The 115,343-nt window shown below is 40.7% G+C and carries 96 protein-coding genes and 2 riboswitches (2 of these 98 only partly in view); of the genes, 54 read left to right on the forward strand and 42 right to left on the reverse strand.

Annotated elements, in window-relative coordinates; all coding sequences use genetic code 11:
• On the reverse strand, positions 1-932 hold the 5' portion of the coding sequence (locus NLF99_RS13805) for a PglZ domain-containing protein (protein ID WP_185213895.1). Its footprint begins 622 nt before the window's first position; only the first 932 of its 1,554 coding nucleotides appear in the window; the start codon lies at positions 930-932; its stop codon lies off the left edge, out of view.
• A gap of 653 nt (positions 933-1,585) precedes the next feature.
• Here NLF99_RS13805 and NLF99_RS13810 point away from each other — a divergent pair.
• From NLF99_RS13810 to NLF99_RS13840, 7 genes are all read left to right on the forward strand, one after another.
• Entirely contained in the window at positions 1,586-2,848 is a 1,263-nt protein-coding gene (locus NLF99_RS13810; RefSeq protein WP_185217363.1) for an HD domain-containing protein, read from the forward strand.
• 21 nt (positions 2,849-2,869) lie between these two features.
• The gene (gene lpxD / locus NLF99_RS13815) at positions 2,870-3,907 is read left to right on the forward strand and encodes a UDP-3-O-(3-hydroxymyristoyl)glucosamine N-acyltransferase (protein WP_185213897.1); all 1,038 of its coding nucleotides are present in this window, start codon (positions 2,870-2,872) and stop codon (positions 3,905-3,907) included.
• Positions 3,908-3,947: 40 nt separating this feature from the next.
• Positions 3,948-5,342, forward strand: coding sequence for a bifunctional UDP-3-O-[3-hydroxymyristoyl] N-acetylglucosamine deacetylase/3-hydroxyacyl-ACP dehydratase (locus tag NLF99_RS13820; RefSeq protein ID WP_185213898.1), 1,395 nt, complete (start codon positions 3,948-3,950; stop codon positions 5,340-5,342).
• A gap of 10 nt (positions 5,343-5,352) precedes the next feature.
• Positions 5,353-6,147, forward strand: a complete 795-nt coding sequence (gene lpxA, locus NLF99_RS13825) for an acyl-ACP--UDP-N-acetylglucosamine O-acyltransferase (protein ID WP_185213899.1) — start codon at positions 5,353-5,355, stop codon at positions 6,145-6,147.
• A gap of 19 nt (positions 6,148-6,166) precedes the next feature.
• Entirely contained in the window at positions 6,167-6,787 is a 621-nt protein-coding gene (locus NLF99_RS13830) for an ATP-binding cassette domain-containing protein (RefSeq protein WP_254529002.1), read from the forward strand.
• 69 nt (positions 6,788-6,856) lie between these two features.
• Positions 6,857-7,417 (forward strand): elongation factor P, encoded by a 561-nt coding sequence (gene efp / locus NLF99_RS13835; RefSeq protein ID WP_185213901.1) that lies wholly within the window; start codon positions 6,857-6,859, stop codon positions 7,415-7,417.
• Positions 7,418-7,488: 71 nt separating this feature from the next.
• Positions 7,489-8,058: a 5-formyltetrahydrofolate cyclo-ligase gene (locus tag NLF99_RS13840; RefSeq protein WP_254529003.1), complete on the forward strand. Its 570-nt coding sequence runs from the start codon at positions 7,489-7,491 to the stop codon at positions 8,056-8,058.
• A gap of 300 nt (positions 8,059-8,358) precedes the next feature.
• Here the strand turns inward: NLF99_RS13840 and NLF99_RS13845 are convergent, their stop codons facing one another.
• Together NLF99_RS13845 and NLF99_RS13850 are read right to left on the reverse strand one after the other, a co-directional pair.
• Positions 8,359-9,654 carry an HAD-IB family phosphatase gene (locus tag NLF99_RS13845; RefSeq protein ID WP_185213903.1) on the reverse strand — a complete coding sequence of 432 codons (1,296 nt, stop codon included), beginning with the start codon at positions 9,652-9,654 and terminating at the stop codon, positions 8,359-8,361.
• A gap of 23 nt (positions 9,655-9,677) precedes the next feature.
• A complete protein-coding gene (locus NLF99_RS13850; RefSeq protein WP_185217361.1) occupies positions 9,678-10,643 on the reverse strand; it encodes an NAD-dependent epimerase/dehydratase family protein in 966 nt (321 codons plus the stop codon).
• Between the two features lie 111 nt (positions 10,644-10,754).
• Here NLF99_RS13850 and NLF99_RS13855 point away from each other — a divergent pair, with 111 nt between their 5' ends.
• From NLF99_RS13855 to cydB, 4 genes are all read left to right on the forward strand, one after another.
• Positions 10,755-11,942 carry a formimidoylglutamase gene (locus tag NLF99_RS13855; protein WP_254529004.1) on the forward strand — a complete coding sequence of 396 codons (1,188 nt, stop codon included), beginning with the start codon at positions 10,755-10,757 and terminating at the stop codon, positions 11,940-11,942.
• A 26-nt stretch (positions 11,943-11,968) separates the two neighbouring features.
• Positions 11,969-13,291: a DNA recombination protein RmuC gene (gene rmuC, locus NLF99_RS13860; protein WP_254529005.1), complete on the forward strand. Its 1,323-nt coding sequence runs from the start codon at positions 11,969-11,971 to the stop codon at positions 13,289-13,291.
• 151 nt (positions 13,292-13,442) lie between these two features.
• Entirely contained in the window at positions 13,443-14,783 is a 1,341-nt protein-coding gene (locus NLF99_RS13865) for a cytochrome ubiquinol oxidase subunit I (protein ID WP_254529007.1), read from the forward strand.
• A gap of 3 nt (positions 14,784-14,786) precedes the next feature.
• Entirely contained in the window at positions 14,787-15,857 is a 1,071-nt protein-coding gene (gene cydB / locus NLF99_RS13870) for a cytochrome d ubiquinol oxidase subunit II (RefSeq protein WP_185213908.1), read from the forward strand.
• A gap of 151 nt (positions 15,858-16,008) precedes the next feature.
• Here the strand turns inward: cydB and ggt are convergent, their stop codons facing one another.
• Positions 16,009-17,703 (reverse strand): gamma-glutamyltransferase, encoded by a 1,695-nt coding sequence (ggt, locus tag NLF99_RS13875; RefSeq protein ID WP_185213909.1) that lies wholly within the window; start codon positions 17,701-17,703, stop codon positions 16,009-16,011.
• A gap of 64 nt (positions 17,704-17,767) precedes the next feature.
• Here ggt and NLF99_RS13880 point away from each other — a divergent pair, with 64 nt between their 5' ends.
• Positions 17,768-18,526 (forward strand): endonuclease/exonuclease/phosphatase family protein, encoded by a 759-nt coding sequence (locus NLF99_RS13880; protein WP_254529009.1) that lies wholly within the window; start codon positions 17,768-17,770, stop codon positions 18,524-18,526.
• A gap of 135 nt (positions 18,527-18,661) precedes the next feature.
• Here NLF99_RS13880 and NLF99_RS13885 read toward each other — a convergent pair whose 3' ends face one another.
• From NLF99_RS13885 to NLF99_RS13895, 3 genes are all read right to left on the reverse strand, one after another.
• Positions 18,662-18,991, reverse strand: coding sequence for a nucleotide pyrophosphohydrolase (locus tag NLF99_RS13885; RefSeq protein WP_254529011.1), 330 nt, complete (start codon positions 18,989-18,991; stop codon positions 18,662-18,664).
• Positions 18,992-19,003: 12 nt separating this feature from the next.
• On the reverse strand, positions 19,004-19,462 hold the full coding sequence (gene dtd / locus NLF99_RS13890; protein ID WP_254529013.1) for a D-aminoacyl-tRNA deacylase: 459 nt from the start codon (positions 19,460-19,462) through the stop codon (positions 19,004-19,006).
• 125 nt (positions 19,463-19,587) lie between these two features.
• Positions 19,588-22,041, reverse strand: coding sequence for a TonB-dependent receptor (locus tag NLF99_RS13895; RefSeq protein ID WP_254529015.1), 2,454 nt, complete (start codon positions 22,039-22,041; stop codon positions 19,588-19,590).
• Positions 22,042-22,098: 57 nt separating this feature from the next.
• Positions 22,099-22,229: riboswitch (TPP riboswitch) on the reverse strand.
• A 167-nt stretch (positions 22,230-22,396) separates the two neighbouring features.
• Between NLF99_RS13895 and NLF99_RS13900 the strand changes: the two genes are divergently transcribed.
• The 3 genes from NLF99_RS13900 to NLF99_RS13910 are packed head-to-tail and all read left to right on the forward strand — an operon-like array spanning position 22,397 to position 25,367.
• Positions 22,397-23,560: an amidohydrolase family protein gene (locus NLF99_RS13900; RefSeq protein WP_185213914.1), complete on the forward strand. Its 1,164-nt coding sequence runs from the start codon at positions 22,397-22,399 to the stop codon at positions 23,558-23,560.
• 35 nt (positions 23,561-23,595) lie between these two features.
• A complete protein-coding gene (locus NLF99_RS13905; RefSeq protein ID WP_254529017.1) occupies positions 23,596-23,877 on the forward strand; it encodes an acylphosphatase in 282 nt (93 codons plus the stop codon).
• Between the two features lie 2 nt (positions 23,878-23,879).
• Positions 23,880-25,367, forward strand: a complete 1,488-nt coding sequence (locus tag NLF99_RS13910; protein ID WP_254529019.1) for a lipopolysaccharide biosynthesis protein — start codon at positions 23,880-23,882, stop codon at positions 25,365-25,367.
• 33 nt (positions 25,368-25,400) lie between these two features.
• On the opposite strand, the gene dusB is transcribed toward NLF99_RS13910, so the two are convergent.
• The 5 genes from dusB to trmD all read right to left on the reverse strand — a co-directional run bounded on the left by dusB (position 25,401) and on the right by trmD (position 30,216).
• Complete coding sequence (dusB, locus tag NLF99_RS13915; RefSeq protein WP_185213916.1) at positions 25,401-26,396, reverse strand: tRNA dihydrouridine synthase DusB; 996 nt, start codon at positions 26,394-26,396, stop codon at positions 25,401-25,403.
• Between the two features lie 113 nt (positions 26,397-26,509).
• On the reverse strand, positions 26,510-27,292 hold the full coding sequence (gene trpC / locus NLF99_RS13920) for an indole-3-glycerol phosphate synthase TrpC (RefSeq protein WP_254529021.1): 783 nt from the start codon (positions 27,290-27,292) through the stop codon (positions 26,510-26,512).
• A gap of 21 nt (positions 27,293-27,313) precedes the next feature.
• Positions 27,314-27,892 carry an aminodeoxychorismate/anthranilate synthase component II gene (locus NLF99_RS13925; protein WP_185213918.1) on the reverse strand — a complete coding sequence of 193 codons (579 nt, stop codon included), beginning with the start codon at positions 27,890-27,892 and terminating at the stop codon, positions 27,314-27,316.
• A gap of 1 nt (position 27,893) precedes the next feature.
• On the reverse strand, positions 27,894-29,297 hold the full coding sequence (locus NLF99_RS13930) for an anthranilate synthase component I family protein (protein WP_254529023.1): 1,404 nt from the start codon (positions 29,295-29,297) through the stop codon (positions 27,894-27,896).
• A gap of 241 nt (positions 29,298-29,538) precedes the next feature.
• Positions 29,539-30,216, reverse strand: a complete 678-nt coding sequence (trmD, locus tag NLF99_RS13935) for a tRNA (guanosine(37)-N1)-methyltransferase TrmD (protein WP_185213920.1) — start codon at positions 30,214-30,216, stop codon at positions 29,539-29,541.
• A 401-nt stretch (positions 30,217-30,617) separates the two neighbouring features.
• Between trmD and NLF99_RS13940 the strand changes: the two genes are divergently transcribed.
• The 8 genes from NLF99_RS13940 (at position 30,618) to NLF99_RS13975 (ending at position 46,729) form a co-directional block, all read left to right on the forward strand.
• A complete protein-coding gene (locus tag NLF99_RS13940) occupies positions 30,618-31,580 on the forward strand; it encodes a carboxypeptidase-like regulatory domain-containing protein (protein ID WP_254529024.1) in 963 nt (320 codons plus the stop codon).
• Positions 31,538-33,787: an outer membrane beta-barrel protein gene (locus NLF99_RS13945; RefSeq protein WP_254529025.1), complete on the forward strand. Its 2,250-nt coding sequence runs from the start codon at positions 31,538-31,540 to the stop codon at positions 33,785-33,787. Before NLF99_RS13940 ends, NLF99_RS13945 begins: the two co-directional genes overlap by 43 nt.
• 13 nt (positions 33,788-33,800) lie before the next feature.
• Positions 33,801-35,249, forward strand: a complete 1,449-nt coding sequence (locus NLF99_RS13950; RefSeq protein WP_185217346.1) for a SusD/RagB family nutrient-binding outer membrane lipoprotein — start codon at positions 33,801-33,803, stop codon at positions 35,247-35,249.
• Positions 35,250-36,210: 961 nt separating this feature from the next.
• A complete protein-coding gene (locus tag NLF99_RS13955; RefSeq protein WP_185213923.1) occupies positions 36,211-39,414 on the forward strand; it encodes a SusC/RagA family TonB-linked outer membrane protein in 3,204 nt (1,067 codons plus the stop codon).
• A gap of 14 nt (positions 39,415-39,428) precedes the next feature.
• On the forward strand, positions 39,429-40,940 hold the full coding sequence (locus tag NLF99_RS13960) for a RagB/SusD family nutrient uptake outer membrane protein (protein ID WP_185213924.1): 1,512 nt from the start codon (positions 39,429-39,431) through the stop codon (positions 40,938-40,940).
• A 639-nt stretch (positions 40,941-41,579) separates the two neighbouring features.
• Positions 41,580-44,726, forward strand: a complete 3,147-nt coding sequence (locus NLF99_RS13965) for a SusC/RagA family TonB-linked outer membrane protein (RefSeq protein ID WP_254529026.1) — start codon at positions 41,580-41,582, stop codon at positions 44,724-44,726.
• 10 nt (positions 44,727-44,736) lie between these two features.
• Positions 44,737-46,212 (forward strand): SusD/RagB family nutrient-binding outer membrane lipoprotein, encoded by a 1,476-nt coding sequence (locus NLF99_RS13970; RefSeq protein WP_254529027.1) that lies wholly within the window; start codon positions 44,737-44,739, stop codon positions 46,210-46,212.
• A 10-nt stretch (positions 46,213-46,222) separates the two neighbouring features.
• Complete coding sequence (locus NLF99_RS13975; protein ID WP_254529028.1) at positions 46,223-46,729, forward strand: hypothetical protein; 507 nt, start codon at positions 46,223-46,225, stop codon at positions 46,727-46,729.
• Positions 46,730-46,807: 78 nt separating this feature from the next.
• On the opposite strand, the gene NLF99_RS13980 is transcribed toward NLF99_RS13975, so the two are convergent.
• On the reverse strand, positions 46,808-47,869 hold the full coding sequence (locus NLF99_RS13980) for an Mrp/NBP35 family ATP-binding protein (protein WP_254529029.1): 1,062 nt from the start codon (positions 47,867-47,869) through the stop codon (positions 46,808-46,810).
• Between the two features lie 113 nt (positions 47,870-47,982).
• On the opposite strand from NLF99_RS13980, the gene NLF99_RS13985 reads away from it, so the two are divergent.
• Together NLF99_RS13985 and NLF99_RS13990 are read left to right on the forward strand one after the other, a co-directional pair.
• Positions 47,983-50,061, forward strand: coding sequence for a transglycosylase domain-containing protein (locus tag NLF99_RS13985; protein ID WP_254529031.1), 2,079 nt, complete (start codon positions 47,983-47,985; stop codon positions 50,059-50,061).
• A 2-nt stretch (positions 50,062-50,063) separates the two neighbouring features.
• A complete protein-coding gene (locus NLF99_RS13990) occupies positions 50,064-50,615 on the forward strand; it encodes a phosphoribosyltransferase (RefSeq protein WP_185213930.1) in 552 nt (183 codons plus the stop codon).
• On the opposite strand, the gene NLF99_RS13995 is transcribed toward NLF99_RS13990, so the two are convergent.
• Positions 50,608-51,174 (reverse strand): DNA-3-methyladenine glycosylase I, encoded by a 567-nt coding sequence (locus NLF99_RS13995; protein WP_254529033.1) that lies wholly within the window; start codon positions 51,172-51,174, stop codon positions 50,608-50,610. The genes NLF99_RS13990 and NLF99_RS13995 overlap by 8 nt on opposite strands.
• A 71-nt stretch (positions 51,175-51,245) precedes the next feature.
• Between NLF99_RS13995 and NLF99_RS14000 the strand changes: the two genes are divergently transcribed.
• The 3 genes from NLF99_RS14000 (at position 51,246) to NLF99_RS14010 (ending at position 54,121) form a co-directional block, all read left to right on the forward strand.
• The gene (locus tag NLF99_RS14000; protein ID WP_185213932.1) at positions 51,246-52,196 is read left to right on the forward strand and encodes a DUF4271 domain-containing protein; all 951 of its coding nucleotides are present in this window, start codon (positions 51,246-51,248) and stop codon (positions 52,194-52,196) included.
• Positions 52,197-52,206: 10 nt separating this feature from the next.
• Positions 52,207-52,974, forward strand: coding sequence for a uroporphyrinogen-III synthase (locus tag NLF99_RS14005; protein ID WP_254529035.1), 768 nt, complete (start codon positions 52,207-52,209; stop codon positions 52,972-52,974).
• Between the two features lie 277 nt (positions 52,975-53,251).
• The gene (locus tag NLF99_RS14010) at positions 53,252-54,121 is read left to right on the forward strand and encodes a cupin-like domain-containing protein (protein ID WP_093101040.1); all 870 of its coding nucleotides are present in this window, start codon (positions 53,252-53,254) and stop codon (positions 54,119-54,121) included.
• Positions 54,122-54,189: 68 nt separating this feature from the next.
• Here NLF99_RS14010 and NLF99_RS14015 read toward each other — a convergent pair whose 3' ends face one another.
• The 6 genes from NLF99_RS14015 to NLF99_RS14040 all read right to left on the reverse strand — a co-directional run bounded on the left by NLF99_RS14015 (position 54,190) and on the right by NLF99_RS14040 (position 63,946).
• Positions 54,190-55,107, reverse strand: coding sequence for a substrate-binding domain-containing protein (locus NLF99_RS14015; protein ID WP_254529037.1), 918 nt, complete (start codon positions 55,105-55,107; stop codon positions 54,190-54,192).
• 33 nt (positions 55,108-55,140) lie between these two features.
• The gene (locus NLF99_RS14020) at positions 55,141-55,614 is read right to left on the reverse strand and encodes a DsrE family protein (protein WP_185213935.1); all 474 of its coding nucleotides are present in this window, start codon (positions 55,612-55,614) and stop codon (positions 55,141-55,143) included.
• Between the two features lie 5 nt (positions 55,615-55,619).
• Positions 55,620-56,663, reverse strand: a complete 1,044-nt coding sequence (locus tag NLF99_RS14025) for a c-type cytochrome (RefSeq protein WP_254529039.1) — start codon at positions 56,661-56,663, stop codon at positions 55,620-55,622.
• 72 nt (positions 56,664-56,735) lie between these two features.
• Positions 56,736-57,635, reverse strand: a complete 900-nt coding sequence (locus NLF99_RS14030) for a LysR substrate-binding domain-containing protein (protein WP_185213937.1) — start codon at positions 57,633-57,635, stop codon at positions 56,736-56,738.
• A 32-nt stretch (positions 57,636-57,667) separates the two neighbouring features.
• Entirely contained in the window at positions 57,668-60,565 is a 2,898-nt protein-coding gene (locus NLF99_RS14035) for a PD-(D/E)XK nuclease family protein (protein WP_254529041.1), read from the reverse strand.
• A gap of 9 nt (positions 60,566-60,574) precedes the next feature.
• On the reverse strand, positions 60,575-63,946 hold the full coding sequence (locus tag NLF99_RS14040) for an exodeoxyribonuclease V subunit beta (protein WP_254529043.1): 3,372 nt from the start codon (positions 63,944-63,946) through the stop codon (positions 60,575-60,577).
• Positions 63,947-64,157: 211 nt separating this feature from the next.
• On the opposite strand from NLF99_RS14040, the gene NLF99_RS14045 reads away from it, so the two are divergent.
• The 4 genes from NLF99_RS14045 to NLF99_RS14060 all read left to right on the forward strand — a co-directional run bounded on the left by NLF99_RS14045 (position 64,158) and on the right by NLF99_RS14060 (position 69,981).
• Positions 64,158-64,694 carry a 30S ribosomal protein S16 gene (locus tag NLF99_RS14045; protein ID WP_185213940.1) on the forward strand — a complete coding sequence of 179 codons (537 nt, stop codon included), beginning with the start codon at positions 64,158-64,160 and terminating at the stop codon, positions 64,692-64,694.
• Between the two features lie 134 nt (positions 64,695-64,828).
• Complete coding sequence (gene rimM, locus NLF99_RS14050) at positions 64,829-65,356, forward strand: ribosome maturation factor RimM (protein ID WP_185213941.1); 528 nt, start codon at positions 64,829-64,831, stop codon at positions 65,354-65,356.
• Positions 65,357-65,536: 180 nt separating this feature from the next.
• Positions 65,537-65,637, forward strand: a riboswitch (SAM riboswitch).
• Between the two features lie 47 nt (positions 65,638-65,684).
• Positions 65,685-66,641: a methylenetetrahydrofolate reductase gene (locus NLF99_RS14055; protein ID WP_254529045.1), complete on the forward strand. Its 957-nt coding sequence runs from the start codon at positions 65,685-65,687 to the stop codon at positions 66,639-66,641.
• Positions 66,642-66,972: 331 nt separating this feature from the next.
• Positions 66,973-69,981, forward strand: coding sequence for a DUF2723 domain-containing protein (locus NLF99_RS14060; RefSeq protein WP_254529047.1), 3,009 nt, complete (start codon positions 66,973-66,975; stop codon positions 69,979-69,981).
• Positions 69,982-70,046: 65 nt separating this feature from the next.
• Here the strand turns inward: NLF99_RS14060 and NLF99_RS14065 are convergent, their stop codons facing one another.
• Positions 70,047-71,717, reverse strand: coding sequence for a glutamine--tRNA ligase/YqeY domain fusion protein (locus NLF99_RS14065; RefSeq protein ID WP_185217333.1), 1,671 nt, complete (start codon positions 71,715-71,717; stop codon positions 70,047-70,049).
• A 93-nt stretch (positions 71,718-71,810) separates the two neighbouring features.
• Between NLF99_RS14065 and NLF99_RS14070 the strand changes: the two genes are divergently transcribed.
• On the forward strand, positions 71,811-73,085 hold the full coding sequence (locus tag NLF99_RS14070) for an FAD-dependent oxidoreductase (protein ID WP_254529049.1): 1,275 nt from the start codon (positions 71,811-71,813) through the stop codon (positions 73,083-73,085).
• A gap of 84 nt (positions 73,086-73,169) precedes the next feature.
• Here the strand turns inward: NLF99_RS14070 and NLF99_RS14075 are convergent, their stop codons facing one another.
• From NLF99_RS14075 to NLF99_RS14085, 3 genes are all read right to left on the reverse strand, one after another.
• Complete coding sequence (locus tag NLF99_RS14075) at positions 73,170-73,817, reverse strand: carbonic anhydrase (protein WP_185213946.1); 648 nt, start codon at positions 73,815-73,817, stop codon at positions 73,170-73,172.
• 72 nt (positions 73,818-73,889) lie between these two features.
• On the reverse strand, positions 73,890-75,470 hold the full coding sequence (locus NLF99_RS14080) for a SulP family inorganic anion transporter (protein ID WP_185213947.1): 1,581 nt from the start codon (positions 75,468-75,470) through the stop codon (positions 73,890-73,892).
• 109 nt (positions 75,471-75,579) lie between these two features.
• On the reverse strand, positions 75,580-75,924 hold the full coding sequence (locus NLF99_RS14085) for a hypothetical protein (RefSeq protein WP_237219504.1): 345 nt from the start codon (positions 75,922-75,924) through the stop codon (positions 75,580-75,582).
• A gap of 207 nt (positions 75,925-76,131) precedes the next feature.
• On the opposite strand from NLF99_RS14085, the gene NLF99_RS14090 reads away from it, so the two are divergent.
• The 3 genes from NLF99_RS14090 to NLF99_RS14100 all read left to right on the forward strand — a co-directional run bounded on the left by NLF99_RS14090 (position 76,132) and on the right by NLF99_RS14100 (position 79,424).
• Positions 76,132-77,679, forward strand: a complete 1,548-nt coding sequence (locus NLF99_RS14090; protein ID WP_254529051.1) for a helicase HerA-like domain-containing protein — start codon at positions 76,132-76,134, stop codon at positions 77,677-77,679.
• Positions 77,680-77,735: 56 nt separating this feature from the next.
• Positions 77,736-78,647 carry a sugar phosphate nucleotidyltransferase gene (locus NLF99_RS14095; RefSeq protein WP_185213949.1) on the forward strand — a complete coding sequence of 304 codons (912 nt, stop codon included), beginning with the start codon at positions 77,736-77,738 and terminating at the stop codon, positions 78,645-78,647.
• Between the two features lie 90 nt (positions 78,648-78,737).
• Complete coding sequence (locus NLF99_RS14100) at positions 78,738-79,424, forward strand: TIGR02117 family protein (RefSeq protein WP_254529053.1); 687 nt, start codon at positions 78,738-78,740, stop codon at positions 79,422-79,424.
• Positions 79,425-79,476: 52 nt separating this feature from the next.
• On the opposite strand, the gene NLF99_RS14105 is transcribed toward NLF99_RS14100, so the two are convergent.
• The gene (locus NLF99_RS14105; RefSeq protein WP_254529055.1) at positions 79,477-80,034 is read right to left on the reverse strand and encodes a thioredoxin family protein; all 558 of its coding nucleotides are present in this window, start codon (positions 80,032-80,034) and stop codon (positions 79,477-79,479) included.
• A 192-nt stretch (positions 80,035-80,226) separates the two neighbouring features.
• Between NLF99_RS14105 and dnaK the strand changes: the two genes are divergently transcribed.
• The gene (dnaK, locus tag NLF99_RS14110) at positions 80,227-82,146 is read left to right on the forward strand and encodes a molecular chaperone DnaK (RefSeq protein WP_254529057.1); all 1,920 of its coding nucleotides are present in this window, start codon (positions 80,227-80,229) and stop codon (positions 82,144-82,146) included.
• A 168-nt stretch (positions 82,147-82,314) separates the two neighbouring features.
• Entirely contained in the window at positions 82,315-82,671 is a 357-nt protein-coding gene (locus tag NLF99_RS14115; protein ID WP_254529058.1) for an MmcQ/YjbR family DNA-binding protein, read from the forward strand.
• Here NLF99_RS14115 and NLF99_RS14120 read toward each other — a convergent pair.
• The 3 genes from NLF99_RS14120 to NLF99_RS14130 are packed head-to-tail and all read right to left on the reverse strand — an operon-like array spanning position 82,668 to position 84,692.
• The gene (locus NLF99_RS14120) at positions 82,668-83,351 is read right to left on the reverse strand and encodes a LytTR family DNA-binding domain-containing protein (RefSeq protein WP_254529059.1); all 684 of its coding nucleotides are present in this window, start codon (positions 83,349-83,351) and stop codon (positions 82,668-82,670) included. The genes NLF99_RS14115 and NLF99_RS14120 overlap by 4 nt on opposite strands.
• Complete coding sequence (locus tag NLF99_RS14125) at positions 83,344-84,414, reverse strand: sensor histidine kinase (RefSeq protein WP_185213954.1); 1,071 nt, start codon at positions 84,412-84,414, stop codon at positions 83,344-83,346. Before NLF99_RS14125 ends, NLF99_RS14120 begins: the two co-directional genes overlap by 8 nt.
• A gap of 35 nt (positions 84,415-84,449) precedes the next feature.
• Positions 84,450-84,692: a hypothetical protein gene (locus NLF99_RS14130; protein ID WP_254529060.1), complete on the reverse strand. Its 243-nt coding sequence runs from the start codon at positions 84,690-84,692 to the stop codon at positions 84,450-84,452.
• Between the two features lie 240 nt (positions 84,693-84,932).
• On the opposite strand from NLF99_RS14130, the gene NLF99_RS14135 reads away from it, so the two are divergent.
• Together NLF99_RS14135 and NLF99_RS14140 are read left to right on the forward strand one after the other, a co-directional pair.
• The gene (locus tag NLF99_RS14135; protein WP_254529061.1) at positions 84,933-86,063 is read left to right on the forward strand and encodes a PCMD domain-containing protein; all 1,131 of its coding nucleotides are present in this window, start codon (positions 84,933-84,935) and stop codon (positions 86,061-86,063) included.
• Positions 86,063-86,830, forward strand: a complete 768-nt coding sequence (locus NLF99_RS14140; protein WP_254529062.1) for a porin family protein — start codon at positions 86,063-86,065, stop codon at positions 86,828-86,830. The genes NLF99_RS14135 and NLF99_RS14140 overlap by 1 nt, the downstream gene beginning before the upstream one ends.
• Before the next feature lie 112 nt (positions 86,831-86,942).
• Here the strand turns inward: NLF99_RS14140 and NLF99_RS14145 are convergent, their stop codons facing one another.
• Entirely contained in the window at positions 86,943-87,905 is a 963-nt protein-coding gene (locus NLF99_RS14145; RefSeq protein ID WP_185213958.1) for an isopenicillin N synthase family oxygenase, read from the reverse strand.
• A 268-nt stretch (positions 87,906-88,173) separates the two neighbouring features.
• Between NLF99_RS14145 and NLF99_RS14150 the strand changes: the two genes are divergently transcribed.
• From NLF99_RS14150 to NLF99_RS14195, 10 genes are all read left to right on the forward strand, one after another.
• Positions 88,174-88,620, forward strand: a complete 447-nt coding sequence (locus tag NLF99_RS14150; RefSeq protein WP_185213959.1) for a MarR family winged helix-turn-helix transcriptional regulator — start codon at positions 88,174-88,176, stop codon at positions 88,618-88,620.
• A 22-nt stretch (positions 88,621-88,642) separates the two neighbouring features.
• Positions 88,643-91,069 carry a 3-hydroxyacyl-CoA dehydrogenase/enoyl-CoA hydratase family protein gene (locus NLF99_RS14155; RefSeq protein WP_185213960.1) on the forward strand — a complete coding sequence of 809 codons (2,427 nt, stop codon included), beginning with the start codon at positions 88,643-88,645 and terminating at the stop codon, positions 91,067-91,069.
• 138 nt (positions 91,070-91,207) lie between these two features.
• A complete protein-coding gene (locus NLF99_RS14160; protein WP_254529064.1) occupies positions 91,208-91,564 on the forward strand; it encodes a four helix bundle protein in 357 nt (118 codons plus the stop codon).
• 37 nt (positions 91,565-91,601) lie between these two features.
• Positions 91,602-92,774 (forward strand): acetyl-CoA C-acyltransferase, encoded by a 1,173-nt coding sequence (locus NLF99_RS14165; RefSeq protein ID WP_185213962.1) that lies wholly within the window; start codon positions 91,602-91,604, stop codon positions 92,772-92,774.
• 71 nt (positions 92,775-92,845) lie between these two features.
• Positions 92,846-94,639, forward strand: coding sequence for an acyl-CoA dehydrogenase family protein (locus NLF99_RS14170; RefSeq protein ID WP_254529066.1), 1,794 nt, complete (start codon positions 92,846-92,848; stop codon positions 94,637-94,639).
• Between the two features lie 115 nt (positions 94,640-94,754).
• On the forward strand, positions 94,755-96,188 hold the full coding sequence (locus NLF99_RS14175) for an NAD(P)/FAD-dependent oxidoreductase (protein WP_254529068.1): 1,434 nt from the start codon (positions 94,755-94,757) through the stop codon (positions 96,186-96,188).
• A gap of 2 nt (positions 96,189-96,190) precedes the next feature.
• A complete protein-coding gene (locus tag NLF99_RS14180; RefSeq protein ID WP_254529070.1) occupies positions 96,191-97,111 on the forward strand; it encodes a TIGR01777 family oxidoreductase in 921 nt (306 codons plus the stop codon).
• Positions 97,112-97,118: 7 nt separating this feature from the next.
• Positions 97,119-98,372 carry a YeiH family protein gene (locus NLF99_RS14185; protein ID WP_185213966.1) on the forward strand — a complete coding sequence of 418 codons (1,254 nt, stop codon included), beginning with the start codon at positions 97,119-97,121 and terminating at the stop codon, positions 98,370-98,372.
• 136 nt (positions 98,373-98,508) lie between these two features.
• Positions 98,509-99,045 carry an RNA polymerase sigma factor gene (locus tag NLF99_RS14190; RefSeq protein ID WP_254529072.1) on the forward strand — a complete coding sequence of 179 codons (537 nt, stop codon included), beginning with the start codon at positions 98,509-98,511 and terminating at the stop codon, positions 99,043-99,045.
• A 50-nt stretch (positions 99,046-99,095) separates the two neighbouring features.
• Positions 99,096-99,677 carry an energy transducer TonB gene (locus NLF99_RS14195; RefSeq protein WP_254529074.1) on the forward strand — a complete coding sequence of 194 codons (582 nt, stop codon included), beginning with the start codon at positions 99,096-99,098 and terminating at the stop codon, positions 99,675-99,677.
• Positions 99,678-99,734: 57 nt separating this feature from the next.
• On the opposite strand, the gene NLF99_RS14200 is transcribed toward NLF99_RS14195, so the two are convergent.
• The 8 genes from NLF99_RS14200 to NLF99_RS14235 all read right to left on the reverse strand — a co-directional run bounded on the left by NLF99_RS14200 (position 99,735) and on the right by NLF99_RS14235 (position 107,913).
• Positions 99,735-100,301, reverse strand: a complete 567-nt coding sequence (locus NLF99_RS14200; RefSeq protein WP_185213969.1) for a nitroreductase — start codon at positions 100,299-100,301, stop codon at positions 99,735-99,737.
• 31 nt (positions 100,302-100,332) lie between these two features.
• Positions 100,333-101,586 (reverse strand): peptidase T, encoded by a 1,254-nt coding sequence (gene pepT / locus NLF99_RS14205; protein WP_254529076.1) that lies wholly within the window; start codon positions 101,584-101,586, stop codon positions 100,333-100,335.
• A 1,010-nt stretch (positions 101,587-102,596) separates the two neighbouring features.
• Positions 102,597-103,382 carry a DUF4197 domain-containing protein gene (locus NLF99_RS14210; RefSeq protein WP_254529077.1) on the reverse strand — a complete coding sequence of 262 codons (786 nt, stop codon included), beginning with the start codon at positions 103,380-103,382 and terminating at the stop codon, positions 102,597-102,599.
• A gap of 194 nt (positions 103,383-103,576) precedes the next feature.
• Complete coding sequence (locus NLF99_RS14215) at positions 103,577-104,413, reverse strand: endonuclease/exonuclease/phosphatase family protein (protein ID WP_185217317.1); 837 nt, start codon at positions 104,411-104,413, stop codon at positions 103,577-103,579.
• Position 104,414: 1 nt separating this feature from the next.
• Positions 104,415-105,176, reverse strand: coding sequence for a glycerophosphodiester phosphodiesterase family protein (locus NLF99_RS14220; protein WP_093101494.1), 762 nt, complete (start codon positions 105,174-105,176; stop codon positions 104,415-104,417).
• A 15-nt stretch (positions 105,177-105,191) separates the two neighbouring features.
• Complete coding sequence (locus NLF99_RS14225; RefSeq protein ID WP_254529078.1) at positions 105,192-106,037, reverse strand: phosphodiester glycosidase family protein; 846 nt, start codon at positions 106,035-106,037, stop codon at positions 105,192-105,194.
• A gap of 63 nt (positions 106,038-106,100) precedes the next feature.
• Positions 106,101-106,769 (reverse strand): HD domain-containing protein, encoded by a 669-nt coding sequence (locus NLF99_RS14230; protein WP_254529079.1) that lies wholly within the window; start codon positions 106,767-106,769, stop codon positions 106,101-106,103.
• Positions 106,750-107,913: a class I SAM-dependent RNA methyltransferase gene (locus NLF99_RS14235; protein WP_093101489.1), complete on the reverse strand. Its 1,164-nt coding sequence runs from the start codon at positions 107,911-107,913 to the stop codon at positions 106,750-106,752. Before NLF99_RS14235 ends, NLF99_RS14230 begins: the two co-directional genes overlap by 20 nt.
• A gap of 65 nt (positions 107,914-107,978) precedes the next feature.
• Between NLF99_RS14235 and NLF99_RS14240 the strand changes: the two genes are divergently transcribed.
• Positions 107,979-108,353 carry a DUF3127 domain-containing protein gene (locus tag NLF99_RS14240; RefSeq protein ID WP_093101488.1) on the forward strand — a complete coding sequence of 125 codons (375 nt, stop codon included), beginning with the start codon at positions 107,979-107,981 and terminating at the stop codon, positions 108,351-108,353.
• 186 nt (positions 108,354-108,539) lie between these two features.
• Here the strand turns inward: NLF99_RS14240 and NLF99_RS14245 are convergent, their stop codons facing one another.
• The 4 genes from NLF99_RS14245 to yiaA form a co-directional block, all read right to left on the reverse strand.
• A complete protein-coding gene (locus NLF99_RS14245; RefSeq protein WP_254529080.1) occupies positions 108,540-109,025 on the reverse strand; it encodes a GDYXXLXY domain-containing protein in 486 nt (161 codons plus the stop codon).
• Positions 109,012-110,082: a DUF4401 domain-containing protein gene (locus NLF99_RS14250; RefSeq protein ID WP_254529081.1), complete on the reverse strand. Its 1,071-nt coding sequence runs from the start codon at positions 110,080-110,082 to the stop codon at positions 109,012-109,014. Before NLF99_RS14250 ends, NLF99_RS14245 begins: the two co-directional genes overlap by 14 nt.
• A complete protein-coding gene (locus NLF99_RS14255; protein WP_254529083.1) occupies positions 110,072-111,022 on the reverse strand; it encodes a DUF2157 domain-containing protein in 951 nt (316 codons plus the stop codon). The genes NLF99_RS14250 and NLF99_RS14255 overlap by 11 nt, the downstream gene beginning before the upstream one ends.
• 91 nt (positions 111,023-111,113) lie before the next feature.
• The gene (yiaA, locus tag NLF99_RS14260; protein ID WP_254529085.1) at positions 111,114-111,581 is read right to left on the reverse strand and encodes an inner membrane protein YiaA; all 468 of its coding nucleotides are present in this window, start codon (positions 111,579-111,581) and stop codon (positions 111,114-111,116) included.
• Positions 111,582-111,712: 131 nt separating this feature from the next.
• Here yiaA and NLF99_RS14265 point away from each other — a divergent pair, with 131 nt between their 5' ends.
• The 3 genes from NLF99_RS14265 (at position 111,713) to NLF99_RS14275 (ending at position 115,223) form a co-directional block, all read left to right on the forward strand.
• The gene (locus NLF99_RS14265) at positions 111,713-113,230 is read left to right on the forward strand and encodes a hypothetical protein (protein ID WP_254529087.1); all 1,518 of its coding nucleotides are present in this window, start codon (positions 111,713-111,715) and stop codon (positions 113,228-113,230) included.
• A gap of 99 nt (positions 113,231-113,329) precedes the next feature.
• On the forward strand, positions 113,330-114,115 hold the full coding sequence (locus tag NLF99_RS14270) for a hypothetical protein (RefSeq protein WP_185217309.1): 786 nt from the start codon (positions 113,330-113,332) through the stop codon (positions 114,113-114,115).
• A gap of 1 nt (position 114,116) precedes the next feature.
• Complete coding sequence (locus NLF99_RS14275) at positions 114,117-115,223, forward strand: toxic anion resistance protein (RefSeq protein ID WP_185213983.1); 1,107 nt, start codon at positions 114,117-114,119, stop codon at positions 115,221-115,223.
• 52 nt (positions 115,224-115,275) lie between these two features.
• Here the strand turns inward: NLF99_RS14275 and NLF99_RS14280 are convergent, their stop codons facing one another.
• Positions 115,276-115,343, reverse strand: partial view of a fumarate hydratase gene (locus NLF99_RS14280; RefSeq protein ID WP_254529089.1) — the end only. Its footprint extends 466 nt past the window's final position; the window shows 68 of its 534 coding nt (coding positions 467-534); its start codon lies beyond the right edge, outside the window; its stop codon occupies positions 115,276-115,278.

Here is a 115,343-nt window from a genome sequence, read left to right on the forward strand (position 1 = left end):
AAAAACACATCTTCATAAAGGTTTTTACCGCCTTCATCATCATCGTTCTGCCATTCTTTCGGAAAACGTTTTTCCATTTCCAATGGGGTCAATCCACTAAAGATGGCATTTCTGGCATATTGTGTTGCGGTAGGAAGGATGCTATAATAGCTATCTTCTTCTTCCACCCGATAATAATCGGTCATCACCTCATTGATTACCTTCCATTGATCGTACCTTAAGTTATCGATCAGGAAGAAAAATGTTGGCTTTTCAGCTTCCATTTTAGGGAATACCTTTTTCTTGAAGAGTTGATGGGATAAGATCGGTCCGTTTTCCGGATTTTTTATCCAACTGAGGTATTCTTTTTCAATGAATTTCGAGAAGAGCAGATTTGCCTCCGATTTTTGCATGGTCAAGATTTCATGCATGCCTGCATCTTCCAGTTTTTCTAAGGAGAGTTCCCAATAGAGTAGTTTTTTATAGGCATCTACCCACTGTTGGAAGTTGAGGTTGTCGTTCATGCGCATGCCCAACTCACGGAAATCCTGTTGATAGGCCATGGAAGTGCGTTCAGAAACCAAGCGTTTGTTTTCTGTGAACTTCTTAATGGTCAATAGGATCTGTTTTGGGTTAACGGGTTTGATCAGGTAGTCGTCGATTTTGGCACCTATGGCATCTTCCATCAAGTGTTCTTCTTCGTTTTTGGTGACCAAAACCGTCGGTATGGAGGGATTGATGGCCTTAAGCTTGTCCAACGTTTCAAGACCTGTTAAACCCGGCATGTTTTCATCGAGGAAAACTAAGTCAAACGGTTCGTTTTGAAAAGCCTCAACAGCATCAGAACCATTATTAACGGTCTTTACCTTATAATCTTTCTGTTCTAACAACAAGATGTGCGGTTTCAAGAACTCAATCTCGTCATCAGCCCAAAGTATATGTATTTTCTGCATGTATCAATCCTTAGAAAAGCTAATTTACAGCTTTTAAAGGGATTTGCCGTTGTCTTTTCGTTATTAATCTTAGCGAATCGATCTATCGAGAAGAATTAATGCCAGGTTTTATCCGCAGATGGGTGGCTGTCCAAAAGGCTTTCAATTTTGGATTATATTTTGACCTCATTCGAGACACATTCCGAATTTTCCGAATGTGTCTCGAACGAGGTCAAAGCCAGGTCCGAAGACCATGGTCAGAAATATCTCTGAATCCAATTGGATTTTGGGCCGATCAAGAGGAAAAAGCCTCTGATTAAGGAAAAAAAATTAGGTCTTGTGACAAAGCGATCATTTGGATTCATAGTAAAGAAGGAAAGGTGATAATTTCCAGTATTTAGGCTACTGTATCGATTGTTTTGCCTTGATAATCTTTTGATTGGGTAAGGAAAGAGCAGGATGTTGAGGGATTATTTTTTGAAATTTTTACAGGAATGTACTTGAAATATTAGGATCGTTGTAATGGATTCTAGGTATTTACTGACAAATTGCCTCTTTTTGGATTTTTTTTAACATTTATTAAGTACCATGTATGTATCTTTGCCCGTATCTTAGCCATAATATACAGTATAGTACATGTGGGTGAGACTAGATTTTAATCACTATTTAGGCATTTGAACAAGAAGAAAATAATAAATGATCCTGTTTACGGTTTTGTTACGATCCCGTCAGGGTTTATTTATGACCTGATTCAACATCCATACTTACAAAGACTGCGTTATATCAAGCAGGTGAGCATGACCCATCTGGTTTATCCAGGAGCATTGCACACTCGTTTTCAACATGTTGTCGGTGCCATGCACTTGATGAGCTTGGCCATTGAAACCTTGCGAGGGAAGGATGTGATGATTTCGGAAGAGGAAGAAGAAGCTGCACTTGCCGCCATCCTTCTTCACGATGTAGGGCATGGCCCTTTTTCACATTCGCTAGAACATACCTTGGTTGAAGGCGTGTCGCATGAATTGATTTCAGCGTTGCTGATGGACAAGTTGAATGAAGAATTTTCGGGCCGACTAGATTTAGCCATTACCATTTTCAACGATCAATACCACCGTAAATTCTTGCACCAGTTAGTATCAAGCCAACTTGATACCGATAGAATGGACTACTTAAACAGAGATAGTTTCTTTACAGGTGTTTCTGAAGGGGTGATTTCTTTTGATAGGATCATCAAAATGCTGAACGTAAAAGATGATGAGCTGGTGGTAGAGGCAAAAGGGATCTATTCGGTAGAAAAGTTCCTGATTGCTAGGAGATTGATGTACTGGCAGGTTTATCTGCACAAAACAGTGATCACGGCCGAGCAGATGCTGATCAAGGCGCTTGCAAGGGCAAAGGAATTGAGCAACAAAGGGGTGAAATTGTTTGCAACACCGGCATTGGACCATTTCCTGAACAACAAAATCGATAGGGAAACATTTCTGGCGAATGAGTCGCATTTAGAATGGTTTACTCGTTTAGATGACACGGATATTTTATCAGCGATCAAGATTTGGGCTGATCATGACGACCAGATACTGAGTATGTTGTGTTCAAAGCTTGTTCGACGAGAACTGTTCCGCACGGAATTAAGCAATACGCCATTTTCTGAAGAATATGTTTCGGAATTGAAGGGAAGACTGAAAGAGCGGTTTGACGTGAATGAAGGCGATCTCGATTATTTGTTGTATCAACAGGTTATTGGAAATAATGCTTACGATTCATCGGAGAGCAAAATATGTGTGATGATGAAAGATGGGCAATTATTGGATATAGCTGAAGCTTCAGATCTATCAAATATTGAATCATTATCTAGAAGAGTGGAGAAATATGCCATTACCTACCCTAAGGAGGTAGGACAGGTTTCTTCTGATCAACAAATGATAGTTAACATATAATTAAAATACAAGTATTACTTAATGCAATTTACCGCGGAACAAATAGCGACCTTATTAAAAGGACAGGTAGAGGGGAATCCTGAAACCTTAGTCGATCAGTTATCCAAAATTGAGGAGGCTGGTCCTAAGAGCTTGACTTTTTTGGCGAATCCGAAGTACGAACACTTTATATACGATACAGATGCAGGGATCATCGTGATCAATGAGGATCTAGCCTTGCAGAAAACAGTGAAGGCCACTCTTATCCGAGTTAAGAATGCATATACTGCTTTTACGGAATTGTTGAAGCTGTACGATGAGATGAGGAATGAAAGAAGTGGAATCGATGAGCAGGTTTTTATCCATGAAAGTTCAAGCATAGGTCAAAATCCATATATAGGAGCTTTCAGCTATATCGGAAAGAATGTAGTGATTGGTAACCAAGTGAAGATCTATCCTCAAGTGTATATTGCTGATGATGTAAAGATTGGAGATCATAGTGTTTTACTGCCGGGGGTAAAGGTTTATAAAGATTGCATCATTGGAAACCGGGTCATCATCCATGCTGGATCAGTCATAGGGAGTGATGGTTTTGGATTTGCACCCAAAGAAGATGGGTCTTATGAGAAGATCCCACAGATTGGGAATGTCATTATAGAAGATGATGTAGAGATTGGTGCGAATACGGTTATCGATAGAGCAACCTTAGGTTCTACCCGCATATTGAAAGGTGTGAAATTGGACAACTTGATTCAGATTGCCCATAATGTGGAGGTAGGGTCTAATACGGTTATCGCTGCGCAGACAGGGATTTCAGGAAGCACAAAGATTGGCGAGAATGTGGTATTAGGGGGTCAGGTAGGTGTGGTTGGTCATATCAGCATTGCCAAGGGCAGTCAGGTTCAGGCCCAATCTGGAATTAACCGATCGATATTGGAAGAGAATAAGAAATGGGGTGGGAGCCCAGCATTTCCATACAGCAATGAGCTGCGTTCGCAGGTGCTTTATTCCAAGCTTCCAGAGCTTGAAAAACGCATTGCGGAGTTAGAAAAGCAATTAAATGAAAAAAATAATAGCTAACTTTACAAGATAATTTTTTTGCAAAATACTAATGTTAGATATGAATGTAAAACAGAGAACCATTAAATCTGACGTCCATTTTTCGGGCGTGGGTCTTCATACTGGTAAACAAGTGAATGTGACTTTGAAACCAGCTGCAGAAAACCACTGGTACAAATTCAAACGAGTAGATTTAGAGGGTCAACCAATTGTAAGTGTAGATGTTGATAATGTGAGCAACACTGCGCGGGGAACTACAATTTCTCAAAACGGCGCTTCTGTAAGTACCATCGAACATTTGATGGCAGCATTGGTAGGCTTGCAATTAGATAACATATTGATTGAGATCGACGCTCCTGAGGTGCCGATCTTGGACGGAAGTTCGGCTATCTTTATCGAGAAGATCCAAGAGGTTGGATTTCAAGATCAGGATGCAGACCGTGATTTCTTTGAAGTAACTGATAATATTCACTATACCGATCCAGAGAACAAGGTAGAGATTGTTGCGATGCCAGTTGATGGCTACCGCATCACCTGTATGATTGACTTTAATTCCCCAGTATTGGGCAGTCAACATGCTTCTATCAGTGATTTGGATGAATTCAGCAAGGAGATTGCTGGATCCCGTACATTTTGTTTCTTACATGAATTAGAGGCATTGGTAAGCCAAAACTTGATCAAAGGTGGCGATTTGTCCAATGCGATCGTTATAGTAGATAAGGAAGTATCGGAAGGTGAATTGGACAAATTGCAGGATCTTTTCCATAAACGTGTTGAGGTGGCACAAGAGGGTATCTTGAACAATATATCCTTGCGATACCAAAATGAGCCAGCTAGACATAAGCTGTTGGACATGATCGGTGATTTGGCTTTAGTAGGGAAACCTATAAAAGGACATATTATGGCAGCGCGTCCTGGACATGCGGCCAACGTAGCATTTGCCAAACGTATAAAAGGGCAGATCAAGCGTGAAAAGAACAAAAAGAATGTAAAAGTTTATGACCCGAATACGCCTCCGGTTTACGATACGGTTCAAATCATGAATATTTTACCACATCGTCAGCCATTCTTGATGATCGACAAGATCCTGGAACTGTCGCAGACCCACGTGGTAGGATTGAAGAACGTAACGATGAACGAGGATCTTTTCATGGGTCATTTTCCAGGCGCACCATTATTTCCAGGGGTATTGCAAATTGAAGCAATGGCCCAAACAGGGGGGATCTTGGTGTTGAATACTGTCCCAGACCCAGAAAACTGGTTGACCTTGTTCCTGAAGATCGAGAATGCGAGATTCAAGAACCAAGTAGTGCCAGGGGATACCGTAATTTTCACTTGTGAGTTATTGGAGCCAATCCGAAGAGGAATTGCGAGGATGAAAGGAGTTGGTATGGTAGGTGACAAGGTGGTAAGTGAAGCAGAATTAATGGCCCAGATAGTAAAGGTCAAAGGATAATTAAATAAGAATGATTCAACCATTATCATATATACATCCTGAGGCAAAGATTGCACAGAATGTGGTTATTGAGCCGTTCTCTACCATCCATAAGGATGTGGAGATAGGCGAGGGAACTTGGATAGGCTCGAATGTAACCATTATGAATGGTGCACGAATTGGGAAAAATTGCAGGATTTTTCCTGGAGCTGTTATCTCTGGGGAACCTCAGGATTTAAAGTTTGAAGGTGAGATCACGACGGCTGAGATTGGCGACAATACGACCATCCGTGAGTGTGTGACCATCAATAGAGGAACAAAGGACAGATACCGTACCGTAATCGGAAAGAACTGTTTGATTCAAGCATACAGCCATATCGCCCATGATTGTTTTGTAGGAGATAACTGTATCTTTTCAAATTCAAGTACCTTGGCTGGACACATTACCGTAGGTGATTATGTCGTTTTGGCGGGTATGGTTGCCGTACATCAGTTCTGTAAGATCGGGTCGCATGCCTTTGTTACAGGTGGTACCTTGGTCAGAAAGGATGTCCCACCTTATATAAAAGCTGCAAGGGAGCCTATTTCCTATGCTGGTATCAATTCTGTGGGATTGAGAAGAAGAGGCTATACCAACGAACAGATCAATGAGATCCAAGGGATCTATAGGGTACTTTTTGTACAGCACAGTAATTTAGGTAAGGCATTGGATATTGTCGAGGCAGAATTTAAGGCTACTGAAATACGGGATGAGATACTTGGCTTTGTAAGAGCATCTAACCGAGGAGTTGTCAAAGGATTTGGTCAAGGCCGATCTGGAATATAAATTTAAACAATACGACTATTTGAATATAATTTTACAAGATATTGGTAGGAGGTATAATAGGGAATGGATTTTCAGACATCTCGATTATACCTTTTCTTTTGGAAAGAGCTATGCTATCCTAGGTCCGAATGGATCGGGGAAATCTACCCTCATCAAAGTGATCACCGGCGCGCTAACGGCAAGCGAAGGAACACTAAAGTTTGAAGAAGGAGGTCAGGAACAGCAAATAGAGCAGATTTTTCAAAAGATAAGCCTTGCTGCGCCCTATGTTGAGTTGATCGAGGAATTTTCGTTGAATGAGATGTTGGAATTTCATTTCAAGTTCAAGGATTACCTTCCGGGTTATGATATGGCTCGTATCAAAGATACCTTAGGCTTTGCGAAAAATACCTTTGAAAAAGACATCCGACATTTTTCATCGGGAATGAAACAGAGGGTTAAATTGATTTTGGCTTGTTGTTCTCAAAGTAAATTGCTATTCTTGGATGAACCTACAAGCAATCTAGATAAAGAGGGAGAACAATGGTACCTGAACTTGATCGAAAAGACCAAGTCCGATCGTATCCTTGTAATCGGATCCAATCAAGAGCATGAATATAACTTCTGTGATGAGCAATTGCAGATCATGAGCTATAAGTAAGGAAGGACTGGTCTTTCATTGGAAACATGGAAGAGATTTTATATTTTTGCGAAAGAAATTATTAAAAATATGGCAAAAGCTTCAGACGTTAAGAGTGGAAATATACTTCGTTTCAATGGGGAATTAGTATCGGTAGAGGAATACATTCACCGTACCCCAGGAAACTTGCGTGCATTCTATCAAGCAAGAATGCGTAATGTTAAGACTGGAAAATTAGTAGAATACAGATTTAGAACAGATGAAGAGGTGGAAATTGCTCGAGTAGAGACCAATGACTACCAATATTTATATGAGGACGGGGAATTTTTCGTGGTGATGGATAACGAGACCTACGAGCAATTCAATATTCCAAAAGTTCTTTTTGGTGATTCAGCCCGTTTCTTAAAAGAAGGAATGAACGTTATCGTGGCATTTGAGAGTGAAGAAGCTATTATGGCCCAAACTCCTGCAAGTGTGGAATTGGAAATTACGTATACAGAGCCTGCAGTGAAAGGTGATACCTCGACGAACGCATTGAAAAATGCTACTGTAGAGACTGGCGTAGAGATCCGTGTTCCTCTGTTCATTAATCAAGGAGATAGAGTAAAAGTGGATACACGTACCGGTGATTACATGGAACGTGTAAAATAAGATCTTAGGTTTAGGTTGATTATTCGGTCTTGTTAGCTCCCATGCTTCAAGGCCGTTTTTTTTATCCAAGCATGAAAAAAGCAGATTTAAGGGCAACATATAAACAAAAGCGGAATGAACTGACCACGGCCGAAGTGGCTGAGCTGGATCAGTTGATTTTCCAGGAATTGACCTCTTACGATTGGTCCAAGATAACCTACTTGCATTGTTACCTGGCCATCGCTAAATTCAAGGAATATGATACGATCAAGTTTATCCATTGGATTTGGGAGCATTATCCCCATACCCAAATCGTAATTTCAAAATCTGATTTTGAAACCCATCAATTAAAACATTTCATCTTTAATTCGGACACCCAGCTCATCCATAATGCTTGGGGGATTCCAGAGCCAGAAGGGGCAATAGAAATTGAAACCGGAAAAATTGAAGCTGTTTTGGCCCCCCTGTTGGTCGTGGATCATTTTGGGAATCGGATAGGCTATGGTAAAGGCTTTTATGACCGTTTTTTTGCCAGCTGTAATGCTTCGGTCCTAAGGACAGGGATTTCCTACTTTTCTCCAGTGGATTTAATCGAAGATATTGGGGAATGGGATGTTCCTATAGAGTTGGTTTTTACTCCCGGAAAAACTTATTGTTTTTAAGAAGCTTTAATTTTCTCTAATAGAAAAAATAGCAACATAAATACAATTTTATAATACGCAACAGCGTTAAAAATAATAATAGATAGCAAAAATTAATTTGAGCCTAGGCTTGAATGGAAAATATGGAGATGGAACTCCTAGGCATTTTCAGTCTGTTGTTTCCTGAAAATAAAAGAAAGTTTGTCTAAAAAGCTAAATAAACAATTTTCGTTATTTACTCCCTGTAATGCTATTGTCGGCATTCGGTTTTGGCAAACCCAAAACATTAGTTTATCCATGCTTTTTAGACAAAAACTTTCTTTACTTGTATAAAATCCTAAATTTTATGGTGTTATCGACCTGCTTCAATTGCCTAAGCATTTGTTTATCGTAAGCAGCATCGATATCTGTAACCGCATAACCTATTTCACCTCTAGTCATCAAGAATTGAGAAAAGATGTTGATATTATTTTCCGCGTAGATCTTGTTGATCTGCGCCATGATACCAGGGACGTTCTTATGGATGTGCAGTAGACGGTGCGCCCTTGTTAAGCCCGGTAGGGTTAGGTTAGGGAAATTCCTGCTTTGATCTGTATCACCATTGTTGATGAAGTCAGCCATACGGCGAGGGATAAATTCCGCATTTCGTTTTTTGTTCTTTTTGTCGTCAAAAACCACAATTCCTTTTTCCGTACAGATAGCTTTTGAGATATGTCCCTTCACATCGCCTAGATAGCCGATGGTCTTTAATTTATCTGCTCTTGATAGTACATCATCTGCTATGGTTTCTCCGTTACCCAACAATAACATGCCAACGTCCTTCACATATTTCTCTTCCAATGTCTCCTTGACACGGATGGAGAATCCATCTCTTTTCAAGATATGCGCAGCAATTTCAGGGACATCACCTACAATAAGACATAAGATTCTGTTCTTTGGGTAGGAGATAGCTCTAGGGAGGTCATTCACATATAGGAATTCGTCAAAACTTGGTGCGATATGATCCGCTTTATCAGTTACCGATTGCCTGGAAATGTTCTCGGTAAAGGCATAGAACTTTTCGATCAAGCCTGATTCTTTTAATTGGAAGTCTGAATATCCATCACCGATTCCAAAGATCCGACCTTCGATATTGAGCTGTTTTAAGAGCTTTACCTTTCCTCCTTCATCCGATAGGGGGTTGGCTTCGTCATAACCGATGATATTCCCATCAGCGTCAAATTTGAAGGTATTGGCGTAGATGTTTTCTTTTTTGATATGGTACGGACTGACTACAGGGGTAATAAATTCCTTGAACCCACCGGAAACGATCCAAGCGGTGTCTGAATTCTCCCTAAAGAAGTCTTTGTTTCTACTGAAAGATTTGGAAACTTTCTTTTTTAGATGAGCGATCAGTTTGTCCAAATGTTGGCGATTAGCCTGCAATAAACTTACACGTCCAGCCAAGCTTTCACGGAAAGAAATCTTGCCTTCCATAGCCAAATTGGTGAAGCGCTCGATTTCGTTGTAAATTTTCTCTTGGTCAGGATGGTTTTCTAAGGATATCCTTGCTAATTCGTCTAGGGCTTCGACTTGGGTGAAAGTGCTATCGAAGTCTATGATGTAATAGTTTTTCACTGTATGTTTTGTTTAGATTGTTGCTATAAATAATAGGCTTCACATACTTCTCTTAGGGTTTGATCCAGAGGTTTAAATGTATAGCCCAACGTTTCCTTTATTTTGGAATTGTCGTATTGTAATTTACTGTTTGCTGCGCGAGCAGACTCTTTGGTCAGGGCAGGTTTCTTCCCACTGATCGCAGCACCTAATTTTGCTAAACGCCATGCTACGGAAAGCATCAGCGAGGTTGCCTTGATGTGTGGTGCGGGCTTGTTCATCAATTCACTGATCTTGGTCAGCAAGTCTTGGTTACTGATATTCTCAGCATTGAGGATAAACCTTTGGCCGGAAATATCAGAATTCATCAGTAGGATCATGATCTTTGCCACATCGGAAACATCGACGATTCCGACAGAACCCAAAGGATAGATCTTGTTACCTTTATTTACCATGTTGAAAATGGCACGGGAGCCTTTTTCGCCCCATCCAATACCCATGATAACGGAAGGATTGACAATTACGGCGTCCAGACCTTCGGCGACCCCTCTCCAGACTTCCATTTCGCTTTCGTACTTCGCCAAAGAATATTTGGAGATCTTAGGGTTAAATTCCCATTTGTCATTTTCGGTTACCGGAAGTCCTTTTTTGCTGAATCCCAAAGCGGCAATCGAACTGACGTGGAGCAATCTTTTTTGGTGTTCCAGGCAGAGATTGACAATGTGTTTGGTACCCTCAACGTTTGTGTCAATGATCTCAGCGGCATCTTCCTTTTGGTAAGAAACCTTGGCTGCACAGTGGTAAACTTGATCGACTTTAGGGATAATGTCTTCGAGGGCGAAATAATCTGTTATTTCAGCATCCACCCATTGGATGAGTGATGAGGACTTTAAGGGGTCAGGAATAATGGAGGTCGATCTTTTCAAAGCAATCACACTATGCCCCTCATCAATGAGGTACTGCAATAACGTAGACCCTAAAAAACCTGTTCCGCCTGTTACTAATATCACTTCCTAACTTATTGTTGAAAAATTATGTAGTTCAAAAGTAAGTTAATAAATGCATATTTGCTAAATACAATAGGATAAACTCAATAAAATTTGAGGAATTAGACAATCAATATGACTTTAGCTGATTTTTTATCACCCATCTCCCTAAAAGAATTAGGTCTTCCAACAGAATATTACAACTCACAATTCGGTCATTCCATCGAAAAATATACGGATGTATTTCCGCAATGGGATGAGGAAACAGGCTATCCGCAGATTGCTATTTTTGGTGTAGAAGAGGGACGGTCAGCAGTCAACAACAACGGTACGCAAAAAGCACCGGACATGGTCCGCAAGCATCTTTACGATCTCTATCAAGGGGATTACACCGTGAAGATCGCCGACCTGGGGAATATTAGAGCAGGAGCAACGGTAAAGGACACCTACGTGGCCGTAAAATTGGTAATGGAAGAATTGATGAAAAAAGATATCCTTCCTATACTGATTGGCGGCGGACAGGATCTGACCTATGCGCAGTATACATCGTATGAGAATCTGGAGCAACGTGTAGATGTTGCGGTCATCGATTCTAGGTTTGATCTGGATCAGGAGAATGCCGAGGATATGCCTTTGAATTCACAGACCTATCTTAACCATTTGATCTTACATCAGCCAGATTATTTGTTCAATCTTAGCAATATTGGATTTCAGACCTATCTAGTGAGCAAAGAGTCGATCAATATGTATGATAAATTGTTTTTCAATGCGATGCGATTGGGAAGCTTTTCGGGCAAGCTGGACCAAGCAGAGCCTATTATCCGTTCGGCGGATATGGTCAGTTTTGACATTGGTGCCATTCGTGCTTCAGAAGCTTGCGGAAATGCAAATGCAGGGCCTAATGGATTATATGGTGATGAGGCCTGTCAATTGTCAAGATATGCTGGCATGTCCGATAAATGCAGTTCTTTTGGAATCTATGAATACAACCCGACCTTTGATCCCATGGGCCAGACCGGCATGCTGATCGCCCAGATGATCTGGTGTTTCATCGATGGGTTCTATAGCCGTAAAAAGGATGCTCCGATGTATCCTAAATCTAATTATATCATCTACAGAACCACTTTGGAAGCAGAGGATTATGAGTTGGTTTTTGTGAAGAGCAAAAAGTCTGACCGTTGGTGGATGCAAGTTCCATACTTTGGCTCCAAATCTGTCAATGAACGTTTTTACCTAGTGCCATGCCGTTATGAGGATTATCAAATGGCAGTTGCTGGTGAAATGCCGGATCTATGGTGGAAAACCCATCAGAAACTACAGTAATCATATAGTTTATCAATCTGAATAGCGTGGAAGTCGTCTATCTTGTTTCCCTTATCGTCCTTGTTGCTATCTGTGCCTTTCTTATTTGGCGCAACGCAAGGGCTGTGTCTAGGGAAGAGCATAATAGGCTGCAGGATGCTACCAAAGACCTCCAATTGGAATTTGCCAAAATTCAGGAGCGTGAAAAGATCTTGATTGCCGATCGAGACCGCCTGTACAGTGAACTGCGGGAAGAAAGCTTGGCGAGACAAACTGTAGAGCGGAGTTTGGAAGGGACGAATGCTTACCTACAGGCCCAACAGGAGAAATTTGCTGAGCAAAGGCAGGAAATGGAAAACATGAAAGCCCAGTTCAACAATGAGTTTCAGGTCATGGCCAATAAGATTTTGGAAGAAAAATCTTTCAAGTTTACGCAGTTGAACCAGCAGAATATTTCGCAGGTATTGGATCCCTTAAAAGAGAAGATCAAAACCTTTGAGGAGAAGGTGGAGAAGTCCTATCAGCAGGAATCGGCTGAGCGCAATGTTCTGAAGGGCGTAGTGGAACAATTGATGCAACAGAGCGTACAGATCAAGGATGAGGCAAATAACTTGGCCAGGGCGCTGAAAGGGGACAATAAGAAGCAAGGGAATTGGGGCGAGGTTATTTTAGAGCGAGTATTGGAACGTTCGGGTCTGATCAAGGACCAAGAATATAAGCTTCAGGCTTCTGTTCAGGAGGCGGATGGCAGAAGGTTTCAACCTGATGCCGTGATCTATTTACCCGATGAGAAGCATTTGATTGTCGATGCCAAATTATCATTGGTAGCCTATGAACGAGCTGTAAATGCAGATACCGAGGAGGATCGGTTAATATTTGTTAAACAGCATGTACAATCCATCGAGAACCATGTTAGGGAACTATCGGCCAAGGATTACCATTCGCTATATGGCATACAATCGCCAGATTTTGTTTTGCTGTTCATCCCAATTGAGTCTTCCTTAAGCCTAGCGGTAAACTTTAAACCAGAACTCTTCAGTGAGGCATGGGATAGACGCGTGGTGATCGTGAGCCCTTCGACTCTATTGGCCACTTTGAGGACAATCGCCAGTGTTTGGAAACAGGAAAGGCAGAACAGGAATGTCCTGGAGATCGCTAAGGAAGCAGGTTTGTTGTATGATAAGTTTGTTGGTTTCCTGAATGATATGGATCAGCTTCAGGGGATGATCCAAAAAGCCGCAGACAAGCATGATGAGGCCATGAAGAAGCTCAGTTCAGGCTCTGGAAATGTGATTCGGAAAATAGAACAGTTAAAGACACTTGGCGCTAAGGCCAATAAACAGATAGGGGATAAATACCTCGAAGATTAACTTCAATGGAATCCTGTTGACGTATTCAGCTAAGAAACTTTCATCAAAAAGACTTAATTCAGGCAAATATGGTATTTTATTAATATTTGTTTGATTTGCAGTTGTAATGCCTTAATTTTAAGGAAAGTTCGACCACAAAACAGATTGTCTAATGGAAGATATGATCCTCTACAACCGCCTGCAATTCGCATTTACCATTACCTTTCACTACCTCTTTCCGCAATTGACCATGGGTCTTTCACTCATGATCGTTTATTTCAAATGGAGATTTTTGAGGACCAATAACATCATCTATAATGATGCTTCCAAGTTTTGGATGAAGATCTTTGCACTGAATTTTGCGATGGGGGTGGTTACTGGGATTCCGATGGAGTTTCAGTTCGGGACAAATTGGGCGAAGTTTTCGGAATTGACTGGTGGGATAATTGGCCAGACCTTGGCAATGGAAGGGATGTTCTCCTTTTTCTTGGAGTCCTCCTTTCTAGGGATGTTTATTTTTGGGGAGAAGCTCTTGGGGCATAAGCTCCATTTTGTGGCGGGATTGATGGTCTTTATAGGCTCTTGGGCCTCGGGATACTTGATTCTGGCGACCCATTCCTGGATGCAGCATCCAGTAGGCTATGAGATCCTGGAAAACGGAAAATTTGTGCTCAATAATTTTTCTGCTCTATTTACTAATCCTTGGTTACTTCCTTCTTATTTGCATAATCAGGCCGGTTCATTAGTCACTTCAGCATTCTTTGTATCGGCTGTTGGGGCGTTCTATCTGTTGAGCAACCTGCATGCGGAATATGGAAAGATCTTCTTAAAGACGGGCGTTGTTTTTGGTTTGATTGCCTCGATTGCTGTAGCCTTTCCAACTGGGGATATGTTAGCAAAGAATGTGGTGAAGCACCAGCCCGCTACTTTCGCCGCGATGGAAGGGATCTTTGAAACTGAAACCGGTGGTTCAGAGATAATTTTGATTGGACAACCCGATATGGAGAACAAAAAGCTGGACAATAAGATTGCTGTCCCTAAGGTTTTGAGTTTCTTGACCTATCAACGTTGGGATGCCACCATTCAAGGGCTCAATGAATTTGATGAAGATATCCATCCGACAAACGTTCCTGGACTATATTACAGTTATCATATCATGGCTGGTTTAGGGACCATCTTTATTGGAATCATGATGATTGCTGCATTCCTGCTGTGGCGGAAAAAGCTATTTCAAACGAAATGGGTATTATGGATATTGATGTTCATGATTCCATTTCCTTATATCGCCAATACGGCAGGGTGGTACACTGCAGAATTGGGCAGACAGCCTTGGTTGGTCTTCAACCTGATGCGGATGGTCGATGGAGTTTCTCCTACGGTTTCTTCAGGAAACACCCTGTTTACCTTATTGGGGTTTGTAGGGCTGTATATTTTATTGGGTCTGTTGTTCTTGATGTTGGTATTGAAGATCATCAGAAAAGGTCCTGAAACTAATTTAGCACTAAAATCATAGCTTATGGAAATGTTTTGGTTTATCATTTTGGTCTTTATGTTGGGCATGTACGTGGTGCTGGATGGATATGATTTTGGAGCTGGTATTGTTCATTTATTATTTGCAAAAACCGATGAGGAGCGGGCAGCCATCCGCAATGCAATCGGTCCTTTTTGGGATGCCAATGAGGTTTGGTTGATTGCATCGGGAGGTGTTCTGTTTTTCGCATTTCCTACTTTATATGCTTCGGCATTCAGTGGGTTCTATTTGCCACTGATGCTGGTATTATGGTTTTTGATCTTTAGGGCCGTTGGTTTGGAGCTTCGTGGGCAGATCCACAATAAATTGTGGGAAAGGTTTTGGGAGAAGGCATTTGGCATGGCGAGTCTGTTTCTGGCCCTGTTCTTTGGGGCTGCATTGGGAAACGTGGTGCGTGGAGTGAACCTAGGCATGGTGGAGAATGGCGTGTCCACACAAGAACCCCATTATTTCTTCCTGCAATTATGGAATCCAACATTAGACCCTATGTCTGATGTTCACGGAATCATTGACTGGTTTACGATTTTATTGGGTATTGTTTCTGTATTTACGCTTACCATTCATGGCGCCAACTGGATTATTCTCAAAACCTCTACTGGCTTGAACCAAAGGTTGAAAGGCATCATTTTCAAATTGAATATTGCCCTTGCTTTTTTAGTGGTCCTAACAGCAGGGTTATGGCAATATGTAAAACCATTTCCACTCAATAACCTAATCGGACATGCCTGGTTATGGATTTTTCCTGTAATCGCTGGAGTAGGTTTGATTGGTCAGTTCTGGATCAAGAAATTTAAGAAAGATGGTATGGGATTTCTTTTCTCTACCTTATTTATCCTAGGGAGCTTTGCAACGACCGTTGCTTCACTCTTCCCAAATGTACTGCCATCAACCAATTCTGTCAATCCGTCCCTAACGGTCTACAATGTCGCCGGCCATGAATATGGCCTATCCGTGGGTCTATATTGGTTCGTGATAGCCTTCCTGCTGGTAGTTATTTACTTTATCATCCAATTTAGGGTATTTAAAGGTAAGCTGGATGATGTGGGGTATCATTAGGGCTAGATGTGAGATGGGAGATATGAGATTTGAGAACCTTCAAACGAGTAGTTTTTGAAGATTTAAAGGAGGATGTAAATTTAAATGAGATATGAAATTTTTGATAGTTATTCTATCTCAAATCTCACATCTCAATTCTAATATCTACGATTTAGTATCCCCTCGCTTGGTCATCGCCTCTATGGTCGGCTCCGGTTTGGAGTTTTCCGTTTTTGAGGATAACGATGTTTTCTACGCGGCCGATAGCACCTCTTTTATTGATTTTGTAACCGTCCTCTTCAAGGCTTTGACGAGTTTTGTCGTTGATTGCTTTTTCTTCAACGTCGATTACGTCGGGTTGCCATTGGTGGTGGAAACGGGCTGCTGACACGGATTCTTGTGCAGTCATGTCGAATTCCAATACGTTTAAGATGGTTTGGAATACCGAAGTGATGATCGTGGATCCACCTGGCGTACCAACAACCATTTTCAGTTTTCCATCTTCTTCGATGATGGTTGGTGTCATGGCGCTAAGCATTCTTTTTCCGGGTTCGATGGAATTTGCTTTACCACCTAGAAGGCCGTACATGTTTGGTGAACCTGGCTTTACGGAGAAGTCATCCATTTCGTTGTTCAATAGGAATCCTGCACCATCTACCCAAACACATGATCCGTAAGAACCGTTGATGGTTGTGGTCAAGGAAACGGCATTGCCATTCTTGTCAACGATGCTGTAGTGGGTAGTCTCTTCAGATTCGTAACCTGGGAACTTGGCAGCTTTTACCTGATCGCTAGGGGTAGCTTTATCCAAGTTTACCTTAGCCATACGGTCCTGGTTGAACTTGGCGTCGGTCAGGTTTGCGATCGGTACGCGGTAAAAGTCAGGATCACCTAAGTGGGTAGCTCTGTCTGCATACACACGGCGTTCAGCCTCGACCATTGCACGTACGGTACTGTCATGCTGGAATCCCCATTTTGCAAGCGGGTATTTCTCAACGGACTGCAATAGTGCCATTAATGCCACACCACCGCTAGAAGGAGGAGGCATAGAAATCACTTTATAGTTTTTGTACTTACCTACAATAGGGTCTCTCCAGCTTGCCTGATAATCTTCAAGGTCCTTTAAGCTGATGATACCATTGCCACGTTTCATTTCTGCAACGATGTATTCGGCAGTTTGTCCCTTATAGAAGCCATCACGTCCTTGTTCTGCAATTCGCTTCAAGGTTTCAGCCAATTCAGTTTGTACGAATAGGTCGCCTTCTTTCCATTCCGTGTCGCGGATGATTGCAGCACCATCAGGATTGAATTTTTGGAAGCGGGCTTTGTAGCGGTTGAATTCGCCAGCCTGTTGTTTGGTGATCGGGAAGCCTTTTGTTGCTAGGTCGATGGCCGGTTGAACTAAGTCTTTCCAAGCGATAGTGCCATATTTTTTGTAGGCAGCATCCATCCCGGCAACAGATCCCGGTACACCAGAGGCCAATTGTCCGTAAAGACTTAGGTCGGTAATAGGGTTTCCATCTTTGTCCAAGTACATGTCTCTGGAAGCTTTCTGAGGTGCTTTTTCGCGGAAGTCAAGGGATGATACCGAACCATCTCTTCCACGAAATACCATAAATCCACCTCCCCCAAGGTTTCCAGCGTTAGGGTAGACTACTGCTAGAGCAAATTTTACAGCAATTGCTGCATCAACAGCATTTCCGCCCTTTTTTAAGATCTCTACTCCCACCTCTGAAGCAATCGGGTGAGCCGTCACAACTGCTCCATTTTCATACTCGGTTTGGTTGGAAGCAGTCTGTTGATTAACTGAGCAAGAGCCCAGAAAAAAGACGATTAAGAATAAATAAATCAAATTAGGTTTTTTCATGTCGCTAAGATAATAAATTGGTATTATTAGATGAATTATATTAACTTCAATCAAATTTTTAATTATGCGAATACTGAGCCTGATCCTATTGCTTTTTGTGTCCATGCAACTGAAAGCGCAAACCGTAAAAATCCTGACCTACAATATTCACCATGCCAATCCACCTTCCACTCCTGGGAAAATTGATATTGAAGCTATCGCAAAGGTTATCAATGATGCGAATGCAGATATTATCGGTATCCAGGAAGTTGATATCAACGTCTCACGTTCGGAAATGGTAAACCAGGCAGAGAAACTGGCAGAACTTACTGGAACTGAATATTTCTTCTCTAAAGGAATCGACCTGGAGAAAGGCTATTATGGCATTTTGATCTTGAGTAAACATAAGATCGTAGGTAAAAGGAGGTATGATCTTCCTATGCCGGTGAAAAGTGAAAATCGTTCTTTGGCGATTGTAGATGTAGAGTTGCCTGGAGGAAAGGTCGTTTCATTGGCAAATACGCATCTGGACCTGAAGGAAGAGAACAGGATCGCGCAAGCGGAATTCATTAATGAACTTGGTGAGCTATATAAAAAACCATTGATCTTGGTTGGGGATTTGAATGCAAAACCGGAGTCTAAACCGATTCAGATCCTTGAAAAATATTTTGTTAGAAATACGATATCCAATCAGCCTACTTCTCCGAATGTTAATACAAAGAATGAAATCGATTATATCATGGTGCTAAAGAATCAGGATTTTAATTGGAAAAAGTATCAAGTGATCAAAGAAGAGTATGCTTCAGATCATTTGCCTTTGTATGCGGAGATTGAGTTTAAATAAGGAGGAGATGTGAGACATGAGATATGAGATGTGAGACAACGTTTGCTTCCCATTAATAATCCCAAGAGCTTATTTAAATGATGTACAGGTATCTTGACGCTGAATATCTCAATTCTCAATTCTCACATCTCAATACTATTTCTTCAGCTTCTCATTATTTTTATGGCGATCTGCATCGCGCATATTTTTCTTGTCAAGGTTTTTTTCTAGTGCAGAGGTCAGGTCTATTCCGGTCTGATTCGCTAGGCAGATCAGAACGAAGAGTACATCGGCCATTTCATCTGCTAGGTTGACTTCCTCATCTGATTTTTTAAAAGACTGTTCACCGTACTTTCTGGCCATGATGCGGGCTACCTCGCCAACTTCTTCCATTAACATGGCCGTATTGGTCAGTTCGTTGAAGTAACGAACTCCAGTGGTACTGATCCATTTGTCTACAATTTCCTGAGCTTCTTTGATTGTCATATTAGTATGTGTTTAGAAGTTGTCTTTGTCTTTAGTATTCATGATAATGGTAACTGGACCATCGTTTCGGAGGTCGATTTTCATATCAGCGCCGAAAATCCCCATTTGTACTTCCTTTCCCAGAAGGCTTGATAGATACTTTCCCATTTCCTCATACATAGGTTTTGCCTTGTCGGGCTTGCCAGCGCGGATAAAGGAAGGGCGATTCCCTTTCTTGGTCTGAGCAAATAAGGTAAATTGGGAGATCAATAGGATGTTGCCTTGGATATCCTGAACGGATTTGTTCATTAAGCCTTGTTCGTCTGAAAATATCCTCAGATTGACTATTTTCTGTCCCAACCATTGAAGGTCTTCTTTTGAATCCTCTTCTTCTACACCCAAAAGAACGAGTAAACCATCTTCAATTTGTCCTGTAATCTGATCGTCTACCGTACAGGATGCATGTGTCACTCTTTGAATTACTGCTCGCATGGCTTAAAAGTATTATTTAATTCGTTATTGGCAAAATCAATTGGGCAATCGGATTTCAAAACGCCAAAAAGCGAAAATGCCCTTCCGAATGAACGAAAGGACATCTTCTGTGGGGTTTGGTACTATTAAAATCTAATATTTAATCCTAGCATGGCATTAGTTTCCGCCTGCGGATAGTAGAAATTGAAATAATCTCTCTTTCCTACAGATTCCATGATCATGCTATATGTATAACCTGAGGTTGCATACTTTTCGTTGAAGATATTGTTGATCATCAGGTTTAAGTCTACGTTTTTAAGGCCAAATACAGAGAATGAATAGATAGCCTGGAAATTGTTGACGAAGGATGGAGCGATGCTTCTGTTCACTTCGGAGGTATTGTCTAGGTAAATCCTCGAGATGTATTTGCTCAAAAAGCTGAAACTTAATGATTCAATCGGTTTATAGGTGAAATTATTAGATAAGACCGCAGCTGGTGATTTTGCAATATCCGTAGTTTCATGCGTGATCAAATCATACTTTACAAAATCGAAATCGTCACTATAAACAGGGATGTTTTCTACAAAGTTTTTAATCTTGTTTTGCGATAAAGCTGCGGTTGCTGACCAAATGAATTTAGGATGGATTTTCCAACTTCCATCAAGCTCAAATCCCATTCGATAGCTTTTGTCCACATTTATCCTTACCGCTGAACCCACATCGTTCAATGCTCCGGTTGGTATCAACTGGTCTTTGTAAAGCATGGCATATAGGTTTGCTCCTATATTGATGTTTTCGTCTCTGTAGCGGTATCCAGCCTCAATATCCTGCATCTTCTCTGTCTTCGGAATTGCACCTATTGGGTTTTCTACGTAATCGTTTCTAGTAGGCTCTTTGCTCGCAAAGGCGTAAGAAGCGTATAGGTTGGAATTGCCGCTCAAGAAATATGTAACGCCTGCTTTGGGGTTGATAAAGTTGTGGGTGTCCTCAAACGTGAAGTCCTTTATCTTATCATCATCACCTTTTCCATTATAAACAATGTTCCTGTACTGGACATCCAGATTGAAAAGGAAGTTTTCTACTCTATAATCTGCCTTTGCGTAAAAGTTGAAGTCATTTTTATTGGCATGGCTAAAGTAGTATCTGTCATTGAGTTTATCCTGTGGGACTTGATCTGCCCAAATTACTTCTCCATAGTGATCGCCTTTGTATTGGTTGTAAGCACCACCGAAAGTGAAGTTCAGGTTGTTGGATGGCTTATAGAGCAGGGAATAGGTCAAGCCATAGAAATGATTGTCCAACCACCTTCTCCTTATCAAATCGGTATCTTTAATTGTATTGCCGTTTGCCACTACTGGATCAATTCCATAATGGTCTAGTCCATCCAATGGTCTGAATTCTTCATAATATCCTGCACCGCGGGTATAGTGAAGCGCCGTATTGAAGGTCATTTTTTCAGAAGGGCGGTAGGAGTAATTCAGATGGGCATGCGTCTGCGTATAGTTGTCCGTCTGATTGTCGTAAGTATAGTAGTTGTATTTTCGATCTCCATTTAAGAATCTCTCACGCTCTTGGTCGAACAACCAAAGGTTATCGGCGTACTCCTCAATCCTTTCTTTATTGCCAGTGAATAATGGTTCGGCAAGGCCGTACCAAGCTTGGTAAGTTTTTTCCTTACCTGAGAACACAGTGGCTTTCAAGGTATGTTTATCAGTATACATTCCTGCATCAACATAAAAAGATTTTAAATTGGAGGAAGCTCTATCTACATAGCCATCCGAAGAGATCCTAGATAACCTAGCATTAAATGCGAATTTATTGCTGATCAGTCCTGACCCAGCTTTTAGGGTGTTTTTCCAAGAATTATAGGAACCAAAGGAGTTGTTGAACTCTAGGTAGGGCTTTGTTTCCAGGGCGTCGGTCTGGAAGTTTAAAGAGGCTCCAAAAGCAGCAGGGCCATTGGTCGATGTTCCGATACCACGTTGAATCTGAATGCTCTCTGTACTTGAGGCAAAATCAGGAAGGTTTACAAAGAAGGATCCCATGCTTTCGGGGTTGTTCAATGGGATACCATTCAAAGTGACATTGATACGTTCATTGTCGGATCCACGGATAGTCATATTTGTATATCCGATTCCAGCACCGGCATCAGAACCTATAACGACGCCAGGGGTTTGGTCCAGGAGATATGGAATATCCTGTCCGAGGTTGTTTTTCTTGATGTCTTCCTTATTGATGGTTTTAAAAGTAGTCGCGGAATTTTCTTTCGCACGTGTTGCTGTTACATAAACTTCCTCGAATTCATACACGTTGTCTTTTAATTGAATGGAAAAATTAGCTTGATTTTTCGGATTTATTCTTAAAATCTCGGATTTATAACCAATAAAAGAAATTTTTAAGTCATGAAAGCCTGTGCTTAGATTGTCAAAAACGACAATTCCGTCTTTATTGGTGGATTTGGATTGTCCGTCGATGGACACAGTTGCGGCATCTGCAGGTGCTCCAGATTTGTCTAAAACCCTAACAGTGAAGTTTTGTTGAGCAAAGCTCGCAAGTACTAGCAAACATAAGGCTAAAGTTGCCCAAAGCTTGTTAAACATAATAAAAAAAATGTTTTAAAGAGTTAAACTTTCTTGCTGTAAGGGGTCACAACAAGTTCTATTTAACCGCCCTTTCCCTACGCTGGCATTATCCAGATCAGGTATGTATTTCTTGTAATCACTTGAAATACAGGGTATAATCTCAGCCTTTGTTCGTGTTTTTCAACAAGGCACCCCTATTCGATAGCGCAAAGCTAGCCTTTTGGATAAATAAAACAAAATTTAAATATTATTGTAACAAATTCGTAATTATTATTTTATTAGTTAAACTGATGGTATTTTTTTGTAAATTGCCTGCATTGCCATCAATGGGCAAATTACGCTAACTTTAAAAAAACGGAACTATTAATTTCTTATGAAGTATTACGCTGCTGATGTTGTGTTTCCTGTTGCCGGGCCTGCTATTAAAAAGGGGGTAGTCGCGATGGATGATCAAGGGATTGTGAAAGGTGTTTTCAATCCAGGTGAAATAGATGAAAATTTAGTGGAACAATTCAAAGGAGCTTTAATTCCTGGATTTGTAAATGCTCATTGTCATCTAGAACTTTCCCATTTATTAGGTGTTGTGCCTAGAAGTACAGGATTACCTAACTTCCTTTCTAATGTAATCAACGAACGCGGAAACCATGAAAGCAAGTTGGAAGCTGCCATGGAAGAAGCTGACAAAATGATGTATGAAAACGGAATCCAAGCTGTCGGCGACCACGTGAACTCAGCAGTTACCGCTAAGATCAAGGAAAATAGCCCTATCAAATACCATACTTTTGTTGAAGTAATGGCAACCAATAAGGAAGATGTTGTTACAAGAATCGACAATGCTAAGGAAATTGAGTTCCATTTTGATTACAAACATTCCTCAATCACCCCTCACGCGCCTTATTCTGGTTCTAAATTCTTATTTAAGACCTTGAAAAAAGCAATCAGCGAAGATAATATCATCAGTATCCACAATCAGGAAAGTGATGAAGAGAACAAGCTTTTCCGTTATAAAAAAGGCGAGTTCTTGGAGTTTTTCAAGAAGATGGACATGGTGATGGAAGATTTTAGGGCCCAAGCTAGAAACTCCCTGCAATCATTTTTGCCCTATATCCCTAGCAAGAATAAATTGATCCTAGTGCACAATACATATACTTCGATTAAGGACCTGGATTTTGTGGATAGAATGGGTAGATCGGTTTATTTCTGTTTCTGTCCAAAAGCCAACTTATATATTGAAGATAGAATTCCTAAAATCGACAATTTCTTGTTGGGAGGCCATGACATCGTGATTGGTACCGACAGTTTAGCGTCAAACGATACATTGGATATTTTAGAGGAATTAAAGGTTATCCACCAAGAGTTTCCGGATTTGGACTTCAATGAGACTATCAAATGGGCTACCTTGAACGGTGCTAAAGCATTGAACCTAGAAAGCGAATTAGGGTCTTTGGAAGTAGGCAAGAAACCAGGCTTGGTGTTATTGGAAGGAATGGATACATTCAAACTGAACCCGAAAGTTAAGGTTAGAAGAATTAGATAGTTTCTAATTCTATTTCTTCTTTTACCTTTGTATTCATGAAACATTGGAATATTAAGGTTCAAGGTAAAGTTCAAGGAGTCTTTTTCAGGGCTTCGACAAAAGCTGTTGCTGACCAATTGAAGGTAAAAGGTTTTGTGATGAACAAACCTGATGGATCTGTTTATATAGAAGCTGAGGGCGATGTTTTCGCCCTAGAGTCTTTAATAGACTTTTGTCAGGAGGGGCCTGAACATGCTGAAGTTGTCCATGTGGAATATGAAGAATCCAATGAAATCAAGGGATTCCGCAATTTCGAAGTCGTTAAGAAAATCAAATAAGCGTGTCGGTAGTTAAGAAATTTGTCAGCGATACGATGATCTATGGTCTCTCGACCATCTTATCCCGAATGCTTGGGTTCTTGATGACCCCTTTCTTTACAGGGAAGTTTCGTACCTCCGTGTACGGAGTTTTCACCAATCTTTTTTCATATGCTTCCCTGCTGAATGCTGTCATAGCATTTGGAATGGAAACGACTTTTTTCCGTTATCTGCAAAAGGAGGACGCTGATAAAGATCGTGTATTCGACAATAGTTTCTTGATTACCCTATTTACCACAGCAATTTTCCTTTTGTCTGTGTTCACTTTTACAGAGCCCATTGCCCATTTTTTAAGTGAGGGAGAAAATGTACCTGATTATATTCTGTACGTCAAGTTCTTTGCGCTGATCATTGCTGCCGATGCGATCGCAGTAGTGCCTTTTGCCAAACTGAGAGCAGGGGGGAGGCCAATTCGATATGGTTTGGTAAAACTGATCAACATCTTGGTCTTTATCACTGTCAATTTTACCTTGTTGGCATGGTTGCCAGAATGGAACAAGAACTCGGAATTTTTCAGGGAATTCAGTGCAGGTTGGTTTCGTGAAGGCTGGTTAGGTAATGTGTTTATTGCCAATTTAATGGCCAGTCTGGTTACTTTACTATTGTTGATTCCGCAGATTGCTGGATTTAGATTCCGACTGGACAATAAGCTGATCAAGAGTATGCTGAGCTATTCTTTCCCGATCTTGATTGCCAATATCTCCTTTATTATCAATGAAAATCTGGATAAGATCATGTTCCCGCGGTTGGTGCCAGGAGAGCAAGGGGAAATGGACCTTGGTGTTTATGGGGCGGTAGCAAAAATTGCCGTTTTCTTAAACCTGTTTGTCACTGCATTTAGATTGGGTGCAGAACCATTCTTCTTTTCTTATGCTAAGAACGAGAATGCGAGGAAGACCTATGCCATGATTATGGAATATTTCGTCATTGCGATGGTCATCGTGATGATTGGTTTATGTGCCAACCTTGACTGGTTAAAAGCCTTTATACGGGGATCTAAATTAGAGCCCGAAGCCTATTGGTCAGGACTGTTTATCGTTCCGATCTTGCTCTTCAATTATGTGCTTTTGGGAGTGTATATGAACCTGTCCATCTGGTACAAACTATCCGATCAGACCCGATATGGCCTGTATATATCTGGAGTAGGGGCGATTATTACCATTATTTTGAACCTCATTCTGATTCCTCGCTATTCCTATGTAGGAGCCGCATTGTCTACCACTAGTGCCTATGTGGTGATGGTTGGACTTTCCTATTTCTGGGGACAGCAGAACTATAGTATTCCCTATAACAGCAAGAAGATCCTAGCTTACCTTTTTATGGGACTGATTGTCTCTTGGTTTGCTTATTTTGGACATTTCTGGATAGGCAATCTATTGTTTATCCTGTTTTTGGGGGCTGTGTTCTACTTAGAAAAAAACACCTTGTTCAAGATCCTGAAAAGGCGATAAGCAAAATATGGAGTCAAAAAAAGTCGCTTATTCCTAAGCGACTTCCTCTGCAAAATTAAATCTTATTTCTTCCAGTACTTCCAGGATTTCATTGACATCCTGTAGGCTGACTAGTTTCATTCTATAATCCTTGAAATTAGGAATTCCTTTGAAATAGTTGGCATAATGCCTCCTCATTTCAAAAATTCCGGTTTTCTCACCCTTCCATTCAATGGACTTGGTCAGGTGGGTATGGCAGATATCGACACGTTCTGATACCGTAGGGCCGTCTAGGCGTTCTCCAGTATTGAAAAAGTGCTTGATTTCCCTAAAGATCCAAGGATAGCCGATGGATGCTCTGCCAATCATAATGCCGTCAACTTCAAATTCCTGTCTCCAGGCAGCAGCTTTCTCCACAGAGTCAACATCCCCGTTTCCAAAAATTGGGATTTGAATCCTTGGGTTCCTTTTCACGTCCTTGATCATCGACCAGTCTGCCTGACCTTTATACATCTGCGCCCTGGTGCGACCATGGATAGCCAACGCCTTGATACCGATGTCTTGCAGGCGTTCAGCAACCTCATACACATTTTTGGTGTTGTCGTCCCATCCCAATCTCGTCTTGACGGTAACAGGAAGGTGGGTAGCATCAACAACAGCCTTGGTCATCGCGACCATTTTGTCGATGTCCTGCAATAGGCTAGCGCCAGCGCCACGACAAGCTACATTCTTAACCGGACAACCATAGTTGATATCAATTAGGTTTGGATTAGCTGCCGTGCAGATTTCAGCCGATTGACGCATGTGTTCAATATCCGAACCGAAGATCTGTATGCCTATAGGTCTTTCATATTCAAAGATGTCCAGTTTCTGGCGAGACTTAGCGGCATCACGTATCAGGCCCTCGGAGGAGATAAACTCAGTATACATCATGTCCACACCGTTCTGTTTACACACGTAACGGAATGGAGGATCACTGACATCTTCCATAGGAGCCAACAACAATGGAAACTCACCTAAATCAATATGTTCGCCTATCTTTACCGACATTATTTGTTGAAATTTTTACAAAGGTAAACAAAAATAGACAATAGATAAGAGGCACAAGATTTTAGACATTCTAATGACCACCCTTCTTTTGTGTATTATTAGAGGTTCAGTGTCTAGATTTTGTTTACAAATTCCACTATGGCCTCCATCGGATCCTTTGTTTTCATGAAGTTTTCACCGATCAAGAAGGCGTTGAATCCCGCCTTTTTAAGGGCTTTGATGGTTTCAGGGTCTGAAATCCCACTTTCGGATACTTTGATAAATTGATCCGGGATTTTATTGACCAAATCATAGGAGTGCTCCAATGAAACACTGAAATCCTTCAGGTTTCTATTGTTTACCCCTATGGCATCAATGCTGTCAAAAATACTCCTTTGGAGCTCCTCCTCATTGTGCACTTCCAGCAATACATTTAATCCCAATGATTTGGCGTATTCCGAAAGACTTTTGATTTCCTGACGATCCAAGCATGCCGCAATCAGCAAGATAATGTCTGCTCCGTATGCCTTGGCTTCTGCGATTTGGTATTCATCCACGATAAATTCCTTACGCAATAACGGAATTTCTAACACCTCACGTGCTGCGGTCAGGTCTTCCAATGAACCCTGGAAAAAATCCTTGTCCGTCAGGACAGAGATGGCCGAAGCTCCCGCTTTTTGATAGCCAGATACTACTTCCTGTACTGTGGAGGTGCCATTGATCAAGCCTTTTGAAGGTGATGCCCTTTTGTATTCAGCAATGATCCCCGTTCTGTTTGGGTCCAAGATGCTTTCCCTCAGGTTATGGCATTCCCGAGAAAAGAGCGGCATGGCCTGTAAATCTGAAATGCTCAGCAATGCTTTGGCCGCTGCTACTTCCTCTTTCTTTCTGGCTACTATTTTATCTAATATGGTCATGTTATTCTTCTTTTATGGGAATTAATTCTTGCCCTTGATCCAATTGGCGATCAATGTTTTTCCATTATCGGTCAAGATGGACTCAGGGTGGAACTGCATGCCTTTTACATCATATTTCGTATGGCTCAGGGCCATAATTACACCGTTCGGGTCTACCGCAGTAACCTTTAGGTCCTCGTTTAAACTGTCAGGATCCACTGCCCAAGAATGGTAACGGCCGATTTTAGAATCTTCCGGGAAATTCTCGAAAAGAGGTTCAGAAGGGTCTGTCACCTGTATACTGGTAGCCACCCCATGCAGGGGTTTAGGCATATTGTAGAGCTTGCCACCAAATACCTCCGCAATAGCCTGTTGTCCTAGGCATATTCCAAGGATACTTTTGGTTGGCGCATATTTACGGATGACATCCAATAACAGACCGGCTTCCTCAGGAATGCCTGGACCTGGCGATAACAAGATCTTGTCGTATTTCTCGATATCCTCGAGTTCAAACTTGTCATTTCTAACGACTTCATAGCGCTCGTTCAATTCTTGAAGGAGGTGCACCAGGTTATAGGTGAAGGAGTCGTAGTTGTCGATTACTAATATTGGCTTGCTCATTTTATAAGGTTTCCGCTAATTCTAAAGCCCTGCGAAGAGCTGATATCTTATTATTTACTTCTTGTAATTCTTTTTCGGGATCTGAATCCAATACAATTCCAGCTCCAGCTTGATAATGCAGTACATTCTGCTTGCTCAGGAAGGAACGGATCATGATGGCATGGTTAAAATCCCCATTAAAGCCCATAAAACCAATAGCACCTGAATAAAAAGACCTTTGAAGGCCTTCATAACGGTCGATCAGGGTAATGGCCATATGTTTAGGGGCGCCAGATAGGGTTCCTGCCGGGAAGGTGTCACCAACCACATCAAAAGGATTGGTGTTTGGGTTCAACGTTCCGCTGACTTTGGACACCAAATGGATAACATGCGAATAGTATTGCGCCTCCTTGTACGATTTAACCTGCACATGATGGCAGTGCCTGCTTAAGTCGTTTCGGGCTAGGTCAACCAGCATGACATGCTCAGCACTTTCTTTCGGGTCATTTTTCAATTCTTCCGCAATCTTTTCATCGAGGTCCATATTCCCCGTACGCTTAAATGTTCCGGCAATAGGGTAGATGGTTGCCTGATCATTCTTGATCGTTAGCTGGGCCTCTGGGGATGAACCGAAGAGCTTAAAATCTCCATAATCAAAATAGAATAGATAAGGAGAAGGGTTGATCGAACGCAGTGCTCTATAGACATTGAATTCATCTCCCGAAAAAGGAGTTTCAAACGCCCTTGAAGGAACGATCTGAAAAACATCACCTCTCTGTATATGTTCCTTCATTTTATTGACCAAGGCCTTGAAGTCTTCGTCCTTCATGTTTGAAGATTCCTCACCTTTTACTTGGAAGGTATATTCAGGGAAGTTCTTGTTCTGGATCAGGAATTGAAGCCTGTCTAAATCAGAAGGTTCGTTTTCCAATAGGTTTTCAAACACATGCAATTGGTTCCTGAAATGGTCAATTGCGATGACGTATTTGTAGATATGGTATTGCAGCGTCGGAATTTTCCGTCTGTTGTTTTCTTTGGCCGTTAGTTCAATGTCCTCATAGAATTCCACGGCCTCAAAGCTGAAATATCCGAAAAGGCCATTGGAAATCACATTTACATCAGGAACTGGATCTGCTTCAAAAGATTTCCTGAATTTTGAAACCTCTTCCCTCAGGTTAAGATCCTTCGCGTTCTTTACGGTTTTCTTCTGGTTCGGTAGGCTGATGCTCAGTTCGTCATTTTCCAAGATGATGCTGGCGATCGGTTGGCAACAGATATAGCTGATGTTGTTGTCCCGGCTATGGTACTCCGAACTTTCCAAGAGCAGGCTGTTGGGGAAAGTGTCGCGCAGTCTAAGGTAGATGCTTACCGGTGTAGTCGTGTCCGCTAAGATCTTCTTATGGTTAGTTTTGAATTTAAAGTTCATATAAGTGTTTAATAGTTTTCAAAAATAAAAAAAGCCCGACGAAATACGTCGGGCTACCATTCAGTGGTTTTGGTTGATTATGAAAATTTTTATCTAAAATATACCACCTTCCCGACTTATATAGTCAGAAGCCACCAACGGTTAGTATATTGAATTACAGTCATCATTGCATCACAAAATTAATAGAAAAATTGAATATTCAAACTTTATTTGTGAAAAAAGCAAAGATTAGGCAGGATTTTTAGTCATTTAGCAAATCCGGTCTTCTTTGTTTCGTTCGTATAAGTTGTTGCTCATGACGCCATTCTGTGATTTTGGCTTCATGTCCACTCAATAGAATATCAGGTACTTTATGGCCATTCCAGTCTACCGGTCGGGTATAGATTGGCGCATCCAATAGGCCATCTTGGAAGGAGTCGGAGAGGGCAGAGGTTTCGTCGGATAGCACACCTGGAATGATCCTGACGATAGAATCTACCAATATGGCTGCCGGTAATTCCCCACCTGACAGTACATAGTCACCGATGGATATTTCGCGGGTCACGTAAATGTCCCTGATCCGTTGGTCAATCCCTTTATAGTGCCCACATAATATCATGATATTCTTGGCTGAGCTAAGCCCATTGGCGATCCCTTGGTTTAAGGTCTCCCCATCTGGAGTCATATAGATGATCTCGTCATATTCGCGCTCAGATTTTAGTTTCTCTATACACGCTGCAAAGGGCGCAATTTGCATGACCATTCCGGATCCACCACCATAAGGATAATCGTCCACTGATTTCTGTTTGTTCACGGAATAATCTCTCAAATTGTGAACATGGATGGAACACAACCCTTTTTTTTGCGCACGCTGAAGAATAGAATGAGCAAAGGGGCTGTCCAATAATTGGGGTAATACGGTGATGATGTCAAAACGCATACGCAAATGTACATGATTATTGGATAAAATAGGTTTAAAAATACATTTATGAAAAGGGAATAAGTTTTGGTTAACAATTTCTTATTGTAAAAATAAATTAATCTATTTCATAGTATGAAATTAATTTTTATTACACAGATATATTTTATTTAATGACAAATAGTAAAAAATTTATCCATAATCATAAAATATGTTCGAAATCACTCCTTTTCAATTAACCATAAACGATGTAAAATATAATTTTAATAGTGTTTTAAGTTTAATTTCGAAAATTTCAAAAAATAAATGCCCTTTTTTTGCATCCCCAACAGCATATAAATAGATTTGGCGCTAGTTTAACAATACTAACTTTTTGCCAAGAAAAATTAGAACCCAATTTTTATTAACTAAAAACAAGAAACATGAAACAAAGATTACTCAGTGTTCTGTTGCTGTGTACTATGCTAATTGGCGTCGTGCATGCACAAGATCGGCAAGTGAGTGGTAAAGTGACAGCGGCATCTGACGGCAGCCCTATTGCAGGCGCTTCAGTTAGAGTTGTAGATCTTAATTCCGCTACACAAACTGATGAATTTGGAAATTATTCAATTTCCGTACCAGCGAATGGCAAATTAACCTTTTCCTACATCGGTTATGAATCCCAAACCATTACCGTTGGCTCCCAAACAACTATTAATGTGCGTTTAGTTGGTGGAGAAAATGACCTGGAAGAAGTCGTAGTAACTGCTCTAGGTATTGAAAGAACTAGAAAATCAATCGGTTACTCGGTTCAACAAGTAAAAGGAGAGGACCTTACACAGGCTAGACAAGCAGATTTAAACACTGCTCTAGCGGGTAAAGTTTCCGGTATCCAAATCAGAACTGGTTCTGGTGCTAAATTCGGTACTGCAGCTATCCGTATCCGTGGTATTAATAACTTGACAGGTGGTAACCCAATCTACGTTGTGGATGGTGTGATCACAGGTCCTGAATATGTTAACAACGACGATATCGAAAGCCTATCCGTTTTGAAAGGCCCTGCAGCAACTGCGCTATACGGTCAACGTGGTGCAGAAGGTGCGGTCGTGATCAAAACCAAATCGGGTAAAGCAACTCCTGGAATCGGTATTGAAGTAAACCAAGCCACTTCATTTGAAAATGTTTATGGCTTACCAGCATATCAAAACGAATATGGTGGTGGTTACAACCAAGAATTCTCTACGTTTAAATACAATCCTGCTATTCATGCTGATTATTTGAAAGCCTTAGACGGTGCTCAATATTACAACTTCTCAGCGGATGAAAGTTGGGGTCATAAGTTGGACGGATCAATGATCGCACCTTGGTACGCTTGGGATCCACCCATCCTAAATTCGGTCAATTAGCCGCTTTCTCACCTCAGCCAGACAACGTAAAGAGCTTCTTTGAAACTGGTGTTACGGCGAGTACAAACGTTGCGGTTTCGAAAAGAACGGATGATCTAAATTCAAGACTTTCTTATACCAATTTGAGCAGAACTGGGGTTATGCCTAATTCTAAACAAGGTAAACACTGGTTAGGTGCTAATGCAGCTTTGAATTTAAGCGATAAATTAACGGTTAGCACGAACCTCAACTTTATTTTTGAAAACCGTTTCAACACTCCTATCGACGGATATAGCTCAGGTCCGCAAAGTTCATTCAACCAATGGTTTGCAAGAAACTTGAACATGGATGATCTTAAAGATTACCAAAGACCTGATGGTACGTACAGAAGTTGGAACATGATTTCTCCAACCAATACAGACCCTAAGTACTGGGACAACCCGTATACACATGTGTACAAAAACATTTCGAATGATATCAGAAAAAGACTGTACGGAAACGTAAGTGCAGTTTATAAATTCAATGAAAACTGGAAAGCTTCTGCAATCGCTCGTGGTAACTTCTTTAACGGTGAGCAAAACTCTAGAATTGCTTCCAACACACTTAGCCAAGACGAGTACTACCAATACTTGAACAATCAACAAGAATTGAACTTCGTAGGTAGTATTGATTATACAACTAAGGTTCAAGATTTTGATATTTCAGCTGCTGTTTTCGTAGAAAACAGAAGAAACAAACGTACATATACTGATGCACGTACTGCAGGTGGTCTAGCTGTTCCTGATCTGTATACCCTTTCAGCGTCCAAAAACAGACCTACCCTGAACTCTTTCTTAAGCGATTATAAAGTAAACTCCCTATACGGATATATTACTTTAGGTTTCAGAGACTTCTTATTCTTAGAAGCTAATGCTAGAAATGACTGGTCTTCAAGTTTACCTAAGAAAAATAACTCCTACTTATACGGAGGTGTTTCTGGATCATTCTTGTTCTCTGAATTTATTGAGTCAGATTGGTTCAGCTATGGTAAATTAAGAGCTTCCATCGCTCGCGTTGGTACGGATACTGATCCATTCAGGGTTGCACAAACTTATTCCATCGGAAATCCTTATGGCTCTAGTCCTTTATTGACAGTGCCTAACCAATTGGTGAATACAGAACTTAAACCTACGCTATCTTCATCTATTGAAGTAGGTACGGAATTAAGATTCTTCCATGACCGTTTGACTTTTGATTACAACTACTACACACGTTCATCAAAAGACCAAATTATTCCTTTGACGGTAACTTCAGCATCTGGATATGCGACTACAGCGATCAACGCTGGTCAAATTGACAACTGGGGTCATGAGTTCTCATTAGGTGGTACCCCGATTAAGAATGATAATTTCTCCTGGAACTTGAATGCAAACATTGGTATCAACAAAAACAAAGTTGTTGAACTATACGAGGATCCAGTAAATAATATCGTTGTAAACAACCTTAGGGTTACAGTGGATGGTACCAGAAACTCATTTGGTTTCGTAGGTGCACCGGTAATCGCTGTTAATGCCCGTAAAGGTGAAGCATTCGGTATGTTGACTGGTTCAGGTTTCAAAAGAAATGATAAAGGCGAAAAAATCGTTGGAGCTGACGGGTTTTATGTCCCTACTTCAGGCGACGTCGATCTAGGTTCTATCCTTCCTGATTTCACAGGTGGTTTAACTTCACAGTTCAACTACAAAGGAATTACTGCAGGTTTCTCGCTAGACTTTCAAAAAGGTGGTAAATACATGTCTATTTCTTCCATGTTCGGTAATGGTTCTGGATTGTACGAAGAAACAGCAGGTGTGAACGATAAAGGAAATCCTAAACGTGATCCAGTTGATCAAGGTGGTGGTGTTCTCCTTGATGGTGTGAAAGAAGATGGAACTCCAAATGATGTGTATGTTGATGTTCAGCAATTATATCAAGACAAATTGAACTCAGGTAACATTTGGGAAAACTGGGTATATGATGCTTCATATATCAAAATGCGTGAAATCAACATCGGTTATACTTTCCCTGACAGAATGTTTGGTAAAACTCCATTCAAGAAAGTTTCATTAACCCTGATTGCACAAAATCCATTCTTGATTTATGCTAAAAACAGAAACTTTGACCCTTCCATCTTAGAAGGCTCATGGTTCGAAGGTGGTCAGTTGCCTAACACAAGGACATTTGGTTTTAATCTAAGGTTTAGCCTGTAAATCTATTAAGTTTATGAAAAAGAAATTTTTAAATACAATACTTGGATTTGTTTTGATTGGTCTTTCAGTTTCTTGTACCAAAGATTTTGAAGAGATTAACAAAGATCCAAATAATCCAGCCGATCCTAATACCGAGCTGTTGATAAGTAATGTGATCCGTCAAATTGGTAACCAAGGAAACGGTATCGCTGGTTGGGCAAAGGATATATATCCCCAGTATATGGCCGAGATTCAATATACCAATGAGTCTAGGTTCCAAAATAAGTTCTATGATTTTTCAGCTTATTACAATGGGCCATTATTGGATGCACAAACCATCCTTAATTTAAACTCTGATCCAGCAACTGCAAACTTACCTTATGTTCAAAAAGGTGGTAGCACGGATAACCAAATTGGGGTATCTCGAATTTTGAAAGCTTTCTTTTATCTGCACATGACAGACAGATGGGGAATGTTGCCGTACTCAGAAGCCTTAAAAGGTAAAGAAGTATTGACACCTAAATACGATACACAAAAGGATATCTACACTTCTTTGTTGAAAGAATTGAAAGAAGCAGCTGCGCAATTAAAGACTGGTGAAGCATTAAATGGTGATATCCTTTTCCAAGGGAATGTTTCTAAATGGGTAAAATGGGCCAACTCTTTACGTATGGTTGCTGCTATTCACTTAGCGGATGTTGATCCAAATTTAGCTAAAGCGGAGTTTGCTAGTGCTTATGCTGCAGGAGCAATCGCTAGTAATGCTGACAACGCTGTTTTTGCTTACCTGAACGATGCCAATAACCAAAACCCGCTTTATAACAACTACTTCGTTGGTAAAAGAACGGATTATGCGGTAAGTGAAAAAATGATCGAAACGTTGGAAGACTTAGCTGATCCTCGTCTGCCAGTTTATGCAGAAAAAGTGGTTCAAGGGGGTGGTTATAAAGGTATGCCTTATGGTTTGGCCAATGCGGATGATGATTTGAACCAAGAAACTGTTTCGTTGATCGGTAAAAAATTCACTGCTCAAAACTATGGTTTGCCAATCACAACTTATGCACAAATTCAGTTTATGTTAGCTGAGGCTGCTTATCGCGGTTGGGGAACTGGAGACGCTGCTACTTTTTACAAAAAAGGTATCGATGCATCCATGCAACAACAAGGGGTAACTGCGCCAGCATCCTACTTTACGCAAAGTGGTGTAGCTTATAGTGCAGCAAATGGTTTGAAGTTGATCATTACCCAAAAATGGTTGGCTAACTACCAAGCAAATGGTTATGAAAGCTGGGTGGACTGGAGAAGAACTGGATTCCCAGAGTTACATCCTGGTCCGGCTCCTTTGTCAATCGACAAAAAGATCCCTGTTCGTCAGGCATACCCGAATACGGAAGCTGGCTTGAATGGTAAAAACTATGAAGCAGCTGTTGCCGCACAAGGTCCAGATGAATTGAACACCAGACTTTGGTGGGATACCAAATAATAATATTACCTATGAAGGGGCCGTCCAATTTATTGGCGGTTCCTTTATTTACAAGTTCTTAAGATATATCGAGTAGATGTCTAGGGTGTTCCGATCGAAATTGAAAAAGTAACTAAATAATATTGTGTTTGTAATAGGCGGTTAATGCTTAGCCCTAAGATAAACTGCCTTTATTAATCGGGGTTGAACAGTGTTCAATCCCGTTTTTTTTTTCTCCGCTTAGCTTCCTAAAAGCTGCTTTTCAAGGTTTTGTGAAATGAATAATATTTTTGTTCTTTAATCGTATGTAATATTTCTCTTAGGGAAATATTGTGGATTTAAAGGTTTTAAACCCATTTTTGTGTTCAAACACCCATTTTGACCAAGAAATTAAAGAGATAATCTTAAAGTAACATGCATTTTACATTTTTTATGTAATAGATATATTTTGGCGAATTATTGAATTTCAATAAAGACCGTGTTGTGAGAAGTGTTTTAGGGATAAATCGAAATTATATTCTGATTAACGAACATGATTATGACTGATGTTTTGAAATTCTGTCCATGCAGTGATGAATGTTTCGTTATTGTTCTCTAGATATTGCTGGTTAGCAATGCATATCAAATTTTACTTCTTCTTAAAACTTGTTTAAACATCTAAATACGCTAATATTTTACCAAATTTTCAATCTTGAATTATAAATATCAGTAATTCAGCAGGATAAGGGAATAATAATCTCGTTAATATTAAAATTATTTTATTCAAATCAGTCAAATAACTATTAAATGACTGCTATTTATTATAAATTTTAACGTAGAATCTTATAATAGTTGACAATTCAACTTTTCTGTTACCTATTTGATAAAAATAATAGGTTACAGGAATTTATTTGTGAAATATTTAAGGTAAGTCTATATTTGTCGACTGTTTAACAAATTTTAACAGACTCTGTTTTAAAACTTTTAATTAATAGCAAAATTTATGAAACACAAATTACTCAGCTTAATTTTTGTGTTAACCTGCATGATTAGTGTAGCGTTCGCACAAGATCGTCAAGTGAGTGGTAAGGTAACTTCGGTTACTGACGGAGCACCATTAAGTGGTGTATCAGTAGCGCTAGTGGGAACTAGTATTGCTACTCAGACAGACGCAGATGGAGGTTACACGATTACTGTAGCGGACGGTAAGACGGTATTGAACTTCTCATTTGTAGGATATACTTCTAAAAGAGTAGATGTTGCTAACCAAACAACTGCCAATGTACAATTAGTAGAGGATGAAATGTCTTTGGATGAAGTTGTCGTTGTAGGTTATGGTAGCACAACCAAAGAAGCTTTTACAGGTTCTGCAAAAAAGGTTGATGGTACGAAATTGCAACAAAAGAACACTTCAAACGTGTCGCAGGCAATCGCTGGTGAGGTAGCTGGTCTTCAAGTGACCAATACTACAGGTCAGCCAGGTACTGCTTCAACAGTACGTATCCGTGGTTTTGGTTCGGTTAACGGTAACCGTGACCCATTGTACGTGGTGGATGGTGTGCCTTTCTCAGGTAACATTACTTCCATCAATAATGCAGATATCGATAATGTAACGGTATTGAAAGATGCTGCTGCAACTGCTATCTATGGTTCTAGAGGTGCCAACGGGGTAATCGTAATCACCACTAAAACAGGTAGAGGTCAGAGCTCATTTATTGAAGCTGATGTTAACTTCGGTACAAACATGTCTTTATTGCCTCGTTATGATGTGATCAAATCTCCTGAAGATTATATCGGGTTAAGCTGGGAAGCTATGTACAACGAAGGTGTATTGGCTGGTGAAGACGGTGCTGCTTATGCTAACGAGTACTTATTCTCAGATAGAGGTATCAATCCATTGAACAACCTTTGGAACGTAAGTTCAGTGTCTGATCTAATCGATCCTGTAACTAGAAAGGTTAAAAACAATGTAACTAGAAAGTTTGATCCTGAAAACTGGGAAGATCATGCTTTCCAAAATGCAGCTAGAACTGACCTTAACGTTAGGTTCGGTGGTGCAACAGATAAAACAAACTACTTTACCTCATTCGGATACTTAGGTGACAAAGGTTACTCAATCAACTCTGATTTCGAAAGATTTACAGGTCGTTTGAGCTTAGACCATAAAGTGACCAACTGGTTGACAGTGGGTATGAACACCAACTACTCGAAAGTAGAAAGAAATACAGGTGGTCAATCGGAAGACTCAGGAAGTATTTTCTGGTTCGTTGACAACATCCCTTCTATCTATCCTTTGTTTGAGCGTGATGAAAACGGAAACAAAATTGATGATAACATCTTCGGTGGTTATGTATACGATTATGGAACGAACTCAGGCCGTAAATTCGGTTCATTAACCAATGCGATCGCTGATGCAACTTATGACATCAAACGTCACAAACGTAATGAATTGAACGGTAGAGCCTATGTTAACTTCAATATCATTGATGGTTTGACATTCGAAAACTCCTTAGGTATCCAATACTATAACAATATCTACAATGACCGTGCAAACAAATTCTACGGAAGTTCGGCATCTCAAAACGGTTCATTGTACCAAAGTCGTACAGAGCTTAACTACTTCAACTTATTGAACTTATTGCGCTATAGAAAAGATTTCGGTGATCACTCATTGGAAGCATTGGTAGCACATGAGGCTGTTAAGTGGGAAAGCAATATCTTGAATGCCTCTGGTTACAACTTAGTGGACAACAACATCCTTGATTTCAATAACGTAATCGTTTCTAACCCAGTTAAATCTTATACGGAAGCTTACGCTTTGGAAAGTTACTTCGGACAGGTTAACTACGATTACAAAAATAAATACTACTTATCCGGAACAGTGAGAAGAGATGGTTCTTCAAGGTTCAAGAAAGATAAATGGGGAACTTTTGGTTCATTAGGTGCTGGTTGGATTGTATCTAACGAAGACTTCATGCAAGACCAAGATATTTTCAATTTCTTGAAATATAAAGTTTCTTACGGTGTTCTTGGTGAGCAAGCTGGTGTTGGTTACTACCCAGGTTACGACTTGTACAGTGTAGATAACTTGAACAACAACCCTGCATTCTCATTCGTAACTAAAGGTAATGAGGACTTAACTTGGGAAACTTCCAAAATGTTCCAAACTGGTATCGAGTTCGAATTAGGTAACTATATCTCTGGTACAATTGAGTACTATGTGAAAAATACCGACAACTTAATCTTCGATAGAGGTGTTGGTCCATCAATCGGTTACCCTACAATCAAAGTAAACGACGGCCAGTTAAGAAACCAAGGTATCGAATTTGATTTAGTAGGTCACATCCTTAAAGGTCAAGATTACTATTTAGATCTAGGTATCAACGGTGAGAGTTTCAAAAACAAAATCACTAAAATGCCTATCGAACCTTCCACCAACTTACCTAAGGAAATTGATATCCAAGGTGTTTATGGATGGTCTAAAGATCACTCTCTATACGATTTCTACATGAGAGATTTCGTTGGTGTAGATGCTGAAACTGGTGAGAGCCAATTCAAGGTGTTCTATACGGACAACAATGCAAACGGTCAGTTTGACACTGGTGAGCAGATCACTTCATTGGCTTTGTTCGACAACCCAGAAAATAAAGAGATCAAAGAAGGAACTACAACAGTATACTCTGAAGCAACTCAACATTATGTTGGTAAATCTGCTATCCCTAAATTAAGAGGTGCAGTGAACTTGAGAGCAGGTTACAAAGGTTTCGATTTAAGCGTACAGATGTTGTATAGCTTAGGTGGATATGCTTATGACGGTGCTTACGCAATCTTGATGAACAATGATGTGATCGGTGGTAACAACTGGCACACGGATATGTTCAACAGATGGCAACAGCCTGGTGATATCACCAACGTTCCAAGATTGAATAATGACAATGATGTTGGTGTAAACTCTTCATCAACTAGATTCTTGACATCTGCAAATTACTTGATGTTGAACAACGTAAGATTAGGTTACAACTTCAAAACTAATGTGTTAGATGCTATCGGTGCAAAAGCATTAGGAATCTGGGTTTCTGCAGATAACTTGGCTATCGCTTCAGCGAGAAAAGGATTCAATCCTTCAACTCACCAAGCTGGTTCATCAAGTATGTACAGATACTCTCCTTTATCAACTGTAAGTGCAGGTTTAAGAGTTAAATTTTAATAGTTAGATAAACAATGAAAAAGTCATTAAATATAGTGTTGATTTCATCCCTGTTGTTTACTGCTTCTTGTAGTAAAGACTTCTTGGATGAAAAACCAACAGAAGAACTTTCAACCGAACAGTTGGAAGAAGCTGCAAAACAAGACCCTGCTTTGTTAAAAGGTAATATTGCAGGTCTTTATTCAACCATGTACAATTTATTCTCTGCGCAAGGTGCCGCTGAAGAGAGCCATGACGACTTTGGTCAAAAAGGTTATGACATCTATACAGACATGTTGTGTTCTGATATGGTGTTGGCTGGAAGAAACTATGGCTGGTATGATCAAATCGCGCGTTACATCACGACAACTGATTATACTAAATTAGAAGCTAGCCACGCTTGGAAATATTACTACAAAATCATTTTCGCTGCCAATACTGTTATTGATGCTTTGGGTGGTACAGATGTGGAAATTCCTGCTGAAGATATCGAACAAAGACATATTATGGGTCAGGCTAAGGCGATGAGAGCTTATTCATATTTCTACCTAGCAAATTTATATGCTAAAGAGTATGGTACTGGTTCTGAAATGATCTTACCGATCTATACTTCTACTGATCAGCCTAACCAACCTTTGTCAAGCACCAAGGATGTTTATGACCTGATTGTTTCTGACCTGAATACGTCTATTGCTTACTTAGACAACTTCAACAGAACAAGTAAAGATCAGATCAACAAATACGTAGCAAAAGGTTTGTTAGCTTATGCATTAGGTGCTAGAGGTACACAAGCTGATTGGCAACAAGTGGTTACTTTGACCAATGATATCTTGGCCAATGGAGGATTCCCTTTAACTACAAAACGTGAATCTGCTGCTATCCTAAATGAAAATGGTATTGTAACAAACCCTGAGTCTGGTTTCAACAATGTAAATACTCCAAGTTGGATGTGGGGTGTTGACTTGACCTTAGCGAGTAACCTTGACTTGGTTTCTTGGTGGGGACAGGTAGATTACTTTACCTATAGCTATGCAGCTGCAGGTGACCCTAAAACTATCGATAAAGGTCTTTACGACAAAATTCCTGCTGATGACGTGAGAAAATCTCAATTCAACGCTAAAAACTTAATGCCAATGAACAAATTCTTTGCACCAGAGCGTAAAGCAATGGGTCAAAGAAATGTGGTTACGGATTATATCTATATGCGTGTGGATGAGATGCAGATCTTGAACGCTGAAGCTTATGCGAACTTGAACAATGCCGCTTCTGCTGCTGAGTCTTTGAAAAAAGTAGTGAGCCTAAGAAAAGCAGATGTAAACTATATTTCTAACCTTTCTGGCCAAGCTTTGAAAAATGAAATCTATTTACAGACTCGTATCGAGTTCTGGGGTGAAGGAAAAAGTTACCTAGCGATGAAACGTAATAAAGCGACCATCACTAGAGGTTCAAACCACCTTTCTTTCCCTGGTCAATCATTCAGATACAATGATGAGAAATTGACTTTCCCAATCCCTCAAGTGGAAATTCAAAATAACCCTCAAATTTAATAGACTAATTTTTAATTGCTATATAAGCCTTCAGGATTTCCTGAAGGCTTTTTTTATTTCCGAAAATCCTATCCCCCAGACAGCGCTTTTCCCTCTTCGATGATCTTAAGGATATGGGTCAATTCCGCCCTGATTTTCATCTCCTCCTGATCAGGTTTTATTCGAGACATATTCGAGACATATTCGGGAATCATTCGGAAATCTCCCCAGTATTTTCCGAAGATTTTCTGAACAGGAACTGAGTAAGGATTGAGGCATGTAGCCAAAGTTCCGAATGTGTCTCGAATAAGACTAGGTTGAATTTGGCAGTTCTTGAAATTAATAGATACAAAACTTGTTTTTCACCCTAGCTGTTTTTCATTATTCCCATTTCTGCTCAATAACTATCGGAATTTATACTAAAGCGCAATAATTGAAGGTTAAAATTAATCTAAACAATAGATATTGGTTGAGGTTTCAAGTTTATTTTTCTGATAATTTCCTTAAAATTAACAAATACTACCTAATATTCTTGATTATATTAAAAATATTAACGAAATTTAGAATATATAGTTAATAAAGTTATTTAGAGCCAATTTCAAGTTAATATTTAAACAAATATTAAGTATATATAAACTTTTATTACTAAACAATTAATTTATGAAACAAAGACTACTCAAATTTATTTTTGTGTTCATATGCCTGTGCGGAACAGCGTATGCGCAAGATCGAGAGGTTACTGGGAGGGTAACTTCAGCGAGTGATGGAACGCCATTGGCAGGAGTGTCGGTAAGTGTGGTTGGTACTTCTGTAGCAACCCAGACTTCAAGTGACGGTACCTACAACATTTCAGCCAATGCAGATGCATCATTGCGGTTTTCCTATGTAGGTTATCAGAGCCAAACGGTGAAGGTTGCCGGCCGAACCAGTATTAACATGGTGCTGAATGCGGGCGATGAAGCCATCGAAGAAGTATTGGTGACCGCACAGGGTATTGAACGAACAGCCAAATCCATTGGTTATGCAACCCAGAAGGTCGGTGGGGAAGACCTAGTTCAGCGATCGGAAACCAATGTTTTGAATTCATTGCAAGGTAAGGTTGCAGGGGTGACGATCGGAAGTGCTTCTGGTCAGCCAGGTTCTTCGACCAATATCAATATCCGTGGTATTACTTCCTTTGGTGGTAATAACCAACCATTGATTGTTGTCGACGGGATTATTTTCAGTAATGATACCGATAACAGCCAGAATACCTTGTTTGGTTCTCAACCATCCAATCGTTTAAATGATATTCCACCGGACAATATCGAGTCGATCAACATCCTGAAAGGGCCTGCTGCGTCTGCACTATATGGTTCAAGAGCGTCGGCTGGGGTCTTGATGATCACGACCAAATCGGGTAAAGGCTTGGGCGGTAAGACCGAGGTAACCTTAAACTCTTCGATGAACTTCCAAAATGTGGGGTACCTCCCGAAATTTCAGGAGATGTATGGACAGGGTTCACAGAACATCTATAATAATCAATCTACACTTTCATGGGGACCAAGATTTGGAACCCTGGAAGAGGTAATCCAAGGGGGTACAGGATTAACGGTGCCCTATAGAGCGTATCCAAACAATATTAAAGATTTTTATAAAACAGGATCTTTTTATCAAAATTCATTGAACCTTGCTGGGGGCGATGAGAAGTCCAATTTTGTTGCAGGTGTGTCAAGTACCATTCAGAAAGGTATTGTTCCGGAAAGTAAGTACAACAGACATACTGCCAATATCGGTGGGAGCAGGAACTTGGAAAATGGAATTAAGATCAGTGGTACTATCAATTACGCTAAAACTAGCCAGCGCGGAGCGACCATGGGAAATGGTGGTAGTGCTTTTGGACAGATTACCCGTATCCCTATTTCCTATGATCTGCACGGTACACCTATATTAAGCCCTGCTGGTCAAAGACAGTATTTCTTGCCAACGCAAAATAGTCCTTTATGGAGTATACAGAATGAGTTTTTCCAATCCGAAGTAGACCGTGCCTATGGTAACTTGGTTGTGGGCTATGATTTCACAGATTGGTTGAGTGCTTCCTATCGGGTTACTGCTGATACCTATTTTGACCAGAGGTCGCAGATCCAAAGGCCGGGTGCTGCCCGTGCACCACTTGGTACCATCGATGAAGACACGAGGTTCAGAAGTGAACTAAATGGAGATTTGATGATCACGGCCAAAAAAGATGATATTTTTATGGAAGGCCTGGATGCAAACCTGCTTTTAGGTCAAAACATCAATAGTCGTTCTTATCGATATTCAGGGGTAATCGGTAGTTCATTGGCTATTCCAATGTTTGACAATGTGAGCAATGCCTCTGTATTTACTTCGTCTTATGCAGGAAAAACCTTGCGCAGATTGATCGGTTATTATGGTCAGTTGAGCTTAGGATATAATGATTACCTATTCTTGGAATTGACCGGAAGGGCGGATCAATCTTCGACGCTTCCTGAAAAGAACAACACCTATTTTTATCCATCTGCCTCTTTGAGCTTTGTCCCTACAACCGCCTTTGAAAATTTACGAGGAGAAATCTTATCCTATTGGAAAATCAGGGGTAATGTGGCAAGGGTAGGCCGTGATGCCGATCCTTATCTGTTGAGTTCCGTTTATGGTCCAGCAGGATATGGTAACAATACAGCCAATATCACTTTCCCATTATCTGTTGGGGGTAGCAGTATTACAGGGTTTCAGATTGGAAGTACAATAGGGAACCCTGAATTAAAGCCTGAATTCGTGACTTCCTATGAAGTGGGAACTCAATTGGGCTTGTTCAATAATAGAATAGACTTGGATTTTACTTATTTCAGTACCAGAAGTGCGAGCCAAATTTTTGATGTAGCGGTGTCAAATTCATCGGGATACAATTCCTTTACCTCGAATATCGGTGAAATGACAAATAGGGGTATTGAGGTTTTGCTAGGGGGATACCCAGTTCGAAAAGACAATTTTAGCTGGCATATCAACTTCAATTTTACCAAGATCAGAAATAATGTCGTAGCCATTTTTGGCAAGGAGCCAGTCGGCGGTGATGAAGTCACCAGTACGGTAATTCCGGGTATCAATAGTTTTATCGGTATTGCACCATCCATTGCTGAAGGGTATCCTTATGGTGTCATCGTTGGTGCGCAGCATGCCCGTAACGATGCGGGTCAGTTCCTGATCAATCCTGTAACCGGTGGATTTGCGCCTGCAATAGGAAATAGAGTAATCGCCAGTCCGCAAAAGGATTACACCTTAGGATTTACTAACACCATCAATTATAAAGGCTTAAGCTTAATGGCCCTTTTTGATATCCAAAAGGGTGGTCAGATTTTCTCTTTCTCGCAAGTGGATATGCGCAGCGGTGGTATGGTAGATATTACAGCCGTAGACAGGGATAAGCCAAGGATCCTTCCAGGCGTTATCGAAATCAAGGATGCAGATGGAAACGTGACGGGATATAGACCAAATGATATCCAGATATCTTCACAAGCCTATTGGCAGGGCCTAGGCGGTATTGGTTCAGAGGCCGCGGTGTTTGATGCCACCTCTTACCGTTTACGAGAGGTTTCCTTGAATTATACCTTGCCAAACTCCTTATTGCAGAAAACACCATTTGGACAGATATCCGTAGGGGTAAGCGGTAGAAATCTTTGGATGTTTGCACCGGGTTTCCCTGGTGATCCTGAGATGAATACACAAGGTGCCGGTAATGTTCAAGGTATGGACCTGAACGGTGCGCCAACCGCCAGAAATTATGGATTTAATCTAAGAGTTACCTTCTAAAAATTGAACAATGAAAATCATAAAAAATAATATACGGAAAATATCGGTTTTTGTTCTGTCGCTTTCCTTAGTCGGCTGTAGCAATTTCCTTGATGTCAATGATACACCAAATAACCCATTGAAAGTGCCTGCAGCGACTTTGCTGCCGACGGCGCTTGCAGGTACTGCATTTGCCAATTCCAATGAATTGAACAGGTTTGCTTCTACGATCATGAGTGTTACTGCTGGAGCTTCTGGAAGCCCTGCTGGTTGGGATCGCTATATTACGAGCGGCGATGATTTTGGTAACCAATGGTCTTATGAACTGTATGGTGGCGCCATGGTCAACTATCGTAAACTGATCGATGTGGCTAATCAAGATAATGGCCCTGCCTATTCAGGTGTTGCCAAGATCATGTTGGCCCTTACTTTTGCCATGACCACCGATGTCTGGGGCGATGTACCCTATTATGAGGCTTTGATTGGTGATCAGGGTAAAACCACACCGGTGTTAACCCCACAAAAGGATATCTATTTGGGCAATGTTGAAGGTTCCCTAGGAAACCTATTTGACTTGGTTCGCTCCGGTCTTGCAGACCTAGAAAAGGAGAGCCCATTAAGTCCTCGAGTGGATGATATCGTGTATGGCGGAAATATGGAAAGCTGGAAGCGTGCAGGAAACTCCTTGTTGTTGAAATTAGCCATGCAGATCAGTGCTGTAGAGCCGGCACAATCTAAGGCAATCCTGCAGGAGATCATCAGCAAGAATTACTATATCAATAGTAATTCGACAAACCTAGCGGTAAACTTTGGTGGACAGGTTGGAAGTCAGGCTCCCATTTGGACGTTGACCCATAACTCCCTATTCCAAAATGACCTGTTGATCAGTACCCGTTTCGTGACCCTATTGACCGATAAGAAGGATCCACGTCTTGAAAGGTTTGTGACCAAACCTACCGGTGAATATGTGACCCTAGATAATGGTTTTGCGGGTACAGCACCTCCATTCAATGACAGGTCTAAATATAATGTCTATGTAACTGGGCAAAGTGGTGAGGGACCAACCCGTTTGATCACCTATGCACAGACTTCCTTTATCATCGCAGAAGCTATTGTTCGCCATGGGATTGCTGGGGATGCTCAAGCTATGTACCAACAAGGGATTCGTGCATCGATGTCAGATGCTGGGGTAACAGCCGCTGTAATCGACAAGTATTTTGCTGATAATGCAGCTGAAGTGACCTTAACTGGCACGGATGCCCAAAAGATCGAGAAAATCATTACCCAAAAGTATATTTCCCTTTTCTCGAACGGATTGGAGCAATGGAACGATTGGAGAAGGACCGGTTATCCTGTCTTGGCAGAACATCAAAATGCAGCAGGTATTGATGGAACCAGACCGGTGCGCGCAGTTTATATATTTGCAGAACAGCAACGTAATCCGAACTTTCCACAGGGAAGTGATGTGCCAAATTCGAATGTAAAAGTATGGTGGGACGCTAATTAAACTATAATCGATGAAAAATATAATCAATACTATCATAATTGCTCTTTTTGTCACGCTGTTTTCAGCTTGCAAAAAAGAGTATACAGACCTATATAAAGATAATAGACCTGATATTCCGGTTACCTATGAAGGTGCCACAACCTATGGGTTTAACCCTTACATCACGCAGCCGCTTAGCAAGAATGAGATCAGTTTTACGTTGACCATTCCATCAGGGTCTGGCAGGACAATTAAGGAAATTTCTAAGGTGCTGGGTGGAACGACAGCGGTTAATGCTGGAGGGGTGAGAGCGGGAACCTATATTGCTGCTCCCATTCCGGGAAATGGAAATAGGGCGGTCTTCAATACATCCATTGCTGCTTTTAAGGCCAGTAGCGCAGCCAATAGAACATTAGTTGAAAGATTTGAGACAAATGCTACGGCTACTCAATTACAGATTGCTTTTATGTTCCTGTTGAAACTGGACAATGACCAGGAAATTATCCCTGTTCAAGCGCAGGTTTGGTTGACAAAATAATGTATTCTTTACCAAACATAGATTAAAAAGAGAAAGGGGCAACAGATGTTGCCCCTTTCAAATTTCAATGATTTATCCTTATGCTTGGGCAGCTAGGATACTTAGTTCCTGTGCAACACGTCCTGCCATGTCTGCAAATGCCTTTGCCACAGGTTCATCCTGATCTAAGGCAATTGGGAAGCCATTATCTCCAGCATCGGCCACAGATTTGACCAATGGAATCTCCCCTAAAAACGAGACTTGGTTGTCTGCTGCTAGTCGCTTGCCACCGTCTTTTCCAAAAATATAGTATTTGTTGTCCGGAAGTTCCGCAGGTGTAAAGTAGGACATGTTTTCAATAACACCGATGATAGGCACTTTTACGCCTTCCATCTGGTACATGGCCATCCCTTTGATCGCATCAGCCAAGGCTACTTGCTGAGGTGTTGTTACAATCACCGCTCCTGCAATAGGATAACTTTGTGCCGTAGTGATATGGATGTCTCCAGTACCTGGAGGCATGTCCACGATCAGGTAATCCAGTTCTCCCCAATCCGTGTCGCCAAACAATTGTTTGATTGCTGAAGTTGCCATCGGACCTCTCCATGGAATTGGTTGGTTCGGGTCAGTAAAGAATCCAATGGACAGAAGCTTTAACCCATACCTTTCGATAGGAACGATTCTGTTTTTACCATCTGGACCTTGAGAGGACTGCGGTTTTGCACCTTCCACACCAAACATCAATGGTACCGAAGGGCCATAGATATCGGCATCCAATAATCCGGTTTTTGCACCGGTATTTGCTAGGGCCAAGGCCAAGTTTGCTGCGACGGTAGATTTTCCTACGCCACCCTTTCCAGAGGAAACCAAGATAATGTTCTTGATGTTTTTCAATTGAGCGGTATCAACAGCGCGAACCCTCGCCGTCATGTTGATTTCAACTTCTACTTCCTTGGAAACAAATAAGGCAATGGCGTTTCGGCAGGCATGTTCAATATGTCCCTTTAGTGGACAAGCAGGTGTGGTGAGTACCACATCAAATTTTATTTTATTCGGTAATATTTCAATGTTTTCGATCATGTTGAGGGTTACCAAGTCCTTTTTTAGATCTGGTTCTTCCACATGACCTAAAGCATGTAAAATCTGTTCTTTAGTAATCATGGATTTAAATTAATTTAACAAAGCTAAAGAAAGAAGCTCAATATCTTGTCATAATGATGTTTTTAATGATTTTTGCATATTTTTACCATAATCTTCGGTTTTCACATTAATATATGTTAGACGTAAAAAATATCAAGATTCCCGATTTCAGTTTCGTTAAGAAGAGATGGTTCATTATAACTGCAGCAAGCATTTTAGCCGTGTTGTTAATAGGTTTTATATGGGCGATGTCTGTGCGTGGGGATATGCTGAACAAGGCTGTAGCCAAGGTGCAGAAGAAATTGAAGGATGATTATGCATTGAATTTTGAAGTCCAAAAGTATGAATTTGCAGGTCTGACCACCGTAGATTTTCAACAGGTAAAGCTGATTCCAGATAGTGCAGAACAACTGGCCGCAATCGATGAGTTCAAGGTGTCTGTTAAATTATTCCCCCTACTTTCAGGAACGGTACAGCTGGATGAATTAGACCTTAAAAACGCGGATATCACCTTGGTCAAGCATGATAGTACTGCCAATTATGATTTCCTGTTCCGCAAGAAGTCTGAGGTAGACAGTATAAAAGAGGTGACCGAAACCAAGACCCTGGCCGAAACCATTGATAATCTTTTGAAGAGAGCTTTTCAGGCCGTTCCGAATAATTTAAATTTAGAAAATGTAAGTCTTTCCTTTCAAGATTCTTCTTCTACCCAGGTGGTGAAGGTTCCTGAAGGGAAGATAGACGATGGTGACTATGATATCGATGTGTTCCTCAATGAACAGGAAGCAAAATGGAATTTTAAAGGAAATATCAATTCAAGCCGTCAGACGGCCAATGTAACCATATCATCGGATAATAAAGATGCACAGATACCCTTTATTGGGAGACGTTTTGGCTTGAATGTGAGCTTTGATGAACTGAGTTTCCATCTGGATAATGTGGCTCGAAAGGGTAAGGAAAGTTTGGAGATGCTAGGTGGGGTCAGTGCCAAGAATTTAAGGGTGAACCACCATCGACTATCCGAAGAAACCATTGTTTTGCCGGGAGGTTCTGCAGATGGGGGATTCCTTGTCTCTGAAAATACGATCGAATTGGTCCAAGGTACCAAAGTGGAGGTGAAGGATTTTTCCTTTCAGCCAAAACTGAAGTTTACGCGTAATCCGAAGAAGATATTGGAGATGGCCGTGCATACCGGTATGTTCAAGGCCCAAAATTTCTTTGATGCACTTCCAGCGGGATTGTTTGAGAACCTAGATGGTATTCAAGTGGAAGGTGACATACAATATGACATGGATTTCAATGTGGATCTTGACAATCCGGATGAGCTGAAGTTTGCCTCCAAGATCGATGATAAAAACCTAAAGGTCAAGAAATGGGGGAAAGCTGATATTGCTGCCCTAAATGGTCCATTTGTCTATGAGGCCTATGAGGATACCCTTAAGATGAGGGATATAAAATTGGATGTTTCCAATCCTAATTTCACTCCTTTGGATCAGATTGCTCCGATCTTGAAGAAAACAGTGTTGAATACGGAGGATCCGTTTTTCTATAAACATAATGGTTTTGAACTGGAGGCTTTCCAGCTTTCCATCGTGACCAACATCAAGGAGAGAAAATTTAAACGTGGAGCCAGTACAATCTCCATGCAGCTGATCAAGAACCTGTACCTGAACCGGAACAAGACCATGATGCGGAAGTTTGAAGAAATCCTGCTGGTCTGGCTCATGGAGCAATCCAAGCAGGTCAGCAAAGACCGCTTATTGGAAATATACCTGAATATCATCGAATGGGGTAAAAACGTATATGGCATCGCAGAAGCTTCAAAATATTATTTTGGCAAGAAGCCTTCAGAACTGACCATCGGGGAGAGCTTGTACCTGTCTAGCATTATTCCTAGACCGAAAACAGGTCTTTCTTCCTTCGATTATACTGGCCACTTGAAACCTTGGGTGATGAAGCATTTCAATACCTATGGCTATATCATGAATAAAATGAACCAGTTGGAAGGGGAGAACGTTCCTGGAAATTATGGATTCTATCAAGTGGAACTACAGCCTAACCTACGTCCGCCAAGGCCTAAGGGAGTGCCAGATTCCATGATGAACCATGATGATATCAAGGATATGGTAGATGAAATCGATAGGGAAGAGCAGATCCGCAAATCCTTATTGGAGAAACTTTTTGGTAAAGGCAGTTCAGAACAAAACGATTAATCATGAAGAATATTTTTATCGACGATTTGGAATTTGAGCTCATGATTGATTATGAGCAAATCCAGAAAAGGATCCGCCTGATTGGAATTGATATCAACCTGAGGTATGAAGACCAACATCCTGTATTTGTCGGCGTATTGAATGGCTGCTTCATGTTTATGGCAGACCTGATGAAACAGGTGCATATTCCCTGTGAAATGTCTTTCGTGAAGCTGGCATCCTATGCTGGGACCGATCAAGGCGAAATACATGAGCTGATAGGAGTGGGCATGTCTCTAGAAGGCAGGCATATCGTAATCGTGGAGGACGTGGTGGATTCGGGCCGTTCTCTGGTCCATACCATTGAAGCATTGGAGCGATTAGGGGTGGCCAGCATATCCGTTGCGACCTTGCTGTTAAAGCCCGATTGCCTATTGTACTCCTTCGACAATATCATGTATGTGGGCTTTGAAATCGAGAAAGAATTTGTTGTAGGCTACGGATTGGACTATAACGGGCAATGCCGTAACCTTCAAAATATCTATAAAAATATCCCCCGTACCGGCGCTATCTAAAGCTGCATGTGGTTAGGTGATCATTCACCATGCCAACGGCCTGCATATAGGCGTAACAGGTGGTGGACCCAAAGAACTTTATGCCTCGTTTCTTAAGGTCTTTAGCGATGCGGTCTGAAAGCTCCGTCGTTGCGACAGAATCCTTTAATGATTCCAGCTTGTTGATGATAGGTTTCTGGTCTGGAAGAAAGCTATAGAGATAGTTGTAAAAGCTCCCAAATTCCTTTTGGATATCCATAAAAGCTTTTGCGTTATGGATCGTACTGTTTATTTTCAAGCGGTTTCTGATAATGCCGGGATCCTGCAATAGCCTTTCCACATCTTCCTCTGTATATTTCGCTATCTTCTTGTAATCAAAATTGGAGAAAGCCTTTTTGTAACCTTCTCTTTTTCTCAGGATCGTAATCCAGCTAAGACCAGCCTGTGCAGACTCTAAGATCAGGAATTCAAACAATACTTTGTCGTCTTTTACTGGTTTTCCCCACTCTTTGTCATGGTATTCTTGGTACAATTCATCCGTGCCACACCAGCCGCATCTTACAATTTCTTTTTTACTCATATTTTCAATTTCTAAAGCAATTATTTTGTCCTAACTTTACGCCTTTCATGAAGCACATCAACAGATTTTATATGATATGGGTTTTAATTTTTAGCAGCATTTTCTTTGCTCCTAAAAGTTATGGCCAAATATTGCCTGTTGACTCCGTGCTGTTAGTGGATTCCGTTGCTATCAAAGACTCTCTTGCTCGAGTGGCCATCTTTGAGTCCTTGGACAACAACCTTAAAAATAGTCAAATTATTCTTTTTCCTGATAAGGGAATCAATTATTTAAAAGTAGCATATGATTCTACGCTAAAAAGGGGAAATCAAGATCTTTATTTCGGGATTGAAGAAGTTGGGAAGCACCATAAACAGTCTGCCTTGCAGGACGGGATAGAGAAGAGCAATAGGCCCGCATGGGTCCTGTTGATCGTATTCCTTTTGTTCTTGATGTTAGGAGTGCTACGGATTGTATTTCCGGTAGAGCTTAAGATTATAGTCGATGCCTATTACAAAGAGCGGTTATTGCTTCAGGTCAGTAAGGAAGATAACCTAGCGACCTCTTGGCCATATATCTTTTTGTATGCCGTTTTCAGTTTGTCTTTGGGTTTGTTTGTCGTGGTGATCATGTCAAGCTTCGGCGACAAAAATTATCTTACTTTTGAAAACTTCCTGAAAAACTCCGGATTCATTGCTTTGCTGTTTATTGCAAAGATCCTGATCATCCGCTTTGTATCATTTGTATTTCAATTAGAAAAAATTGTAAGGGAATATATTGCAATTCTTTACCTAGTTTATTTTAATAGCATGTTTTTCCTAATGCCCTTTTTGTTGGCTGTAGTGTTTATTCCTGCATATTATTTTCAAACTATCTCAATAATTTACATTTGTATTGTAATTATTTTATTCTCGTATAGGTTTATTAGGACTGCTTTTCACCTGTTCGGTCATTTCAAATTTTCTATTTTTTATTTAATTCTTTATCTTTGCAGTCTCGAATTAGCACCAATTTTGATATTAGTGAGGTCACTAAGTAATTAAGAAAGAGTATATGCAGATTGATGTAGAAAGATCCAAAAAAGTAAAGAGCATTTTAGTTACTTTACCAAAGCCTGAAAACGATAAATCTCCCTACTTCACACTAGCCGAGAAGTATAATTTAAAATTAGACTTCAGAGGGTTCATCCATGTTGAAGGCGTCTCTGCAAAAGATGTCAGAAAAGAGAAGGTTAATTTTGCAGATTTTTCTGCAGTCATTTTCACCAGTAAAAATGCAGTAGATCATTTCTTTAGGGTATGTGAGGAAATGCGATTTGAAGTTTCTGCGGAACTTAAATATTTCTGTATTTCTGAAACCATTGCCTTGTACCTTCAGAAATACATTCAATATCGTAAGCGCAAGATTTTCTTCGGAAAGCAAACCGCACAGGATCTTGAGGATGTCCTGAAAAAGCACAACAAAGAGAAATTCCTATTTCCTTGTTCAGACGTTGCAAATGAGGAAACTCAACGCTGGTTGCAAGAGAATGGATATGATTTCACACCAGCTGTGCTGTTCAGAACAGTGATATCGGACATCAAGGACTTGAAAGATGTGTTTTACGATATCATCGTGTTCTTCAGTCCTTCCAGTGTACAGTCCTTGTATGAAAACTTCCCTGATTTTGTACAGAACAACACCCGTGTCGCTGCATTTGGCGCTACTACTCAACAGGCATTATTGGAACATGGCTTGATCCTGGATATTCCAGCACCGACACCGAATGCTCCAAGTATGACAATGGCCATTGAGCAGTACATCAAACAAGTTAATAAGTAGGCAATCGCCCAAAATAATATTTAGGCTGTCCTGAGAAGGATAGCCTTTTTTTATGGTTTCCCGTAATGGGTCAAGAATCCTTCTATCTATCCCAGCTATTTGATCGTAAACCGATTATCAAGAAACACTTACAAATTTGATGTTTATCATTTTTTGATAAATATATTCTCCCTACATTACCAAAAAATAGTCATAAATATTCCCTTCATCTGGGTTGGGTATATTTATTGTAGAAATATTTTTTTTATGTTTGCATTAACTCAAAAATGGGAATATTGTGAAATTAAAACCTGTTAATAGTATATCTGGAATAGCTCCTAAAGACTTTGTTAGGGACTATCTGAATAAGAGTCAGCCTGTTATCATCAAGGACTTTATCAGTAAGGATAGCCCTTGTTGGAATAAGTGGAGCTACGACTATTTCAAGGAAATAGCGGGTAACGAAAAAATCGACGTTTATGGTCGGGAAGAGGAGTCACAAAACCATGCAGCAAGTCCTCCGGTTGGAAAGATGACCTTTGGAGAGTACTTGGATATGATCCGTAAAGAACCTACTGAGCTTCGTCTATTCTTGTTTAACCTTATGAAAATAAGACCTGAACTGAAAAAAGACGTCATATTCAATGATGTTACAGGTGGCAAGGTAATCCAGTGGTTACCCTATATGTTCTTCGGTGGTGAAGGTTCTGCAACCAGGAACCACTTTGATATTGACATGTCCCATGTATTCATCTCGCAATTCCAAGGTGCAAAGCGTATCTGGTTATTCCCGAACAACCAGTCTGACCTTATGTATAAATTGCCTTATAATTTCCATAGCATTGCCAACCTGAAAAAGAGCGACGTAAAAGATTATCCAGGCTTAGAATTTTTAGATGGTTATGAAGCGGTAATCAATCCAGGTGAGACCTTGTACATGCCCGCTGGATGGTGGCATTATATCCAATATGAAACTGAGGGATATTCCATCTCTGTCCGCGCTTTGGCGAATTCATTGAGCGAGAAACTGAAGGGTGCGAGAAACCTTTTCGTAACACGCCACTTTGATGACACCATGCGTAAGATCTTTAAAGATAAATGGCTTGATTATAAAATCGACACAGCAACCAAAAGAGCGAACAAAGCCATCAGAAAATATAAGAAATAAGCGAATAGCTATAAAAAGAGAAGGGTTCCAATCATTGATTGGAACCCTTCTCTTTTTAATTAAACAAACTATGGTGTTTCAAATCCATATTTCTTATAGATCGCTTTTGCTTCATCAGACTTCATGAAATCAACAAAATCTTTTGCTGCTTGGGATCTTGGAGCGTTCTTCATCTCGGCGATCATGTATGTTGCTTTGATATTCTGGTCATTTGGTATTTCAACCATCTCTACAGGATGATCTAATAGCTTTTGATATACGACCTCCGAATACCAAACAGGAGCAGCATCAACCTCTTTGTAAAGGATTTTCATAGGGCTTTCCCTGTGGTGAATCTTGGTTAGGTAAGTTGAGCCATCAGCTACTTTATCCTTCATGATGGTTTTCTCCAATTGGTCGCCCCCCAACTTTTTATAAACTGAAACAATCTGTCTTCCTATACCTTCCCATGCAGGGTTAGGCATGGCAATCTTCACATCTTTCTTAGCTAGATCTTGGACCGTTTTTACAGCTTTAGGATTTCCTTGAGGAACCATGATCGCTAATTTATTGTAAGCATAGACTTCTGTTCTAGAGAAGTGACTTTGCATGCTGTCGATCCTGTTTTTGCCAGCTGCATAAACATCGGGTTTATGGGTAATCCTCATATTTCCTATGGTAATCGATCCACCTTCTATTTGTTTGGCCAAGATGCCCGGAGGCAAGGTTTCCACAAAGATCCTTTCATATTTGGGATGTTTCTTTTTGAAGGCGTCCAATAGATCATCCATGACCATAAATTGGTTTCCTGCAAAAAACACAACCAACTGTGGGTCAACAATATCACCAAACAGATCCGGAACATTGTCAATACCTGGAACAGTGAAATCAACTGCCGACTTTGGCGGCGTATTCCATGGTGGATCATATTGAAAAGGGTCTTGGGCAAATGCTTTGTTCATCAACAATATAACAGCAAGTAATAATATTCGTTTTAAATTCTTCATATATTCAATATTTCTACAATGGATTAAGGTGTATTATGGTTTTACGATTACCCAACCTTCTGAAGCACGGATGACCAATTCACCATTGCCACTCGGTACATAGCCGATAAAATCATATAACTGTTCTTTTTTCAGTTTTCTCTCCTGCAGAGAGTTTGTGCACTGAGCCACCGTAACTCCTTTATCGATCAGTTCTTTCAATGCTTCTTCATAGCCTGAGTCTTTTAACATCACTTCAGTACCGCCAGAGAAAGTTATCAACTCCACTTCAATCTTGTCCTTTAACCGTGGGTCATTCAAGACGTTTTTGATGTTCCTAAAGGCCTTTTTAACAACATCAGGATTGTTGCTGTCTAATTGATAGATGGCTTTATAGTGTTTATTGTGGGTTTCCGCGCCAACAAACTTGGCGTTTTCAATCAATTTGTTGTCAATTGATTTGCTTTGTGCCTTTACTAGGCTGCTAGTCATTAAAAATAGACTGCAAATAATAATTATATTTCTCATGCTTTTTAAAAATTAAAAGGTCCGTATTTATGTTGTTCTTCAGGTATTTTATCAGCGAAAGGTGGATAAGGGCTGTCCTTAGGTTTCTTGCTCAGATCAGGATAGTCGTTTTCTTTATTCGCTTTCGAAGGCCTTTCAAAGGAGTTGATGAAGGCCGCTACATCATATGCTTCCTCATCTGACAGGATAGGGGCGTCAGCACTTGCTCCCAAAGGCATATTGCCCTTGATGAATTTAGCTGCGGTCAGCATTCTACCCATACCTGCACCATCATTGAAGGAGTCGGAACCCCAAAGTGGAGGATATAAATAACCTTCCTCTGGTTCATCAGCTTTTTTAGGTAATCCCAGACCGTTAGCTTGGTGGCAGCTTACACATTGTGTCTTGAATACCGATTCCCCATGTTGTAGATCAGCCTTGCGGTCAGGAGTCTCTAGCTTCACGAAGCCTTGACCTTCTATCCTGCCTCCAACTTTAACATCTTTACTCAAGTGTTTAATATAACTCACGATGGCAATCATTTCCTTGCTCTCTAAGGGCAGTTTCTTGCCGTTCATGCTCCTTTCAAAGCAGCCATTGATTCTTTCCTCTATTGTTGCAACTTTGCCCTCACGGCCGCTATAAATAGGGAATAAGGCGCTTAAGCCGATGTAGGGGGCTGCATATTCCTTTGTTCCGCCATTAAGGTGACAGCTACCACAGGCAAGGTTATTGCCTGAGAACACATCGCCATACTTGTTGTTGGGACCAAGGTATTTGGGCGTTTCTTTGATTAGCTTTTCCCCATAGGCCGCCATTTTCCCTTCCTCAGAATCAGGATAGGGCGCCATTTTAAATTCTTTGATCAGGTTCACGGAATTGGTCGCCACGCTATCCTGCTTTTTGTCAGCAGCTAGTTTGGCCTTAAATATATTGGTGTTGAACCCCAATGCTTGCATGAGGACAACGAATACGATGAAAATAAATAAGCCTGCCACGATTTTGGTCTGTTTGGCAATCTTATTTACTTCCTTGAGAAGGTTTTGTGGTTTGTTTAAATCGTTTTCCATATGAACAAACTTAAGCTTGTTAATGGAGTAGCTAAAACGGTAAAATGTTATGGGCTATAACTTCAGGTTATCTTACTTTGTAAGTGATTGATTGATAAAGCGTATAAACTGTTTTGGAAGCCCTGACAGCTCCCCGTGAAGATGAACTAAATATAACTCTCTGTTGATTTCGAAGCCCTCAACTTCTATTTGTTTTAGAATTCCATTCTCCAATTCATTCTGAACGGCGTATTTGGATAGAATCCCAATGGCATTACTATATCGTATATATTGTTTAATTGATTCTGAACTCGACATCTGTACCCGATTCACCAGATCTCTGGCATTGATGTCATTTTCACTAAACTTCTGGAATACGATGTCATTCGTTCCAGAGCCAGGCTCCCTGAAGATAAATTCCTGTTTTTTGAGCTCATCCAAGCAGATTGGCGATTGCTTAAATAGGGGATGGGTGGTTCTAGCGACCCAAATCAACTGGTCGTCCAGGATCTTGTTGTATTTCAGGGATTGGTCTTCAGCTATACCTTCCACAAAGCCCAATCCTATCTTCCTTTCATAGAGCCAGCGATCCACCTGAGCCGTATTGCCCGTAAACAGCTTGATATTGATCAGCGGGTTCTGTTCAGAAAACTTGGCAATTAGCTTCGGTAAGATATATTGAGCAAGGGTTGTGCTTGCTCCAATAACCAAATTTCCACGGATTTGATTGTTGAGCAGCCCTAGTTTATAATCAGCCAATTCATATTCATGGATGATGACTTTCACCGATTCCATTAAGGTAGCACCAGCCTCAGTCAACAGGATTCTGCTGCCATTACGCAAAAATAGCGCCTGACCAATGGTATTCTCCAGTTCTTGAATGTGTTTGGAAACTGCAGGTTGACTGATATTTAGTTCTCTAGATGCTTTGGTAAAGCTTAAATCCCTCGCGGCATGATAAAAAACCTTGATTCTAAAATTGACTTCTAACATGGATATTCTTGCAAAATAAAGTTTTACCCCACCTAAGCTTCCTCTTCGGCCTTTTCTGCAACACTGTACTTATAAAACAAAGTGTACGGGTCTGAAGGGTAAACTACAGCATCTGGATTATGTTTGAATGGTATCTCAGGATTGAACAGTTCCTCTAATGTTTCTTTCAAGAAACCTATAAATACCTTCTTCTGATCCTCCAAGATCAGGTCTTCAAAAACCAAACTACCACTTCTGTTCCTAAATAAGGTGCCATCTTCCCGCATACGTCTTGCAACATATAGATGTGGCTCCAATCCTTTCAGTCCTGAAACCTGTTCATAGACATAAGCGTAAAATAAGGTCTGCAATAAGGCTTTGTTTTCGGTGTTTTCGGCAAATACTTTATCCAAATTACCAAAAATAACTTGATCTGCCCCAGTTTTATAGTCCACAATCCGAAGTTTATGCTGTCCATTCTTCGTAATCACCTCATCCACACGGTCAATGATCCCATATAGATTGATCCTCTCAGGGGTTCCATCGATGTTGATCTCAAAGTCCAAATGGTAATCCACATCATTTTCCAACTCCACGATCTTGATCGATTCATATTGTTCCATATCATATTGCAGGTACATCTTGATGTATTCAGAAGATATTTTATGCATGATACGCTGCAAACTGTTCAAGTCTTCCAAGGCATGTAATTCCGATTCATATTGCCTGCCTATTTCCTGAATTACGACTGTGTCCACATTTTCAAGCGCTTTCTCCAATTCCGAAGTAGGAACAAAATCTTTATGGTCTAAAATAGCCGTTAGCAGATGTTCCATACAGTTATGGATGACCGTCCCCAGTTTATTCATTTCAAATTCCTGAGATATGCTCGGTGGTTCTTTGATCTCAGCCACATATTTCAGGAAAAACTGCAGCGGCGACATCAGGTAAGTAGTAAATGCCGATGCTGAAAGCGGTTTCTTTTTTATGATATAGCTCTCATAAAGCTTGTTCCAAATAGCTCCTTTTTTCTCGATGACCAATTCCTGAGGTTGATTTGGAAACAATAAAGGTTGTTGTTGGATATGGTTGATGAAATTAAACTTAGTTTCAAACATCAACTGCTTGATGAACCTACTTTCCTCGCCCGTACTGCTTTCATCCACGATTCCGTTGTAGAATAGGTGTATATCATCGCTGTATTGGAAATGTCTATAAAATAAATAAGCAGAAAGAGCATCCTGGTTTTCTAAGACCGGAAGTCCGTATGCCTTCCTTAAGTTATTCGGCAGAAAGGTGGGAGAGCTTGAGGTTTTCGGGAGAATTCCTTCATTGACCCCTAAAACATACACATGGTCAAAATTCAAACATCTGCTTTCAAGAAGACCCATGATCTGTAATCCAAGAAGCTGATCCCCTTCAATCGCTGAATTGATCGGAGATAATGCTTTCTTGATCAAACCAACTTGGAATAGGACGCTCAAGTTGCCCAGCTTTTCAAAACCCAGGTGCATCTGATTCAATACCTTTTTGGTTTCGATCAAAAGATTGGATTCGATCAGTTTAGTCCTTCCTTCCAAGGCTAGACTGCTCAACAGATCGTCGATAATATGGATCATTTGAGGGATAAGCTCTTCCGGATTATTTAATTTCCTGAAGAAATGTGGAAGCGCTGAACTACTTACGTCAATCTCAGCAATTGGAATTTCAAAAAGCTGCCTCTTGGCTGAATCCCGCTGTATATCTTGCCTCTGTTTTCTACTAACCTTGGTCATCGGATGGCTCAGGAAGGTCTCCAATAGCTGGTAGGGTATTTTTTCCTTTTTCTGTTGAGTGATCAATACTTGCACCTCTGCCCATAGATCCAGCAATCCATAGATTGCTGATTGGATCAAGGGATAACCCGTGGTAATATTGATGTCCATAATGGGTAGACTTTGCAGCAAGGGCACCAACAGACTTTCATCTGCCAATAGAATAGCGGCCGTTTCCTTTTTGAAATCTATGTCTTTTAATGCCAGAACATCATGCAGCAATTTAGCCTCACTGTTTTTTCCAAGGCTTTTGTATAGGTTGACATCCGTATTCCGGTTGGCAATAAGATTTGGAGACTCTCCCAATGCATTGACTAGGCCGGTATTAAATAAGTTCCGACGAAGGAATAAACCTGCTTCCTGAATTTTATCATCCAGATAATGCGCATCCGCATCGAAGTAAAACAAGGCCAAGCCCTCTTCTTGCCACTTTTTGAATAATTGTGCTTCAGCTCTGTTCAAGGCATTGAATCCTACAAAAAGGACCTTCTTGTGCTCTTTGATAAAGTCTTGGTTCTCGGCTTTACCTTCGGCCAATTCCCGATATAGAATAGGGTAGTTGGTCTGCTTCTCGTTTTTTAATTTCTCCTGAAATGCTTTATACAGTTTTGGTAATCGCTTCCATAGGGCCAAAAAACGCTGCTGAACGACCGTATGGCCTTTCATGCTAAAGGATTTCCAAAACTGCTTGATGAAAGACTGTTGCTCTTCCGTGAAATGTTGGAAATGAAGGTCTATTTCGGTGCTGTCAAACAACTCCATATAGATCTGGTCAACCGGTACCAAATCATAATCGATCTGCCCAAAATCACTTAAGATGATCTCCGCAATTGGGTAGAACTCCTCCAGTGTCTCCGGATCACGACCTTCCTTGGTCAATAATTCGTTGTGCAGTTCAAAAAGATAGAAGAACTGACTTAATGCCGTTGCCTGCAGATTGCTGCTTGATTGGGCAAAAAACTCTTGAATGGTAAAGAACTGTGGTGACCAAATGGCCTTTCCATATACATCTACCAAATGTTTTTTCAGATAGGTAATAGGCCTCTTGTTATTGAATACAATGGCAATATCTGATATATCTTGGCCAAACTTAGCCTGAATGTCTTCTGCAACGAGTCTTAAAAATGCTTTTTCCATGTTCTTTCCTTATTTCACCTCCACTAATTCTTTCGACTTAGCGTAGTATAGATAGCCTTTGATATGGCCGTAACCTACATTGCTCAATGCATTCATATATCTTCCTACCTGCGTTTTATGATTGATATAATCTCCTTGTGTAAATTTAAAGTCCAATACGATGGTTTCCTGATCATTGGTAAACACCTTGTCTGGTCTTTGTGTACTGCCATCCTCCAGGATGATGCTTGATTCATTCCACACCTTATAATCACCCGTCAACCATTGGTTAATGATTGGATGGTTCCAGATCTGCTGTATTTCTTCCAAGAGAAGATCCTTCTCTTCCCTGGCCAAAATACCTTCCTCAATATATTGGTTTACCAGTTTGTCGATTTCCGATTCATCCTTTACCAGCGAGACGATCTCATGCGCCAATACTCCATATTGTGCAGCCTTTTCCATCATCAAAATGGTGTTGATATTCCTTGAGGTCGATTTTTCCAAAGCGGTTTCTAGAGCTAAAGATTGTGGATAATCCTTCAGTTCAATTTTTATGCTCGCTTCAGTTTCCTTCTTCTTGTTTGACTGCTCTGAGGCTAATGGCTCATCCAAAAGGATAAATTCATTGTTCTCTAATCGGAATGGAGAATTGCTGGCAGTTAGCACCTGAATCAAAAGGTCTGAAATAAAATCATTCTTGACCTCAGAACCCAATATCTCACCAGTTTTCTTGTCAACCTCATCCTTAAATTGTGGTGCAGTAATATAGAGATGGCTTTTTGCCCTTGTGGTTGCTACATAAAAAGTGTTTAGGGCATCCATATAGTTAAACAGCATCTCTTCAAAATATTGTTTGTAAAAGATCGACTTACCTAAGGTTTGGGTATATTTTACAGGAATTTTTCCGAGTTCTGAAAAGGGAGAATCCATTACATCGATCCAAAAATCACCATTGGTCAGACCATCCAATTTCCAGGAAGAGAATGGAATCATCACCACCTCATAGGCCAATCCCTTAGATTTATGAATCGTGCTGACCTCTATCGCATCGACCTTGCCACTCGATGGCAGTACAGCCCTTTCGCCATCTTCATCCCAATATTCCAGGAACTGTATGATTCCACGTTCCCCTTGTGTGGAGAAAGCTGTAGCGATATCCTTGAAGGCTAAAAGGTATGGTAAATGAATACTTCCTTCATTCCCTAATTGATAAACATCGATCAGTTTTTCTACCAGATGGACCAATGGCATTTTCTGCAATTGACTCCATGAGTCTATCAATGTAAGCGGAAGAACATCCGACAGTTCCTTGATATTGTTGTCCTTGAACTTCAGCCATACCGATTCCTCGAAGTTGGATTTACCCTGCGCCAATTGGAAAAGATAAGCCATGTTGGCAAGGTGTAAAACGTGTTTCTCCGATTGAAAAACCAATGACCTTAAGGTTTCAATGATCAGATTGACGGCATGGTTCGATATTAGACTTAGGGCGTCTCCAGAGATGACCTCAAAGTTCAGGTTCTCGGTGTTCTTGAAGCGCATCAGTTCTTGGATGACCAATTTTGCCTGCGCATTGCTCCTGACCAGAATCCCAATATCCGCTGGCTTATATTTTCCAGTCCTGATCCATTCGGCAATCTTGGAACAAAGGGCCTCTACCGAAGCCTCCATCACTTGATTGTTCCGCGCTCGACCATCACTGACTGGGAAAAAGGAGATTTCAATATTTCCCATGGGTTTGCCGGTCTGAAGCTTACTTTCAGGGATCAGTTGCCTGCTGTTTTGATAAGCTTTTTCAAGTAAGCTATTGTTGCCCGTAGCATTCCACCAAGTCATGCCTTCCTCGCCCAAGCTTTCGCCAACTTTCTCGTTCAAAACTTGCTGCAATAGACTAGGGATCTTTTCGTATAGGTAGTTATTGAAATTAATGATATTCGGAAGGCTGCGGAAATTAGTGTCCAAGGTTCCGTTATCAATAAATTCATTTATCTGATTTTCGTTCAGGTGGAAATTCTGCGAAACCTGCTGGTCGATCTGTTGCAAAAGGATTCGCCAGTCCCCATTTCGCCAACGGTAAATACTCTGTTTCACATCGCCTACCACTAGATGCTCAGCAATCTTGCCCGTAGCATCAGCAAGGGCATTTAAGAGCAATGGGCTATAGTTTTTCCATTGTATTCTTGAAGTGTCCTGAAACTCATCAAACAGGAAGTAATTGTATCGGTTGCCAATCTTTTCCCAGATAAAGGTCGGGTCACTGTGTTCATCCAAGCCCAATTTGTTCAATAGTATCTGTGCATCCGAGATCAATTGTGCAGAGTTTTCCTTTCTCCATTGACTCAGCAGGTCACTCATTTCTTTGAGCAACCTCAGGAAATACAGGTTGGTCTGTACGGCTTGATAAGCAATATAATTTGCAAAATGCTGCTGTAAGGATAGGATGGCATCCAATGCTGGACGGATGCCCTGCATATATTCATACCTAACCTCCTTTTTGTCGTCGATATAATGCTCTTCATTATCCAACAAAACCAAAAACTTGTCAAATATCTTTTCCTGGATATCAGAGGTAGAAATCTTTTTGGGGTCTATGTTGATCTTGCTGGCTGCTACCAGTTTGTTCCTGGACTTTCCCTTCATTTCTGAATCATCAACGCCCAATCGGCGATATTCAGCTTTGAAAGTTTCAATCCCTTGAACCAAGGCATCCAAAAAGGCATTGGTCTTTTCATCAATTTCTTTGTTGAGCAGGTTGAATATCCTGTCTGTATCAGCAGAAATCATAAAACTGTCAAACTCCTGGAAGTTCTCCGAGAAAATCAACCCTGCCAAACCCATTAACTGCTGTCGGTAATTCCAGTTCTCATTCTTCCCGATCTTCTGTTCGGCATAATTGATGATCCATTCCAACAGGTCCGGTCTTTCATCCAACAGTTGGTTCAGCATAACGGTCAGGTCACGCTTCACTTTGTTGGTGTTCATCTCGATGGCATAGCCAGAATCGAGGTTCAGTTCGTAGGTAAAACTACGGATCACCTTTTGCGAAAAACCATCAATGGTACTTACCGAGAAATGGCTGTAATCATGCAGAATCCTCCTGTAGATCCGATTGGCTTTTTCCTGAATGCTTACAGGGTCCCACTGTGTATTCTGCTGCAATAATTGCTGTCTGTACTGCTCAATGTCATCTGCTGTACTGCCGATTGCCAAGCCATGAAGGACTGACATAATACGGCCTTTCATTTCGGCCGTGGCCTTGTTGGTGAAGGTAACGGCAAGGATTTCCCGATAGCTGCTTTCTTTTGATAGCAACAGGGTCAGGTAATGTACGGTGAGAGAAAATGTTTTTCCAGATCCAGCGGAAGCTTTTACAATCCTTAAAGGAGCAATTCTTTGCATAAGATGTCAATGGTTTGAAGTATCTGAATATCGGTATTATTGGGAGATTACTCAAATCTTTTTCAAGATTATAGCTCGGAAGGAGTACATATTTTACAGGTAAAACAGCTTTAAATTCTCTATTGTATTAATTGATAATACTTTGTATCTTTGCGTCCCCTCCTGCATGAAGCAACGGGGGATATGTTGAATACATAAATAAAGAAAAAACATGGCAACTAAAATCAGATTGCAGAGACACGGTAAAAAAGGAAAACCTTTTTACCACGTAGTAGTAGCAGACGGCCGTTCACCACGTGATGGTAAGTTCATCGAGCGTTTAGGTTCTTACAACCCAAACACTAACCCAGCAACTATCGTTTTGGATTTCGAAAAAGCGTTAGACTGGATGAACAAAGGTGCCCAACCTACTGACACAGTTCGCGCTATCCTTTCTTACAAAGGTGTTTTATACAAAAAACACTTACAAGGCGGTGTGAAAAAAGGAGCTTTTGATGAAGCTAAAGCTGAAGAACTTTTCACTAAATGGGCTGAAGGTAAAGATGCTCAAATCGAAGGAAAGAAATCAGGCTTAGCGAAATCTAAGGATGAAACTAAGAAAGCTGCTTTAGCTGCTGAAGCTAAGAAAAAAGAAGACAGAGCTGCTGCTATCGCTGCTAAAAACGCTCCTGTTGCTGAAGAAACAGCTACAGAAGAAGCAGAAGAAGCTGCTGATGCTACTGAAAACACTGAAGAAACTGAAGGATAATCTCTTCATAAAGTATTCAAAATGGCCGGATCATTCTATGAACCGGCTTTTTTGTTCCCATTTTATCTTGTTTTTACATCCCTAAAATCCCAACAGAAAAAGAATTCCGTACTTTTGGAAATTAATTTGTGAATATGACGAAAGATCAATGTTTTTATATCGGTTATGTCAGTAAAACCCGAGGATTGAAGGGTGAACTGCAACTGTTTTTTGAATTTGATAACTATATGGACCTTGATCTGGATGTAGTTTTCTTGGAGATGGACAAGAAATTGGTGCCATTCTTTGTAGAAAAGGTCAAGTTTCACAATAACAGCACAGCTTATGTCAATTTTGAAGATGTTGACCATATTGACAAAGCCCAACCTTTATTGAGAAAGCAAATCTACCTGCCAAATGATAAAATGCCGGAACGTGATCCCGATGATTTTACCTATCATGATCTAGTAGGTTATACCGCCATTGAGGAAGACGAAGGCGAATTGGGCGAAATTACCCATGTCCAAGAGATGCCACAGCAATTTATCGCAACCGTAGATATCGATGGCAGAGACGCCATGTTTCCCCTAAACGAGGATTTCATTGTCGGTATAGACCCCGAAGAAAAGATTATCGTATTGAACCTTCCTGAAGGTTTGATAGATATGTACCTAGAAGATTAATAAGATATTTTGAAAAGAGAATGGGCGTGTCAATCACGCCCATTTTTTTATGATCATACCTTCTTCCATTCATTTATATGTCCCATCCATCCAACCCTGATTCCTTCTGATTCAATGCCATCCGCAAAGTTTTTTCTTGAAACATTTTGAGATTACCTTGCTATTGACGATATTAGCCCTCGCTTATAGAGAAAGGCAGAGGGACTAGACCCGCTGAAGCCTTAGCAACCTGACACCAGTCAAGGTGCTACATTCTACCCCCAAAATGGGAAAGATAAGCCAAAGAATCAGTGTTCACTGTGTTCTCTCTAAGCCTTAATATATTTTTATGAAAATCGTAGATCACATCAAGAACGCGAAAGGCAAGACCTTATATTCTTTTGAGCTGTTACCTCCTGCTAAGGGGCAGGGTATCCAAAGTATCTTCCAAACGATGGATGAACTGATGGAATTCAAACCTCCCTTTATCGATGTGACGTACCACCGTGAGGATTACCTTTACAAACAACATGCTAACGGATTGTTGGAAAGGGTGTCCTATAGAAAAAGACCTGGTACGGTAGCCATCTGTGCTGCCATCATGAGTAAATATAAAGTTGATGCGGTTCCCCATCTGATCTGCGGTGGTTTCACCAAAGAAGAAACAGAAAACGCACTTATCGACCTGAACTTCTTAGGTATCGATAATGTATTGGTATTGAGAGGTGATGCCAGAAAAGGTGATGCCGACTTTATCCCGACCGCTGGGGGACATGCTTATGCAACCGACCTATTAAAACAAGTGGTGGATATGAACGAAGGTTCCTACCTACATGAAGATATAGGCTCTTCTGAAAAGACCAATTTCTGTATCGGCGTTGCCGGATACCCCGAGAAACATTTTGAATCACCTAACTTCAACACCGACTTTAAATGGTTGAAGAAAAAGGTGGAAATGGGAGCTGAATTTATCGTTACCCAAATGTTTTTTAACGTAGAAAAATATAAGGAATTTGTGACGAAGTGTAGGGAAAATGATATTCATGTTCCTATTATTCCAGGCCTTAAGCCATTAACAACCAAAAAGCAATTGATTACCCTTCCTCGGATTTTCCACTTAGATATTCCAGAGGACCTGAGTGATGCCGTGGAATCCTGTAAAACCAATGCGGATGTTAGGCGAGTTGGCGAAGAATGGCTAGTACAGCAATGTAAGGAATTAATAGACTTTGGAGTTCCGGTACTGCATTTCTACACCATGAGTAATCCTGGACCTACTAAAAATATCGTTGAAAAATTAGTGTAATTAAATTGACTAACTCTAAAATAAGAACAAAGGGCGAATGATTTCATTCGCCTTTTGTCGTTTATCATCAGGAGAGTTTTTTAACCAATATAGCGGTCTCATTCGAGACAGCTTCGAGACAGCTTCGAGAATGCCTTGGATAAAATTTTATTCATTTTGCGAGTTTTCGGAATGTGGGTAAAACAAATCCAAATAAAGCTCCTGAAAATCCAGCAATGATAAGGCCTTTTTGGAAGAAGGAGAGCAGGCGTATTCCATGTTAAATAATGTTAATCACAAATGTGGGAGATAATTCTTTGCTAAATTTAAATCACATTTATTACCTACTATAATGAACTATAGCAAAATCAACAATCTTCTCGGCTGGCTATGTGCAGTTATTGCGTTTGTATTGTATGCATTCACTGTGGATCAATCCATCAGTTGGTGGGATACCGGTGAGTTTATTGCAGCATCAGATAAGCTAGAAATTGTTCATCAACCTGGGGCACCCTTGTTTCTCTTGTTGCAGAACCTGTTTTCAAACCTTGCTTTTGGAAATAAGGAACATGTTGCACTTTGGATGAATTTAGGTTCGGCATTTTGTTCAGCCTTGACCATTATGTTTTTGTTTTGGACGATTACAGCCTTGGCAAGAAAACTGCTTTTAGGAAAGTCAGAAGGGAATAGCCTTCAAAATATGCAGATTTTCGCTGCTGGAGCGGTAGGGGCTTTGGCATATGCCTTTACAGATTCTTTTTGGTATTCTGCTGTGGAGTCAGAGGTCTATGCCATGTCATCACTTTGTACGGCCATTGTATTTTGGTTGGCGTTGAAGTGGGAGAGGAGGGCAGATGAACCGGATTCCAATAAATGGCTATTGCTGATTGCCTATGTGATGGGACTGTCCATCGGAGTTCATCTGTTGAATTTATTGACGATTCCTGCCTTAGCACTCCTGATCTATTTCAGGAAGTCAAATCACGTGACCTGGAAAGGTGCAGTAAAATCCTTTGCTTGGGGAGTTCTCGCCTTAGCCTTTATTCTTTGGGGAGTGATCCAATATTCCGTAAAGATAGCAGCAGGATTTGATCTCTTCTTCGTTAATTCATTAGGGATGCCATTTGGTTCAGGCATTGTTCTGTTTGTCCTGCTCTTAGTTTCAGCAGCGGTTTTCGGAATTATGTATTCGATCAGAAAGAACAAGCCTATCTTAAATCTCTTGATTTTAGGTACTTGTTTGGTCTTTTTCGGGTTCACCTCCTTTAGCATGATAATAATCCGTGCCCAAACGAATATTACACTGAACAATAATGATCCTGATAATGCATATTCCTTTTTGGGCTATTTGAGCAGGGAACAATATCAATCTGAGCCTTTGTTCAAGGGACCGACCTTCAATTCAAAAATAACGGATGTTAATGAATCCGTAGGTTATAGAAAGGATACCGAGCAATATGAGCAATTTGAAAATGTCAAAGGCTATAAATACGACAAGGAAGTATTGTTTCCAAGGTTGTACAGCCAAAAGCATGCTGAATTCTATAAACAATACTTGAATCTGAAAGATGGGGAAGATCCAACCTTTTTGGATAATATGAAGTTCTTTTTCAATTATCAGGTAGGACATATGTATTCCCGTTATTTCATGTGGAATTTCGTGGGCAGGCAGAATGATACACCTAGTCAAGGGGAATTGACCGCTGGGAATTGGATCTCAGGGATTAATTTTTTGGATGAACTGCGTTTGCCGGGAATGGATGCCATTTCTGATCGTATGAAAGAAGATCCAAGTAGGAATACCTACTTCTTCCTTCCACTACTGCTCGGGATTGCTGGCTTGATCTGGCAAGCAAAGCGAAGTCTAAGGGACGCCAGCATTGTTGGTCTGTTGTTCTTCTTTACAGGCTTAGCTATTGTGCTCTATTTAAATCAAACACCGCTGCAACCACGTGAGCGTGATTATTCCTATGCAGGTTCGTTTTATGTATTTGCTATTTGGATCGGTTTAGGTGTTCTGGGTTTGATCGAATTTATGCAAAAAAGGAGCAAACTTTCGGTGAAAGCAATTACCTATACTTCAGTTGCTTTTGCTATGCTTGCTGGCCCTGTATTGTTGGTCAAGGAGAATTGGGATGACCATGACCGTTCTGGTCGTCATATGACCAGGGAAGTGGCCTTGAATACCTTGAACTCCTGTGAGCCCAATGCCATATTGTTCACCTATGCTGATAATGATACTTTCCCATTATGGTATCTACAGGAAGTAGAGGGGATCAGGACAGATGTCAGGGTGTTGAATTATGGCTACCTTGGCTCGGATTGGTATGTAAAGCAGGCGATGGAGGATGTCAATCAATCCAAAGCTTTGCCGATTGCATTCGACTTTAATAAAGTTAAAAAGGGAGTTCGGGATGTGATTCAGGTGGTTGACCTAGGAATAGAAGGCTATACAGATATAGATCAATTGCTGGACGTGATGCTTTCGGACGATAATAGGAACAAACTTGAAACCAGTGATGGTAATTTTGTAAATGTGATGCCGACGAAAAAGCTCCAACTTAAAATAGATAAGGAGAAGGCCCTGAAAAATGCCAATATTCCAGCGGAATGGCAGCAGTTTATCCCAGAGCATATGCAATGGGAGCTCAAGGAAAATCTGGTTACCCGAGCAGATCTTAGTTTGATGTCCATCTTGGTCAACAACAATTGGGAAAGGCCAATTTACTTTGTCTCATTAAGTGCGCCGGCAATCTCCATGGGCATGGATAAATACCTTGCCTCAGAGGGCTTGGTCAGCAAGCTGATGCCTGTAGATATGGGGCAATCTTCAAAGGGCAACGGACTGATCAATGCAGATAAGATTTACGACAATGCCATTCATAAATTTGAATGGTCCAATATCAATAGGTTGGAGCATTTCGATGTTGATTCCAACCAATACTATGAGGGATGGATCTACCCTAATATCTATACAGATGGAATGCAAGCCTTGGTTAATCAAGGAAAGTTGAAGGAGGCAAGGGAATTGGCCTTGCAAGCCTATGATTTTCAACCGAAGGAGACCAAAAGCATGCGACAGACCTACTACAATACTGTACTTGTGGATACCTTGCTGAAGGTAAAGGAAGTCGATAGAGCAAAGATTTTGGCGGGTAGGCAATTGGAGGCCATTAAGGAAAATTTGGACTATCAATTGGCAATCTTTCAAAAGGCAAATAGGGGTTATGATTCCATTTCCATACAGTTGGGATTGGCGGCTTTAGACCAGTATGTTCCGATCTTGAAAGAATTGGGAGATGAACAGTTGATGGCTGAAGCTTCCCGACTTGACAAGAAATATAAGGCCGTTTGGTTGTAAAACTATCGAGCCATAAAAAAAGGACAAGTAATTTACTTGTCCTTTTTTTATGGCTTAAAACCAAATTATTTTTTAGACTCTTTAGCCCAAGAGTCTTTCAATGTTACTGTTCTGTTGAAGACAAGTTTATCTTCAGTTGTATTCTTGCTATCTAGGTTAAAATAACCTAAGCGAATAAATTGATATCCTTTTCCAAGCTCAGCATTTGCCAGATCAGGTTCAGCATAGGCTTTTTCAATGATCTGTAGGCTATTTGGATTGATAGATGCTTTGAAGTCTTCGGCAGCAGCAGGATTCTCATCTTGGAACAGACGGTCATAAAGACGTACTTCCACTTCTTTGGCATGTGGTACAGAAACCCAGTGAATGGTTCCTTTTACCTTCATGCCTGATGTATCCTCGCCAGATTTTGAATTAGGAACATATTCACAGTACACTTCCGTAATATTACCGTTTTCATCTTTTTTGAAATCAGTACAGGTTACGATATATCCGTGTTTCAAGCGTACGGAAAGACCAGGACCTAATCTAAAGAATTTCTTAGGTGCATCTTCCATAAAGTCGTCACGCTCGATCCATAGTTCTTTAGAAAATGGGATAACCCTGCTTCCTTCTCCACCTTCAACTTCTGGGTTGTTTTCGCCATGTAGTTCTTCAACCTTTCCATCAGGATAATTTGTGATGATTAATTTAATTGGATCCAATACAGCCATTCTGCGCCAAGCTGTTTTGTTCAGGTCCTCACGGATACAGAATTCCAATAGGCTGACATCGATCATGTTTTCACGCTTTTGGATACCGATGCGTTCGCAGAAATTACGGATACTTTCAGGGGTATATCCACGTCTACGTAGACCTGAAATGGTAGGCATCCTTGGATCGTCCCAACCTTCAACGAACTTTTCGTTAACCAATTGAAGCAATTTACGCTTACTCATCACCGTGTAGTTCAGGTTTAAACGAGCAAACTCATATTGTTTAGATGGGAAGATCTCTAAACTGTTGATCAACCAATCGTATAATGGGCGGTGCGGAATAAATTCCAAAGTACATACCGAGTGGGTTATCTTTTCGATGGAATCAGATTGTCCATGAGCAAAATCATACATTGGATAGATGCACCATTTGTCACCGGTACGGTGGTGGTGTGCATGTTTGATACGATAAATGATCGGATCGCGCATATGCATATTAGGACTCGCCAAGTCTACCTTGGCACGCAATACTTTTTCGCCATCTTTATATTTACCATCGCGCATCTCTTCGAAAAGTTTTAGGTTTTCTTCGATAGAGCGGCTGCGGTATACGGTCGGAGTCCCTGGAACGGTCGGAGTTCCCTTAGATGCAGCGATTTCTTCTGAAGTGCTGTCGTCTACATAAGCCAATTCCTTTTTGATCAATTCGACTGCAAAGTCGTAAAGTGTATCAAAATAATCTGAGGTGTATAATTCCTCGGCCCACTGGAATCCTAACCATTGAATATCTTTTTTGATGCTATCTACGTATTCCACATCCTCTGTTACAGGGTTGGTGTCGTCGAAACGTAGGTTTGTTTTGCCATTGTACTTCTGCGCTAAAGAAAAATTTAGACAGATTGACTTAGCATGCCCAATATGAAGATAGCCGTTTGGCTCAGGAGGGAAACGGGTCAATACACGCCCATCATTTTTCCCATTACGAAGATCCTCTTCGATAATCTCTTCAATAAAATTCAATGATTTTTCTTCTTCTACCATGTAGCAAAGTTAGCTATTTCAACGATATAATGGATAATAGCATAACGAATACTTGTTTGATTTTGCTTATTTTCGATTTAAAATTATGGAACTATGAATTTGAGAGTCCTAACCTTTCTTTGTTTGCTATTTCCTTGTCTGGTTTGTGCGCAAAAAAAGGCAAAACCAAAGATGTTCGTTTATGGATCGGACATTACTGCCCTGTCTGCTGCAATACAGGCTGCCAGATCGAATGTTCCGACCGTCATGCTGATGGACAGGCCGATTTTGGCAGAGGAAATCACTTCCGAAGTCCTTCAGATTGAAGGCAACAAAAACTTGGATGGTGGAATATGGATGGGCATACTGATGGAAATGGCAATCAGCAAGACCCGCGATGATTCCTTGGCTCAGGTGGTCAAAAAGGATTTTAATCCACAATTGGCAAGGAATGCCATTGACAAGTATATGCGTGAATTGCCAAACCTGACCGTCATTAAGGAACAGAGCATATCTAAAGTAACCCGAAATAAAAGAAATTGGGAAATTATCCTTTCCAATAGACAGAAATTTGAAGTGCTGTCGGTGGTAGATGCCAGTGAAGATGCAGGCCTGGTTAAGGCATCTGGTCTTAAATTGGATTCGGCATTGCAAGGTGGATATACTAAAGCCAAGGATATGGGGCTGGCAATCAGCAGGACCAGTTTGGCCGTAGGAGAATTGGATAGGGCTTCCTCTGTGGTCTTCCTGAAAGATTTGTTGGACTTTGAAAAAGAAAACCTGTTTGATATCGGGCGATTGAGATCCATGGCTAAATCGCCGGATAACATTGGATTCAGATCTTCCTTTGGGCAGGCCATTGGTGCTACAGCAGGCTATACAGCTTTCTTCAAGACCGATAGCAAGAAAATCGATATCCGTAAGCTACAAGCAGAGCTTTTGGCTTTCAAGGCCAGATTGATCCCGTACCAGGATGTGGAAGTTAAAGACCCTCATTTTGCTGCCATCCAAAAATGTTATTTGACTGGTTTCTTTTTGGGAAAGGAAGTCGAGGGGAAATACATCTTTGATGGTGACCAAATCGTCAAATTTAAGGATGTCAAAGCTGTCCTAAATGATATTTATACCCGTAGTCAGTTATGGTTTTTGGATAATTACCGTGAGGATGAGATGACGTGGAAAGATTTATTGGGCATGATCAAATTCATTGCCTTTAAGGGAGATGAAGTAGATAGACAGATCGCCAAGGATTGGAAAACCAAATTGAAGTTTGAGGGGGAGTTTTCTCCAGAGAATAAAGTGACTAGGGATCAATTTGCTGTCGTGGCCGATCTTTTTTCCAGTTCATTTGCAAAAGCCATCAATTTAGATGGAAGCTTTGTCAAATAGGGAAGATATTGATATATAAAAAAGGCCCTTCAACAATTTGTTGAAGGGCTTTTTCTAATCTATGGTAATAGTCCTAGGGGCATTTTATACATATGCGAAAACAGTTCCCATACCTTCATTATTGGTAAAGGTGGTATCCAAGTTGATCAATTGACCGGTTCCGATATTGATCACCATTCCATGGATTGCTAAATCGGCACCATTCTTCCATGCATTTTGGACGATAGAGGTAGAGGTCAAGTTGAATACTTGCTCCTTTACGTTCAATTCTACCAGTTTGTTTGCTTTTTCTTCTTGATCTTCAATAGAATCAATCTCCGCAGCGTGCAAACGGTAAACATCTTTGATATGGCACAACCAGTTGTCGATGATGCCGTATTGTTGAGAACTCAATGAAGCGGCAACACCACCACAGCCATAATGGCCAGCAACGATGATATGTTTTACTTTCAATACATTGACCGCATAGTCTAATACTGCTAACATACTCATGTCTGAATGGACACACATATTGGCGATATTACGGTGTACAAATACTTCACCGGGTTTCTTTCCCGTCAATTCATTCGCAGGAACACGACTATCAGCGCATCCAATCCATAAGATTTCTGGACTTTGGCCTTTAGAAAGTTGTTGAAATCTGCCTGATGTATCTTTCGCTACGAAGTCCATCCAGTCTTTGTTTCCTTCTAAAATCTGAGTAAATCCTGTTTCTAATTCTTTTTGTCCCATTATTATGTGATTTTATTTATTTGTAAGGTCTAATGAAAGACCTTACAAGTTTCTGCAATTATTTTAAATTAATTAAACTACTTTTTTAAGTTTTTGTTTTTTGGCGATGCCGTTTCTTTTGTACGTAACATCGTTCAGCTCAATTTCCAGGCCTTTGCTAATGGCATTTTGCTCGAAATCCTTAATGACATCGATGACATCCTTGTCAATAAACTTACTTTTTTGACCATCAATGATGATGGATTTTACACTCTTCGGAAGATTGTAAAGTTTTTGTTGAATCGGTGCTTTGTTCAAGAAAGTTACCTCTTCTGCCAAAGTGATGACAGCTGTTTCGTTCTCTGAATGATCTGTTGATTTGATGTTCAGGTGGTATGCATTGTGCATGTTTGCACGCAGGATATAGAAAGTCGCCACCAAGATACCAATTCCTACACCGGTCAATAGATCGGTGAACACTACAGCAACAACCGTAACTACGAAAGGAATAAATTGATCCAACCCTTTTACCAACATTTGCTTGAACAAGGCTGGTTTTGCCAGTTTATAACCTGTATGCAATAGAATTGCTGCCAAACCTGCCAAAGGGATCAAGTTGATCATACTAGGGATGGCCAATAAAGCTAACAATAACCAAACACCATGCAAGATTGACGATTGTCTGGTCTTACCACCTGCATTCGCATTTGCTGATGAACGTACGATTACTGAAGTCATCGGTAAACCACCCAAGAAACCACTTGTAATATTACCAATACCCTGAGCGATCAGCTCGCGGTTCGTTGGTGAATTACGTTTCAAAGGATCCAGTTTATCTACGGCTTCAATACTCAACAAGGTTTCTAAACTTGCGATGATCGCAATGGTAAAGGCCACAATCCATACTTCTTTATTGAAGATCTGGGTGAAATCCGGGAAAATGAAAAGTCCTTGGAATTCAGCAAATGAGGATACCACTGGGATATTCACAAAATGTCCTTGGCTCAATGCGAATGAAGTTCCTTGGAAGGCAAAACCTAAGCCTACACCTAATAATACGACGATTAGCGGTGCAGGGATTTTGTTCAACTTCTTGATATTTGGCCAAAAGATCAATACGGCCAATGAAAGGAAACAAATAATGGTGGCACCCCAATTGACATTTGAGATCACTGTGTTTGTAAAGGCAGTAATTCCGCCACCATTTTCAAAATCGAATGCATTAGTTTCCGATAATCCAAATGCTAAAGGGATCTGTTTCAGTATAATGGTGATACCGATTGCGGCCAACATGCCCAATATGACAGATGATGGAAAGTAGTTTCCAATCATTCCTGCCTTAATGATCCCGAGGATCAATTGGATGGCACCTGCAATAAGTACGGCCAAAATAAAGGTTTCATAAGCGCCTAATTGTTCAATGGCACCTAAAACAATAACTGTTAATCCTGCTGCTGGACCACTCACAGATAAGGGTGATCCTGAAATCGATGCTACTACAATACCACCGATGATACCGGTCAAAATACCGGCAAATAGAGGCGCTCCAGACGCCATTGCAATTCCCAGACATAATGGCAAAGCCACTAAAAATACTACAATACTAGCTGGGAAATCATATTTTAAGTCCCTTTTTGATAATTTCAAAAAAGCGGACGTACGTGTACCAAACATAAACCTACGTTTTAAATTTTTAATTCAATAAATGATAATTTGATTCAGTATTCCTATTAAGACGTCGATCTAATGAGGTCAGAACAGGGTATACCCTTAGGATATTGAATTAACAATTAGGAGGTGGAGTGGGTACGGAGGCATGGTAGGCACAGATACTCTTCTCGTTTTTCAGGTAGTGTTTAATACCAGCGCTATTTTCTACGGTTGGGTTGAAAAGCATGAAATCAATGTCACCTGGTCTAAAGATCTTGATACCTGTTTCGTGCAGGTCCTCATTGTTGCTGTTAGTCCCTTTCGCGGTGTTCTCAATTTCAAGCTGCATGACTACTTGTAAGACTGTACCTTTATCCAGTACATCCACAAACATAGGGGTAATAGAAATCAGCATCTTCGTGAAGAAGATAAAGAAGCAAAGTTTTGCTGCCAATATTCTATATGCCTTTGTAAACATGTGGGTCTTAGTAATCATTTCTGCAACAAAAATAAAATTAAATTTTAAAATAGTTTCTTTTTTGAAATTTTATTATGAAAAAATTACAAAAGTCGCCTCTTTAATCTGAATTCTTAATATTGCGTTAACATAATTTTGTTTAAAATCTTAATTTGAATAATTATATCTTTATTTATTATTTCAATTAGCATTTTAAGGCTATAACTTATGAAAGAACAATTTATTGAAAAGATAACTGCCTCCTATAATCCTAAGGGGCCATTTATACAATTAGGTTCTGGTATCCTTGATGGTGAGATTGTAACAGCAGCTAAGGTAAACCTCGCTTTAAAGATGATGAACCGACATGGTCTGATTGCAGGAGCGACCGGAACGGGTAAAACCCGGACCCTGCAGTTGACTGCTGAACAACTATCGGATGCCGGTGTGCCGGTTTTCATGTTGGATGTAAAGGGGGATTTATCGGGATTAGCTGAACCTGGAAAAACCAATGATGCCTTGATAGAGCGTGGAAACGCTGTTGGGATCCCTTTTGAACCCGCAAGTTTCCCTATAGAACTGTTTTCTCTTTCCGGAAAATTAGGTGCTCCAATGCGAGTTACTGTCGAGGATTTTGGTCCGGTGCTACTGGCCCGTATCTTGGACCTGAACGATACCCAAGCTGGGGTATTGAGTGCTATATTCAAATATGCGGATGATACGCAGTTGCCTATCGTCGATTTTCCGGATCTCAAAAAGTTGCTGAGTTACCTTTCTGATGGGCCCGGCGCTGAGGAAATCAAGAATGATTATGGTAAGATCTCGACAGCAAGTGCCAATACGATCTTAAGGAAAATTGTCGCTATCGAACAACAGGGGCTTGCCCATATCTTTGGCGAAAAAGAATTTGATATACAGGACCTGTTTGGAAAAGTGGATGGAAAAGGGGTAATTACCTTATTGAACATTTCCGATATCCAAGACCAACCTTTATTATTTTCCACATTTTTATTGAGCCTTTTGGCCCAATTATTTAAGAAATTACCTGAAGTTGGGGATTTAGATAAACCTAAATTGGTGTTTTTCTTTGATGAGGCACACTTATTGTTTAATGGAGCATCGAAGGCTTTCTTGACGCAGATCGAGCAGATCGTTCGATTGATCCGTTCAAAAGGAGTAGGGGTGTTTTTCTGTACACAGGCGGCAACGGATATTCCTGAATCTGTTTTAGGACAATTAGGAAACAGGGTCCAACATGCTTTAAGAGCATTTACCCCGAACGATGCCGATAACTTAAGGAAAACGGTGAAAACTTATCCTACATCGGAGTTTTACGAGATCGATAAGGTCTTGACCTCATTAGGAACAGGGCAGGCTTTGGTAACTGTATTGAATGATAAGGGTATTCCGACAGAGGTGGTTGCAACGCATTTAGTGCCTGCAAGAGCCATAATGGGTCCATGTAGCCCTCAGTTATATGAGGAATTGGTTCAAAATTCGGATTACCGTTCGAAATATCAAGAACGAGTGGAAAGACAGACTGCATCGGAAATCATTGAGGAGCGCATGAAGTCTTTTGAAGCAAAGAAAGAGGCCGAGGCGGCACAGAAAGAAGCGGAGAAAGCAGCAGGGAAAACGAGGTCTTCTGGATCTAGGAGACAAACACCTTTGGAAGCCGCACAGACGCAGGCGAGCAGGACATTGGCGAGAGAGGGCGCGAAATTATTAGGGAAGATTGCCAATGGCATCCTAAACTCTATCTTCAAAAAGAGATAATATTTAAAACATTATATTTGCAAACGAAAATCGAGTACTAAACAAAAAATTACATTATGGGAAAACCAACTTTGGTGGTTCTAGCAGCGGGAATGGCTAGCCGTTATGGTTCATTAAAACAAGTGGATGGTTTTGGTCCACATGGGGAAACAATTATTGATTATTCCATTTTTGATGCGATCCGTGCCGGTTTTGGAAAAGTAGTTTTCATTATCCGTGAAGAATTTGAAGCCGTGATGCGTGAAAAATTTGACGCCAAGCTTGCAGGTAAGATCGAGGTAGCTTATGCTTTTCAAGATTTTAACTTGAGGAAATTCGGAATCGATAAAGATATTGAACGTGCTAAACCTTGGGGTACAGCTCATGCTGTGATGAGTGCGAAGGATGAAGTTGATGGACCTTTCTGTGTAATCAATGCTGATGATTTTTATGGTTATGATGCCTTTAAGAAAATGGCTGATTTCCTAAGCAATGAGGCGGATGATAAGCACATGTCTTTGATGGGATTTGCATTGGGCAATACCATGTCGGACTATGGCTATGTTTCTCGTGGTGTATGTGAGGTGACTCCTGAAGGCCATATGGCTTCCGTTACGGAAAGAACGAACATCTATTATGATAACGCTGAAGGCGACAAGAAAATCGTCTTTGAAGAGAACGGAGTAAAAAATGAATTGCCAGCGGATGCACGTGTATCGATGAACTTCTGGGGCTTTACTCCTAAAATCTTTGAAGTGGCGATGGAGATGTTCCCTAAGTTTGTTGAAGAAAATGGTGATAATCCTAAATCAGAATTCTTTATCCCTTCTGTTCCTGACTACATGGTAAAAAAAGGACAGGCTGACTTTAAAGTAATTCCAACTTCTTCGAAATGGTTTGGTGTTACTTATATGGAAGATAAACCAATCGTACAGGAAAGTATCTCAAAATTGGTAGCTGATGGAGAATACCCTCAGAAATTATTTTAATACCAAGTTTTAAAAATATATCGAATGGCAGGCATAGTCCTGCCATTTGTTTTTCCACAATATTGATATCTTTATTTCTTTAATCGATCTATGATGAAGAAAGTTATGATGGCCCTTCTCTATGTGTTTATTGGATTAATCGTGTTTGCAGGTCTATACTTTGCGGCAGATTCTGTCTTGTCAAGGATTTCTGCCGATAAGCCTGATAAAGAGGGAAAACCTAAAAATATCACGGTTTATGTGCTATCCAATGATGTACATACCGATATCGTGCTTCCCATTCGGAATGAATTACAGGACTGGACAGAGGTATTTCCCATTGAAAACAATAAAGGAAAAGATTTGAATCAACAATATGTTTCTATTGGTTGGGGTGATAAGGGCTTTTACCTGAATACCCCTGAGTGGAAGGACCTGACCTTAAAGACTGCTTTGGTAGCTGGTTTGGGTATTGGTGAAACTGCCCTGCATGTTACTTACTATAAACGGATGGAAGAAAATGACCTTTGCTATAAAGTTCATATCGATAGCAATCAGTATAATGTCCTGAAAAGTTATATCCTGAATTCCTTGGATATGGGGGAGGATGGTAAACCTATTTTGATTGAGACGAATGCGCAATATGGTCCTGATGATGCATTCTATGAGGCTAAGGGAGCTTACAGTTTGTTTTATTCCTGTAATACTTGGTCTAATGCTGCTTTGAAAAACGCAAATATGCCATCTGGAGTTTGGACGGTTTTTGATAAGGGGATTTTAAGGCATTATAGGGATTAAGGTTATATTGGAATATATCTGAATAAAAAAAAGCTGCATTTGCAGCTTTTTTTTATTCAGATAATAATTTTGTCAATTCTTTTTGGATTTCTGCCCCTTTATCTTCGTTATACCATCTTTGGATGTTTTCTTTGATTTCCTCCATGGGTTTTCCTTCCGCTCTTTCAGTTTCGAAGATTTCCTGTAGTGCATCTGGACGTGGTCCCCATACCACTTTATCATGTCCTACATCATTACGGATGATCAATTTCGGGATTGATTTTCCACCATTGGTCAAGTAATCGTCGATTAAAAAAGGTTCAGTGTCGCGAAGTTGAATATCAAGATCGATAAAAGGATTGTCCTTTACGATTTTATAGATCTGAGCAACGGAGTGCCCTGCATCCCCACACCAAGGTTCTGTGATTAAGATCCAGTGTTGAGGATCTTTGATGTTTTCAATGCATACTTTCATTTCTGATGATGGTTCAAATTTTTTCAACCATCTGTTCATTCTGGACCAATTGAGTTTAGCGTAACTTAAATAGTCAGGGTTTGATGAGTATGCTTCGTGTTTTTCGGTATTGTTTAAGATATCCTCGAAGTAACTCTGGTATTCGTCAAAAGTCATGTTGGATTAATTTTTTCAAAAATACATATTATTCCAATATTTGAGAAAAAATGACAGAATGTCACGCTCAAATGACAATTCCTTGCAGATTTTTCCGACTTTGGAATGACAAAGTCAGATAAAACTGTTTGGCATAAGCGTTGTTAATAGAGAATAAGTAATCATTAAACATTAAAGAAAACACAACAAGATATGTCAAAAATTATAGGAATCGACTTAGGAACTACCAACTCATGTGTAGCCGTTATGGAAGGTAATGAGCCGGTAGTTATTGCAAATAACGAAGGAAAGCGTACTACACCTTCTGTTGTTGCATTCGTAGCAGGCGGGGAACGCAAGGTTGGAGATCCAGCAAAACGTCAAGCCATCACTAATCCACAGAACACGATCTACTCGATCAAGCGTTTTATGGGGGTTACATACAATGAGGCAAAAGGCGAAATCGACAAAGTTCCTTATAAAGTAGTAAAAGGCGACAATGATACACCACGTGTGGAGATTGGCGACCGTAAATATACTCCTCAAGAAATCTCAGCAATGATCCTTCAAAAAATGAAGAAAACTGCAGAAGATTACTTAGGACAAGAAGTAACTCGTGCCGTAATTACCGTACCTGCTTATTTTAATGACGCACAACGTCAGGCAACGAAAGAAGCTGGTGAAATCGCAGGCTTGAAAGTAGAACGTATCATCAACGAACCTACTGCAGCAGCATTAGCATATGGTCTTGAGAAAGCAGACAAAGACATGAAAATCGTAGTTTTTGACTGTGGTGGTGGTACTCATGACGTTTCAGTATTGGAATTAGGTGACGGTGTGTTTGAAGTAAAATCTACTGATGGTGATACGCACTTAGGTGGTGATGACTTTGATAACGCTATCATTAACTGGTTAGCTGACGAGTTTGCAGACGAAAACGGTGGATTGGACTTGAGAAAAGACCCAATGGCATTGCAACGTTTGAAAGATGCTGCTGAGAAAGCGAAAATCGAGTTGTCAAGCACAACTTCTACAGAGATCAACTTACCATATATCACTGCAGATGGATCTGGTCCTAAGCACTTAGTTCGTTCTTTATCACGTGCTAAATTCGAAAGCTTAGTAGGTCCACTTATCGAACGTACTATCGAGCCTTGCCGTACAGCATTGAAAAATGCAGGATTCAGTACTTCAGATATCGACGAAGTAATCCTTGTAGGTGGTTCAACTCGTATCCCAGCAATCCAGGATGCTGTTAAGAAATTCTTCGGAAAAGAGCCTTCAAAAGGTGTTAACCCTGATGAGGTAGTAGCATTAGGTGCTGCAATCCAAGGTGGTGTATTGACAGGGGAAGTAAAAGATGTGTTGTTATTAGACGTAACTCCACTTTCTTTAGGTATTGAAACCATGGGTGGTGTAATGACCAAATTAATTGAGGCCAACACAACTATCCCTACGCGTAAATCGGAAGTTTTCTCTACCGCTTCGGATAATCAACCATCTGTTGAGATCCATGTATTACAAGGTGAGAGACCAATGGCTGCTCAGAACCGTACGTTAGGACGTTTCCAATTGACAGACATTCCTCCTGCACCTCGTGGAATCCCTCAAATTGAAGTAGTATTTGATATCGATGCTAACGGTATTATCAAAGTGTCAGCAATCGACAAAGCTACAGGTAAAGAGCAAAACATCCGTATCGAAGCTTCTTCAGGTCTATCTGACGAAGAGGTTAAGAAAATGAAACAAGAAGCTGAAGCCAATGCAGAAGCTGATAAAAAAGTAAAAGAGGAAGTAGATAAATTGAACTCTGCTGATGCCTTGATCTTCTCAACTGAAAAACAATTGAATGAATATGGCGATAAAATCTCTGCAGATAAAAAAGGTCCTATCGAATCTGGTCTAGAGAAGTTGAAAAAAGCACATGCTGACAAAAACTTCGCAGATATAGAGACTGCATCTACTGAATTGAATGCTGCATGGAGTGCTGCATCTGAAGAAATGTACGTTGCATCGCAACAAGGAGCCGGTCAACAACAAGCTCAAGGTGATGCTGGTCAAGCAAACAATGGCGGAAACCAAGGTGGTGGCGCTGATGACGTGCAAGACGTAGATTTCGAAGAGGTTAAATAAAACATTAAGTTTACCCCCTTATATTGAAAAGGAGTTGCCTGGAAATGGGCAACTCCTTTTTTAGTATTTAGTAATGAGTATTTAGTATTTAGACCTTGGGGCTGTTTAATTATGGATATAAATCATTATTTTGTTTATCTAAATACTAAATACTAAATACTACAACTCATGAACATCGAAGAACTTCGGGATTATTGCATCGCAAAAAAGGAAAGTACAGAGGAGACACCATTTGGTCCAGATACTTTAGTGTTTAAGGTATTGGGGAAAGTCTTTCTTCTGGTAGGATTAGACCAGGTGGACCAACTTTCTTTTAATGTGAAATGTGATCCTGAGTATGCCGTTGAATTAAGGGAGAAATATGAACATACTGTCTTGCCTGGTTACCATATGAACAAAAAGCATTGGAATACGGTACATGCTAACAGGCAGTTGAACGACCAAAAACTCTTTGAGTTAATAGACCATAGTTATGAGCTGATTGTTCAAGGCTTACCGAAGAAGGAACGTGAGAAACTATCTTAAAGTTTAAACTTTTCCTTTACCTCTTCTAAATAGCTTCCGCCAATGGGAATTTCCATATCCTCTATCCAGATAGAATGTCTGTCTAGCTTACTGATTTTGTTCGAGTTGATAATATAGGAACGATGGACCTGCAAAAAAGAATCATCTGCCCACTCCGATAGAAATTCTTTGATGGTCATCCTTGCCAATACCTCACGGCCTTCTAGAATGAACCGAATATAATTGCCAACGGCTTGAAGGGCCAAGACCTCTTTCAAATCAATCTTTATCATTTGATACCCGTCCTTCACAAATAAGCTTGGGTTGTTGTCTATCACACCTTTTAGTTCCAATAATTCCTTAGCCCTAATCACTGCCTTTTCAAAGCGGTCAAAAGTGTAGGGTTTTAGGAGATAATCCAATGCCTCCAGTTCAAAACCAGATAGGGCATATTCAGAATAGGCGGTAGAGAAAATCACGAGTGGTTTTTCTTCCAGGCCCTTGAATAAGTCAATTCCATTGATGTCTGGCATTCGCACATCTAAGAACATCAATTGAACCTCATTATGTTGTAGATATTCCTTTGCCTCAAGACCATTCAGGAACTGTTTTTCCAGATTTAGATAAGGAATTTGTTCGGCGTATCTCCTGATGATATCCAGTGCTATCGGTTCATCATCTATGGCAATGGCTTTAATCATTTTCGTTCATTTTGGATGCTATCTCCGAATGAGGGACTTCATCGAGGTCAATGGTCAGAAAAACAAAATACTCCTGTTGGTTTTGTTCCATAACCAGCATATAGCGGTCAGGGTAGGTCAGGTCCAGCCTAGACCTTACATTTTCCAGCCCGATTCCTGATTTCGTTCTTTCCAGGTCGGTTCCGGTGCTTTTGTGAATGCTGTTGTAAACGGAAAATTTCAACTGTCCATCGACCACATCTGCATTCACCTTGATCCAGGAAGGTTTGCTCATACTGATGCCATGTTTGAAAGCATTTTCAACAAAGGGAATCAGGAGCATCGGTGCAATGTACAAGCTGTCCAAGCTATCTATGATTTCATGTTCAATCTTGACGTTAGGAACACTCTCAGTCCTTAAGCTCTGAATAGCGATATATTCTTTTAGGTAACTTAAATCTCTGGAAAGAGGGATTTGATCCTGTTGGTTTTCAAAGATCAGGAAACGCATCATTTGGCTCAGCCGTTGAACCGAATCTGCAGTGCGGCTTGCATTCTCCTGCAGGGCAATTCCATAGATGCTGTTCATGACATTGAACAGAAAGTGCGGATTTACCTGAGATTGCATCAGTTTATATTCCGCTGCGGTCTTGCCCAAGTCTTTTCTCAAGAAGTCGATGGTCTTTTTGTCAGCTCGGTACCTGAAAAAGTAAAAGTAGGTCGCCAAGATCACAACAGAAGCAAATAAGGCGCCTACAAATATGATTTTGTCACTATATCGTCCATGTATAAGTTGGACAAGGATCAGGAAAGGGATAAAAATAAGGATTGCACTCAATATGCTGATCAAGATGTACTCCACTTTGGTGATCTTCTTTTTGACCAATAGCTCCAATAGCGAAAAGTTATTTAAGGCATATAGCAGGTAGCCAAAAGGAGCATAGAGGAATAAAATGGCCAAATGTCGGTGTATGGACATGGAAATCACAAAGAAAATCAATGACATGCCGATAATGAAGAGGAATTCAGTAATGAATCTCCTGAAGGTCATTTTATGGTTTGATCTAGTGCTGCTTAAATTCATAATCGAGTTATAAAATTATAAAAAAGAAAATAGTATTAGCCTAAAGCGGATTTTTCTTGAGGATAATTGAAGGGAAGAATCGGAAAGCCTAGAAAATCGGGATCCTGGTTCATCAAGGTTTCCTGAAAGTGATCAATGAGATGAATGGTTCCATGTGGATACTCCTCCTGCAAGTTGAAGTATGATTCAATGGGATGTAGGAGTTGATCTTGCAACTGGTTTTGGTAGTTCGTTTCGAATATGCTGGTCAAGAATCGGATTAGATAATAAAACATCATAACTTTCAATTTTCTGCCTTTGTTTATTCCTGACACAATAATATTGAAGAATTTGATGGCCCCTAAATTTTTGTGATGAACCTATGGAAGGAAATGATGAATCATGTTTTTAATGTAAAAAAGCTGAATCAAAAGAGAATATGATTGGCAGAAATAATCGAAACGGGTCAAATAATTCTATCTTTGCCAATCATTTGGAGATCTACCCATTTGAATATCTACTATAAGTAAGTTAAAAACATGCCGCAATCAAAATTTATTTGGGCCCTTTTGGGGGTCGTGTTCTTTATTTCTAGCTGTATTAAAGACGAGGCGAAAAACATGGAAGCTGATATCACACAAGTCTCCATCGCCGATAGTTTGATTAATGTCAAACCTATCATCAACAACAGAAACGTTGTTATCTATGTCAAACCCGGGAAAGTGGATTTGAAAGAATTCGCCCTTGATTTTGACTTAACGCCTGGAGCAACTTCGGTTCCTGCCTCAGGTTCGGTCCAAGATTTTTCTGCCCCTGTATTTTATGAGGTCACTTCTGAAGATGGACAGTACAAAAAACAATATTCCGTGACTTTATTGGAGTCCTCCGTTCCTGAAATGTTTGATTTCGAACTGTTCAAACATGACGAGAAGAAAAACTGGATCTATTTCTATGAAGAGGTAGAGGGCGTTCAGCAAGAGCTATGGGCTTCCGGAAACTCGGGCTTTGCCTTGACAGCCGGTTCTAATCCTACCGAAAAAGCTTATCCAACCCAAGCTACCGATGATCCAAAATTGGTGAAATCAGGAAAATATGCAGCTTACCTGGAGACTAAATCCACTGGTTTCTTAGGTTCTTTGGTGAAGAAGCCTATTGCGGCTGGTAATCTGTTCATTGGTTCTATGTTTACCAAAAGTATCATAGACATCCAAACACGTTTTGGCCTCCCATTCAATAAAATCCCTGTTTCCATGACCGGTTATTATAAATATGAACCCGGTAAAAAGGTAATCGATATGAATGGTAAAGAAGTCAATGTTACGGATGAATGTGACATCTATGCTGTATTATTTGATCGCGTTGCGTTGATGCAAGCTACAGCAAACGATAAAGAGGATGCAGGAAGAACCTGGCTGAACGACAAAGATGTGTTGAATAGCCCGCATATCATAGCCCTTGCTCAATTGAAGGAAACTTCTGCAACAAAAGGAGATGGCTTAGTGAAGTTCGATCTGCCATTTGTATTCAAGAAAGAATATAGCCAGTTAGATGCCGACGCGTACCGTTATAGCATTGCCGTAGTGCTTTCTTCCAGCAAGAATGGAGCAATATTCCAAGGTGCTATTGGAAGTAAGTTAATTGTAGATGAAGTGAAAATCAACGTAAGATAATGAGATTAATTAAAATCGAGATAAAATACGCTCTTTTGAGTGTATTTGGTTTGTTTTTTGCCTTGAACCTAAACGCACAGGCTTTAGAACAAGGGAAATTTAGAGTAGATGCTGAAGTAGGGACTAAGATCGGTGGAGCTTCTCCGTTGGGATTGCCCGTAGAAATTCGCAAGATCAATGGTTTCAAACCAGCTTTGCCTTTTTTCGTAGGGGTTAAAGTGGCCTATGGCATCGATGACAAATGGGGCGTTCGCTCAGGACTGATCTTTGAAGGTAAAGGGATGAAGACTGAAGCCTCGGTAAAAGGATATAAAACATCTTTTAATGCTGATGAAGATCCGTCACAAAATGTTAGGGGCTATTATTACGGTGATATCACCACCAATGTAGAGAATCTTTACTTTACCATTCCTGTCATGGCGACCTATCAATTAAATCCAAGCTGGAGCCTTCAGGCCGGACCTTATGTTTCCATGGCTGTACAACGTAAATTCTACGGTATGGCAACAGATGGCTATATCCGGGATGAAGAACCAACAGGAGAAAAGGTAGGGATCGTAGATGCCGCTTATGATTTCAAAAGCCAGATCAGAAAAGTAGATGTTGGAATGAGCGTAGCAGGAAAATATGACTTCGCAAAACGCTACTATGCTACTGCCCAATTTGATTACGGTTTCAATAGCATCATGAAAACTGGCTTTGAAAGCATCAGTTTCAATATGCACAATATCTTTATGAATATTGGTGTAGGTGTGAGGGTTTTTTAGAAGAGATTAATAGATATGAGATATGAGATTTGAGATAGAAAACGGTCAACTCTTTTTAGGTATGACCATTTCTAATATCTCAATACTCATATCTCAATACTCATATCTTTCCTTACATTTTAAGCCCAATCTCTCTCAATCGTTCATCCAAATATTCGCCGGCGGTATAATCTTCGTAAGCTTTTGGATGTTCTGCATCGATACATGAATCCAATGAAGCCAAGCTCATGCTTGATTTAGGATGCAAGAAGAAAGGAACCGAATATCTTGATGTCTTCATCAGTTCTCTAGGAGGGTTTACGACACGGTGGGTAGTCGATTTTAATTTGTTGTTGGTCAATCTTTGCAACATATCACCCACATTTACAACAATGTCCTCACCTTTAGCCTTGATAGCAAACCATTCTCCATCTTTGGTCAACACCTCTAATCCATCTGCGCTAGCACCGATCAATAAGGTAATCAGGTTGATGTCCTCATGAGCTCCTGCACGCACAGCGTCCGCTGGAATAGCATCAGGGTTTTCGATTGGGAAGTAATGGATGGCACGTAAAATAGAGTTACCATTGATCACGAATTTTTCAAAGTAATCTTCAGGTAGTTCCAAATAAGTTGCAATGGCTTTTAGCAAATTACGGCCAGCATCCTCCAGTTTTTTATAGATTTCTGCTGTTACAGCATTGAATCTAGGTAGTTCGTTCACCTCTGGGTTATCTGGAAAATCCACTTTCGAATATTCCTCACCTACGATGGTCTGTCCTCTTTGCCAAAATTCCTTCAAGTCTGGCGTTTTAGAGTCCTTCGCTTTTTCCTTCCCTTTGGAAGTATATCCACGCTGTCCTGCCAGTTCAGGGAATTCATATTTGTCCTTGATTTCCGAAGGTTGGTCAAAGAATTCCTTGACCACTTTATATAGCTCATCGATCAGTTCGTGTGAAAGGCCATGGTTGGCGATGGTGACGAATCCCGTTTCGTTGAATGCCTTGCCAATATCCGCCACAAATTGTTCGCGTTGTTCAGCACTGCCCTCAGTATAGTGCGTCAAGTCTAATCTTGGAATATTTACTAATGCCATGTCTGTTTTGTTTGATGCAAAGTTAATGTAATAATAATATTGAAGAGTAAAAAGTGTTTATAACCTATTTTGTAATATTTGTAATACCTTGAGTTACAGTTTTTAAAAGTTATCAACATTTCTCATTTTTAGTTCCAGATTCCCGAATATGAATTTTAATAATCTATTTGTGTCAAGTATTTATTAAAAAATCACAAAACAGTTTGATTTATCAATTGTAAAATTTAAATTTGTTATGCTTGCATAATAAATGTTAGAAAACCCGAATATGAGCCAAGACAATACCATCGACTATTTTTTAAAGACGGCATGGCAAACAGTTGCCAACAAGTACAATGTAATCGCCTCTCAGCATGGTTTTACTCAAGCTGCTGGATATATATTGATCAATATCCATAAGGAAGGTACGCCAGTGTCTCAGATCGCAAATTCTACCGGTGTCAAGACCACCTCCTTATCTCGCGTACTAAACAATTTGGAGTCTCTGGGCTTTATCTATAGAGAGACCAGTGATACCGACAAACGTTCTGTAAAGGTATACCTCACAGAGCTGGGACAAGAGAAGAGGAAGGTAGCCAAGGACGTAGTTCGGGAGTTCAACGAACATTTAAACACTTCTTTCTCCGAAAAGGAAAAAGCTACCCTTGTCAAGTTTTTAAAGAAAATAAATGAAGTAGCCACAAACTACTCTCCAGTAATACAAATTGAACCATAGGAAATTAGAAAATATACGTGATATGAATAGAAATATTAAAAAAGTAGCTGTATTGGGATCCGGAGTAATGGGTTCTCGAATTGCTTGCCACTTTGCTAATATAGGTTTAGAGGTATTGCTTTTGGACATTGTTCCTAAAGAGCTGTTGCCAGCAGAAGAAGCAAAAGGCTTAACATTGGAAAGCCCTGCTGTCCGTAATCGTATTGTGAACCAATCTTTGGATACGGCAATCAAGTCAAACCCTGCACCTTTATATAGCAAATCCTTTGCTACGCGTATTTCAACAGGAAACTTTGATGATGATATGAGCAAGATCGCTCAGGCAGATTGGGTAATCGAGGTAGTTGTTGAGCGTTTGGATATCAAAAAATCAGTTTTTGATAAAGTAGAGCAGTTCCGCAAACCAGGGACATTGATTACAACAAATACTTCTGGTATTCCGATCCATCTGATGGAAGAAGGCCGTTCTCAAGACTTCAAAGAGAACTTCTGTGGTACCCACTTCTTCAATCCGCCACGCTATCTCCCTTTATTGGAAATTATCCCTACAAAGGATACCAAAAAAGAAGTTGTAGACTTCCTGGTAGCTTATGGAGATAAAATGCTAGGTAAAACTGTAGTGTTATGTAAAGATACTCCAGCCTTTATCGGCAATAGAATTGGCGTTTACTCCATGTTGGCCGTAACACACCTTATCGAAAAATTAGGACTTACCGTTGAGGAAGTCGATAAATATACCGGGCCTGCTATGGGGCACCCTAAGTCGGCAACTTTCCGTACTGCGGATGTTGTTGGCTTGGATACCCTAGTGAATGTAGCCAAAGGGCTGGAACAGAATGCACCTAACGATGAAGCGAAAGGAGTTTTTATACTCCCTGAGTTTATCAGCAAAATGGTGGAAAATAAATGGTTGGGCGAAAAGACCAAAAAAGGTTTCTATGAAAAGGTAAAAGATGACAAAGGCAATTCTGAAATCCTTTCCCTTAACTTGAAGGACCTGACCTATGGTCCACAGCAAAAAGTAAAGTCTTCCACATTGGAAGCGACTAAACCCGTTGAAGATATCCGTAAGCGCATGAAAGTTTACGAGCAGGGTACAGACAAGGCCGCAGAGCTTTTCAGAGCGATGCATTATCCTTTGTTTGAATATGTTTCTAACCGCGTGCCTGAAATCACGGATGATTTCTTCCGTATCGATGATGCCATGCGTGCCGGATTCGGATGGGAAATCGGTCCGTTTGAGGTATGGGATGCACTCGGCGTAAAAGAAACCCTAGAAAAGATCAAAAAAGAAGAAAAACGTCTTCCTGGACAATCTGGCGAAGTTGCCCAATGGGTAAAAGATATGCTGGATGCAGGATTTGATAGTTTCTATAAAGTAGAAAATGGAGTCCGTCATTATTATGACATCGCTTCTAAATCCTACAAACCGATCCCTGGAACAGAAGAGTTGATCGTATTAGACCACATCCGTGAGGCTAAGACCATTTGGAAAAACTCTGGCGTTTCCATCATCGACCTAGGCGATGGAATCATCAACTGTGAATTCCATACCAAAATGAACACTATCGGTGGCGATGTCATCCAAGGCTTGAACAAAGCAATTGACCTGGCGGAAAAAGAATACCGCGGATTGGTCATTTCCAATGATGGCAAGAACTTCTCTGCTGGTGCCAATATCGGTATGATCTTTATGATGGCGGTTGAGCAGGATTACGATGAGTTGAACATGGCCGTTAAGATGTTTCAAGATACTTCAATGCGTTTGAGATACTCCGCAATTCCAGTAGTTGCAGCACCATTTCAACTAGCATTGGGTGGTGGATGTGAATTCTCGATGCATGCCGACTTTGTTCAGCTACATGCCGAAACGTACATGGGCTTGGTTGAGTTTGGTGTTGGCGTGATCCCAGGTGGCGGTGGTTCCAAGGAATTTGCCTTAAGAGCATCTGATGATTACCGTCCGGATCAAATCGATCAGAATTTCATGAAAGATCGCTTCTTGACCATCGGCCAAGCAAAAGTATCTACCTCTGCAGTGGAAGCCTTTGAGTTAGGCTATCTACAGGAAGGTAAATATGCCATCACGATGAACCGTGCACGCCTGTTAGCCGATGCCAAAGCCAAAGCGCTGGAATTAGCAAACGCAGGCTATGTTCAACCAGCACACCGCAAGAACATCAAAGTACTAGGAAATCAAGGTCTCGGAATCGTATATGTTGGTGCATCCTCAATGGAAGCAGGACACTACATCTCCGAACACGACAAACTGATTTCCGAAAAACTAGGCTGGGTGATGTGTGGCGGAGATCTATCCGCACCAACCGAAGTCGACGAGCAATACCTTCTAGACATGGAACGCAAAGCCTTCTTAGAGCTCTGCGCAACCCGCAAAACCCTAGAAAGAATCCAAGCGATGTTGACGACGGGAAAGCCACTTAGAAATTAGTATTTAGTATTAAGTATTTAGTATTTAGACAAGGCCGAGATACTTAATTTAAGGTTAACAAATTGATAAAATGTCGTTTATCCTTATTTAAAGAAATGTTGAATACCTTTTTTTAGTACTAATACTTAATACTAAGAAATGCATAATTATAAAGAATTGAAGCTCTGGGTGAAGGCGATTGAATTGGTTTCAGATGTTTATAAAATAACTTCTGATTTTCCAGATAGAGAGAAATATAACTTAGTGAATCAAATTCAACGGGCAGCAATTTCAATTCCTTCAAATATTGCTGAAGGAGCAGGAAGAAATTCCAATAAGTCATTTGTTCAATTTTTGGCAATAGCCCATGGTTCGACTTATGAATTGGAAACACAGTTAATAATATCAAAAAATTTAGGTTATTTATTAGATATCGATTTAGACAGATTAATTAACAAACTATATGAAGTCCAAAAAATGAGTTTTGTTCTTCAGAGGAAATTGAAGCAGCTCTAGGTCTAACTACTAAATACTAACTACTAAATACTAAAACATGGAAGCATACATTGTAGCAGGATTTCGTACAGCAGTTGGGAAAGCTCCTAGAGGGGGATTTCGATTTATGCGTGCGGATGATTTGGCGGCGGATGTAATTAAGCATTTAATGGCATCGGTTCCAAATGTAAATAAAGAAGATATTGACGATGTAATCGTTGGAAATGCAATGCCGGAGGCGGAGCAAGGTCTTAATATTGGGCGTTTTATCTCCCTGATGGGATTGGATACCGATAAGGTTCCTGGGTTGACGGTAAACCGTTATTGTGCCTCTGGATTGGAAACCATTGCTACGGCAGTGGCGAAGATCAAAACCGGAATGGCGGATATGATCATTGCCGGTGGGGTAGAGGTGATGTCGGGAATGCCATTTGGTGGCTGGAAGATCGTACCGAACGCCGTGGTCGCTAAGGAACATCCGGATTGGTACTGGGGAATGGGACTTACGGCGGAAGCAGTTGCCACAGATTATAAGGTGTCAAGGGAAGATCAAGATAAATTTGCCCTGAAGTCAAATGAAAAAGCTGTTGCCGCGATCAAAGCCGGTAAGTTTAAAGATGAAATCGTTCCGATCAAGGTGAAAGACAACTTTGTGAAGGACGGCAAGATCACTACAAAAGAATATGTGGTTGATACAGATGAAGGTCCACGCGCTGACACCTCTTTGGAGGCTTTGGCTAAGTTAAGACCGGTGTTTGACGCCAAAGGATCCGTGACTGCGGGTAACTCCTCTCAGACTTCGGATGGTGCAGCCTTTGTACTGGTGGTTTCTGAGAAGAAAATGAAGGAATTGAACCTGACGCCGATCGCTAAACTGGTATCGTTTGCCGTTGCTGGTGTGCCACCGCGTATCATGGGTATTGGGCCCATCTATGCAATTCCAAAGGCATTGAAACAGGCTGGTTTGAAACAAGAGGATATTGACCTTTTTGAATTGAACGAAGCATTCGCTTCTCAATCGCTGGCCGTAATCCGTGAACTGGGATTGGATGAAGAAAAGGTGAATGTTAATGGTGGAGCTATTGCATTGGGTCACCCACTGGGATGTACCGGAGCTAAATTGACCGTTCAGGTGCTGCATGAGCTGAAACGCAGAGGCAAGAAATATGGTATGGTTACCATGTGTGTGGGTACAGGACAAGGAGCTGCAGGTATTTTTGAACTACTGTAGACAAAATAAACTAACAAAATATAAAACAGAAGAAGGTGCTTGTTCACTTATTCTAAATCAAAAAGAATATCATGAGCGAAGAAGTAAAAAATAAAGCAATCAAAGGTGGTGAGTTTGTCATTCGTGAAACTCCGTACACTGATATTTTCATTCCTGAAGAGTTTGATGAGGAAGCGAAAATGATCCGTCAAACCTGTATTGATTTCTTGGATACAGAGGTTCTCAATAAATTGGAAAGAATCGATGCCCAAGAAGAAGGATTGATGCAGAGCCTAATGGACAAATCTGGAGAACTGGGTATGTTGGGCGTATCGATTCCAGAGCAATACGGTGGTTTCGGTAAGAATTTCAATACGTCCATGTTAGTGGCTGATGCTGTTGGAGGAGGTTTCTCCTTTGCCGTGGCCTTATCTGCCCATACAGGGATCGGAACCTTACCAATCCTGTATTACGGGAATGATGCGCAGAAAGATAAATATATCCCTAAGCTGGCAACAGGTGAGTGGAAAGCTGCTTATTGTTTGACAGAACCTAACTCAGGTTCCGATGCAAACTCTGGCCGTACCTCAGCGAAGTTGAATGCTGAAGGAACCCATTACTTGATCAATGGACAAAAGATGTGGATCACCAATGGTGGATTCGCAGATGTATTCATCGTTTTTGCCAAGATTGATGATGATAAAAACTTAACGGCATTTATCGTAGAAAAGGATTTCGGTGGTATCACCATGAATCCTGAAGAGCATAAATTGGGTATCAAGGGGTCTTCAACCCGTCAGATCTTCTTCAATGACTGTCCTGTTCCAGTAGAGAACATGCTTTCTGATAGAGAGAACGGATTCAAGATTGCGGTGAATATCCTAAACATTGGTCGTATCAAGCTTGGAGCAGCCACCATCGGTTCTTCACGTGCCGTATTGACCACTGCGATCAATTATGCCAATGAACGTGTACAGTTCAACTTGCCAATTTCAAAATTCGGTGCCATCCGTTATAAATTGGCAGAAATGGCTACCCGTCTATTCGCGAATGAATCGGCTGCATACCGTGCCGGACAGAATATCGATGATGCCTATGAAGCATTGATCGCATCTGGAATGGACGAAGCAAAAGCAAAATTAAAATCTGTTGAGCTGTTTGCCATTGAATGTGCGATCATCAAGGTATGGTGTTCAGAGATGTTGGATTATGTGGTGGACGAAGGTGTTCAGATCTATGGAGGTATGGGTTATTCCGCTGAAGCTCCTATGGAAAGAGCTTACCGCGACTCCCGTATCAACAGAATCTTTGAAGGTACGAACGAAGTCAATAGACTATTGGTGGTGGATATGTTGTTGAAGCGCGCGATGAAAGGTGAGTTAGACTTAATGGGACCTGCTCAAGCTGTGGCAGGAGAACTGATGTCTATTCCTGACTTTGGTCCTGAAGATGAAACTCCTTTTGCTGCAGAAAAGAAAATCGTTGCCAACTTGAAGAAAGCGGGATTAATGATTGCTGGTGCTGCGGTTCAAAAACTGATGATGTCCTTGTCCAAAGAACAAGAAATCCTGATGAATATTGCTGATATTATCGGCTATGTATATGTTGCAGAATCGGTATTGTTGCGTGCAGAAAAACTGCAGCATACGCAACCGGGAGAGCATGCAGACTATGCAGCTGATATGGCTAAAGTATATCTATATGGAGCGATTGACAAAGTCAATGCTGCCGGTAAAGAAGCGTTAAATTCCTTTGCAGAAGGGGATGAGCTGAACATGATGTTGGTAGGTCTTCGTCGCTTTACAAAAGCACAACCGTTCAATGTCAAAGAAGCTCGCCAGAGAATTGCGAAGAAATTGATTGAAGAAAATAAATACTGTTTCTAAGTATTAAAGGTTGATTATGATTAAAGCCCCAGCATTGGGGCTTTTTCTTTTTTATAGCCCCTCATTTTAGCAATTCACATTGCTTTATCTTAACTTTAAGATTCATACCGATGATTTGAAAAGTTACGATGCCATCATTATAGGATCCGGACCCAATGGACTTGCTGCCGCCATCACCCTACAAAGACAAGGGTTAAGCACCTTGCTTGTAGAAGGTGCCGATACAGTAGGAGGCGGGATGCGAACCAAAGAACTTACCCTTCCAGGTTTCAAGCACGATGTATGTTCGGCAATCCATCCCATGGCTCTTGGATCACCTTTTATGCGCTCATTGCCGCTAGAGGATTTCGGCTTGGCTTTCAAAATCGCGGATTTTCAGGTTTCCCAACCCTTAGACTCTGGTCGAGCCGTCGTATTACATCAGGACATGAAGCTGATGCAGCAGGAGCTAGGGCAAGATTATAATGCTTATCAGGCACTATTGTCACCATTTGTCAAAAATTGGGACTCCCTTTCGAAAGATCTTCTCGGACCTTTAAGGTTTCCTAACAATCCATTGTTGATGGCCAAGTTCGGTTTATCAGGATTGCGCAGTGCGCACGCCATTGCCGATCGATTCCAGACCGTTGAGGCTAAAGCCTTATGGTCGGGATTGGTGGCCCATGGCATCTTACCCTTCAATAAATTGAGTACAGCAGCGATTGGGATGGTGTTAGGGACGTTGGGGCATCAAGTCGGCTGGCCAATTCCAGTCGGTGGATCCCAAGCAATTGCTGATTCCATGTTGGCTTATTATGAATCACTGGGAGGAGAACTGCAGCTCAATTTTTGGCTCGAAGATGTACGTGATCTACCAAAACATAAGGTGCTGATCCTTGACCTCACACCACTGCAGATATTAAAGATTAAAGGCTTAGATCTTCTGGAGGGCTATAGGAAGCAATTGGAAGCCTATCGTTATGGCATGGGGGTCTTTAAAATGGATTGGGCATTATCAGATCCTACTCCCTTTAGTGATGGTAGAAGCCAGTTTGCCGCTACGGTACATATTGGGAATACCTTTGCAGAAATTGCAAAAAACGAATTGGATACCTATAATGGCAAATTAGTGGACAGGCCATTTGTCTTATTCGCGCAGCCAAGCAAATTTGATCCGACCCGGTCACCGGAAGGAAAACATACAGCTTGGGCATACTGTCATGTCCCCCATGGTTCTTTTGCAGACCGCAGTGAAGCTATCGAGAATCAGATTGAAAGGTTTGCTCCGGGTTTTAGGGATACCGTTCTGGCAAGGTCATCTATGAATACCGGGCAGCTGGAACAATACAATCCAAATTACATCGGTGGAGATATCAATGCTGGTCAGATGGATATTATGCAGCTGTTCACTAGGCCAACCAAATCCTTGACACCTTACCGCACTTCCAATCCCAATGTTTATATCGGTTCTTCTTCAACGCCACCTGCAGGTGGTGTTCACGGGATGTGTGGGTACCATGCTGCTCGAATTGCATTGAAGGACCATTACCACATCAAAATAAAAATTTAATTATGGCAAAGATCGTATTGGCGGGAGGCACCGGGAATTTAGGCAATTTATTGATCAGTATGTTTAGAGAACAGGACCATGAAATCATCGTGCTGAGTCGGAAGCGTATGGTCAAGCACCATCCAAAGCTAGACTTTGTATATTGGGATGGCGAAAACCTTGATTCCTGGCAGAAAGAACTGGAAGGTGCCGATGTGCTAATCAACCTCTGTGGACTTTCCATCAATAGAAGATTTACCAAGAAAAACAAAGCGTTGCTCCGCAGCTCGAGGTTGGGTCCAACCAGGTTGTTAGGTGAAGCGATATCCCAATTGGAAAATCCGGTAAAACTCTGGATCAACTTTTCGGGCGTTTCCATTTTCAATGGCGGCACATCTCTAAAAGATGAAACTTCAAAGGAATATTCCAATGATTTCCTAGGTTCCTTGGCGCAGGATTGGGAAAAAACCTTCTTAGCTGCCCATACGCCAAATACAGAAAAACTGATCTTGAGGATGAGTCCCATCCTGACCAAGAAGTCAGGTATGTTTGCTGAGCTATACCCATTGGCAAAGATGGGCTTGGCTGGACAGGTAGGAGATGGAAAGCAAATGATTGCTTGGATTCATGAAGCCGATTTTGTGGGAATGATCGATTGGATCATCAAATCAGACCATCGAGCCGATATTTACCATGCCTGCAGTCCTAATCCGGTAAGCAATGCCGAGTTTATGCAAAAATTAAGGCATGCATCAGGCGTTTCGTTTGGTTTGCCCCTGCCAACCTTCATGGCCAAGATGGGAGCATTCGTAAAAGGAGTGGACTCTTCACTCCTGTTGGAAAGCGTTCCGGTAACAACTTTATTAACTTTAAAAAATGGCTTTCAGTTTAATTTTCCCTATCTTCAGCCCGCATTTGATCAATTAATTAAATCATCAACTTAAACATTTTATGTCTGCCAAAACATTTGAACTCTCTGAGGATTGGGTAGTTGTTATCTTGGGATTCGGAATCATTGGGCTTGCCCTGCTTGGTTTCGTAGTACCTGTTCCATCTTTCGGCTGGTCAAACTCTACTGAACTCACTTCAAAAGTACTTTCTGGATCCAATTTAGGAGCAATGGGCCTGCAATTCATCTTAGTCTACGTAACGGCTATCTTAGGAGCCCTCTTGCTCAAGAAAAGCCTCAAGGCATTGCTGATAGTATTTCCGATTATCTATGTCCTGACCCTTTTTGCCTTGGTATTGGCTGGAAATTCAGGTGTTAAGAGTTTCAATCTAGAGGCAGTGATATTCAGTTTGGCTATCGGCTTGATCATCAGCAACTTCTTCAAGTTGCCCGATTGGTTCAAAGCAGCCCTGAATACCGAGATGTATGTCAAGATCGGATTGGTTCTTTTGGGTACAACGGTCATATTTGGCGATATCTTAAAAGCGGGTTCATTAGGCCTTATCCAGGCTCTGGTTGTAGTCGTGTCCGTTTGGTACTTTGCATTCTGGATCTGTAAGAAATTCAAGATCGATAAAGAAATGTCCCTGATGCTTTCCAGTGCAGTTTCGATCTGTGGGGTATCCGCTGCGATCGCAACTTCGGGAGCAATCGAAGGTGACAATAAAAAACTATCTTATATCATCTCATTGGTGTTGGTGACTGCCGTGCCGATGATGATCTTTATGCCTTATCTAGCTGAACTTATGGGGCTATCCCAAGAGGTTACGGGTGCATGGTTAGGTGGTAGTATCGATACGAGTGGAGCAGTTGCCGCTTCTGGAACCCTAGTGGGTGAGGAGGCGCTAAAGATCAGTACCATCGTGAAATTCTCGCAGAATGTACTTTTGGGTATTGCGGCATTCTTCATCAGTATCTACTGGACCTATTCCAAATCTGTAGATGATAAAACCAAAAGGGAAAAACCAACCTTGAAATTGATCTGGGAGAGGTTCCCGAAATTTGTGGTCGGCTTTGTATTTGTTTCCCTGATGTTCTCCTTTGTGGTTTCACCCGAAACCACAGCATCCATCAAAGATAGTTTAAAGAGTGTTCAAGGACTTTGGTTTGCCATTGCTTTTACCTCTATCGGTCTGGAAACAAACTTTAAGGATCTGTTTAAACAGGACAATAAGAAACCTCTGTATGCTTTCTTGATTGCTCAAACTTTCAATATCATTGTAACCCTGGTCTTAGCCATCGCTTTGTTTGGTTAGTCCTTGAAATCCACAATATACAAGCCTCAATCATCGTGATTTGAGGCTTTTTTATTTCTGTTTATCCATGGGAATATTTAAAATAATTTGTGCAAATTCAGGTCTGAAATCATCATATACATGAAGAGAAAATAGCATGGACGAAAAACAGTTGTTGCAATACTATAAAGAAACAGGCAGTTTGGATGCGCTAGGCAAGCTATATGCTCCATACATGTCCTTGTTATATGGTGTTTGCTATAAGTATCTTCAGGATGCCGAGCAAAGCCAAGACGCGGTCATGCAGATTTTCGATGAGCTAATAAATAAGTTGCGCGTGTATGAGGTGGATAATTTCAAGAGTTGGGTTTATGTATATGCGTGCAATTTTTGCTTAATGCAGCTAAGGAAAAACAAGCAGATTACGAAGGTTGACATCGAGGAAAACCTCTATGAATCGGAGAAGATGCTTAACGATGATGATGAAAAGAAATGGGGGGAGCAAGACTTTGAAAAATTGGAATCCTGTATCGCGGGCCTGAACCAAGAACAGGAGCTTTGCATCCGAATGTTTTATCTGGAACAGAAATGTTATAAAGATATCGCCGAACAGACGGGACATGATATAGCCAAAGTAAAGAGCTATATACAGAACGGCAGGCGGAATCTTAAAATTTGTATGGAGAAAAAGTAATGGAAAATAATTATCAATTAACGCGGATTCACAATTACGTCATGGGACTCATGAGTAAGGAAGAGATGTACGAGATGGAACGTGAAGCCTTGAACGATCCTTTTTTACAGGATGCTATCGATGGATACAAACTCCAACAAGGGGTAGATTCCCATCAGTTGAGCATTTTGCAGCAACGATTGGCCAAGAAAATCGAAGCCAAAGCGGAGGATAAAAAGAGAAGATTCTATAACTGGCAAAGGTTGACGGTTGGGATGGCTGCTGCGGTTTTATTCTTGGTGGCGTCCTCACTGATCCTATTTAAATATATCACCCATCAGAAAACAGAACGGAATAATGAAGTTATTTTGATGGAACATGAGATGCATGTGCAGTCTATGCTTATGGAAAATGCCGATGCAGTACCAATTGGAGGCTGGGAAAAATTCAATGAAGAACTGAATTCCGAATTAAGGGACATTCATGACAGGGGGAATGTGCAGGTAACTTTCGATCTAACCGATGGGAAACCTCAAAATATCCGAGTGACCTCCTCTAGCAATAAAAATTTAGATGCGATTATCTCGACGTTTATTGAACAAAAAGTAAGATGGACTGGAGAAAATGGGGGCGTGGCAATAGCGGTTGAATAATATAGTAATGGGTATAAGTAAAAGGTCAAGGATATTTTCCTTGACCTTTTTTATTGCTTATTCTTCCCAACGGATCTTATCCTCGATCGGGCTTCTAACCGGCTCTCTCGGTTCTGATTCATGGTGTCCCATGTAGAAAAATCCGATACAACGTTGATTTTCCTTCAGGTTCAAGAATGGACCGATATGATTGATCAATCCAGGAGTAGCCCAATATCCACCGATACCGATAGATGCTGCTGCCAACCACATATTCTCTACTGCACAAGCCGTAGCAGCTAATTCTTCCCATTCAGGAAGGTCACCAGAATAATCGACGATAATAGCTAAAGCAGCCTTAGATTGGGTCGCTTTTTTGGCCATATTCTGTTCAGTAGCCTCTGTATATTTTTCAGCTGGCGTTACCGACTTGTAGATTCTTGCTAATTCATCACCCAAACGGATCAAACCTTCGTTGCGGAAGACCACAAATCTCCAAGGTTGTGTGCGTTTATGCGTAGGAGCTGCATTTGCCGCTTCCAAAATAGTCAATAATTCCTCGCGGGTAACCTCTTGATCTGTATAGTTCGCCTGGAATACCGCTCTTCTGTACTCTATGTTCTTTAATACTTCGTTCTGTAGCATATGGTCTAAATTTCTAGTTTTATTGTTTTTATTATGAAAGTTCTTCCCAAAGGGCTGCGATGTGTAAGATGGTCAATACGGCCTTTTGCATGTCCTGGATGGATACCCATTCCTGCTTGCCATGGAAGGCATGACCACCAGCAAAGATATTAGGACAAGGCAGTCCCATAAAGGATAACCTAGACCCATCTGTACCACCACGGATACTTCTTTTTTCTACCTTCATTCCTGCGCGTTCGATCCCCATCATGGCGATCTCTACCACTTTCGTATCCTTATCCAATACCTCTTTCATGTTGCGGTATTGCTCGCTAACTTGAAATGAATAGCTTGCTCCTGGATATTTGGACAATACTTCCTTAACGATTGCTTCCAATTCAGCCTCGTGTTCCGCTAATTTTTTGGTGTCGTGGTCACGGATGATAAAGTTCAAGGTCGCCTCCTCTACTGTACCTTCCATATTGGTCGGATGTACAAACCCTTGCTTAGCATGGGTTGTTTCTGGAGATAAACGATCCTTAGGAAGGCTATCTACAATGTCTGCAGCAACCTTGATCGCATTGATCATTTTTCCTTTTGCATAACCAGGGTGAATGGAAATTCCATCAATCTTGATCTTCACGCCATCAGCAGAGAAGGTTTCATCTTCCAAGGTTCCTGCTCTTTCCCCATCCATGGTGTAGGCATATTCAGCACCCAATTTCTTCAAATCAACATGGTCTACTCCACGTCCGATTTCTTCATCAGGGGTAAATAAAATCTTGATATCGCCATGCTTAATTTCAGGGTTGCTCATCAAGATGCGGGCAGCATCCATAATTTCTGCCACTCCAGCTTTATCATCGGCACCTAACAGGGTTTTTCCACTGGCAGTTACGATATCATTTCCGATTTGTTCCTTCAGATCAGGGTGATCGGCCATGCGGATCACGATTTTTTCATCATCGGGAAGAACAAGGTCTTGACCTTGGTAATTCTGGTGGACCAAAGGCTTAACATTGGTTCCGGAAGAATCTGGAGAAGTGTCTACATGTGAACAGAAACAGATAACAGGCACCTGTTTGTCGGTGTTCGAAGGGATAGTGGCATAAACATAGCCTAAATCATCCAAATGAGCGTCTTCAATGCCCATAGCTTTTAATTCTTCGACCAATATCCTGCTTAAGTCTTTCTGTTTTTCTGTAGAAGGTACTGTACTTGATTGCGCGTCAGATTGGGTGTCAACCTGAACATATTTGATAAAATTTTCAGCAACCTGAAAATCATGAATCTGATTAATTTCCATTTAACAAAACTACAAATTTATTACCCTCTTAACTAAAATCACTGCCATTAAATCGTAATATATGGCTGTATGCATGCGAGCTTACTTTTCTAAAATTTTAAATTTTCTTTAGAGATCATTTTGACCTTATTCGAGACACATTCGGAATTTTCGCAATATGCCTCGAATAATGGTAAAAGGAGTCTCGAAGGGATGTTCCTGAAAAATTTTAAAGATATCCTTTCCAGTGTCAACCTGAGAAGTAAAAATTTGCGCAGAATTTATTGGAAGGTTATGACAGCAAGTTGGTAATGAAAATAAATTAGCTCTTTTATTTTTTTAAATATAGAACCCCTTTTTGGGTTCCATTATTTTAGCTGCCATGGCACGTTAGCCTGGAAGTCGCGCAAAAACGATGTTCGATTAATCGAACATCGTTTTTGCATTAGCCCTTTATTGTTTACCATCCATGCTAAAATAATTCTGCCCTTCTAGGGCAGTTTGTCGCAAAGAAGAGATTTTTTTGGAAAACAAATATGTTCCTTAATGGCTAGAAACACATTTCTATTAAACTTATCATTGGTAGGCAGGAAGGTTCTCGGAACCATACAAATAATCGCATTGGCGTACAGTTCCTGTAACGAAGGTACAGGATGACAAAGTCTTTAAGAGAAGAACCGTACAGATTCTTCACTAATCATTCAGAATCAAAATGCGCTAAAGAGGTATTCAGAGCGAAGCGAAGAATCTATTGTTTTTAATTTTTGGAATGTTGTCATCGTGAGCACCGCGAACGATCTATTTTATTTCTTCAAGAAGCATTATTGAAAATTATTTCACCAACGCTATGGGTTCACCATTTCAAACATCCTAATTCTACAAAGATGTCACCCCCGGCTCGGGGTTTTTAATAAGATATACAGAAAAAACAAAACAGGTAGAATACTCATTCTACCTGTTTTGTTTTTTCTTCGCTACGAAAAGGAGCAAAAAAGAGTCTCAAATCTCATATCTCCCATCTCATATCTCCCTTATTGCTTATCCACCCATCCAAATACCTTGTCCAAGATACCAGAGTTTCTGGCCCCGCCAATGTTTTTACGGATTTTTAGCTCTTGGTCAGCAACCTTGACGAACAGGCCATCGATAGCTCTTTGGGTTACATAGGCAGTCAGGTCCGTTTCGATCTTGTTGCCTAATGGTAGGTTATTGTAAGCGCTGGTCAATTGATTCCAGTATGTTGAAACATTGTTTTTACCCATTGCAGATTGAATGATGGGGCTAAACTTGGTTGTCAATTCAGAGGAAGTTGTTTTTTTGAAATAATTGGTAGCAGCATCTTGTTGTCCGCTCAATAGGATATTGAAAGCATCGTTGACTGTCATTTTAGACAGAGAATTTACAAATACCGTTGAAGCTTCTTTCACAGCTGATTCTGCTGCATGGTTCATGCTGGCGATAAACTGATCACATAATTTATTCATCCCTACCGCGCGCAATGCAGATTCAACTTTCCTTGCTTCCTCCGGCATCAAGATCTTTACTGCGGCATCCCCTAGGAAACCATTTTTTACAGATAGTGTCTGTATACTTTGTTGCAGACCATTGTTCAAGGCTTGTTTGATACCTGTAGTGGCTTCTGCTTGGGTAATCGTTCCAGTAGTTTGACCGCTTTCAGAACTGCCCGTGTTGGGGTTTGTAGAACCTGTTCCTTGTGGTGGAAGGGTAATTCCTGCTTGGTTCAAGGTTTCACAGCCACTGATAAAAAGGCTGGCACTAAATAGGCCAAGTAGGGTTATGCTTTTGAAATGTTTCATGATTCAAAAATAGCTAATTCATAAGTAGAATGTTATAACAATTATGAGATGAATATGTTGTATCGGCCCGAAATATTGTGTAATTGTATCCGGTAACGCCTGCCGTTTGGTCTTATATCCTTTAAAAAGAGAAGAACTGAAAACAAAAAGGGCTCCTCAGTTTAGTGAAGAGCCCTTTTCTTGCTCAATATTTTTTATTTCCAGTTCAATTCTGCGATGACAGGGAAGTGATCTGAAGGGAATTTACCCATATAGGTATCGGTCAAGATACCATATTTACGCACTTTAAATGGTTTTGTGATAAAGATATGGTCAATTCTTGCTTTCTCTTGGATGTTCTTGCCCCAAGCATTGAAGGATGAATTTGGTTCGTATTTAATCTTAGCCAAATCGTAGACGTCTTGCACAACACCGCTTTTTGCAAGGGTGAAATATGCTTCATTGGTCTCATCGATATTGAAATCCCCAGTTAAGATCAATGGAAGGTCTTTTGCAAACTCCTTCGCTTTGGCAAGGATCAATTTAGCACTTTCTCTACGTGCTTCAATCCCAACGTGATCAAAATGCGTATTCATAAAGATGAATTTCTTGCCATTTGATTTGTCCTTGAAAATACCCCAAGTACAGATTCTAGGTAAGGCAGCATCCCATCCTTTGTTAGGTTTTTCCGTATCGGTAGGGGATAACCAGAATGTTCCACTTTTACTCACCTCGAAACGTTTTGTATCATAGAAAATGGAGGAATGTTCACCTTTATCAGCACCATCATCACGACCTACACCGATGTATTTGAAGTCAGGCAAATCAGCCGACATATCATTCAACTGTTCTTTAAATGCTTCCTGAACACCGAAGATTTCAAATTCATGGAATTTGATCAGGTCAGTCAGGTGCGAATAACGGTCTTTCCACAGGTTGCCTACATCACTGTCGGTTTTCATCCTGATATTGAAAGTGGCAACATTCATTTTCTGTGCATAGGAGAGTCCCATGCATAGCACTAGGCTTAGGCTGATTAATAGTTTTTTCATCTTATTTGTTCAATAATGTTTTTAATAGTTCAGGTTCATCTGTCGTGATAAAATCAATTTTTTGATCAATAAAGAATTTCATGTCCTCTTCTTTATTCACGGTCCAAGCATTGGTTTTCAATTTCAGTGCCTTGAATTCCTTGATCAAGTTCGGGTTCTTTTGGAAGATGCTGAAGTGGTAATCTACCCCAGTTAATTTAGCTGCTTTTACCTCTGCTGGAGATTTGTCGCCATTTAAGTAGTGAACCTTGATCTTTTTGTCAAGTTCTCTGAATTTCAGGCATGCATCCCAATCAAAGGCAATGAATTCCACCATTTTTTCAGCTTTAAGTTTTTTGACAAGGGCCAATGAAAGTTCCACGTTTTTCATGGTTCTTTCTTTACCAAGCTTACTTGTTTTCAATTCATAGATCAATTTAGTTCCCTTTTGTTTCAAACCTGCTTTTAAGTATTCTTCAACAGTTGGGAGGGACTCGCCATTATCGTGTTTTTTCGCCAATAACTCTTGATAAGTAAGGTCTTCGATTTCTAGGCCATGGAAATCATGGTCATGATTTACCACCAATACATCATCTTTAGTAAGGTGCACATCAAATTCACTTCCCCATGCTCCTTGAGAGATTGCAGCATCTAGGGATGCAATTGAATTTTGAGGAACTTTGCTGTTTTTCCATGCTCCGCGGTGAGCGATAATGGAAGTCTGTGCAAATAATCCTACATGGATAATCATGGTCATAGCTACTAAAAATACCTGTTTTTTCATTTTATTTTATTCTAATTATTTTAAATATATAATGTTGGCAACAGAACGCTGGCCTTCATGGTCAAATTTCTTGTTGTCCGATGGGTAATTGACGATGGAATTGCTGCCTTCTCCCTTGATGTACAGGGTGCTGCTGCCGCCGCCATCTAGGTTCATCGCATCCTTTGCTCCAATCCACTTCAATACTTGGCTCAATTCCTTTAGGTTCATTCCATTGGCCATATTGCTTCTACCGTCAACAACCATTAAGATCAATTTATGTTTTGAACTGATGGCAATAGCCGTGCGAGGATGGCGGTTGTCGTTGAATGCATTCTTTGCGAGTTCTGCATATTGCCCTTCAACCAATAGGAGAGGTCCGGCAACCATAATGGATGGAGCTTTGGACTCTTCTACGTTTTGTTTTGTGTTTTCTTGGATCCTCAGTTTCTTCTTAGATATGCTAAAAACAGCATTTGCCCGAGCATTGGGTTTAACTTTGGACTGACTCAGTATTTGGTTGTTCAGTTTGAGATAGTCGACCGAACCGCCGTTTTTCATGTCAAAGAAAGAGGCATTGATGGCGACTAATGCTTGGTTTTGTTCCGCAAAGCTAGAGGTTGGTATTAATTTGGAAGGTTCTGCGGCAATATGTATGTTTTTGTGGTATTTGTGCAGGTCGATTTCTACCCAATTGATTTCTTGGACCGCATTGAATAGGTTTTCAAAATGGCCTTGATACCAAATGATGCCTTTTTTGATTTCTTTCTTATTCCAGTTTGCATGGGTAATTTGAACGGAGTCTTGTTCTTGGCTGAAGACTAGGTTAGGAAATAAGAATAGGCAGAATACAGTAATATGAATTAGCTGTCTGAATTTCATTCGGAGCATGTTTTTATGAAACATGTCCCGAATTTACCCAATTAATATTAAGATATTATTAATTTATCGATCTCCGTTCCATTCGCTATAAAATTGTTGCAGAAATGACTCCATGTGTTGGTGCCTGCCCAGAGCGATTTTCTTGGCAGTCGAAGTGTTCATTTTATCTTTTAGCAACAACAGTTTTTCATAGAAATGGTTGATGGTTGGAGCCGTTGTGTTTTTATAGGCTTCCTTGCTTTGGTTTTCCAGAGCGGGGATTTCAGGATTATAGATTTCCCTGTTTTTATAACCGCCATAGTTAAAAGCACGAGCGATGCCTATGGCACCGATCGCATCGAGGCGGTCTGCGTCCTGAACGATTTCCAGTTCCTTGGAGTGAAAACTGACTTCGCCTAAAGATGCTTTATAGGACATGTTCAAAATAATATTTTGTACATGTTCGATGGCTATATCGTCGACTTCAATGGATTTCAAGAATTCGCCAGCTACCCTAGGACCGATGCTTTCATCCCCATTGTGGAATTTACTGTCTGCAATATCATGCAACAGGGCAGTCAATTCGCATACAAAGGCATCTGCTTCCTCTTCTTTCAGGATCAGTTTGGTATTGTTCCAGACGCGGAGGATATGCCACCAATCGTGGCCAGACTCCGCATCTTTCAGTTTATCTTCGACAAAAGCAGCTGTCTTTAGAATGAGCTGTTCTTGCTTATCTGTCTTTTGAGCCATCGTACAATTCGTATTGCAATAATCTACAGTCTAGTTTACCATTGAAAAACTCGAATCTTCTGGAAGCTTTCAAGCCAATTTTCTTGGCCAGGTCTGGATTTCCAGTGAAGATATAGCCACGGTATCCTTTGCAACTCTGTTTCATGAAATCGCCGATTCGGGAATAGGTGATCTCCAGTTTGCTATGTACACCTAGGCGCTCGCCATATTCAGGGTTGAACATGATGACACCATCGCCTTCAGGAATAGTAGTTTCTGCAAAATCACAGGTTTCAAATTCGATCAGATGTTCCACACCAGCGGTACGGGCATTGAGTCTGGCAATTTCAACTGCATCGGCAGAGATATCAGATGCAATAATATGGGGAAGGTTAGTCTTGTCGGTGATATCCTTTAATATACGGCGTTCCTCGAAGAAGACCTCCTCATTGTATCCGATGAAGTGCATAAAGGAATAGTTCATGCGTTGCAAACCAGGTTTACGGTTTTGGCACATTAGGGCAGCTTCGATAGCTAAGGTACCTGAACCACACATCGGGTTTACGAATGGGGTTTTGCCATCCCATTGGGTTGCCATAATGGTTGCAGTCGCCAAAGCCTCCAACATTGGAGCTTTCCCAGGATGTTTTCTATAGCCGTGCTTAGCCAAGGTTTCCCCAGAAGTATCCAAGAAGATTTCAGCGCGGTCTTCCATCCAATGCAGGTGGATAACTGCACGATTTAGGTCTGGACCTGAATTCGGGCGCATCCCTTTTTTATCTTTGATACGGTCTACGATGGCATCCTTGACCTTTACGTTTGCAAAGAGCGGTGTGGTAATGGTCTCGTTGTGGACATGGGATGTTACCGAAAAGTATCCATCGATCGGGATCAAATCTTCCCATGGAATAGTCACTAATTGTTTATAAAGTTCGTCTGCATTATGGGCTCTAAATGATTTTAATTCATAGAGAACCTGACTCGCAATACGTAAGTTTAAGTTTAACTTGATGCATTCATTTACAGAGGCTTGTAGCTCTACACCGGTGTTGAATGCACGTTTGATATCAAATCCCAATTCACGGATTTCCTGTTCCAAATAAGGGGACAACCTACGGTTGCAAGTAACGATTACCTTATTCTGTTTGTTGAAAACTTCTGCCATATTTGTGCAAAGTTACTTATTCTCTTAGCAAAAAATGTTTAATTTTACGGTTTAATAAATAAGTTATGGAAATAAGAGGAAAAGTACATGAGATAGGGGCGACGCAACAAGTAACAGAGTCTTTCAAGAAGAGAGATTTGATCGTTGCCTATGCTGAAAACCCACAGTTTGTAGAGTACATTCGTTTTGAGTCGACACAGGACCGCGTCAACATATTTGATAACCTAGCTGTTGGTGATGAAGTTGAAGTATCTTTCAATCTACGTGGTCGTCCTTGGACGAATAAGGATGGAGTGACAACTTATTTTAACTCCCTAGTAGCATGGAGAGTCACTAAAGTAGCGAATACCGCTCAAGCAGCTCCAGCACCAGGTTACGCAGACATGCCACCGGTAGATATATCTGCAAATTCATCAGATGATGATGATTTGCCATTCTAAGGTTTACAGATAAAACAAAGAAGGGGTTTCAATAAAGAAACCCCTTCTTTGTTTTAGATATGAGATGTGAGATATGAGACTTGAGATATCAACCGGGATATTAAATGGCTATATCATTTGTTGAAAATATCTCTTTTTTCCCCAACCCATAGTACGTGAAATTTCTCATATCTCACATCTCATATCTCATATCTCCTTCCCATTCTCATCATACAGCCCTATCAACAGGCTATTTCCGTTTTCGTCGATTTTTAGACCGCCATATTTGGCTTTTTCGTAGCGTTGGCCAGTTCCTTCTTCGAAGAAATAGGATTCTGCGCCAATATTGAGCAGCCAAGATTTAGGTCGGGTGTATTCGATCAGGAATTCGCCTGGGTTCAGGGGTTCTCTGTTAGGCTGGCAACGGATGCTTTTTCCTACTTGGTTGTTGTCAACTTTTAAGACAACGTAGCCGCGCTTAGGGATGCTATCTATGACGAAGTTATCCTGTATCTCGTAGGCCAGTCGCATGTAATCGCCCTGCATCAGGGACCTTGGATCAACGGGCGCCAATTCCAAAAGGACCAGCTTTCCATTTTTGAGGATATCTTCTTTTTGTCGGATGCTGTAATTGAAATAGATCAATAAAGCGATCAGATTAGTGACTATGATAATAATGCTAAGCTTTTTCATGTGAAATTGATTTTTTGAAGATCATAAGGTACAACAGCAGGAAAAATACGCCAGAGACAAACATGGCAATGGATTTTTTCAATAAACTGATGTCAAGATCGTAGTAAAACATTCCGATGAAATAAATAAAAGCAATAATGCCTAGGGCAAATCCGGTTTTGTAATTGACCTTGAAGCTTACTAACAACAGTAATAAGGATCCGGAAATTGCAGGACTCATAGCCGTAAACCCTAAACATATCAGGACGACTAAGGAAATAAAGATTTTCTTGCCAATTTCTTCGCAAAGGAATCGATTGAGCAAGCAGTTAATGAGCCAAAGCGTCATAGCGATCAATACGCCGGAAGTTGCCCAATCAATAATCCAAGCGTTTGGCATATAGTTCGGACGACTGCAATAATAAAGACAGATCAAATAAGAAAAAACCAAGCCTGTGCGGATTGCCAAATAACGCTTTCCTTGAATTGCCTTTCGTTTCATCAATTTACCTTCGTTGAAAGTGAAATAAATGAAAAGGATGGCGACTAGGACCAAAAGGGCATTGTTTAATTCTGGGACCTCTTTGTAGCTAAAGTAGGCTAAAAAAGTACCTGTAGAAATGAGGATAGCACAAAATGTCAGAATATAGCTCCTGCTGATGGTAATCGTGAGGATTGCAAGTGCTTGGTAGACGAATAATGGCACATCTGTGTAGCCGTCGAATTTACTATAGCCCATTCCAAACAGAATAAAGCTGAGTAGATAGATGCAGACAGATAAGGTGTCGAATAGGACACGGTCATATTTTTTGTTGATCCAGATGGCAGCAATAAAGAATATTCCAGATAGGATAAACAGCGGGATGTGATTGGAAGAGAAGTTGGCCAATTCCAAAAACAGTAAAAATGCACCTGTAGCTAGGATGCCTCCAATAACGGACAGGACCTTGATGGTCATGGATTGGCTATGCCTATCTTTAAGCAAGTCCCTGTTTATTGCGGCTTGGTCTATGTTTAGTTCTCTTCCAATCGTGCCTTGTACTTTTAGAAGAGCTTCTTGGGTTTGATTATTTTCCATGATTCCTCCTTTGCATTTTTATAAGGTTCCAGATAACGAGGCTGACGGTGACAATGAGATATACTGAAATCAATAGATACATCTGCATGCCATCGTAAATCTTCAACAGTACGGATGCGAAAATGATAATGCAGCTGAAGGGTATTAATCCCATATAGAAGGGATTGTTCTTTTTATTCCCATACCAAAGACCTAAGCCATAAAATAGGAGAGTTGCTCCAAGAATTACTGGCATGTCATAGTATCGGTTCTCCATAATCCAATAGATGTTGCTATAGATGGACCAGACTGCAGCTGTTAATCCTAGGATATTGTTGAAATAGGCAGGAATTTCCCCTTTTTTCTTTTCGTTGATCCAGATGCAGACTAAAAGAAAGGCTGCGTTTAAGACAAACAGGCCTGATGACAGGTAAATAAAATCCCAATACCTAGCCACCTGTTCGTAGTAGAGGAATATGCTGAGGTTAACGAGGCCTAAATACATAAGCCAGAGTGGCGGGAATTTGGATACCCATACCCAAAGGCTAATGAAAATGGTCCATGCAAGGAAAAAGTCATAGGCATTGGCCCCCGTTTGGTAAACCTGCCCGAAGACGGCAAACATCACTCCGACTAGGAGGGAAGCAGCGGTTAAGATGATATCCTTGAACAGTTTGTTGGTTTTGAGGGTCAGGCTCAGGCTGGTCGTGATAATGACTAAGCCTTGTACGATCCCCAGTTTGACGAATTTATCGAGGTCTTCCCAATTGTAGGCGAAGAAAAAGACAATTCCGGCGGCCATGAAGCCGACTCCCAATGCCAATAGGACGATCTGTGTAAACCGTGCCCAGGCGTCTTGTTTGGGGTATATATATTCTTCCAGAGACTGTTGGAGTTCGTTTTCCTTGATGTCGGAATGAACGGAGAGCAGCTCTAGGTCTTTTCTTTCTAGATCTTTCATGCGAAATCTATTAAGTTTCTAACGTGAAAATAACAATTAGTGTAAAAATCCCTGCAGGCCAATTGCTCGACACTGCAGGGCAACCGCTAAGTTATATGTTTTCTTCTTTAAATAATTTAGCGTCACGGGTGTTTTTCTGAACAGCAATGGCTGAGAAAACACTCAGGATAAACGACATGGCGTAAAACCCCTTTTCACTTAAGAATAGATCGGCATTCCAAAGGCCAATGATCAATAAAATAATAGAGGCCAAGGTGGCAAACCAACTGATGCCGTAATATAGTTCGGTCACTGCAAGACCTTCTGCGCGGTCCCGAACGCTTTTTTGAACGGATATGACGGCGAATAGTCCGAAAAGCAGGATGACAAGGTAGTAGCCTTTTTCATTGAGTTCCATCGTTGCATTCCATAGTCCGATGCAGTAACCGAAGATGCCAGTTAACATGGCGATCCATGAGGCCCCTACAAAGGCTGCCGTTGGTTTGAAAGACTTTCTGTTTTCGTCTGTGTGTTTTAATGGAGTTAACATCTCCTCAGTTTTGTTATTTAGCGGTTCCATTTTTTTTTGTTTTTATGATTAATACTGACCCAAAGGTCGGGTTCAAACTTTGCCTGTGAAACCAAATAATTGTTGTTAACTGATGATATATAATGTAAATTTATGTTGTGTTTTAATAAAAATGTTTGTACATGGATTCTCTTAATGAGTTGATAAAATTGTTGAATAATCAAGATAAAAGTGATTTTAAGAGTTATTTGACAAAGAAAAATAAAAGGAATGATGTGAAGAATATCAAATTGTTCAATTTGATAGAAACTGACGATATAAAATCAATAGAAAGCCTTTATAAAAATTCTAAAAACAGGGATGCATACCATGCCTTGCGGAAAAGATTGCACGATAGCCTGCTTGTGTTCCTCTCACAAAGAACCTTTGAAAACAGTACCGATGAATCTTATGATATCCTTCGGAATTTTGTTGTGGCGAGGTATCTGCTTGAGAACAACCTGGAAAAGATCGGTTTCAGGTCATTGGAGAAGGCTGAAAGATTGGCGGTTGCGCAGGAGCAGTTTAGTTTATTGAATGAGATCCTGTTGTTAAAGCTACAATATTCGCATCTAGATGCTGCAGTTAATCTGGATGAGCTGACAGAAAAGTTTCGGATCAACCAGAACCATATGCAGCGGGAGGCGAAGTTGCGTTTGGCCTATGCTGCACTGAGGAAAGAATTGAATGAAATCCATTTGAAAGCCAAGGTGATCAATTTGACGGAGTTGATCGAGAAGACCATCAAGCAATATCAGATCAATATGTTGGATCTGATGAATTATAAATCACTTTATCAAATTTTATTTATTGCCAATGAATATGCCGCCATCAATCAGAACTATAGTTTGGTGGAAAGGTATTTGGTAAAGAGCCATCGGTTCATTGAAAGCCAAAAGATGAATCAACCTTCCCAGGTTTTTTATCATTTACATATTCTTTACTATTTGGCTAATTTTAATTTAAGGAACAGGTCTTTTGAAGAAAGCCTGAAATACCTAAAGCAGTTGGATGATTTATCAGAACAGCATAAACAGTATAGGGCGTTGCTATGGAACAGAAAACAGTTGCTCTATGCATTGAACTATTTTTTTTCTGGTAGGGCAGCGGAAGCGGCTATTGTTATTGATGATACATTAGATAATTTGGGGAAACAAAGTGCGCAGGCTGACATCGATGACCTGATATTAAGTAAAACGATGTTCTTGGGTCAGTTGAATGACCTTAAGGCTATAAGGATCCTGTCAAAATTGACACATACTGACGCTTGGTATGAAAAGAAGTTAGGGATGCTGTGGAGTATCCGTAAGAACTTGATGGAAATATTATTGCATGCACAGTTTGAGAATATTGAATTGGCCATGTCAAGGTTGAGGAGTTTCAAGCGGAGGTATAAGCAATATCTACTTCAGGTGAAAGAGTCTCGGGTATTGGATTTTCTAGGCTTGGTCGAGAAATATTTGATGAAACCTGATCTGGTCTTTCAACAAAGTTTCCAGGAAACTGTTTATTCTATGCTGGACTTGGATGAAAACAAGGACATTTTTAATCTGAGTTTCATTTCTTGGTTAATTTCTCGTTGGGAAAAACGAAAACCATACGACATCACGTTAACACTGATAGAAAACCTTGAGGGGAATTCACCGACAAAAATGACGTAATGGCAGGTGATTTACCGCCAATTACCTAATACTATGGCTGATTGCTATCATTGGAATAAGAATTGGTGTATTTTTACAAATAATATTTAAATTTAAAGAATGGGTTGGGCAACGAAAAAAAGTAGACCTTGGGAGATTAGACAGCTGGTATGGACCTTTTTATCCATCCTGATGTTTCTTCCTTTGCCAATACACGTGCATCCTTTGGTGATGATGTCGCAGGCAAAGAAAGCTAAGGTGCGTTCTTGGATGTTTACCGCTTGGCTGCTGTTGGCAGTCGAGATTGGACTCCTTGTTTCCTTCGTTATGTTTTTTGGGACGCTAAGCCAGGCAATGTTATTGACATTGGGAGGATCGGTATTGTCTTATGTAGTTGGAAATGGCCTGCTGCTGAATCAAGCGAAGCCATACTTACAGAGACTTGAACTGTCCGAAGTCCGTGACCTGTATTGGATTTCTAGTATGGGTTCTCAAAAACGTCTTGAAATATCCGCGCCAACTATAGATACACCTCAATTTTTTGTAGAAAGACTATTGCACTGGCGAAAAGAAATAGATAATAATAACATCCATAAGGATATCGACAAGATATTGCGGTTATTTCAATTGTTGGAGAAAAAGGATAAGCGGGAAGCAGAGAAGTTTTTGGTTCGACACTCCACCATCGTGAATGTGCTGATGCAATATGATGAATTGGAAAACGCAAGATTGAACAATACAGTGACCTATGAGTCCAAGAAGAAGCTGGAAGAGGTGATACGCCAAGCTGCGGTCGCTGTAGAAGAAGAAGTAACAAATCAATTTAAAATGGGAATGTTAGATGTGTCGGCTGAAACCGATGTATATATTCAGACCTTAAAAAGTAGAAACCTTTTAAAAGAATAATATGGCAAATTTAGATTTGACACATCTGGACGATGATCAAAACCAGAATAAGCCCTCAGAGGTGAAAGTGAATTTCTCAGAAGAGGAAAAACAATTGATTAAGCAATATAAAGACAAGATTAATTTGACCTCTACTACGGACATCATTCAGTTTGGGGTAGGTACGCAAAGTAATGTGAGCAACTTCTCGAACGAGATCTTGAAACAAGTCCGTACAAAAGATTTAGGAGGTGCCGAGGATATTTTGGTCAACCTACGTTCTGAAATCCGTGAGTTTGATGAAAGGGTTAATAAAAAACCTTTATTGCCATTCTTTGATAATCTCAAAAAGAAAATCGGGAGAATGCGTACTGAGTATGCTTCCGTGGAAAAGAACATCCATTCCATTGAACTGAAGTTAGAAGGACATTATAAAAACTTAGCGAAGGATGTCAATATCTTCGATAAGCTATTTGTCCAAAATCAACAGTATTTCAAGGACCTTTCTCTGCATATCCAAGCAGGGGAAGAAAAACTAAATGAAGTCCTGACCACGACTTTGCCTGCTCTGAAAGCTGAAGCTGAAGCAACTGGCGATCAGCATAAGGTGCAAGAGTATAAAGACATGGAACAACATGTTGTGCGTTTTGAACGTAAGGTCCATGATCTGAAACTTACCCGTATGGTGGTGCTACAAACGGCTCCGCAGATTAGGATGATTCAGAGCAACAGTAGTTCCTTGATGGAAAAGATTCAATCAAGTATCGTCAATACACTACCTTTGTGGAAGAACCAAATGGTCCTTACACTAGGTATTGCCCATGCACAAAGTGCCTTAGAGGCACAAAGAGCAGTTACTGATGCTACAAATGAATTGCTGAAGAGAAACTCTGAAATGTTGAAAGAAGCAACCATCAATGTTGCCAAAGAAACAGAAAGAGGAATCATTGATATGGATACCATTAAGAAAGCTAATACCGATATCATCACTACCATCGAAGAGGTATTGCGAATTCAGCGTGAAGGTCGTGAGAAACGTAAGGTAGCAGAAGGGGAATTATTGATTGCGGAAACTGAACTTAAGAACCATATCTTAAAGTCTTCTGATGATAACAGGTTGATCAATTAAGATTTAATAGATAAAAGAAAAAGCCAAGGTAATCCTTGGCTTTTTCTTTTATCTATAATTCCCAACGTTTCTTGGGAACACAGGTAATATCGGCTGTTTTTCTCAATATGATAGGCCGGC

Origin of the sequence: Sphingobacterium sp. LZ11T8, assembly GCF_024261425.1 — a bacterium.
Taxonomy (GTDB): Bacteria; Bacteroidota; Bacteroidia; order Sphingobacteriales; family Sphingobacteriaceae; genus Sphingobacterium.

Coding starts and splice junctions, on each gene's coding strand:
- lpxD (WP_185213897.1), top strand. CDS start 2,870: ATGCAATTTACCGCGGAACAAATAGCGACCTTATTAAAAGGACAGGTA.
- NLF99_RS13820 (WP_185213898.1), top strand. CDS start 3,948: ATGAATGTAAAACAGAGAACCATTAAATCTGACGTCCATTTTTCGGGC.
- lpxA (WP_185213899.1), top strand. CDS start 5,353: ATGATTCAACCATTATCATATATACATCCTGAGGCAAAGATTGCACAG.
- efp (WP_185213901.1), top strand. CDS start 6,857: ATGGCAAAAGCTTCAGACGTTAAGAGTGGAAATATACTTCGTTTCAAT.
- NLF99_RS13840 (WP_254529003.1), top strand. CDS start 7,489: ATGAAAAAAGCAGATTTAAGGGCAACATATAAACAAAAGCGGAATGAA.
- NLF99_RS13855 (WP_254529004.1), top strand. CDS start 10,755: ATGACTTTAGCTGATTTTTTATCACCCATCTCCCTAAAAGAATTAGGT.
- NLF99_RS13865 (WP_254529007.1), top strand. CDS start 13,443: ATGGAAGATATGATCCTCTACAACCGCCTGCAATTCGCATTTACCATT.
- cydB (WP_185213908.1), top strand. CDS start 14,787: ATGGAAATGTTTTGGTTTATCATTTTGGTCTTTATGTTGGGCATGTAC.
- ggt (WP_185213909.1), bottom strand. CDS start 17,703: ATGAAAAAACCTAATTTGATTTATTTATTCTTAATCGTCTTTTTTCTG.
- NLF99_RS13880 (WP_254529009.1), top strand. CDS start 17,768: ATGCGAATACTGAGCCTGATCCTATTGCTTTTTGTGTCCATGCAACTG.
- NLF99_RS13885 (WP_254529011.1), bottom strand. CDS start 18,991: ATGACAATCAAAGAAGCTCAGGAAATTGTAGACAAATGGATCAGTACC.
- dtd (WP_254529013.1), bottom strand. CDS start 19,462: ATGCGAGCAGTAATTCAAAGAGTGACACATGCATCCTGTACGGTAGAC.
- NLF99_RS13895 (WP_254529015.1), bottom strand. CDS start 22,041: ATGTTTAACAAGCTTTGGGCAACTTTAGCCTTATGTTTGCTAGTACTT.
- NLF99_RS13900 (WP_185213914.1), top strand. CDS start 22,397: ATGAAGTATTACGCTGCTGATGTTGTGTTTCCTGTTGCCGGGCCTGCT.
- NLF99_RS13905 (WP_254529017.1), top strand. CDS start 23,596: ATGAAACATTGGAATATTAAGGTTCAAGGTAAAGTTCAAGGAGTCTTT.
- dusB (WP_185213916.1), bottom strand. CDS start 26,396: ATGTCGGTAAAGATAGGCGAACATATTGATTTAGGTGAGTTTCCATTG.
- trpC (WP_254529021.1), bottom strand. CDS start 27,292: ATGACCATATTAGATAAAATAGTAGCCAGAAAGAAAGAGGAAGTAGCA.
- NLF99_RS13925 (WP_185213918.1), bottom strand. CDS start 27,892: ATGAGCAAGCCAATATTAGTAATCGACAACTACGACTCCTTCACCTAT.
- NLF99_RS13930 (WP_254529023.1), bottom strand. CDS start 29,297: ATGAACTTTAAATTCAAAACTAACCATAAGAAGATCTTAGCGGACACG.
- trmD (WP_185213920.1), bottom strand. CDS start 30,216: ATGCGTTTTGACATCATCACCGTATTACCCCAATTATTGGACAGCCCC.
- NLF99_RS13940 (WP_254529024.1), top strand. CDS start 30,618: ATGAAACAAAGATTACTCAGTGTTCTGTTGCTGTGTACTATGCTAATT.
- NLF99_RS13950 (WP_185217346.1), top strand. CDS start 33,801: ATGAAAAAGAAATTTTTAAATACAATACTTGGATTTGTTTTGATTGGT.
- NLF99_RS13955 (WP_185213923.1), top strand. CDS start 36,211: ATGAAACACAAATTACTCAGCTTAATTTTTGTGTTAACCTGCATGATT.
- NLF99_RS13960 (WP_185213924.1), top strand. CDS start 39,429: ATGAAAAAGTCATTAAATATAGTGTTGATTTCATCCCTGTTGTTTACT.
- NLF99_RS13965 (WP_254529026.1), top strand. CDS start 41,580: ATGAAACAAAGACTACTCAAATTTATTTTTGTGTTCATATGCCTGTGC.
- NLF99_RS13970 (WP_254529027.1), top strand. CDS start 44,737: ATGAAAATCATAAAAAATAATATACGGAAAATATCGGTTTTTGTTCTG.
- NLF99_RS13975 (WP_254529028.1), top strand. CDS start 46,223: ATGAAAAATATAATCAATACTATCATAATTGCTCTTTTTGTCACGCTG.
- NLF99_RS13980 (WP_254529029.1), bottom strand. CDS start 47,869: ATGATTACTAAAGAACAGATTTTACATGCTTTAGGTCATGTGGAAGAA.
- NLF99_RS13985 (WP_254529031.1), top strand. CDS start 47,983: ATGTTAGACGTAAAAAATATCAAGATTCCCGATTTCAGTTTCGTTAAG.
- NLF99_RS13990 (WP_185213930.1), top strand. CDS start 50,064: ATGAAGAATATTTTTATCGACGATTTGGAATTTGAGCTCATGATTGAT.
- NLF99_RS13995 (WP_254529033.1), bottom strand. CDS start 51,174: ATGAGTAAAAAAGAAATTGTAAGATGCGGCTGGTGTGGCACGGATGAA.
- NLF99_RS14000 (WP_185213932.1), top strand. CDS start 51,246: ATGATATGGGTTTTAATTTTTAGCAGCATTTTCTTTGCTCCTAAAAGT.
- NLF99_RS14005 (WP_254529035.1), top strand. CDS start 52,207: ATGCAGATTGATGTAGAAAGATCCAAAAAAGTAAAGAGCATTTTAGTT.
- NLF99_RS14015 (WP_254529037.1), bottom strand. CDS start 55,107: ATGAAGAATTTAAAACGAATATTATTACTTGCTGTTATATTGTTGATG.
- NLF99_RS14020 (WP_185213935.1), bottom strand. CDS start 55,614: ATGAGAAATATAATTATTATTTGCAGTCTATTTTTAATGACTAGCAGC.
- NLF99_RS14025 (WP_254529039.1), bottom strand. CDS start 56,663: ATGGAAAACGATTTAAACAAACCACAAAACCTTCTCAAGGAAGTAAAT.
- NLF99_RS14030 (WP_185213937.1), bottom strand. CDS start 57,635: ATGTTAGAAGTCAATTTTAGAATCAAGGTTTTTTATCATGCCGCGAGG.
- NLF99_RS14035 (WP_254529041.1), bottom strand. CDS start 60,565: ATGGAAAAAGCATTTTTAAGACTCGTTGCAGAAGACATTCAGGCTAAG.
- NLF99_RS14040 (WP_254529043.1), bottom strand. CDS start 63,946: ATGCAAAGAATTGCTCCTTTAAGGATTGTAAAAGCTTCCGCTGGATCT.
- NLF99_RS14045 (WP_185213940.1), top strand. CDS start 64,158: ATGGCAACTAAAATCAGATTGCAGAGACACGGTAAAAAAGGAAAACCT.
- rimM (WP_185213941.1), top strand. CDS start 64,829: ATGACGAAAGATCAATGTTTTTATATCGGTTATGTCAGTAAAACCCGA.
- NLF99_RS14055 (WP_254529045.1), top strand. CDS start 65,685: ATGAAAATCGTAGATCACATCAAGAACGCGAAAGGCAAGACCTTATAT.
- NLF99_RS14060 (WP_254529047.1), top strand. CDS start 66,973: ATGAACTATAGCAAAATCAACAATCTTCTCGGCTGGCTATGTGCAGTT.
- NLF99_RS14065 (WP_185217333.1), bottom strand. CDS start 71,717: ATGGTAGAAGAAGAAAAATCATTGAATTTTATTGAAGAGATTATCGAA.
- NLF99_RS14070 (WP_254529049.1), top strand. CDS start 71,811: ATGAATTTGAGAGTCCTAACCTTTCTTTGTTTGCTATTTCCTTGTCTG.
- NLF99_RS14075 (WP_185213946.1), bottom strand. CDS start 73,817: ATGGGACAAAAAGAATTAGAAACAGGATTTACTCAGATTTTAGAAGGA.
- NLF99_RS14080 (WP_185213947.1), bottom strand. CDS start 75,470: ATGTTTGGTACACGTACGTCCGCTTTTTTGAAATTATCAAAAAGGGAC.
- NLF99_RS14085 (WP_237219504.1), bottom strand. CDS start 75,924: ATGTTTACAAAGGCATATAGAATATTGGCAGCAAAACTTTGCTTCTTT.
- NLF99_RS14090 (WP_254529051.1), top strand. CDS start 76,132: ATGAAAGAACAATTTATTGAAAAGATAACTGCCTCCTATAATCCTAAG.
- NLF99_RS14095 (WP_185213949.1), top strand. CDS start 77,736: ATGGGAAAACCAACTTTGGTGGTTCTAGCAGCGGGAATGGCTAGCCGT.
- NLF99_RS14100 (WP_254529053.1), top strand. CDS start 78,738: ATGATGAAGAAAGTTATGATGGCCCTTCTCTATGTGTTTATTGGATTA.
- NLF99_RS14105 (WP_254529055.1), bottom strand. CDS start 80,034: ATGACTTTTGACGAATACCAGAGTTACTTCGAGGATATCTTAAACAAT.
- dnaK (WP_254529057.1), top strand. CDS start 80,227: ATGTCAAAAATTATAGGAATCGACTTAGGAACTACCAACTCATGTGTA.
- NLF99_RS14115 (WP_254529058.1), top strand. CDS start 82,315: ATGAACATCGAAGAACTTCGGGATTATTGCATCGCAAAAAAGGAAAGT.
- NLF99_RS14120 (WP_254529059.1), bottom strand. CDS start 83,351: ATGATTAAAGCCATTGCCATAGATGATGAACCGATAGCACTGGATATC.
- NLF99_RS14125 (WP_185213954.1), bottom strand. CDS start 84,414: ATGAATTTAAGCAGCACTAGATCAAACCATAAAATGACCTTCAGGAGA.
- NLF99_RS14130 (WP_254529060.1), bottom strand. CDS start 84,692: ATGATGTTTTATTATCTAATCCGATTCTTGACCAGCATATTCGAAACG.
- NLF99_RS14135 (WP_254529061.1), top strand. CDS start 84,933: ATGCCGCAATCAAAATTTATTTGGGCCCTTTTGGGGGTCGTGTTCTTT.
- NLF99_RS14140 (WP_254529062.1), top strand. CDS start 86,063: ATGAGATTAATTAAAATCGAGATAAAATACGCTCTTTTGAGTGTATTT.
- NLF99_RS14145 (WP_185213958.1), bottom strand. CDS start 87,905: ATGGCATTAGTAAATATTCCAAGATTAGACTTGACGCACTATACTGAG.
- NLF99_RS14150 (WP_185213959.1), top strand. CDS start 88,174: ATGAGCCAAGACAATACCATCGACTATTTTTTAAAGACGGCATGGCAA.
- NLF99_RS14155 (WP_185213960.1), top strand. CDS start 88,643: ATGAATAGAAATATTAAAAAAGTAGCTGTATTGGGATCCGGAGTAATG.
- NLF99_RS14160 (WP_254529064.1), top strand. CDS start 91,208: ATGCATAATTATAAAGAATTGAAGCTCTGGGTGAAGGCGATTGAATTG.
- NLF99_RS14165 (WP_185213962.1), top strand. CDS start 91,602: ATGGAAGCATACATTGTAGCAGGATTTCGTACAGCAGTTGGGAAAGCT.
- NLF99_RS14170 (WP_254529066.1), top strand. CDS start 92,846: ATGAGCGAAGAAGTAAAAAATAAAGCAATCAAAGGTGGTGAGTTTGTC.
- NLF99_RS14180 (WP_254529070.1), top strand. CDS start 96,191: ATGGCAAAGATCGTATTGGCGGGAGGCACCGGGAATTTAGGCAATTTA.
- NLF99_RS14185 (WP_185213966.1), top strand. CDS start 97,119: ATGTCTGCCAAAACATTTGAACTCTCTGAGGATTGGGTAGTTGTTATC.
- NLF99_RS14190 (WP_254529072.1), top strand. CDS start 98,509: ATGGACGAAAAACAGTTGTTGCAATACTATAAAGAAACAGGCAGTTTG.
- NLF99_RS14195 (WP_254529074.1), top strand. CDS start 99,096: ATGAGTAAGGAAGAGATGTACGAGATGGAACGTGAAGCCTTGAACGAT.
- NLF99_RS14200 (WP_185213969.1), bottom strand. CDS start 100,301: ATGCTACAGAACGAAGTATTAAAGAACATAGAGTACAGAAGAGCGGTA.
- pepT (WP_254529076.1), bottom strand. CDS start 101,586: ATGGAAATTAATCAGATTCATGATTTTCAGGTTGCTGAAAATTTTATC.
- NLF99_RS14210 (WP_254529077.1), bottom strand. CDS start 103,382: ATGAAACATTTCAAAAGCATAACCCTACTTGGCCTATTTAGTGCCAGC.
- NLF99_RS14215 (WP_185217317.1), bottom strand. CDS start 104,413: ATGAAAAAACTATTAATCAGCCTAAGCCTAGTGCTATGCATGGGACTC.
- NLF99_RS14220 (WP_093101494.1), bottom strand. CDS start 105,176: ATGAAAAAACAGGTATTTTTAGTAGCTATGACCATGATTATCCATGTA.
- NLF99_RS14225 (WP_254529078.1), bottom strand. CDS start 106,037: ATGAAATTCAGACAGCTAATTCATATTACTGTATTCTGCCTATTCTTA.
- NLF99_RS14230 (WP_254529079.1), bottom strand. CDS start 106,769: ATGGCTCAAAAGACAGATAAGCAAGAACAGCTCATTCTAAAGACAGCT.
- NLF99_RS14235 (WP_093101489.1), bottom strand. CDS start 107,913: ATGGCAGAAGTTTTCAACAAACAGAATAAGGTAATCGTTACTTGCAAC.
- NLF99_RS14240 (WP_093101488.1), top strand. CDS start 107,979: ATGGAAATAAGAGGAAAAGTACATGAGATAGGGGCGACGCAACAAGTA.
- NLF99_RS14245 (WP_254529080.1), bottom strand. CDS start 109,025: ATGAAAAAGCTTAGCATTATTATCATAGTCACTAATCTGATCGCTTTA.
- NLF99_RS14250 (WP_254529081.1), bottom strand. CDS start 110,082: ATGGAAAATAATCAAACCCAAGAAGCTCTTCTAAAAGTACAAGGCACG.
- NLF99_RS14255 (WP_254529083.1), bottom strand. CDS start 111,022: ATGAAAGATCTAGAAAGAAAAGACCTAGAGCTGCTCTCCGTTCATTCC.
- yiaA (WP_254529085.1), bottom strand. CDS start 111,581: ATGGAACCGCTAAATAACAAAACTGAGGAGATGTTAACTCCATTAAAA.
- NLF99_RS14265 (WP_254529087.1), top strand. CDS start 111,713: ATGGATTCTCTTAATGAGTTGATAAAATTGTTGAATAATCAAGATAAA.
- NLF99_RS14270 (WP_185217309.1), top strand. CDS start 113,330: ATGGGTTGGGCAACGAAAAAAAGTAGACCTTGGGAGATTAGACAGCTG.
- NLF99_RS14275 (WP_185213983.1), top strand. CDS start 114,117: ATGGCAAATTTAGATTTGACACATCTGGACGATGATCAAAACCAGAAT.